The 115,343-nt window shown below is 31.4% G+C and carries 95 protein-coding genes and 1 pseudogene (2 of these 96 only partly in view); 66 read left to right on the top strand and 30 right to left on the bottom strand.

Annotated features, from left to right (window positions below; translation table 11 throughout):
- The 7 genes from citC to rpsA form a co-directional block, all read left to right on the top strand.
- Window positions 1-680 carry the 3' portion of a [citrate (pro-3S)-lyase] ligase gene (gene citC / locus EOV51_RS14075; protein WP_128153163.1) on the top strand. It extends 379 nt beyond the left edge of the window, so only the last 680 of its 1,059 coding nucleotides appear in the window; the start codon falls outside the window, past its left edge; its stop codon occupies window positions 678-680.
- Window positions 671-958, top strand: a complete 288-nt coding sequence (gene citD / locus EOV51_RS14070; protein WP_128153162.1) for a citrate lyase acyl carrier protein — start codon at window positions 671-673, stop codon at window positions 956-958. Before citC ends, citD begins: the two co-directional genes overlap by 10 nt.
- On the top strand, window positions 940-1,833 hold the full coding sequence (citE, locus tag EOV51_RS14065) for a citrate (pro-3S)-lyase subunit beta (protein WP_221410471.1): 894 nt from the start codon (window positions 940-942) through the stop codon (window positions 1,831-1,833). Before citD ends, citE begins: the two co-directional genes overlap by 19 nt.
- A gap of 12 nt (window positions 1,834-1,845) precedes the next feature.
- The gene (gene citF / locus EOV51_RS14060) at window positions 1,846-3,351 is read left to right on the top strand and encodes a citrate lyase subunit alpha (RefSeq protein ID WP_128153161.1); all 1,506 of its coding nucleotides are present in this window, start codon (window positions 1,846-1,848) and stop codon (window positions 3,349-3,351) included.
- Window position 3,352: 1 nt separating this feature from the next.
- Entirely contained in the window at window positions 3,353-4,768 is a 1,416-nt protein-coding gene (gene citG, locus EOV51_RS14055; protein ID WP_128153160.1) for a triphosphoribosyl-dephospho-CoA synthase CitG, read from the top strand.
- Window positions 4,769-4,771: 3 nt separating this feature from the next.
- Complete coding sequence (locus tag EOV51_RS14050) at window positions 4,772-5,905, top strand: 2-methylaconitate cis-trans isomerase PrpF family protein (protein ID WP_128153159.1); 1,134 nt, start codon at window positions 4,772-4,774, stop codon at window positions 5,903-5,905.
- Between the two features lie 576 nt (window positions 5,906-6,481).
- Complete coding sequence (rpsA, locus tag EOV51_RS14045; protein ID WP_128153158.1) at window positions 6,482-8,275, top strand: 30S ribosomal protein S1; 1,794 nt, start codon at window positions 6,482-6,484, stop codon at window positions 8,273-8,275.
- Window positions 8,276-8,341: 66 nt separating this feature from the next.
- On the opposite strand, the gene EOV51_RS14040 is transcribed toward rpsA, so the two are convergent.
- On the bottom strand, window positions 8,342-9,553 hold the full coding sequence (locus EOV51_RS14040) for a M20 metallopeptidase family protein (protein ID WP_228427643.1): 1,212 nt from the start codon (window positions 9,551-9,553) through the stop codon (window positions 8,342-8,344).
- A gap of 328 nt (window positions 9,554-9,881) precedes the next feature.
- Between EOV51_RS14040 and EOV51_RS14035 the strand changes: the two genes are divergently transcribed.
- Together EOV51_RS14035 and EOV51_RS14030 are read left to right on the top strand one after the other, a co-directional pair.
- The gene (locus EOV51_RS14035; protein ID WP_128153157.1) at window positions 9,882-10,880 is read left to right on the top strand and encodes a 2-hydroxyacid dehydrogenase; all 999 of its coding nucleotides are present in this window, start codon (window positions 9,882-9,884) and stop codon (window positions 10,878-10,880) included.
- 175 nt (window positions 10,881-11,055) lie between these two features.
- A complete protein-coding gene (locus EOV51_RS14030) occupies window positions 11,056-12,174 on the top strand; it encodes a calcium:proton antiporter (protein ID WP_128153156.1) in 1,119 nt (372 codons plus the stop codon).
- Between the two features lie 72 nt (window positions 12,175-12,246).
- Here the strand turns inward: EOV51_RS14030 and purH are convergent, their stop codons facing one another.
- The 5 genes from purH to namA form a co-directional block, all read right to left on the bottom strand.
- Window positions 12,247-13,755, bottom strand: a complete 1,509-nt coding sequence (purH, locus tag EOV51_RS14025) for a bifunctional phosphoribosylaminoimidazolecarboxamide formyltransferase/IMP cyclohydrolase (protein ID WP_128153155.1) — start codon at window positions 13,753-13,755, stop codon at window positions 12,247-12,249.
- Between the two features lie 36 nt (window positions 13,756-13,791).
- A complete protein-coding gene (locus EOV51_RS14020; RefSeq protein WP_128153154.1) occupies window positions 13,792-14,832 on the bottom strand; it encodes a hypothetical protein in 1,041 nt (346 codons plus the stop codon).
- 196 nt (window positions 14,833-15,028) lie between these two features.
- A complete protein-coding gene (locus tag EOV51_RS14015; RefSeq protein WP_128153153.1) occupies window positions 15,029-15,439 on the bottom strand; it encodes a DUF1573 domain-containing protein in 411 nt (136 codons plus the stop codon).
- 24 nt (window positions 15,440-15,463) lie between these two features.
- Window positions 15,464-15,823, bottom strand: coding sequence for a DUF1573 domain-containing protein (locus tag EOV51_RS14010; RefSeq protein ID WP_128153152.1), 360 nt, complete (start codon window positions 15,821-15,823; stop codon window positions 15,464-15,466).
- A gap of 263 nt (window positions 15,824-16,086) precedes the next feature.
- The gene (gene namA / locus EOV51_RS14005; protein ID WP_128153151.1) at window positions 16,087-17,145 is read right to left on the bottom strand and encodes an NADPH dehydrogenase NamA; all 1,059 of its coding nucleotides are present in this window, start codon (window positions 17,143-17,145) and stop codon (window positions 16,087-16,089) included.
- Between the two features lie 240 nt (window positions 17,146-17,385).
- Here namA and EOV51_RS14000 point away from each other — a divergent pair, with 240 nt between their 5' ends.
- From EOV51_RS14000 to EOV51_RS13965, 8 genes are all read left to right on the top strand, one after another.
- Window positions 17,386-18,669: a TolC family protein gene (locus EOV51_RS14000; RefSeq protein ID WP_228427642.1), complete on the top strand. Its 1,284-nt coding sequence runs from the start codon at window positions 17,386-17,388 to the stop codon at window positions 18,667-18,669.
- A gap of 12 nt (window positions 18,670-18,681) precedes the next feature.
- Window positions 18,682-19,677 (top strand): HlyD family secretion protein, encoded by a 996-nt coding sequence (locus EOV51_RS13995; RefSeq protein WP_128153149.1) that lies wholly within the window; start codon window positions 18,682-18,684, stop codon window positions 19,675-19,677.
- Window position 19,678: 1 nt separating this feature from the next.
- The gene (locus tag EOV51_RS13990) at window positions 19,679-20,848 is read left to right on the top strand and encodes an ABC transporter permease (protein WP_128153148.1); all 1,170 of its coding nucleotides are present in this window, start codon (window positions 19,679-19,681) and stop codon (window positions 20,846-20,848) included.
- Window positions 20,838-22,037: an ABC transporter permease gene (locus tag EOV51_RS13985; RefSeq protein ID WP_128153147.1), complete on the top strand. Its 1,200-nt coding sequence runs from the start codon at window positions 20,838-20,840 to the stop codon at window positions 22,035-22,037. Before EOV51_RS13990 ends, EOV51_RS13985 begins: the two co-directional genes overlap by 11 nt.
- Before the next feature lie 204 nt (window positions 22,038-22,241).
- Window positions 22,242-23,834, top strand: coding sequence for a phosphoenolpyruvate carboxykinase (ATP) (gene pckA, locus EOV51_RS13980; RefSeq protein WP_128153146.1), 1,593 nt, complete (start codon window positions 22,242-22,244; stop codon window positions 23,832-23,834).
- A gap of 616 nt (window positions 23,835-24,450) precedes the next feature.
- Complete coding sequence (locus EOV51_RS13975) at window positions 24,451-24,969, top strand: DNA-3-methyladenine glycosylase (RefSeq protein ID WP_128153145.1); 519 nt, start codon at window positions 24,451-24,453, stop codon at window positions 24,967-24,969.
- A 58-nt stretch (window positions 24,970-25,027) separates the two neighbouring features.
- Window positions 25,028-26,530, top strand: coding sequence for an NAD(P)H-hydrate dehydratase (locus EOV51_RS13970; protein ID WP_128153144.1), 1,503 nt, complete (start codon window positions 25,028-25,030; stop codon window positions 26,528-26,530).
- Window positions 26,531-26,652: 122 nt separating this feature from the next.
- Entirely contained in the window at window positions 26,653-27,825 is a 1,173-nt protein-coding gene (locus EOV51_RS13965) for an MFS transporter (RefSeq protein ID WP_228427641.1), read from the top strand.
- 62 nt (window positions 27,826-27,887) lie between these two features.
- Here the strand turns inward: EOV51_RS13965 and EOV51_RS13960 are convergent, their stop codons facing one another.
- Window positions 27,888-29,198: an MFS family transporter gene (locus EOV51_RS13960; protein ID WP_128153143.1), complete on the bottom strand. Its 1,311-nt coding sequence runs from the start codon at window positions 29,196-29,198 to the stop codon at window positions 27,888-27,890.
- 500 nt (window positions 29,199-29,698) lie between these two features.
- On the opposite strand from EOV51_RS13960, the gene EOV51_RS13955 reads away from it, so the two are divergent.
- Window positions 29,699-30,316 (top strand): hypothetical protein, encoded by a 618-nt coding sequence (locus EOV51_RS13955; RefSeq protein ID WP_128153142.1) that lies wholly within the window; start codon window positions 29,699-29,701, stop codon window positions 30,314-30,316.
- 168 nt (window positions 30,317-30,484) lie between these two features.
- Entirely contained in the window at window positions 30,485-31,870 is a 1,386-nt protein-coding gene (locus EOV51_RS13950) for a hypothetical protein (RefSeq protein ID WP_128153141.1), read from the top strand.
- Window positions 31,871-32,261: 391 nt separating this feature from the next.
- On the opposite strand, the gene EOV51_RS13945 is transcribed toward EOV51_RS13950, so the two are convergent.
- Entirely contained in the window at window positions 32,262-33,782 is a 1,521-nt protein-coding gene (locus EOV51_RS13945; RefSeq protein WP_128153140.1) for a TPM domain-containing protein, read from the bottom strand.
- 240 nt (window positions 33,783-34,022) lie between these two features.
- Between EOV51_RS13945 and EOV51_RS13940 the strand changes: the two genes are divergently transcribed.
- Complete coding sequence (locus EOV51_RS13940; RefSeq protein ID WP_128153139.1) at window positions 34,023-35,198, top strand: hypothetical protein; 1,176 nt, start codon at window positions 34,023-34,025, stop codon at window positions 35,196-35,198.
- A gap of 190 nt (window positions 35,199-35,388) precedes the next feature.
- Here the strand turns inward: EOV51_RS13940 and EOV51_RS13935 are convergent, their stop codons facing one another.
- From EOV51_RS13935 to EOV51_RS13900, 8 genes are all read right to left on the bottom strand, one after another.
- A complete protein-coding gene (locus EOV51_RS13935; RefSeq protein WP_128153138.1) occupies window positions 35,389-35,817 on the bottom strand; it encodes a hypothetical protein in 429 nt (142 codons plus the stop codon).
- A 17-nt stretch (window positions 35,818-35,834) separates the two neighbouring features.
- On the bottom strand, window positions 35,835-37,073 hold the full coding sequence (locus EOV51_RS13930) for an AbiH family protein (protein ID WP_128153137.1): 1,239 nt from the start codon (window positions 37,071-37,073) through the stop codon (window positions 35,835-35,837).
- 107 nt (window positions 37,074-37,180) lie between these two features.
- Window positions 37,181-42,052, bottom strand: a complete 4,872-nt coding sequence (locus EOV51_RS13925) for a DNA repair ATPase (protein WP_128153136.1) — start codon at window positions 42,050-42,052, stop codon at window positions 37,181-37,183.
- A gap of 97 nt (window positions 42,053-42,149) precedes the next feature.
- Entirely contained in the window at window positions 42,150-42,857 is a 708-nt protein-coding gene (locus tag EOV51_RS13920; RefSeq protein ID WP_128153135.1) for a serine aminopeptidase domain-containing protein, read from the bottom strand.
- A gap of 4 nt (window positions 42,858-42,861) precedes the next feature.
- The gene (locus EOV51_RS13915) at window positions 42,862-45,054 is read right to left on the bottom strand and encodes a flotillin family protein (protein ID WP_128153134.1); all 2,193 of its coding nucleotides are present in this window, start codon (window positions 45,052-45,054) and stop codon (window positions 42,862-42,864) included.
- A 40-nt stretch (window positions 45,055-45,094) separates the two neighbouring features.
- Window positions 45,095-45,841: an OB-fold-containig protein gene (locus EOV51_RS13910; RefSeq protein ID WP_128153133.1), complete on the bottom strand. Its 747-nt coding sequence runs from the start codon at window positions 45,839-45,841 to the stop codon at window positions 45,095-45,097.
- A gap of 46 nt (window positions 45,842-45,887) precedes the next feature.
- On the bottom strand, window positions 45,888-46,589 hold the full coding sequence (locus tag EOV51_RS13905) for a PspA/IM30 family protein (protein WP_128153132.1): 702 nt from the start codon (window positions 46,587-46,589) through the stop codon (window positions 45,888-45,890).
- A gap of 8 nt (window positions 46,590-46,597) precedes the next feature.
- Window positions 46,598-46,993 carry a type III secretion system chaperone family protein gene (locus EOV51_RS13900; protein ID WP_370449494.1) on the bottom strand — a complete coding sequence of 132 codons (396 nt, stop codon included), beginning with the start codon at window positions 46,991-46,993 and terminating at the stop codon, window positions 46,598-46,600.
- A 104-nt stretch (window positions 46,994-47,097) separates the two neighbouring features.
- Here EOV51_RS13900 and EOV51_RS13895 point away from each other — a divergent pair, with 104 nt between their 5' ends.
- Window positions 47,098-47,772 carry a helix-turn-helix domain-containing protein gene (locus EOV51_RS13895; protein ID WP_128153130.1) on the top strand — a complete coding sequence of 225 codons (675 nt, stop codon included), beginning with the start codon at window positions 47,098-47,100 and terminating at the stop codon, window positions 47,770-47,772.
- Between the two features lie 28 nt (window positions 47,773-47,800).
- Here EOV51_RS13895 and EOV51_RS13890 read toward each other — a convergent pair whose 3' ends face one another.
- Window positions 47,801-48,697 carry a serine hydrolase gene (locus EOV51_RS13890; protein WP_128153129.1) on the bottom strand — a complete coding sequence of 299 codons (897 nt, stop codon included), beginning with the start codon at window positions 48,695-48,697 and terminating at the stop codon, window positions 47,801-47,803.
- Window positions 48,698-49,026: 329 nt separating this feature from the next.
- On the opposite strand from EOV51_RS13890, the gene EOV51_RS13885 reads away from it, so the two are divergent.
- Entirely contained in the window at window positions 49,027-49,932 is a 906-nt protein-coding gene (locus tag EOV51_RS13885; RefSeq protein ID WP_128153128.1) for a DUF4822 domain-containing protein, read from the top strand.
- Between the two features lie 186 nt (window positions 49,933-50,118).
- Here EOV51_RS13885 and EOV51_RS13880 read toward each other — a convergent pair whose 3' ends face one another.
- The 5 genes from EOV51_RS13880 to EOV51_RS13860 all read right to left on the bottom strand — a co-directional run bounded on the left by EOV51_RS13880 (window position 50,119) and on the right by EOV51_RS13860 (window position 54,869).
- Window positions 50,119-50,658 (bottom strand): YbhB/YbcL family Raf kinase inhibitor-like protein, encoded by a 540-nt coding sequence (locus tag EOV51_RS13880; protein WP_128153127.1) that lies wholly within the window; start codon window positions 50,656-50,658, stop codon window positions 50,119-50,121.
- Between the two features lie 92 nt (window positions 50,659-50,750).
- On the bottom strand, window positions 50,751-51,587 hold the full coding sequence (locus tag EOV51_RS13875) for a helix-turn-helix domain-containing protein (RefSeq protein ID WP_128153126.1): 837 nt from the start codon (window positions 51,585-51,587) through the stop codon (window positions 50,751-50,753).
- Window positions 51,588-51,706: 119 nt separating this feature from the next.
- Entirely contained in the window at window positions 51,707-52,231 is a 525-nt protein-coding gene (locus EOV51_RS13870) for a DinB family protein (protein WP_128153125.1), read from the bottom strand.
- A gap of 28 nt (window positions 52,232-52,259) precedes the next feature.
- The gene (locus tag EOV51_RS13865) at window positions 52,260-54,050 is read right to left on the bottom strand and encodes a chloride channel protein (protein ID WP_128153124.1); all 1,791 of its coding nucleotides are present in this window, start codon (window positions 54,048-54,050) and stop codon (window positions 52,260-52,262) included.
- A gap of 24 nt (window positions 54,051-54,074) precedes the next feature.
- Window positions 54,075-54,869, bottom strand: a complete 795-nt coding sequence (locus EOV51_RS13860) for a DUF975 family protein (RefSeq protein ID WP_128153123.1) — start codon at window positions 54,867-54,869, stop codon at window positions 54,075-54,077.
- A gap of 753 nt (window positions 54,870-55,622) precedes the next feature.
- On the opposite strand from EOV51_RS13860, the gene EOV51_RS13855 reads away from it, so the two are divergent.
- From EOV51_RS13855 to EOV51_RS14735, 7 genes and pseudogenes are all read left to right on the top strand, one after another.
- Window positions 55,623-55,865 carry a hypothetical protein gene (locus tag EOV51_RS13855; RefSeq protein ID WP_128153122.1) on the top strand — a complete coding sequence of 81 codons (243 nt, stop codon included), beginning with the start codon at window positions 55,623-55,625 and terminating at the stop codon, window positions 55,863-55,865.
- 12 nt (window positions 55,866-55,877) lie between these two features.
- Window positions 55,878-56,186, top strand: coding sequence for a hypothetical protein (locus tag EOV51_RS13850; RefSeq protein ID WP_128153121.1), 309 nt, complete (start codon window positions 55,878-55,880; stop codon window positions 56,184-56,186).
- Between the two features lie 6 nt (window positions 56,187-56,192).
- Window positions 56,193-56,750, top strand: coding sequence for a hypothetical protein (locus tag EOV51_RS13845; RefSeq protein WP_128153120.1), 558 nt, complete (start codon window positions 56,193-56,195; stop codon window positions 56,748-56,750).
- On the top strand, window positions 56,737-57,054 hold the full coding sequence (locus EOV51_RS13840) for a hypothetical protein (RefSeq protein ID WP_128153119.1): 318 nt from the start codon (window positions 56,737-56,739) through the stop codon (window positions 57,052-57,054). Before EOV51_RS13845 ends, EOV51_RS13840 begins: the two co-directional genes overlap by 14 nt.
- Window positions 57,055-57,105: 51 nt before the next feature.
- Window positions 57,106-57,711, top strand: coding sequence for a hypothetical protein (locus EOV51_RS13835; RefSeq protein WP_128153118.1), 606 nt, complete (start codon window positions 57,106-57,108; stop codon window positions 57,709-57,711).
- The gene (locus EOV51_RS13830; protein WP_128153117.1) at window positions 57,701-58,510 is read left to right on the top strand and encodes a hypothetical protein; all 810 of its coding nucleotides are present in this window, start codon (window positions 57,701-57,703) and stop codon (window positions 58,508-58,510) included. Before EOV51_RS13835 ends, EOV51_RS13830 begins: the two co-directional genes overlap by 11 nt.
- A gap of 71 nt (window positions 58,511-58,581) precedes the next feature.
- Window positions 58,582-59,117: pseudogene (locus EOV51_RS14735) on the top strand (transposase).
- A gap of 110 nt (window positions 59,118-59,227) precedes the next feature.
- Here EOV51_RS14735 and EOV51_RS13820 read toward each other — a convergent pair.
- Complete coding sequence (locus tag EOV51_RS13820; protein WP_128153116.1) at window positions 59,228-59,527, bottom strand: phage repressor protein; 300 nt, start codon at window positions 59,525-59,527, stop codon at window positions 59,228-59,230.
- A gap of 392 nt (window positions 59,528-59,919) precedes the next feature.
- Between EOV51_RS13820 and EOV51_RS13815 the strand changes: the two genes are divergently transcribed.
- The 9 genes from EOV51_RS13815 (at window position 59,920) to EOV51_RS13775 (ending at window position 75,506) form a co-directional block, all read left to right on the top strand.
- Window positions 59,920-62,193, top strand: a complete 2,274-nt coding sequence (locus EOV51_RS13815; protein WP_128153115.1) for an NADP-dependent malic enzyme — start codon at window positions 59,920-59,922, stop codon at window positions 62,191-62,193.
- Between the two features lie 30 nt (window positions 62,194-62,223).
- The gene (ruvA, locus tag EOV51_RS13810; RefSeq protein ID WP_128153114.1) at window positions 62,224-62,805 is read left to right on the top strand and encodes a Holliday junction branch migration protein RuvA; all 582 of its coding nucleotides are present in this window, start codon (window positions 62,224-62,226) and stop codon (window positions 62,803-62,805) included.
- A gap of 11 nt (window positions 62,806-62,816) precedes the next feature.
- Entirely contained in the window at window positions 62,817-69,860 is a 7,044-nt protein-coding gene (gene sov / locus EOV51_RS13805; RefSeq protein WP_164875319.1) for a T9SS outer membrane translocon Sov/SprA, read from the top strand.
- 34 nt (window positions 69,861-69,894) lie between these two features.
- Window positions 69,895-70,269 carry a glycine cleavage system protein GcvH gene (gcvH, locus tag EOV51_RS13800; RefSeq protein ID WP_128153112.1) on the top strand — a complete coding sequence of 125 codons (375 nt, stop codon included), beginning with the start codon at window positions 69,895-69,897 and terminating at the stop codon, window positions 70,267-70,269.
- A complete protein-coding gene (locus EOV51_RS13795) occupies window positions 70,238-70,609 on the top strand; it encodes a VanZ family protein (RefSeq protein ID WP_128153111.1) in 372 nt (123 codons plus the stop codon). The genes gcvH and EOV51_RS13795 overlap by 32 nt, the downstream gene beginning before the upstream one ends.
- 316 nt (window positions 70,610-70,925) lie before the next feature.
- Window positions 70,926-72,296, top strand: coding sequence for an autotransporter outer membrane beta-barrel domain-containing protein (locus EOV51_RS13790; RefSeq protein ID WP_181951003.1), 1,371 nt, complete (start codon window positions 70,926-70,928; stop codon window positions 72,294-72,296).
- A 22-nt stretch (window positions 72,297-72,318) separates the two neighbouring features.
- The gene (locus EOV51_RS13785; RefSeq protein WP_128153110.1) at window positions 72,319-73,452 is read left to right on the top strand and encodes an imelysin family protein; all 1,134 of its coding nucleotides are present in this window, start codon (window positions 72,319-72,321) and stop codon (window positions 73,450-73,452) included.
- Between the two features lie 79 nt (window positions 73,453-73,531).
- The gene (locus EOV51_RS13780; RefSeq protein WP_128153109.1) at window positions 73,532-74,929 is read left to right on the top strand and encodes a di-heme oxidoreductase family protein; all 1,398 of its coding nucleotides are present in this window, start codon (window positions 73,532-73,534) and stop codon (window positions 74,927-74,929) included.
- A 301-nt stretch (window positions 74,930-75,230) separates the two neighbouring features.
- Window positions 75,231-75,506: an RNA recognition motif domain-containing protein gene (locus EOV51_RS13775; RefSeq protein WP_128153108.1), complete on the top strand. Its 276-nt coding sequence runs from the start codon at window positions 75,231-75,233 to the stop codon at window positions 75,504-75,506.
- 75 nt (window positions 75,507-75,581) lie between these two features.
- Here the strand turns inward: EOV51_RS13775 and EOV51_RS13770 are convergent, their stop codons facing one another.
- Window positions 75,582-77,849 (bottom strand): TonB-dependent receptor plug domain-containing protein, encoded by a 2,268-nt coding sequence (locus EOV51_RS13770; RefSeq protein WP_128153107.1) that lies wholly within the window; start codon window positions 77,847-77,849, stop codon window positions 75,582-75,584.
- Window positions 77,850-77,943: 94 nt separating this feature from the next.
- Window positions 77,944-78,351, bottom strand: coding sequence for an HYC_CC_PP family protein (locus tag EOV51_RS13765; RefSeq protein ID WP_128153106.1), 408 nt, complete (start codon window positions 78,349-78,351; stop codon window positions 77,944-77,946).
- Window positions 78,352-78,428: 77 nt separating this feature from the next.
- Here EOV51_RS13765 and EOV51_RS13760 point away from each other — a divergent pair, with 77 nt between their 5' ends.
- The 8 genes from EOV51_RS13760 to EOV51_RS13725 all read left to right on the top strand — a co-directional run bounded on the left by EOV51_RS13760 (window position 78,429) and on the right by EOV51_RS13725 (window position 89,085).
- Window positions 78,429-79,241, top strand: a complete 813-nt coding sequence (locus EOV51_RS13760; RefSeq protein ID WP_128153105.1) for an SGNH/GDSL hydrolase family protein — start codon at window positions 78,429-78,431, stop codon at window positions 79,239-79,241.
- Between the two features lie 96 nt (window positions 79,242-79,337).
- Window positions 79,338-79,916, top strand: coding sequence for a DJ-1/PfpI family protein (locus EOV51_RS13755; RefSeq protein ID WP_128153104.1), 579 nt, complete (start codon window positions 79,338-79,340; stop codon window positions 79,914-79,916).
- Between the two features lie 222 nt (window positions 79,917-80,138).
- A complete protein-coding gene (locus EOV51_RS13750) occupies window positions 80,139-82,463 on the top strand; it encodes an ATP-dependent helicase (RefSeq protein ID WP_128153103.1) in 2,325 nt (774 codons plus the stop codon).
- Window positions 82,464-83,118: 655 nt separating this feature from the next.
- Entirely contained in the window at window positions 83,119-83,778 is a 660-nt protein-coding gene (locus EOV51_RS13745) for a hypothetical protein (RefSeq protein ID WP_128153102.1), read from the top strand.
- A 17-nt stretch (window positions 83,779-83,795) separates the two neighbouring features.
- Entirely contained in the window at window positions 83,796-84,524 is a 729-nt protein-coding gene (locus tag EOV51_RS13740; protein WP_128153101.1) for a hypothetical protein, read from the top strand.
- A gap of 264 nt (window positions 84,525-84,788) precedes the next feature.
- A complete protein-coding gene (locus tag EOV51_RS13735) occupies window positions 84,789-86,228 on the top strand; it encodes a catalase (RefSeq protein WP_128153100.1) in 1,440 nt (479 codons plus the stop codon).
- 69 nt (window positions 86,229-86,297) lie between these two features.
- A complete protein-coding gene (locus EOV51_RS13730; RefSeq protein ID WP_128153099.1) occupies window positions 86,298-86,771 on the top strand; it encodes an ankyrin repeat domain-containing protein in 474 nt (157 codons plus the stop codon).
- Window positions 86,772-87,153: 382 nt separating this feature from the next.
- Window positions 87,154-89,085, top strand: coding sequence for a site-specific recombinase (locus tag EOV51_RS13725; protein ID WP_128153098.1), 1,932 nt, complete (start codon window positions 87,154-87,156; stop codon window positions 89,083-89,085).
- Window positions 89,086-89,145: 60 nt separating this feature from the next.
- Here the strand turns inward: EOV51_RS13725 and pepT are convergent, their stop codons facing one another.
- Entirely contained in the window at window positions 89,146-90,393 is a 1,248-nt protein-coding gene (gene pepT, locus EOV51_RS13720; RefSeq protein ID WP_128153097.1) for a peptidase T, read from the bottom strand.
- A 172-nt stretch (window positions 90,394-90,565) separates the two neighbouring features.
- Between pepT and EOV51_RS13715 the strand changes: the two genes are divergently transcribed.
- Window positions 90,566-91,444: a hypothetical protein gene (locus EOV51_RS13715; RefSeq protein WP_128153096.1), complete on the top strand. Its 879-nt coding sequence runs from the start codon at window positions 90,566-90,568 to the stop codon at window positions 91,442-91,444.
- Window positions 91,445-91,534: 90 nt separating this feature from the next.
- On the top strand, window positions 91,535-93,217 hold the full coding sequence (locus tag EOV51_RS13710; RefSeq protein ID WP_128153095.1) for a putative transporter: 1,683 nt from the start codon (window positions 91,535-91,537) through the stop codon (window positions 93,215-93,217).
- A 22-nt stretch (window positions 93,218-93,239) separates the two neighbouring features.
- On the opposite strand, the gene ribA is transcribed toward EOV51_RS13710, so the two are convergent.
- Window positions 93,240-93,827 (bottom strand): GTP cyclohydrolase II, encoded by a 588-nt coding sequence (gene ribA, locus EOV51_RS13705; protein ID WP_128153094.1) that lies wholly within the window; start codon window positions 93,825-93,827, stop codon window positions 93,240-93,242.
- A 169-nt stretch (window positions 93,828-93,996) separates the two neighbouring features.
- On the opposite strand from ribA, the gene EOV51_RS13700 reads away from it, so the two are divergent.
- The 9 genes from EOV51_RS13700 to EOV51_RS13660 all read left to right on the top strand — a co-directional run bounded on the left by EOV51_RS13700 (window position 93,997) and on the right by EOV51_RS13660 (window position 103,226).
- Entirely contained in the window at window positions 93,997-95,175 is a 1,179-nt protein-coding gene (locus tag EOV51_RS13700; RefSeq protein WP_128153093.1) for a sigma-54-dependent transcriptional regulator, read from the top strand.
- A 35-nt stretch (window positions 95,176-95,210) separates the two neighbouring features.
- Window positions 95,211-96,743 carry a glutamine-hydrolyzing GMP synthase gene (gene guaA, locus EOV51_RS13695; RefSeq protein ID WP_128153092.1) on the top strand — a complete coding sequence of 511 codons (1,533 nt, stop codon included), beginning with the start codon at window positions 95,211-95,213 and terminating at the stop codon, window positions 96,741-96,743.
- 427 nt (window positions 96,744-97,170) lie between these two features.
- A complete protein-coding gene (locus EOV51_RS13690; RefSeq protein ID WP_228427640.1) occupies window positions 97,171-98,031 on the top strand; it encodes a hypothetical protein in 861 nt (286 codons plus the stop codon).
- A gap of 180 nt (window positions 98,032-98,211) precedes the next feature.
- Window positions 98,212-99,252, top strand: a complete 1,041-nt coding sequence (locus EOV51_RS13685) for an ATP-grasp domain-containing protein (protein WP_228427639.1) — start codon at window positions 98,212-98,214, stop codon at window positions 99,250-99,252.
- 28 nt (window positions 99,253-99,280) lie between these two features.
- Complete coding sequence (locus tag EOV51_RS13680; RefSeq protein WP_128153089.1) at window positions 99,281-100,126, top strand: alpha/beta fold hydrolase; 846 nt, start codon at window positions 99,281-99,283, stop codon at window positions 100,124-100,126.
- A 28-nt stretch (window positions 100,127-100,154) separates the two neighbouring features.
- Window positions 100,155-100,808 carry a DUF2461 domain-containing protein gene (locus tag EOV51_RS13675; protein WP_128153088.1) on the top strand — a complete coding sequence of 218 codons (654 nt, stop codon included), beginning with the start codon at window positions 100,155-100,157 and terminating at the stop codon, window positions 100,806-100,808.
- Between the two features lie 206 nt (window positions 100,809-101,014).
- The gene (locus tag EOV51_RS13670; RefSeq protein WP_128153087.1) at window positions 101,015-101,725 is read left to right on the top strand and encodes a VIT1/CCC1 transporter family protein; all 711 of its coding nucleotides are present in this window, start codon (window positions 101,015-101,017) and stop codon (window positions 101,723-101,725) included.
- 5 nt (window positions 101,726-101,730) lie between these two features.
- Window positions 101,731-102,537 carry a 4-hydroxy-tetrahydrodipicolinate reductase gene (gene dapB, locus EOV51_RS13665; RefSeq protein ID WP_128153086.1) on the top strand — a complete coding sequence of 269 codons (807 nt, stop codon included), beginning with the start codon at window positions 101,731-101,733 and terminating at the stop codon, window positions 102,535-102,537.
- Window positions 102,538-102,602: 65 nt separating this feature from the next.
- Entirely contained in the window at window positions 102,603-103,226 is a 624-nt protein-coding gene (locus EOV51_RS13660; RefSeq protein WP_128153085.1) for a hypothetical protein, read from the top strand.
- 45 nt (window positions 103,227-103,271) lie between these two features.
- Here EOV51_RS13660 and EOV51_RS13655 read toward each other — a convergent pair whose 3' ends face one another.
- Window positions 103,272-104,573, bottom strand: coding sequence for an exo-beta-N-acetylmuramidase NamZ family protein (locus tag EOV51_RS13655; RefSeq protein ID WP_394343658.1), 1,302 nt, complete (start codon window positions 104,571-104,573; stop codon window positions 103,272-103,274).
- On the opposite strand from EOV51_RS13655, the gene EOV51_RS13650 reads away from it, so the two are divergent.
- From EOV51_RS13650 to EOV51_RS13625, 6 genes are all read left to right on the top strand, one after another.
- The gene (locus EOV51_RS13650; RefSeq protein WP_128153083.1) at window positions 104,554-105,783 is read left to right on the top strand and encodes an ABC transporter permease; all 1,230 of its coding nucleotides are present in this window, start codon (window positions 104,554-104,556) and stop codon (window positions 105,781-105,783) included. The genes EOV51_RS13655 and EOV51_RS13650 overlap by 20 nt on opposite strands.
- A gap of 7 nt (window positions 105,784-105,790) precedes the next feature.
- Complete coding sequence (locus EOV51_RS13645) at window positions 105,791-106,903, top strand: DUF3810 domain-containing protein (RefSeq protein WP_128153082.1); 1,113 nt, start codon at window positions 105,791-105,793, stop codon at window positions 106,901-106,903.
- A 279-nt stretch (window positions 106,904-107,182) separates the two neighbouring features.
- A complete protein-coding gene (locus EOV51_RS13640) occupies window positions 107,183-109,564 on the top strand; it encodes a DUF2339 domain-containing protein (protein WP_164875318.1) in 2,382 nt (793 codons plus the stop codon).
- A 71-nt stretch (window positions 109,565-109,635) separates the two neighbouring features.
- Entirely contained in the window at window positions 109,636-111,243 is a 1,608-nt protein-coding gene (locus EOV51_RS13635; protein ID WP_128153080.1) for an Ig-like domain-containing protein, read from the top strand.
- 37 nt (window positions 111,244-111,280) lie between these two features.
- Window positions 111,281-111,730 carry a heme-binding domain-containing protein gene (locus EOV51_RS13630; RefSeq protein WP_128153079.1) on the top strand — a complete coding sequence of 150 codons (450 nt, stop codon included), beginning with the start codon at window positions 111,281-111,283 and terminating at the stop codon, window positions 111,728-111,730.
- Between the two features lie 6 nt (window positions 111,731-111,736).
- Window positions 111,737-112,657: a S66 peptidase family protein gene (locus EOV51_RS13625; protein ID WP_128153078.1), complete on the top strand. Its 921-nt coding sequence runs from the start codon at window positions 111,737-111,739 to the stop codon at window positions 112,655-112,657.
- 4 nt (window positions 112,658-112,661) lie between these two features.
- Here the strand turns inward: EOV51_RS13625 and EOV51_RS13620 are convergent, their stop codons facing one another.
- Together EOV51_RS13620 and EOV51_RS13615 are read right to left on the bottom strand one after the other, a co-directional pair.
- Window positions 112,662-113,120: a GtrA family protein gene (locus EOV51_RS13620; RefSeq protein ID WP_128153077.1), complete on the bottom strand. Its 459-nt coding sequence runs from the start codon at window positions 113,118-113,120 to the stop codon at window positions 112,662-112,664.
- Between the two features lie 87 nt (window positions 113,121-113,207).
- Window positions 113,208-113,579, bottom strand: coding sequence for a GtrA family protein (locus EOV51_RS13615; RefSeq protein WP_394343657.1), 372 nt, complete (start codon window positions 113,577-113,579; stop codon window positions 113,208-113,210).
- 208 nt (window positions 113,580-113,787) lie between these two features.
- Here EOV51_RS13615 and EOV51_RS13610 point away from each other — a divergent pair, with 208 nt between their 5' ends.
- The 3 genes in view from EOV51_RS13610 to EOV51_RS13600 are tightly spaced (at most 12 nt apart) and all read left to right on the top strand, a layout consistent with a single transcriptional unit that may run on beyond the window.
- Entirely contained in the window at window positions 113,788-114,876 is a 1,089-nt protein-coding gene (locus tag EOV51_RS13610) for an agmatine deiminase family protein (RefSeq protein WP_128153075.1), read from the top strand.
- A gap of 12 nt (window positions 114,877-114,888) precedes the next feature.
- Window positions 114,889-115,311, top strand: a complete 423-nt coding sequence (locus EOV51_RS13605) for a GNAT family N-acetyltransferase (RefSeq protein WP_128153074.1) — start codon at window positions 114,889-114,891, stop codon at window positions 115,309-115,311.
- Window positions 115,311-115,343, top strand: the 5' end (the start) of a protein-coding gene (locus EOV51_RS13600; protein WP_164875317.1) for a Crp/Fnr family transcriptional regulator. It continues 543 nt past the right edge of the window; only the first 33 of its 576 coding nucleotides appear in the window; the start codon lies at window positions 115,311-115,313; its stop codon lies beyond the right edge, outside the window. The genes EOV51_RS13605 and EOV51_RS13600 overlap by 1 nt, the downstream gene beginning before the upstream one ends.

The following is a 115,343-nucleotide window of genomic DNA, read 5'->3' as shown; positions in this document are numbered from 1 at the left end:
TGGAAAATACACAAAACGGATTACTAAATTATTGTAAAAAATTAAAAGAAAACAGTAAAAATATAAAAGGAAAAAAAATAGGAAGCATTGTATTAAATACAAATCCATTTACACTAGGACATCAATATTTGATTGAAAAATCGGCCTCAGAGTGTGATTGGGTACATGTATTTATCGTAAAAGAAGATGCTTCCTATTTTTCTTACCGGGATAGATTTAATCTCGTAGCAGAAGGGGTGAAACATATAAAAAATATAACCTTGCATGAAGGTTCCCGATATATCATTTCACGAGCAACATTTCCAACTTATTTTCTTAAAGATGAAGATGTTGTGGAAAAAAGCTATTTAGAATTAGATTTGAAAATATTTAGACGTTTTATAGGTCCGGCTTTGCGCATCACACATAGGTTTGTCGGAAGTGAACCATTCTCAGGAGTAACGAATCAATATAACGAAGCCATGAAATACTGGTTGGAAAAAGACGATTCAAATTATCCAAAAATAACGGTAGAAATTAAAGAACGTAAACTTTTACAGGATATTCCTATATCAGCATCCAGAGTGAGAGAGCTTTATTTTAAAGGAGATGTTGAGAACATAAAAAAATTGGTTCCTAAAGTAACCTATGAATATCTGCGAAACAGAAATAATAACACAAATAAACAACAATGGAAATAACAAAAGAAGCGGTTGTAGGAACACTGGAGTCCAGCGATGCAATGATACAGATTGCTCCTTGCGGAGAAATAGATATCACAATCAGCAGTTCAGTGGGAGCACAATTCAAAGAAGCAATTGAAAAAGTAATACAAGACACATTAGAAGAATTTAAAATAAAAAAAGCAAAAATTGTAGTTAAAGATAAAGGTGCTTTAGACTGTGTATTAAGAGCCAGAATGATTACCGCAATAACACGATCAACTAACGAAAAAATAGAATGGAAACAGCTAATATAAAATTAAGAAGAAGTATGTTGTTTGTTCCGGGGTCAAATGCCGCAATGATAAGCAACTCTTTTATATACAAACCGGATTCAGTCATGTTCGATCTGGAGGATTCCGTAGCCCTAAGAGAAAAAGACAGTGCAAGAATGTTGGTGTCTCAGGCTTTACAACATCCTTTTTATAAAGATATAGAAAAAGTAGTACGCGTTAATGCCTTAGATTCGGATTTTGGAGTAGACGATCTTAATGCAGTAGTACGATCCGGAACTGATGTCGTGCGTTTGCCTAAAACGGATTCTGCACAAGATGTGTTGGATATGGAAAAAGTAATAGAAGATATTGAAAAAGATTGTAATAGAGAGGTAGGAAGTACTAAAATGCTTGCAGCTGTAGAATCTGCATTAGGAATTTTAAATGCAAAAGAAATTGCCTTTTCAAGTCCAAGACTTATAGGAATAGCATTAGGTGCAGAAGATTATGTAAAAGATTTAAAAACAGAAAGATCTCCGGATGGAATAGAATTGTTGTTTGCTAGAAGTACCATTTTACATGCTGCAAGAGCTGCGGGAATAATGGCATTTGATACAGTATTCTCAGATGCAAACGATGAAGAAACGTTTTTAAAGGAAGCAGCACTTATTAAACAATTAGGATTCGACGGTAAATCTTTGGTTAATCCAAGGCAAATTGAACTTCTTCATAACTTATATGCCCCAACGCAAAAAGAAGTGGATTTTGCAAAAAAAGTAATTGAAGCTTCTGACGAAGCAGTACAAAAAGGTTCCGGAGTAGTATCTCTGAACGGTAAAATGGTTGATGCTCCCATAATTGAAAGAGCCCAATTGGTTTTACAACGAGCTAAATTATCAGGAGTCAGAGAATTATAATAAAGTACAAAAATGGATCAGAAAGAAAGAATTTTAACCTATTTGGATACTCATAAAGATTTATCCATAGAAGAATATCATAAAATCAGTAAGTTAGACCTATTCGAAACAATTGCAAGCGATAGGAAAATATGTCAATCAATAGAACAGGCTATTGAAAAAAGTGGTTTACAAGACGGAATGACCATATCTTTCCATCATGCTTTCAGAAATGGAGATTTTGTAATTAACAGAGTAATGGAAGTAATTGCAAAAAAAGGATTTAAGAACCTTACCTTGGCCTCCAGCTCATTAAATAGTTGTAACGCCCCTTTAGTAGAATATATTAAACAAGGAGTCATCACAAAAATTTATACATCCGGAATAAGAGGAGAGCTGGCAGAACAAATATCAAGAGGTATTTTGAAAGAGCCGGTAAATATACATTCTCACGGAGGAAGAGTTCACCTTATAAAATCAGGAGAAATTAACATCGATGTTGCATTTTTAGGAGTTCCGGTATGTGATGACTACGGAAATGCGACCGGAGTAGGGTTTTGTGGTTCTCTGGGTTACGCTAAAACAGATGCTCAGTATGCTAAAAAGGTGGTAATGCTTACAGAAAAAATAGCACCCTATCCATTCAATCCCGGAAGCATAGCACAAGACGAAGTAGATTATATAGTAAAAGTAGACCAGGTAGGAGATCCGGATAAAATCGGAGCGGACGCAACCAGAATGACAACCAATCCTAGAGAACTTTTAATAGCAAGGAAAGCAGCTGAAGTTATATTTCATTCAGGATATTTTAAAGATGGATTTTCCTTACAAACAGGTACAGGAGGAGCTTCATTAGCAGTAACCAGATTTTTGGAAAATAAGATGCAATCTCAAAATATTACAGCTGCATTTGCTTTAGGAGGAATCACTTCCAGCATGGTGAAATTACATGAAGCAGGATTAATCAAAAAGCTTTTGGATGTACAAAGCTTTGATAAAGATGCAGCACGCTCCATAGCTGTCAATCCCAATCATATAGAGATAAGTGCAAATAAATATGCAAATTACAGTTCTAAAGGAGCCTCAGTAGAGCGTTTGGATATAGTGATATTAAGTGCCTTGGAAATAGATGTTAATTTCAACGTTAATGTTTTAACAGGATCGGACGGGGTGATACGTGGTGCTTCAGGCGGGCACAGTGACACAGCTGCCTCAGCACATTTATCAATAATTGTAGCACCATTGGTAAGAGGAAGAATTCCTACCGTAGTAGAAAATGTTTTAACTTGTGTAACACCAGGAGACAATATAGATATATTAGTTACAGATCATGGAGTTGCTGTAAATCCCCAAAGGCCAGATATAAAAGAAAAACTTGAAAAGGCCGGAATTGAACTGTTTACCATAAGGCAGTTACACGAAAGAGCTATTAGTCTTACCGGAAAGCCTAAACCTATCGAATTTACTGATAAACCGGTAGCTGTGGTAAGGTACAGAGATGGACATGTAATAGATACAGTTTTTCAAATTAAAGAATAAAGTGGAAGATTTCAAGAAAGAATTTAACCAATTAAAATCTTCTGATTGTTTTTTAGGAAAACAAGTTGAATTAATAGAACTACTTGATTCCCGTGAAAAAAAACAATTCATACAACAGGAATGCTTGCAAAAGCATTCTTGTTCTTTACTATCATTAAGTTTGGTTTCACCGGGAGGAGTAAAAAAAAATCATCTTTTTGACTATATTTTCCAAAGAGCCTTGGAAGAAATTGATTCATGGTTTGAACAAAATACTATTGAAATTTATTCTCAGCAGATACATAGAGAAAACACAGGTCATTTTGCTGTTTATGCAGTTAAAACAAAAGCAGATAATCTGAAAAAATTAATGATAGATTTGGAAGAATCTTCAAATTTAGCAAGACTATGGGATGCTGATGTATTAAATGAGAAAGGTGAAATAATATCCAGAACTGAATTAGGTTCCAGCCCCAGAAAATGTTTGATATGTGAAAAAGAAGCAAAGATATGTGCAAGAAACAGGACTCATACGCTGGAAGATATCTTGATTACCATGCAAAAATTGGTTTTAGAAGATGCTTTTGCGAATATGATTATGAATTTAGCAGCAAAAGCATTAGAAAAAGAGGTTTTACTAACACCTAAGCCAGGATTGGTTGATAAAAGAAATAACGGCTCACATAAAGATATGGACTTGCCTATGTTTCATCGAAGTATTCAGGCAATTAAACCCTATTTAAAAGATTTTGTGTCAAAAGGAATGGCATTACAAAACGAAGAAAAAGATAAAATTCTCGAACAGATTCGTCCTATAGGAATCGAAGCTGAAAAAAAAATGTTTCAGGCCACGCAGGGAGTAAATACTCATAAAGGAAGTATATTTTCATTAGGATTAGTGTGTACAGCATTAGGATATCTATACAAAAAAGAGAGTGTATCAATTACTGAAGTTTGTAAATTAGTGTCTGAAATTACTCAAAATATAGAAAAGGAACTAGAGGTAAACGAACAATCTACAGCAGGAATAAAAACATATAAAAAATACAAATTCAAAGGAGCCAGAGGTGAGGCAGCTTCCGGTTTTCAGACCGTAGTCAGTATCTCATTACCCATATTTGAAAAATTTAATTTTCTGGGTGAGGATTTTAGCTTATTTTTAGCTTTGATTTCATTAATGTCAGAAAATAATGATACTAATATTGTTAACAGAGGAGGAGTAGAGGCCTTACAATGGATAAAGGACTATGCCGGCAAAATGATGAGAGATTCAAAAATCTATGAAAATGAAAAATATTTTTTACAGCAATTGGAAGAGTTTGATGATGAATGTATAAATAGAAATCTTAGTCCGGGAGGTAGTGCCGATTTATTATCACTTACCTGGTTTTTCTATTATATAAAAAATTACAAAGTTTTAAATAATTCAAAATCATAAAAAATGAAAAAAATTAATTGTATTTGGATGAGAGGAGGTACCAGTAAAGGAGGGTGTTTTCTTGAAAATGATTTACCTGAAAGTATTGAAGAACAAGACCATATATTGACAGCTATATACGGTGGAAATGATCCTACCGGTAAGCAGTTTAACGGCATGGGCGGAGCAACCTCCACCACCAGCAAAGCAGTGATCGTTAAAAAACGAAACGGAGAAAAAAATGCTGTGAATTATACATTTGCTCAGGTTGATATAACAACCAGCTTAGTAGATCGTAAAGGAAACTGTGGAAATATGTCAGCAGCAGTAGCTCCCTTTGCTATAGAAATGGGATTAATAGATGATGTTCAGGAACCTATTACACAGGTTTCTATTTTTAATACCAATACAAGTAAAATAATTATAGCACATTTGCCGGTAAAAGATGGAAAAGTGGTATATGAAGGTAATTATGCCATTTCAGGAGTGCCAGGAACTGCCTCTAAAATACAATTAGATTTTCTGGAACCCGGAGGTGCTGTAACTAAAAAGCTGCTACCTACAGGAAATGTTATAGATGTTTTATCAACTCCGGATTACGGAGATTTTGAAGTTTCTATAGTTGATGCAGCTAACCCATTGGTTTTTGTCAGGGCGAAAGATTTAGGATTAACAGGAAGCGAACAACCGCTGGATATAGATTCAAATCCTGAATTATTGAAAAAAATGTTAAGTATTAGAGAAGCAGCTTCCGTAAAGATGGGACTAACTACATCTATAGAAGAAGCAAAAAAAATACCTGCAATACCTAAGTTTTGCTTTGTTGCAGAAGCAGCAGATTACAAAGCCAGTAATGGAGAAACAATTAAAAAAGATCAGATAGACCTACAGGCGCGTATGCTTTCAATGGGAAAATTGCATCCTAATTATGCAATAACAGGAGGAATATGTACAGGAGTGGCAGCCAAAATTCCTGGAACAATTGTTAATCAGATTATCGGAAAAGCCAGCGAACAGGAGGAAATACGTATAGGACATTGTGGCGGTTTACTATCAGTAGGTGCTAAAGTTGCTGAAGAAGACGGGCAGGTAAAAGCACTGTCAGGAACTGTTTTCAGAACAGTTAAGAAACTTATGAAAGGAGAGGTATATTGGTAAATCTTTGATATTTATTAATCCTTTCATTTAAATTTTTCATATAATTCATTATCAAAATAGATCACATTAAAAATATATTAACTATAACTCCAAATCCCACTTTAAATTTATGAAATAGTGGGATTTTTTTTGTATTAGGATCAACCATACTCATAAGTTTATATTTTTCTACATAATTTAATTCAAACCTCTGTTTTACTAGGTTAAATTTTTATTACAATATAGTTTTAAAATATTTTAAAGTTATTAAATAATGTATTATAAATTTAACATTTATCTTTATAATTTAAAATATTGCGTAATAATTTGTTTGAAAATCAACGAGTAAAAGATAAAATGATTTAGCTTAAATATTTAATTATTAATAATTAAATTAGAATAGCCTTAACTTTTAGAATATCAGTAAAAAAGAGGTGTAATAAATTTTAAAACTATAAATTTTTTATTATATTTGCGCTTCGATTTTGGCGACTAGAAGAAAATCGAAATAACTTTAAGTATAACCACTTTCAAACAAACAATTTCGCCTTTTATTCTTAATTGACCTTGGTTGAAATACAATTTAAATTAAACAATATGTCTGAAGAGACTAAAAACCTAGTAGAAGAACAAGAGGTTCTTCAAAATGCCAATGTGGCTCCTGAACAATTTGATTGGGATTCTTTTGAATCTGGCCTTGACGCTGAAGATAGAAAAGAAAAGTCAGAATTAGAAAAAATGTATGATACTTCTTTACAGGAACTTGATGAAAATCAGGTTTTCAAAGGTAAGGTAGTTCGTATTACCGATAAGGAAGCTATCGTTGACATAAACTTTAAATCCGAAGGAGTAATTTCCTTAAATGAGTTCCGTTATAATCCTAACTTAAAAGTTGGTGATGAAGTTGAAGTAATGGTTGCTCAAAGAGAAGACAAAACAGGACAATTACAACTTTCTCACAGAAAAGCAAGAATGCTTAAAGCTTGGGATAGAGTTAATGAGCTTCACGAAACCGGAGAAATTGTTGAAGGTTATGTGAAATCAAGAACTAAAGGAGGTATGATTGTAGACGTATTTGGAATCGAAGCATTCTTACCTGGTTCTCAGATTGATGTAAAACCAATTAGAGATTACGATCAATTTGTAGGAAAAACTATGGAATTCAAGATTGTGAAAATAAACCATGAGTTCAAAAACGTAGTTGTTTCTCACAAAGCATTAATCGAAGCTGACATCGAAGATCAGAAAAAAGAAATTATCGGTCAATTAGAAAAAGGTCAGGTATTAGAAGGTGTTGTTAAAAACATTACTTCTTACGGTGTATTCATCGACCTTGGAGGTGTTGACGGACTTATCCATATCACAGATCTATCATGGAGCAGAATTAATCATCCATCTGAAGTAGTACAATTAGATCAGAAAGTTAACGTGGTAATCCTTGATTTTGATGATCAAAAATCAAGAATTCAGTTAGGTATGAAACAATTGGAACCACATCCATGGGATGCTTTAGATTCAAGCTTACAGGTTGGAGACAAAATCAAAGGAAAAGTAGTTGTTTTAGCTGATTATGGTGCTTTTGTAGAAGTAGCTCCAGGTGTTGAAGGATTAATTCACGTTTCTGAAATGTCTTGGTCTACTCACTTAAGATCTGCACAAGATTTCGTACAAATCGGTGATGAAGTAGAATGTGTAATTCTTACTTTAGATAAAGAAGAAAGAAAAATGTCTTTAGGTATGAAGCAGCTTACTCCAGACCCTTGGACAGACATTACTGCTAAATATCCTGTAGGTTCTAAACATAAAGGAACTGTTAGAAATTTCACAAACTTTGGAGTTTTCGTAGAATTAGAAGCAGGTGTTGATGGATTAATTTATATCTCTGATCTTTCATGGACTAAAAAAATCAAACATCCGTCTGAATTCTGTTCAGTAGGAGATGTATTAGATGTTGTAGTTTTAGAACTTGATACAGATGCAAGAAGACTAAGCTTAGGTCACAAACAATTAACTGATAACCCTTGGGATAAATACGAAGTTAAATATGCTGAAGGAACTGTACACACAGGAAAAGTAATTCAGTTGTTTGATAAAGGAGCTACTGTTCAGTTTGAAGATGCTGAAGTAGAAGGATTCTGTCCTTCAAGATTATTAGAGAAAGAAGATGGATCTAAAATCAAAAAAGGAGACGATGCTGAATTCAAAGTAATTGAATTTAACAAAGAATTCAAAAGAGTAGTTGTTTCTCATACTGGAACTTTCCGTGAAGAAGAGAGCAGAGAAGAAACTGAAAAACAAGTTAAGTCTCAAAACCAAAGCGTTGAAAAATCAACCTTAGGTGATTTAGACGAATTACAAGAATTAAAAAGAAAAATGGAAGAAGGAGAATAATCTTTCTGAAGTTTGATAAAATAATTCATAAAAAGAGCCGCTTATGCGGCTCTTTTACTATTAAATTTATTGATTTAGAAAATCAAGGATAATCTGAACTTCAGTTTTAATACCATTAAGAAAAGCACTTTCATCAATAGTAAATTTTGAATTATGATTAACAGCATCATTACCTACTCCAAGTAAGACAAAACAAACAGGAGCTATTTTTTTATAATAAGAAAAATCCTCACTGGCTGTAATAGAGGGAGAATCAACAACATTATCTAATCCTGTCGCCTTAATAGCGCTGGCTTTGGCTAAAGCATTCAGTTTTTCATCATTATATATAGGTGGATAACCTAAAACATAATCCAGTTGATAGCTTGCATTGTTAGTTTTTATTGTATTTTCAACTATGGATTTAATGCGTGTTTCCATTAACTTTCTTGTTTCAGGATCAGTCGTTCGTATCGTAGCTGCCAGTTCAGCTCTTTCAGGAATTACATTAGGAGCATTTCCTGATTGAAATTTTCCAACAGTAAGAACAGCTAAATTTCCAGGCTGTACATTTCTGGAAACAATAGTTTGTAAATTATTTACCAGCTCAGCCCCTGTAACGATAGGGTCAACACCTAGATGGGGCATGGAACCATGAGAACTTTTACCAGTGATTGTCAGGAAAAAGCTGTCTGAGGCAGTAGAGGCAGGCCCGTTAGGCAAAATACCAATGATTCCTACAGGAAGAGGCATAACATGTAGTCCGAAAAATGCTTCAATGGAATCAAGTTCTCCGGTTTTAATCATATCTAAAGCTCCTCCGGGAATTTTTTCTTCTGCATGTTGGAATATAAATATAACAGTACCTTTTAAATTTTTTTGCATTTTAGAAAGCGTATAAGCTGTTCCAAGCAACATAGCTGTATGAGAATCGTGACCGCAGGCATGACTCACATTTGCATTTACAGAGGCATAAGGTAAACCTGTTTCTTCCTGAATAGGTAAGGCATCCATATCAGCTCGGAAAGCAACAGTTTTTCCGGGAGAATTTCCTTTTAAAATACCAATGACACTGGTTTTTGTAATTTGTTTCACCTGAATATTTCCAAAACTCTTCAATACATCTGCCACATATTTACTGGTTTTGTTTTCCTGAAATGAAAGTTCAGGATTTTGATGAATATGTCTTCTCCATTCTATAACCTTAGTCATAGGGATGGAGTTCTGCCATAAAGTATTATCTTGCCCGAAGCTATATTGAGATAATACTGATAAGGTGAGTAATATAAGTTTTTTCATAAATTGATTTTTTTGAATAAGTAAATTATATGGACTAAAGATAATAAAAAAATAAAATAAGATAAATTAAAATTATTTACACTAGGTAAAAGTATATTTTGAGTCAATTTATTTTCAAAGTAAAAAAAATATTTACATGACATAAGTAATAATAAAATTGGTAGAATGTTTAATGATAAAAAATTACAACCATAAGTTTTAAACAAAATTATATGTATAGTTGACTGAAGATAATTACAAATAATATATATATGATTATGTTTACCTTATATACTTTTTGTAATTTTACTTGAAATACTATTTGACACTTAAAATAAAAAATAAAATAATGAAAGTCTCTTTTTTTTCAACCCAACCTTACGATATAAAATTTTTTAATGCATGTAATGAAAACTTTAATTTTGAATTGGAATATTTTGAAGCTAATCTTGACGAACATACAGTTAATATTTTAGAAGATGCAGAAGCTATTTGTGTTTTTGTTAATGATAAAATTAATAAAGAGGTAATAAAAAAATTAGTTAAGAAAGGAGTTAAATATATAGCCCTTAGAAACGCAGGATTTAATAATGTAGATTTGGAAGCCGCTAAAGAGTACGGATTAAGAGTGTGCAGAGTACCAGCATATTCACCGGAAGCGGTAGCAGAACATACCTTGGCTATGTTGTTGACTTTAAATAGAAAGACACATAAAGCTTATAATAGGGTGAGAGAACAAAATTTTTCATTAAACGGATTACTAGGTACCAATATTTTTAAGAAAACGGTTGGAGTTATTGGAACCGGAAATATAGGAAGAGTATTTTGCAGAACGATAAAGGCATTAGGCACAAAAGTATTAGCGTATGATCTATATCCGAATGAAGAATTAAAAAAAGAAGGTTTTGAATACGTAGCACTGGATGAATTATTAAAACAATCCGATATTATATCTTTACACTGTCCGTTAACTCCCGAAACTCATCATATAATCAATAAAGATACTATTGAACTTATGAAGAAAGGTGTGTATTTAATTAATACAAGTAGAGGAGGGTTAATTGATACCCGCGCTATTATCGAAGGTCTTAAAACAAAAAAAATAGGAGCATTAGGTATCGATGTATATGAGCAGGAAGAAAAACTGTTTTTTAGGGATTTATCGGAAACTATCATCGAAGACGATACCATTCAATTGTTACTTTCATTCCCTAATGTTTTAGTAACGGCGCATCAGGCATTTTTTACCGAAGAAGCCTTAAGCCAGATTGCTTTAGTAACTTTAGATAATCTTAAACAATTAGAAGAAACGAAAACTATTGAAAACAAAGCTGCACAATTAGTTTAATCATTTTAAGCAACTAATTATTACTTAACACTAAATATTGACAAATACTGATAGGAATTAGTAAATCATATAAATTAAATTAAAATTATTTATTAAGAAATAAGTATTTACTTAATCATTAGAAAATTTGTTATCTTAAATCTAAACTATTTAACACTTTATTAGAGGAATTATTATGGAATATAATAAATTTTTATCAGAAAAACTAAATATAAAATTACCGTTGTGGACCTTGTTTTTTCCGGTTATAGCTGTATTTACTTTATTTTTAAAAGGCACGTTTACTGAAAATACTTTTTATCTTATTTTTTTAGGAGTTATATTAATTACAGCAGTTTTATCTGCCGTTCATCATGCAGAGGTAATAGCTCATAAGGTAGGAGAGCCTTTCGGAACAATCATTTTAGCAGTAGCCATTGCAGTCATAGAAGTGTCACTTATTGTATCATTAATGATGTCAGAAGGAAACGAACAGCCTTCAGCGCTGGCTAGAGATACCGTTTTTGCAGCTATCATGATTATATTAACAGGTATAATAGGACTATGTCTTTGGTCTGGTGGATATAAGTACAAACAACAAGACTATAGACAACAAGGTGTTAGTGCAGCACTGATTACCTTAATAGCAATATCTATGCTAACACTGGTTTTACCCAATTATACAACAACTGAAGCCGGAAGTGTATATTCTGATAAACAATTAATTTTTGTGGCAATTATTTCTTTGGTTTTATATGGAGGTTTTATATCCATGCAAACTATAAGACACAGGGATTTTTTCTTACCAAAAAAAGAAGATATAAATCACGATGAATCAGAGCATGCAGATCCCCCCTCATTACCCACAACAATTACCAGCCTGATCTTGCTCATATTGGCATTAGTAGCAGTGGTACTATTATCAAAAAAATTGTCTCCGGCCATAGAAAGCATGGTTATAGAAATGGGTGCACCTATGAGTTTAGTAGGTATAATCATAGCTGCAGTTATTCTATTACCCGAAGGCATGGCAGCATGGAGGGCAGCACAGAATAACAGATTGCAGACTAGTTTGAACTTAGCTTTAGGATCTGCTTTAGCAAGTATAGGGCTAACCATTCCCGCAGTAGCAATTGTATCCTATTTCACTGGAATGACGGTTACCTTGGGAATTGATGCAAAATCAACTTTACTGTTAATTTTATCATTGTTTACAGTTTATTCTTCCCTGCACTCAGGAAAAACCAACATACTTCAGGGAATTGTATTACTGGTAATTTTTGCTACGTATTTATTTACGACTATTGTACCTTAAAAAACGAAATATTAATTATAAACAAAAAAGGTATTCAATTGAATACCTTTTTTTATTTTAAATATAAAATTATTAATGTTTAAAATGTCTCACACCAGTAAATATCATAGGAATATTATGCTCATTACAGGCATCTATACTTTCCTGATCTCTCATTGAGCCACCTGGTTGAATTATAGCTTTTATACCATTGGCAGCAGAAACATCCACAACATCTCTGAAAGGGAAAAAAGCGTCAGAAGCCAGAATTAAATCAGATTGTGTTTTACTTTTAGCTCTTTCAATAGCTTGTTTAGCAGCCCAGATTCTGTTAGTTTGTCCTGAACCAATACCTAGGGCTTGTTGTCCTGAAGCTACAACAATTGCATTAGATTTAGCATGTTTAACAATTTTTTGAGCAAAAATCAAATCTTCCATCAATTCCTTTTTCGGAGCCAGTTCGGTGACTTTTTCAAAATTGCTGGAAAAAGCATTGTCGGTATCCTGTACAAGTAAACCTCCATCAACCTTTACAAATTCAACGGAATCTGATACCGGATTGTTAACTTTTATAATTCTAAGATTTTTTTTAGTAGCGAACACTTGTAAAGCTTCGGAATCAAATGAAGGAGCGATAACTATTTCCAAAAAAGTAGGAGCCAGTAACTCAGCAGTCTTTTTATCGACTTCTGTATTGAATGCAACTATACCTCCAAAAATTGATACCGGATCGCAGTCATATGTTTTTTGATAAGCTTCAGAAACAGAATTTCCGAGTGCAACTCCACAAGGCGTTGAATGTTTTACAGCACAGCAGGCAATTTCAGAAAATTCGTTAACAACTTTATAGGCCATATCCATATCTCTGAAGTTATTAAAAGAAAGTTCTTTGCCTTGCAGCTGTTCAAAGTCTTTCATAGCTCCGTTTTTAGTTTTATCAACGTAAAACGCCGCTTTTTGATGAGGATTTTCTCCATATCTTAAATCTTCAACTTTTTCATAAGAAACATTTAAATATTGAGGATAATCATCCTGAAGTATGTAGGAAGAAATAGCAGCATCATAAGCAGATGTGAGGTTGAAAACTTTTCCAGCAAGCTTTTTTCTTGTTTCAAAAGTAGTATCACCTAATTCAGTAATTTCCTGAATAATTAAATCATAATCCTCTACCTGAGAAATTACGGTAACTGACTTAAAATTTTTAGCAGCTGATCGTAGCATAGAAGGTCCTCCGATATCTATGAATTCAATCATTTCCGGTTCAGAAAGACCAGTATTCATCTTTTCAAAAAAAGGATAAAGATTTACAACAACCAGATCTATTGTCTGTATCTGATGTTCAGCAATAGTTTTTAAATGATTTTCATTATCACGTAATGCCAGTATTCCTCCATGTATATTAGGATGCAGTGTTTTTACTCTTCCGTCAAGCATTTCCGGAAAATGAGTAACCTCATCAATTTCAATAACATTTACACCATTGTTCTGAAGATGCTTATAAGTACCTCCGGTAGAAATAATTTCATATCCCTTAGATATAAGGAATTTCGAAAATTCAATCAGATTTGATTTATCTGATACGCTTATTAAAGCTCTTTTCATGAATTTGAATTTTTATTTAGTTTAATTTAGTTCAGATTATTCGATGATTAAATAGTAGGCATTACCTTTTATTTCATCATCAAAAGATAAAGGAAAATCCAGATACTCTTCCCAAAATTGATTTTTAAGTTTGACTCCATTTTCTTTAGAATATGTATCTAAAGTATAGCGAGCATTAATTAGGTTTTCAACTTTACCGCTAATTGGTGTATAAATAGCTTTTCCACCGGGTATTGATATTAATTTGATATCAGTATTAGGAGGAAGAATATCTAATTTGACAGGATAGCCGGAATAAAAAACAGCACTTTTTTCAATTGTATCATATTTAATATAATACGCAATAGGATTTTTAATATCATTAGGAATATAGCGAAGACTATCAGTAAGATATTCTGTTATTTCGCCTAAAGATTTATGCATTGATTTATAAATATCTTCAGCATCCGTAGATGTTTCATTTTTAATGGCAATCATTTGAATTCCCTGAAGATCTGTATATTCAGTATCACCAGAAGCAAGAATTTTATTTAAATTACCTTTACTTAATTTTTTTTCCAGCCGGGCAAGGCTTTCTTCTAAATTATCCTGTAATCTTTCTGCATACAGATAAGCAAAAATTCGGTTAAAATATGAAAAGTCTTCTGTTTTTAGATTAACGGTTACTTGAGTGGAGCCATCTACAGGTTTAAAGTATATATCTTCTATACAGATAACAGCTGTTTCAACAAAAATGATTTGAGATTGAATATATTTATTGATTTTACTTTTAAGAATTTTATATTCTCCTTTACCTATATTAGTGTCTTTTTTATTGGACCAGGTTAAGCTGCTTCCTTCACCTTTATATGGCGCAAAATAATTAATTCGAGTATTAATGGAATCTTCACTGACCATAGTACCCCATACTCCGTAATTTTCTAAATCGTTAAATTCGAGAAAAACTTCACTAATCGGATTGTTATACTCTCTGGAAACCTGAAAGTTAATGTTTTTAGGTAGAAAAGAAGGGATAATACATCCCGCTATTGCAAATAGCAATATAATTAACAATAAAATATTAACAATCTTTTTCATGTAAAATTAAATAAAGTATAAATAGCTGTATAAAAAATACAATTTTAATAACCCGAATCACATAGTTTACAAAACTACAAAAAACATTGATTATAATAGATAAAACAAACTATTATAATAAGAATTTAATTATAATTTTAGCCGATAAACAAAAAAACCTATCATTTCGATAGGTTTTTTGTTATAAATATTAAGTTTATTTTTTTGAAACTGCTTCAACCGCTACAGGGGCATCCTCAACTTTACCCTGAATCCTTACAGCTAAAGTCGGGTTATTAACATCGTTAGAGTTAATAGTAATTACTTTATTGAAGTTTCCTCCGCTAGCAGTATTATAAGTTACAGTAATTTCACCCTTTTTACCAGGTGCAATTGGTTCGGAAGGCCATAAAGGCACAGTGCACCCGCAAGAAGTATTAATCTTAGATATAATAAGTGGTTTTTTTCCTACGTTTTGAATCTTGATTATTCTTTTACCATCAGAACCTCTTGCTATGTTGCCGTACTCAACAATATTATTTTCATAATTTGTTATTTTTAGTTCTTGTGCATTACTTAGTAAGAAAGCACCTAAAACGAATGCTGAACTTAAAATAATTTTTTTCATATCTAAGAATTATTTTTTAATTTATTATTTAACTTCTCCTTTAATTTTTAATAGTTTCCTTGAATACTTAGTATCATTAGTGTAAACCTCAATAGATTTAGAAAATTTACCATTAATTTTTGTATCGTATTTAACAGTTATTTCTCCTGATTTACCAGGTAATATTGGTGTTTTTGTCCATGACGGTACGCTACAATCACAAGAAGATTTTACATTTGATACTATTAAGGGTTTATCTCCTGTATTTGTAAATTTGAATACTTTGGTTCCGTTTGCACCTTTTTTTACAGAACCGTAATCTATTTGCTCCTGTTCGAAAGAGATAGATTGAGCAGATAAAAATCCAATTCCTAATAAAAATGAAACAGCAATAAATTTCTTCATTTGTATCTATAATATAATGTTAATAATTGAAATTTGGAATTAATAAACAATGTAAAGTCAAAAACAATACCAAAAAACACTCAAAAAATGTTAAAGTATTTCATGTATTTTAACATTTAACACGGTAAATTTAGATAAAAAAAATAAATTATACTTTTAAAAATTTATCTTTTTTTGATTTCTAAAATTATTTTTTAATAAGTATAAATGTTACAATTACCTGTAAAAGAACAAATATTGTGTTTTACAGGTAAAAAGCTTTTCTAAATTCTTTCATATTGAGAGGGGTAATTTTTACTACCCTCTAAAATAATTGATGATTGTAAAGCAAAATAAGGATTACGAAGTAATTCTCTTCCTATAAAAATGAGATCAGCTTCTTCGTTTTCAAGAATTTCTTCAGCTTGAACTGCATGAGTAATCAATCCTACAGATCCTGTTAATATACCTGTTTCATTTTTTATTTTCTGAGCAAATGGAACCTGATAATTTGGTTTTACAGGTATTTTAACATGAGGCAGAAGTCCACCGGAAGAAACATCTATTACTTCAACACCACTATTTTTTAATATTTCTGCTAATTCTATAGATTCATCAATAGACCACCCACCTTCTGCCCAGTCTGTAGCAGAAATACGTACCCAAAGCGAGTTATGATTATGAAGAACTTCTTTACAAGCCTCAACTATCTCAAGTAAAAACCGAATTCTGTTTTTAAATTCGCCACCATATATATCTTTTCTTTGATTGCTTAAAGGAGATAAGAATTCATGAATTAAATATCCATGAGCAGCATGAATTTCTATAATATCATAGCCGGCTTTGGCTGCACGGCTGGCAGCCTCTTTAAAATCAGTAATTATAATATTAATTTCATCTATTGAAAGTTCTTTAGGAACTAATGAATCTGAATCAAACGCTATGGCAGAAGGAGCTACAACAGGCCACTGGCTATAACCTTCTTCAAGTTTTTCGTCTGGCATCCAGGGAATAGTAGTACTGGCTTTTCTTCCTGCATGTGCAAGCTGAATGCCAGCCAGTGAATTTTGATTATGTATGAAATTAACAATTTTGTTAAGTTCAAGCATATGTTCATCTTTCCATATACCTAAATCTTTATATGTAATTCTTCCTTGAGGAGAAACTGCCGTTGCTTCCTGAATCACTGCTGCCACCCCGCCTACAGCTCTGGATCCGTAATGAACAAAATGCCATTCATTGGCAAAACCATCATGCGAAGAATACTGACACATCGGAGACATGACTATTCTGTTCTTAAGAATATTGTTTTTTAAATTTAAAGATGAAAATAATTTAGACATAACATTTAAGGTTTAGTGTTTTTATTTATACAAAGTTAGTAACTTTAATTGAGTAAATATGATTTGAAAAATCATATTATTTTTGGTTATAGCAATATAAAATAGTTTTACTTTTGTAAAGTACAAAATATAAATAATTAATAGTTAGCACGAATGATATTAAGCTGGTTTAGATATCTGCCTTTTGTTATAATTTTATTTTTTGCAAATAAAATATATGCACAGTCTTTGACCTTTTCGATGGCGAAGGATATAATGTATAAGGATAACAGCTTGATTAAAGTAGCAGAAAAAAAAGAGGAAGTACACAAATACGAATTGAAAACTTCTCAAGGATTACGTTATCCAAAAATAGGAGCTTTCGGAATGGGTATATATCTAAATAAAGAGTTGGGAGCCGATTTAAATGGCATAAGGAATGGTATTGGAGGTTTATTGCACTTACCGGATCCAAGTCTTTTGGGAAATTGGGATGTAACATTACTAAAAAGAGGTATAGCTTTTGGAGGAGTGGATTTTTTGTGGCCATTATTTAGTGGAGGAAAGATTAACGCTGCTGTGGAAGCTTCCCGAATAAAATCTGAAATTGGTGAAATGGAAACCATAAGTACTAAAAATAAGTTAATTTCAGAGTTGGCTCAGCGTTATTTTCAGGTAAAATTAGCAGATGAAGCTGTTATAGTTCGAAAAAAAGTTTTAGAAGGAATGAATCGCCATTTATATAATGCAACTAAACTAGAAGAGCAAGGAATTATTGCTCCTGTTGAAAAATTACAGGCAGATGTTGCAGTATCAGAAGCAAACAGGCAGTATTTAGCTGCAAAAAAAGATGCTGCTTTAGCCAGGGTAGCGTTATCTAACACATTGGAAACTGAAATTCAATCTGCAGATCTATCCACTGATTTTTTTGTATCACCTTTCATTAAACCACTGGAATACTATCAAAGCGCAGCCATATTAAATTATCCGGAATTGCAGAAGTTGCAATTACAAATTGATTTGGCAGAGCAGGGAATTAAAGCTAAGAAATCTTCTTATTATCCTACAGTTGCGACCTTTGGTCAGGCAATATTAGTACATAACAACCCTGTAGGACTAGTTGAAAAAGATCAAAAACCATGGTTATTAGGTGTAGGGATCAGTTATACTTTATTTGAAGGTTTACAGCATAAAAATGAGATTAAATCAGCAAAAGCAACTAAAGAAAGCGTTGAACTATATCAGCAGAGAGCAAATATTGACATTAAAACAATAATAGAAAAGATATATTATGATTTAGAGAAGCAGGACGAACAAATTAAAAATTTAGAAGTACAGATTAAACTTGCAGAAGAATTAGTCAGAGTACGGAATTTTGCTTTTTCTGAGGGGGTGGCATCTTCAATAGACGTGGTAGATGCAGAGTCCAATTTATCTGGTGTACGACTGCAAAAATTACAAGCAGAGTACAATTATGTCACTGACCTGGCATCTTTGTTGGAATACAGTGGATTAAGCGAAGAATTTTTAACATATACTAAATAATAGTTTCAATATATGAAAAGTAAACTTATAAGTGCTGTAATCAGCCTGATTGTAATTATAGCAATTATAGGAGTAGCTGTTTGGTTTATGCTTAGCTCTCCGGAAGTTAGCTACTTACAAGGACAGGTCGATGCAACACAAATCAATGTTTCACCCAAAATACCGGGGAGACTAGAGCAAATTTTGGTAAAAGAAGGAGATTCTGTAAAGGTCGGACAAATTTTGGCTGTATTGGGAACTCCTGAATTGGATGCTAAGTTGCTTCAGGCTGAATCCGTAAAGGCTGCTGCTGAAGCTCAAAATGAAAAAGCAAGGAGGGGGACAAGGGCAGAACAGATACAAGCAGCATATAATGTCTGGCAGCAAGCTAAAGCAGCATCGGAATTAGCTGACAAGACCTATACTCGAATGCAAAATTTATATAATGACAAAGTAATACCTGCACAAAAGCGAGATGAAGCCTTTACCCAGAGTAAAGCATATAGAGAACAGGAAAAAGCTGCATATTCAAACTATCAGATGGCAGTAAATGGAGCAAGAATTGAAGATAAGGAGGCTGCATCGGCTCAGGTGAGCCAGGCGCAGGGTGCTGTAAATGAGGTGTTGGCATATAAGAAAGAAGCTAATATTGTATCGCCGGTAAATGCTGAAGTTTTAAAAATTGTTCCTAATAAAGGAGAAGTGGTAAACGCAGGCTATCCCGTTATTAATCTGGTAGACTTGAATGATATATGGGTAGTTTTTAATATAAGAGAAGATTTTATGGGCTTCTTTAAAAAAGGAAATTCTTTTGAAGCAATAATTCCTGCATTGAATAATAAAAAAATTAGATTACAAGTGCGTTACATAGCTGCTCAGGGAGATTTTGCAACCTGGAGCGCTACCAAAACCCAGGGAAGCTTTGATATGAAAACTTTTGAAATAAAAGCATATCCTTCACAAAAAATAGAAGGACTAAGACCAGGGATGAGTGTACTGATAGATCAAAGTTTACTGAAGAAAAAATAAAATGTTTAAAGGTTTTTTTTCCATTTTTGGATCAGAAGTTGTTAGAATTATTACAAGTCCAAGATTGCTTTTTTTAATAATAGGAATTCCTTTAGGATTGTTTATATACTACACTAGCCTTCTGAATTCAGGTGTACCGGAAAAATTACCAGTTGTTTTATATGATCAGGATAGAACCCAAACATCGAGACAGCTTGGAAGAATGTTAAATTCTTCCTCCTCTTTAAATATAGTTTCAGAAGTTTTTAGTTATAAAGACGGGGAAAAGAAAGTACGTACAGATGAAGCATTAGCCTTTATAATAATTCCTGACGATTTTGAAAAAAATATCTTTAAAGGTAATTCTGTCTCTGTAGTATGTTATTATAATTCCCAATATATTTTAGCCGGTGGAATCATTAATAAAGCTTTTCAGACAGTGGTGGGAACTTTTTCAGCCGGAGCTCATATAAAAGCCCTGATGCAAAAAGGAAACTCATCATATCAGGCATTAGCGGCTACCTCTCCTGTAAATACCGATAAACATATATTGTTCAATCCATATACCAATTACTCCTATTATCTTAATTTGTCATTAATGCCAATGTCAATACAGATAGTAATAATTGTAATTTCAATTTTTAGTCTGGGGTCCGTACTAAAATATGACCAAGGTAAAGAACTATTGGAGGTTGGTAATCAAAAAATAGGAGTAATATGTATGGCTAAATTGCTTCCTTACACAATTATTTTTTCAATCATTGGTTTTTTTATGAATTCTCTTCTTTATTATAAAATAAAAATACCAATGCATGGAAATATCTGGATGATTAATTTGTACTTTATTTTTTTTATAATAATATGTCAATGTGTTGCTCTTTTTTTTGTTTCTCTTTCTACAAGTCTAAGAGCTGCACTAACAATAGGAGGAGGTTTTGCGGCAATATCTTTTTCTTTTGCAGGTTATACATTTCCGGAAGAAGGTATGCCAACAGTTATTAAATTTATAAATTATTGCTTCCCTTTTACCTCTTATTTACGGTTAACTATAAATTATGCTGTCAGAGGAATGAATATAAATATATATGACTGGAAATATATCTTGGCTTTAATTATTTTTTTAATCCTTGGGTTTGTTTCTATGTTTATTTACGGTAATAAACTTAAAAAAGGAGGATACGATGTTAAATAACATTAAAGAATATTTTTATGCAATAGTCGATAGTTTAAGAACGGAAATACGTCTGATTTTTTCAGATGCTGCGGTATATTCTTCCTATATAGGAGCCACCTTATTAATTGGAATATTATATTCTTACGTTTACTCTAAAGAGGTTATTTCCGAATTGCCAATAGTAGTAGTGGATTTAGATCAGACTCAGATGAGTAACAAATTAGTACGAATGATTAATGCTACTAAGCAGGTAAATGTGAAGTATTCTGTTTCAGATATGTCTCAGGCACATGAACTTTTTGATTCGGGGCTGGTAAAAGGTGTTGTTGTAGTAAATCATAATTTTTCTAAAAAAATTCAAAAAGGTGAAGTACCTGCTTTATCCGTATACTGCGATGCCTCATACATGCTATACTATAAACAGATGCTTACCGCTGTAACTTCCTCTGCCGGAACATTTAGTGCAGGAATTGAAATAAACAAGTTGATTGGTAGCGGTTTAACTTCAAGACAGGCGTTGGACTCACGCCGGCCGGTGAATCCTATTTCTAAACCTTTATATAATATTGATGCCGGATATGCTACCTTTTTAATGCCTGTCGTTTTTCTAATAGCCATACAGACCTTACAAATATCCGGAATGGGTATTATTGGAGGAACACAAAGAGAAAAGAAACAATACCCCGAAAATTATGAATTTATGAAAAGACCTTTTGGTGTAATTTTTATTTTAATAGGTAGATCTGGGGCTTATGTATTGTTATCAACACTCATAATGATTTTACAGATGGGGTTTGTTATGCATATTTTTGATTTTCCTCTTCGCGGAAATCCTTGGGAAGCAATATTGTTTTTAATACCATTTATTTTATCAGTAACTTTTTTAGGGATATTTTTAACAAATTTCTTCAAAAACAGAGAAGATGCTGTAATGACGGTGACTATATTTTCAATTCCAGCCTTATTTCTTTGTGGGGTATCTTGGCCGACCATAGCATTCCCTGATTGGCTAAAAGTTTTATCAATATTTTCTCCATCTACATTAGGAGTGAAAGGATATGTTGAAATTACACAGTTTGGCGCATCTTTTCAAGAAATCAAAAATACATGGTTTCAGCTTTGGGGAATAACTTTCTTTTACTTTATTTTAGCTGTACTAACTCTTAAAAGATTATATTTTCTTAATTTAAATAAGTCAGTTGATTAATATTAATTAAAAAAATATTTTTTTCTTCTTTTTTATATTAAATCATGTTTTATATTTTATATATTTAATTTGTTTTTTTTATATGTTTAAAATCATATGTGTTCAGCGTGTGAATTATATCATATTGTAAAAAATAAAAATTAAGATATTTAGTAGTAGCTTTGGTAGAGGAAAAACAAGAAAAAAATAAATTTATTTTAAATCATGGAAAACTTAATAAAATCATTAGAGAAACATGGAATTAAAGGTGTAAAAGAAATTGTACACAATCCAACTTATGAACAGTTATTTCAGGCAGAAATGGATCCGGCAAACGAAGGATATGAAAAAGGGGAATTAACTACTTCTGGAGCTGTGTCTGTTAAAACAGGGGTATTTACAGGTCGTTCACCTAAAGATAGATATATTGTAAAAGATTCAGTAACCGAAGATACTATCTGGTGGGATGGTAATATCAACAGACCGACATCTTCTGAAATTTTTTCTGATTTAAAAGGACTGGTAGCTAATCAGCTTTCAAATAAAAAATTATATGTAGTTGATACATTTTGTGGAACGAATAAAGATACAAGAATGAAAGTTCGTTTTGTCATGGAAGTAGCATGGCAGGCACATTTTGTAACAAATATGTTTATCCGACCTTCTCAATATGAATTGGAAAATTACGGGGAACCTGACTTTTTTATCATGAATGGATCAAAAGTAGTTAATCCAAAATGGAAAGATCAAGGATTAAATTCTGAAAATTTTGTTATGTTTAACTTAACTGAAAAAGTTCAGATTATTGGAGGAACTTGGTATGGAGGAGAAATGAAAAAGGGAATGTTTTCAATGATGAACTATTATCTTCCATTAAAAGGAATGGCATCTATGCATTGTTCTGCAAATGTGGGTGAAGCAGGTGATGTTGCAGTATACTTCGGGCTATCCGGTACAGGGAAAACTACATTGTCAGCAGATCCTAAACGATATTTGATAGGTGATGATGAGCATGGCTGGGATAACAACGGAGTTTTCAATTACGAAGGAGGTTGTTATGCTAAAGTAATTGATTTGTCAGAAGAAAAAGAGCCGGATATCTGGAGAGCTATCAGAAGAGATGCGCTACTGGAAAATGTTGTTGTAAAAGATAATGGAGAAGTCGATTATAAAGATAATTCTATTACAGAAAATACAAGAGTATCTTATCCAATCTATCATATTAGCAAAATAGTATTGCCATCTAAAGCAGGACATGCTAAAAAAATTATATATCTGTCTGCAGATGCATTTGGAGTATTACCTCCGGTTTCAATTTTAGACGAAGAACAAGCACAATATCACTTCCTATGCGGTTATACTTCAAAGTTAGCAGGAACTGAACGTGGGATAACTGAACCTCTACCTTCATTTTCTCCAGCTTTCGGAGAAGCGTTTCTTTCACTTCACCCTACCATGTATTCCAAAACTTTAGTAGCTAAAATGAAAGAGCACGGAGCTAAAGCTTACTTGGTAAATACCGGTTGGAATGGTACAGGAAAAAGAATATCTTTGAAGGATACGAGAGCTATAATTGATGCTATAATTGATGGTTCAATTGAAAAATCAGAAAAAGCTACAATTCCGTATTTAAATCTTACTTTCCCTAAGCAATTAGAACACGTTTCTGATATATTAGATCCTAGAACCACTTATTCACAGGTTTCTGAATGGGAAACAAAAGCAAAAGATTTAGCGGCAAAATATATCAAAAATTTTGAACAATATACAGATACTGAAGAAGGTAAAAGACTTGTGGCAGCTGGTCCACAATTATAGATTTGGTATCTAAATAATTACATTCTGAAAAGAGCAACTTTTTATAGTTGCTCTTTTTTTTGTTAAAATATTGAATACGTAAAGTTTAGTGAAGAAGTATGCTCATTTAAACTTCATATTATTTTTACGATTGATTTTACGAAAAAATGAAAATAATATAAAATAAAGATAACTTTGGGTACATGTTTTTTACGATAAAAATTGTTAGATGTTGAAAAAAAAATATTAAAACATAAAAATTATAGATACTAACCCCATATTTTGATAGATTACGTATTTAAAAAAAATTAACCTACATTATGTTTTTGATTATTGTTTCATGAATAAGGTTTCGAGTGAAATATATGGTAAAATATATAAGTTATTAATTATTAAATAGTAAGGCCTTTAATTTACTCGTAAACTTATGAGGAAAAGATATAAAATAAATAATTAGAATAATAGACAGTAAATCCTAGTCAAAATATTAAAATAAACCCAGAAAATTTATTTTTATTGAAATAAGTATAGCTTTTTTAATGAAAAACTAATATTTGATATTTTTCAGTTTGGTTTAATCAATAAAATAATTATTATTTTGGATTATAATTCGAAAAAAGTATCTATTTTTACCAAAATGAATACAAGAGTAAGTTCTGATTTCTTTTGTCAAAATTCAATAACTGTAGCTGAGCAATTAATAGGAATGAAGCTTGTAAGAGTGTATGAATCTGGTGAAATTAAAAAGTTTATAATAACAGAAACAGAAGCATACATAGGAGAAGATGATTTAGCATGCCATGCAAGCAAAGGAAGGATACCACGAACAGAAGTCATGTTTCATGAAGGAGGTAAAATATATGTATACCTTATATATGGAATTTATTGGATGTTAAATATAGTGACAGGATTAGAAAAACATCCGCAAGCAGTTTTAATCAGAAGTGTTAATGAATGTAAAGGCCCGGGTAGGTTGGGTAAACTACTTAGACTTGATAAGAGTTTTTATGGAGAAGATCTGTCAAATTCCCGGAGAATATGGCTTGAAGAAGGAATAACCGGCTTAGACTTTATTATGACACCCCGTATCGGAATTGACTATGCTGGAGAGATATGGAAAAATAAACCTTGGAGATTTGTAACAATAGATAAATAATTTAAAAAACAACTAAAAATTAAATCGAAAATTAAAAACTAACAAATTAAATTTTTCAATGAAAGTATTTAAGACTTCACAAATTAAACAATGTGATGAGTATACCATTCTGCATGAACCAATTTACTCCATAGATTTAATGGAAAGAGCCGTATCTGTTTGCTTTGAATGGCTAAAAGCTAGATATTCCGAAGATTATACATATTATATTTTTTGTGGTAAAGGCAATAACGGAGGGGATGGCTTGGCACTCGCCCGAATGTTATTAAATGAAAATTATAAAGTGCAGACTTTTGTAATTAACTCTTCATCAGATTTTTCAGAAGATGCATCCGTAAATTTTGAAAAATATCCTGATTCTGTAGATTTTATCGAAGGAGAAGATTTTACTATTCTGGAAGATAAAGCAATAATTATTGATGCTCTTTTTGGAATAGGGTTAAATAAACCATTAGAAGGCATGTCTGAAATAATTGTAAAGCAATTAAATTCAATACAGGCAAAAAAAATAGCGATTGATATTCCTAGTGGATTATTTGCCGATGAATTTCCAAAAGAACAACAAACCATTTTTAAAGCAGATCATACTTTGACTTTTGGTTTTTATAAACGAACTTTTCTACATGTTGAAGGATCGGAGTTTGCAGGAAAGGTGCACGTTCTAGATATAGGTCTGAGCAATGAATTTATAGAAAAAGAAAACACTTCTAATTACATTATATCTGAAGACAAAGTTTTTGATAATTTTAAAAACAGAAATCCTTTAAGTAATAAAGGGAATTATGGAAAAACGGTATTAATAGGAGGAAGTTATGGGAAAATGGGGTCTATTAATCTATCTACCCAGGCAGCACTTAGAACAGGAACCGGACTGGTATTTACTTTGGCACCCTCATGCGGTTGTGATATTATGCAGATTTCAGAACCTGAAGCAATGTTTATTTCAGGAGGAGATAAATTTATTTCAAAAATTAATCTGCCATCAGACGAAGTAACTTTAGGAATTGGACCTGGAATGGATAAACAAAAAGAAACCAAGGAGGCCTTTGGAAATTTGTTGAATAATTTTAAAAAACCAATGGTTTTAGATGCTGATGCTTTAAATATTATTTCCGAAGACAAAAAATTAATGGAGCTTCTTTGTGAAAATACTATTATTACTCCGCATCCAAAGGAATTTGAACGTTTATTTGGAAAAACGAGTTCAAGTCTTGAGCAATGTGAACTAGCAAGAAAAAAAGCTAAAGAGTTTAAAATTATTATCGTGTTAAAAGGTCATAATACATCTATTTTAACTCCTGACGGAAACTGTTATTATAACATAACAGGTAATGCCGGAATGGCTAAAGGAGGGAGTGGAGATGTACTAACAGGTATTATTACCGGTTTGTTAGCACAAGGATATTCACCTGTTCAGGCAGCTATTATTGGAGTTTATATACACGGTAAAGCAGGCGATTACGCCGCAGAAAAGTTTTCTCAGGAAGCTATGACTGCGCAGAATATCACTCACTGTTTAGCAGATGTATTTAAATATATACACGAATACACTAATAAATAGTATGTACTAAATATAAAAAATAGAATCCGGATATACTTCGGGTTCTATTTTTTTTTATCCTGAAATAAAACTTCCAATAACAAAAATATGTAATACATTTGATGGTTTAAATCTATTAAACCGTGATCAGTAAAAAAACTAATTTACCAATTCTTACAGGTATCAGTAGCTCTCATATGCTTAATGATATGATGCAGTCATTAATAGTAGCTATTTATCCTATTTTACAAAGTGATTTTTCGCTTAATTTTACTCAAATAGGATTAATAACCTTTACATATCAATGTACAGCATCTTTTCTGCAGCCAATAATCGGAATTTATACGGATAAATATCCAAAACCGTATTCATTGCCTATAGGTATGGCATTTACTTTTGTGGGACTCATATTATTAGCATTTTCATCTAATTTTTTAACTGTTGTTCTTGCAGCTTCGTTAGTAGGAATAGGCTCTGCTGTTTTTCATCCGGAGTCTTCAAGAGTAGCTAGAATGGCTTCAGGAGGAAGTTATGGATTTGCACAGTCATTTTTTCAGGTTGGAGGTAATTTTGGTAGCTCATTAGGACCTTTATTAGCGGCTTTGCTGATAACTCCTTATGGAAAAACAAATGTTGCTTATTTTGCTTTGTTTGCTTTAGTAGGTGTTTTCATATTGTTAAAAGTTAGCAGGTGGTATGCAGAACAGCAATCGGCTAAAAAAGAAAAAGTGAGAATAGAAACTCATAATTTACCAAAAAAAACAGTTATAGTTTCTTTAGTTATACTCTTAATACTGGTATTTTCAAAAGCATTTTATTTATCCAGTTTAACCAGCTATTATACTTTTTATCTGATGCATAAATTTGCTGTTACCGAACAAAATGCACAAATTTATTTATTTATATTTTTATTTTCTGTAGCTGCCGGAACGTTTATAGGAGGTCCTATCGGAGATAAAATAGGCAGGAAATATGTAATCTGGGTATCAATCTTAGGTGTAGCTCCATTTACGTTAGCGTTGCCATATGCCTCTATGCATTGGACTATTATTTTAACAGTAATTATAGGATTGGTTTTATCGTCAGCATTTTCAGCTATATTAGTGTTCGCTCAGGAAATGTTGCCGGGAAGAGTAGGTATGATTTCAGGATTATTTTTTGGTTTTTCTTTCGGCATGGGAGGGTTAGGAGCAGCAATTTTGGGTAGAGTTGCAGATTTAACCAGTATAGAATATGTTTATTCTCTTTGTTCATATCTGCCATTAATAGGTTTACTTACTGTATTTTTACCAGGTAAATCTGCTATGAAAAAATAAAGAATAACAGTGAATATCTGTTATTCTTATATGTAAAAAATGGTAGACTTAAATTTAATTAATTATTTATCATTTAAATAATTAGCTTTTTTAGGAAGCCGTGTGCTCACTAGGAAGGTGATACAAAGCATGATGGTAACATAAATATAAAATCCGTTTTCATGCCCATAATTTTTAAAGCTTAGAGCAACAAATTCAGCTGATCCTCCAAACATAGCATTAGCAATAGCATATGATAGTCCTACACCTAAAGCACGAATTTCCGGAGGAAACATTTCAGCTTTCACAATTCCAGCAATAGAGGTATAAAAACTGATAATACAAAAAATAAAACTTAATAAAATAAAAGCTAAATAAGGATTAGTTCCAATTCTTGGAAGTGTATAAATAACAGGGTAGGTAAATAGTAATCCCAGACCTCCAAATAGCATCATACAGGTTCTTCTCCCTATTTTGTCAGAAAGCATACCAAAAAAAGGTTGAGCTATCATGAAAACAAACAAAGAAGCTGTCATTATACGAGTCGCGGTAGTAAGTTCAAAATGTGCTGTATTGACAAGGTATTTCTGCATATAGGTGGAAAAAGTATAAAATATAAGAGAACCGCCCGAGGTATAACCTAAAACTGTTAAAAATGCTGGAGTATGTTTTTTAAATAACTCTGATAATGTTCCTGCATTTTTATCTTTAGCACTATCTTTAGGGGCAGTTTCCTTAAGGTGTTTTCTTAAATACAAAGATCCAAGAGCGGTTAAACCACCTATGAAAAAAGGAATTCTCCAGGCCCAGGTAGATAGATCTGTTTTGGATAGAGTCAATTCAAGTATCAATAGTACCAGAGCAGCTAATAGTTGTCCTCCGATTAATGTTACATATTGAAATGAGGAGAAAAAACCTCGCTGGTTCGGTAATGCAACTTCACTCATATAGGTAGCTGTGGCTCCGTATTCGCCACCTACCGAAAGACCTTGAATAAGTCGGGCAACTAACAAAATCGCAGGAGCAAATACTCCAATTGATGAATATGTAGGTACTAGAGCAATAATGAATGACCCACAAGCCATCATGACAATAGAAGTTACCAATGATTTTTTACGCCCATGCCTGTCAGCAATACGCCCAAATATCCACCCTCCGATAGGACGCATTAAAAAACCGGCAGCAAAAACACCTGCTGTTTTCAATAGTTTAGTGGTATCATTTCCATCTGGAAAAAATAAATGAGCAAAATATATAGATGTAAATGCATAAATGTAAAAATCAAACCATTCAACCAAATTCCCGGAAGAAGCACTTACAATGGCGATAATGCTGTTTTTTTTCTGTTCTTTAGTGTATTGATTTTTTTTTGTGTTAGTTTGTTGAGATGTCATATTTAGTTAATTTTTATGAAGCATAAATATCCGAAATTATGGCAGATAAAAAAATAAAAACTAGTGATTAATTAAGATATATTGTTAATAACATGATCATAGTATGCAGTCGTCTATCAAAATCGTTTGAAAACTAGCTTAATGCATATATTTATTTATCGTAATATCGAATTTCTATTTTTCAGTAAGAAACAAAAATAAATATTTTTTTCTTCTAAAACTTTTACCCTCAATATTATTAATTGTTAAAACAGCATATGAATGAAGGCAAAGAAACTTTACTATTTTCAGCATTCAGATACTGTTATTTTATTATTGAGAAAAAAAAATATATGGGATAAAATGGTTTATAAATTGTTGTTTATATGAAAACAATTTATAAATTTGCAAATAATTTAAGAAATATATTAATTGAATAGTTATAATTTTAAATAAAATATTTATCGTGAAATTTTAATTGTTTAAACTTTTTATTGCAAATAAAAAATAATATATATTAAGTGTTTAAGAAAAATACTATAACAAAAAATACTGTCATTAAAAACATTGTAAGTCAGAAAAAACAGTTTGGTTTTTACTGGAGTGTTTTTACTATCATATGTTTTATTATTTTTTTAATTAGTATACTCATTACAGATAAAAGCCCTATAAGTATTTTTACTTATAATAGTCATACTACATGTTCAAATGAATGTCCTGTTAAAAACAAAAATGAGAAATCTGTTTTTGTATCAAATTCTTCTAATGAACAAGTAAACATATACATATTTAATGAGGAAATAAAAAAAAGAAAAGAATTTCGTTTCGATAATTCTAACTATTATTCCAAAGTCAAATTAAAAAGATTTAATAAAATTGACTGGAATACCTGTATTTTTAGGCCCATTCCCAATACAAATAAATTATATGCATATAATCCCAGATTAACAGGAAGTGTGTTTTCTATCAACAATTGTCATCTGCTGGGTGCTATTTCTTTTCAGAATTACAAATTCAGTTTTTTGTATTTACAATTAACAAAGGCTGCTAAGTGTATACATCAAATTGAATCAGAATGTACTTTTTACATTAATCATAAGTTAAGAGGACCTCCCGGTATACTTGTTACAAATCTATAAATTACTTATCTATTTTACAATTCTAATAATTGTAAAAACAAATCTTATAATATACCAATTTTATTACAATTTATATTAAAAATAGCTTTTAATAAAGAGCTAAGCATTTTTTTATGCTTTTTTTTAAATACAATTTAGATCTTTCAGTACTTAAATTATTTGAACCAGATGAAAAAACTAACAATTACAATTACATTTTTATTAACATCTACTTATTTGTTATCTCAAGTCGGTTTCAACACAGATAAGCCTAAATCCTCTTTGGATGTTAGCGCAATCAGAGATGAAAAAGGCACCTTAACTAATAATTCATTAGCCTATGGTATTCAGGCGCCGAGATTAACCCGGCAAGAGTTATCAGCTAATACAGCCACCTACGGATCCGAACAAACCGGTGCCATATTATATATAACGGACATAAGCGGTGGAAATACGGACGGAAACAGAATAAATATAAATTCTGTTGGGTATTATTATTTTGATGGCAGCTTATGGCAAAAATTAACGGGGAGTACTGAAGGTTCCGCATCTATGACAGCAGATAACGGTTTAACGTTGTCTACGAATAATATTCAACTAGGAGGAGCTTTAACTAAAGCCACAGATATTGCAACTGCTGGAAACAACATCACTTTTAGCGGGACTGGTCAAATAGGGATTGGTACATCCAGCCCTGTTTCTAAATTAGATGTTGCCAGCCAATTTAAATTTTATCCCTCCGGCATTAGCTCATCCATGAGTGATCCATTATTGGAAATAGGTAATTCGGCTGGTTGGAAACGAATAACTTCAGGTGCAGCTGCCTCCAGTTTTGCATTTTGGGCCAATGGAAATGGGAAAACCGATAATAATCCTCAAATGTTATTGCAAGGTAATACGGGAAATCTAGGTATCAACACGACCGATCCGCAAGCTAAAGTTCACATTAACACAACCGATGGAAAAGGATTTCAGCTAAAAGATGGTTCTGAGGGTGATGGTAAAATACTTGTTAGTGATGCTAATGGATTGGCGATGTGGAAAACAGTAAATGCTACCAAAAATACAATTATCGGTAAGGTGAAAAGTACCACATCAAGAGCTGTTAAAAGCTATGGGGTTCTGAATGATACTTATATGGATTTACCTGTTGGAATATGGGCTGTTAACATAGGACAATTAATTACTACGGGTAAAAATGCAACGACAGCTTCCAGTGGAGGATGGATTCGATTTACATTAACTGACAATTCAAACCCTAATAACACAACCTTAGCAGGATTAACTCATAATGGTTTTACCATGCAGGTGCCGTCAAGTGCTTATGAGAGAGCCTTAGTGTCTACTACTACTGGTACTGTGGTAACGGGAGACAATTGTTTCGCATTTGCTTCAGGAACAATTATTGTTACTGTAACTGCTACTGATGCTGGGAAAGATACCAAAAGAATCTACCTGGCATTTGAGTTATGTGAGTTTGCAGCCGGAGGAGCTATCACAACCTCTAACACATGGGTAGGGGTATTTCGTGAAAATTACTTCTATGCTGTACCTATAAACGATTTATCGAGTTAAGCATTAAATATATTATAAAGCTAATATCCTGAATTTATAAATTAAATTCAGGATATTATTTTTTTGTACGTATTATAAACTGAGAATGTATCGACTTTGTTCAATAGATCTAAATAAAATTTTCTGTTTTTGCGAGTTGTTTTTTAATATTCCATTTATTGTCAAGATAAAATAAATTTATATTTTCAAAATATATAATTTTTCCATCTTTGATTTCAATATGCGCACAGGATTTTTTACTGATTGTTAATTAAAATCATAAACATTCATAAAATTTATAATTTCATATAGTTATTCTTTAATTCAAAGTTATTATTTTATATACCACTACTATTTTGTTAGTAAATTTCAGGTTACTTTATAGTAGCGATAGTTGATTTATGATGAATTTTTACCAGCTACTTCCGGCACCACCTCCTCCGGAACGCCCCCCACTACTGGAAGAAGATGAGGACGACGAACGCCCCCCACCACTATAAGATCCTGAAGAAGTAGAACTATCAGATATTTCGGGGATAATATATTTTTTTCTATTCTCAGCATGACAAAATTTGCATATATGTATTTCATACCCCCAGCCAGAGGAGCTTGTCGAAGCATGTTTAACTACCATTTTGTTTTCAAATACTGCTGTAATCAAATGACATTTTTTACATTCTTTAACTTTTGAATGAATGTTAGGATATTTAATTATTGTTTCTAAATTGCATGAATTACAAAGCCATACATCATGCTCTACAGATTTTAACTCTTCTTCTAACAATTCTCCTTCGGATAAATTTCTTTCTTTTTCTAGTACCATAGGTTTGTGACATTTATCACATCTATACGGTTCATAACGATATTTTTTCATGTCATGACAAACTTTTATATATAAAAAATACATAAAAGAAACAGGAAAATAATAAATACATTTTTTTAGCCCTCTTTTATATTTATCTAAATAACAATACTTATCATATCTACTTTGTTCTGGGATTTTAAAAAACATTATAATGTATTTTATATGAAACAAAATACTTATGATAAGATAGAAAATCAGAAAAAAATAAATTAAATCTACTAAATTATGTGAGGCTGAAATAACATATAAAATTAACATATATAAAGTGAATAAAGAAAGTAAAATACCCGACAACGCAACTAAAGAATTTAAACAACTTTCGTTATCTTTAAGGCTATTGAATATGATAATAATTACTAATAAGGCAGTGATAAATAAAGATAAAAAAGAAACATGATTGGAAATAAAATCACTAAAAGAATAACTATGTCTTTTTGGCAACTTAATTAAGGTTTCTTTTTGATCATAATTATACTGATTGTCCGCTTCTGGTGAATCCTCTAAGTAATATTCGCTATAATTTTTATAAATATCGTCAACATCAAAGTTATAATTTTCGGTATCTAAAACTTCTATTATTTGAGATACGGCTGCTAAAATAGCTTGGTCATAATTCTCTTGTTTTAGATAAGGAATCATGTAGGTTCGTTGAATGCTTCCGCAAATCATGTCTGTAAGAACCGATTCCAAACCTAATCCGGTTTCAAACTCTACTCTTCTCTGGTCTAATACCAAAAAAATAAGTAATCCGTTATTTGTATCCTCACGTCCGATTTTCCAAGTATTAAAAAGCTTATAGGCAATATCTTTAGGAACCTGATCTCCAATAGAGTTAATCAAAACCACATCAATATGAGCTTTTCCGGATAGATCCAGTTCCCTTAATCTGGAGTTTAATGAATTAACAGTAGAAGGATCTAAGATATTATCAGGATCACTTACATAAGATTCATTTAATGTTTTAGGATCAGGTATTCTTTTTATTAAATCTTCTTGCGAAGATTTGCAAGAAAATACCAAAAAAAGAATAAAAAAATAAAATACTAAGTTTTTAAGAAAAGGCATCATAGTAATCTAGCTAGTAATAAACAAAAAGATTATTACTAGTAAGGATACTTTTTTTAAAGCAATAAACCAAAGACTTGTTTGTAACTTTAGGAACTACTAAATTTTTCATGTCTTCATTTTCATGAAACTTTGGGAAATGATTATTATACTAATATTGTAATTATTATTTTAACCACATGAATGTAAGAAGAAGATTACATAACTTACACCTTTATAACAAACTTAATTATGGATAGCAAAATGAAAACTTTCTTTAGCCTTGTATATTTGTTCATACTAAATTTAACATTTTCTCAAACTCAAAATGCACAGCAGTATAATTGTGTAAAAAATGATACGCTTTCAATATTTAATGTTGACTGTATAGATTGCTATAAAGAAGGAGAACTGATGGTTAGAAAATGGACTGGAGTGTATATAGATGAAAAAGTTTATGATGATGATAATAAAAAATATATAGAGAATAAATTTCCTCACGGATTATATGGAGAGTATAAGGATGGAAAACCGTATTCAAGTTTTTTTAGAAATTACAATATTTCGTACAATAGCTATCTAATCTTTGATTATTACGAAAATGGGAAACTTGCTTATCAATTATATAATGATTTTTTTGAAGGAATAATAGAAGGAAGAGACATAGGAATGGACACCAGGGTATTATATAAGAAAAATATTTTTAAAGATAATAAAATATGGACGGGAAGCTTACTATACCCCAATCTTCTTTCATGGAAAGGAGCAAGAGTAATGTTGGCTACTTCTTTAAAAGAAAGTAAAGAAAAAAATTTTACTATGTTATTTGCTGCAATACATTATGGAGAAATTATAACAGTATCTAATTTAAAAAACGGATACTATTTTGACAGCTTCGGAAAAGGTAAAGTCAGGATCGCTTATTCTCCTTCAGGAAGGAAAATAGAATTTTTAGATTTTAAAGAACAGTTTTTGGTAGTGGTTGATAATCAATATGAAGAATTTAACGAAATAACAAAACAAGAAGAATTGAAAAAAGGAAATATTTCTTATTTTTTTATGAATAATCATTTATATATAAATAAGAAAAAGTATGAATCGGAAGAAGAATTGATTGATTTAGAAAAGGGGGAAGACATCACCACAGCATTATTAGAATTAATCAATGATATCCCGTATATTTATACTCCAATAACTACAGAAGATGTAATAAATTATTTTGAACAGGGTTATTGGATAAAACCGAAATCAGCATTTTATTTTTATTTAGACTATGATGGAAAACCGTATGGAATAGACATTGAAGAAGGTACAGAAAAAGGTACATATACAATTATTGATTACACAGATGAGAAAACAAAAAATATCATTAAAGACCAGACCCCGGAAGAGATTATTAATTATTTGAATAAAATTCTTAAATCTGAAAATGATGACTAGTTATATGATTTTTTAATTATATTATATTTTGATAATCAAATTTTTGTAGCAGCATAGACACTTCAAATGTAATTTAGAATTAGATAATATTTGCTTAACAATTAATACACATTTTTGTAATGTGTAAATTACATATATAGAAAACTATATTATAGTAATTAATTATTTAAGTCGATATTTTGATAAGTACTCAATCATTAATCAGATACCAATTGTTTTCCAATTTATAATCATTTCCTCCATTTTTAACATTCGCATCCAAAATTGAAAGTTGTAAAGAATCATTAGAATAGATAAGGGCAGAGAAGTGATCCAGCAATCCTCGATCATAATAAAAATATATTGTCAGATTATGAATATCAATTGTATCAGAATCTTTTATTGGATAAGGCTTTAAAATACGAAACGAAGTATCGTATTTGAATTTAGAATAAGAAGGAAAGTTGTTTTCTCCTATTTTAAAGGTTTGGTTTGAATTCTTTAAAATATCATGAATGATTATTTTATAATTTTCTTTGTTTTTATTCCAGTCTTTAATTCCATCTATATTTATAGGAGCTAGAAAATTACAGGAATAAGGTATTTGAATTATAATAAAAAGAATAAGTATTTTCTTCATATACAGTTTAAGATTAATTAAGCCAAAGGCTCACAAAAAGTTTTATTAACTACCTTATCTCTCATAATCGCTTTATTATTAAAGTTTCGGGAAATATTTCTTACTATATCGCTGTAGTTATCTGTGCCATTTTCTTTTAAATGATAAAAAGGCTTTATCGAAATACAATTTTCATGTTCAAATAATGTATTTAGAAGTGTTCGGTCAGAATTTCCACAGGAATGCCCGAAAATAAAGATTTGATACTCATCACTGTTGACAAATTCCAACAACCTTTTATAATTATCTGTTTCCAAATACTTTATAGATTTTATATTCTCCAGATATTCATTATTATTTAAGGTTTCAATCTTTTTATACTCTTCATCCAATTCATCACCAAAACCAAAGATTATAGGATTATTTGAGGATGTATCTAAAGAGCCATGAATATGGATTATTTGATTAGGATTTTCAGCGTATAAACCTTCTGTATGTATATAATTGAAATTTAGAAATAGTATATTTTCATCTTCAATCATTAAATTAAAAGGTTTATTTGTTTCCTCAAATTTCAGTAAAATTCTAATAGCAGATTCTATATTATTTATATCTTTTAATAATAAGGTAGAAATTTGAGGTAAATTAAACATTCGTATTATTATATCCGCTAATGATTCATTTCTACGACCGAATTCTGAGATAAAGTGTTGGATTTTATTAGTTTCATTCTTAATATTTTCACTTACTATCTTTTCAATAAAATCGTTTAATTTAAAATCAGAATATATTTTTTGTTCAATAGATCTTATTAATTCTAAGTTTTGATTTATATCAAATTTTTCCTGTACTTCATTTAAATAATTTTCTAACTCATTTTTTATTTTTTCAAAATCTGAATTTAATTCTGAAATGGAATAGTATTTTTCTTTTTCACTCATTATATCTTTTAAAAGTTTATAATATTCATTTTCGATATCAACCCAGTTTTGGATATATTGCTTTTCAGTAATATGTTTTAGAAATCTATTTTTATATTCTAAAGAAGGAAAATTTGTTGATAAGGTTGATATTGCATTATCAAATTTAGAATTAGGATTCCAATTAAGTGGGATTTGAGTGATTTTAATATCTTCATCCTCATATTGAGAGTTTGGCCCTTCATACACTATTCCAGAAAGTTTAATATTCCAAAACCAATCCATAAAATTCCCATAACTGGTTTTCATCCCATGAGCTAAATCAAAGCCGTTTCCTATTAAAATAATTCGATTCATATATAACAAATAAATAATTATATAAAGATACTAAAATAAGCTAAAAAAAGTCCTCAAAATATTTTGAGGACTTTTATATATACTTTGAATTAAGTAAATATTACAATTTATTTATTCTTTCCGTTTATATTCAGCACATTCACAATACCTTCCAGATTTACATTAAAGTCCATTAATTGAGCGATTACCTGTCCTACCTGATTATCCTGCGTTAAAGCGCCTAACTTATTGTTTTTAACAAAAATCTCTTTGATAGAGGTCCATCGTTTAGTTTCCTCAGGAGTTAATAACTTCATAAGCTCTTTCAATTTCAGTAAATTGGCTTCCGTATCTGAAGTTAGAGTTTGCGATTCGTTTTCATAATGAGTCATGATGAGCTCCTGCACCTCTTCTTCATTCATCAAAGGAACAATTTTCCCTACCATTTTATTCATATCCCGATAAGAACCCTGTAACTTAAAAGCAGGTTCTGTACGGTAAGCATGATCCATGGCAGCACTCTGAATATAATTCTGGTTTACTTTCATCACTACTTCGCGTATCTGCATACATTTTTTCAAAACTGATATAAACTCTTCAATTTCCTGATTAGAATAATTTCCTTCCAGATTTAACAATTCTTCATTTCCGGTTTCCATATAGGTGATGAGTTGATAAAAATCATCAAAGCTGCGGCTGCTGAGTTTTTGTAAATAGGTATTTTCAGCAATGGAATTTTCCAAAAGACTAAGCTTGAATAGATTTTCGGTACTTCCTATTACATCTCCCAGGTTATAGACATCCGACCGGTTGGCAAGCATATCTGGAATCTGGAATTTTTCTCCACTTTCCGTATACGGATTTCCGGCCATCACAACACAGAATCGTTTTCCCCGTAAATCATAGGTTTTACTTTCTCCGTTAAAGGTTCCGTCCATTTTCCTTTGTCCGTCTGCCAGAGAAATAAATTTTTGAAGGAATTCGGCACTGCAATGCTGTATATCATCCAGATAGAGCATTACATTGTCCGCCATCTCAAAAGAAAGATTAATCTTTTTCAGCTCTTCCCGTGCGCCTGAAGTTTTTGCTTCGTCAGGATCTATGGAAGTTATGGAATGTCCAATAGTAGGGCCATTGATTTTCACAAAGTTTAATCCCAATGTTTTAGCCAGATATTCCATCAGGGTGGTTTTTCCGTAGCCCGGAGGGGAAACCAGTAAAAGCATTCCCATACGGGCGGTTCTTTTATTGTCTCCCGCAACCCCGATTTGTTTGGCCATATTGGCACCAATAAGAGGAAAATATACTTCATTAATCAGTTTGTTTCTGACGAAAGAAGTAAGAACCTTCGGTTGAAGTTCATTAAGCTTCAACGATTTTTTATATTGTTCCAGCAATTGTTCTTTGGTTTGTGAAAATTCCTGAAATTCAGGAACACTGATTTCTAAAAATTCTTTCAGTTTGTTTATAAACCGATGATAATCCAGAGTGTAAAAATCTTTTTCAATAACCGGATGACTGCCTTTTAAGGTATCTAAAGTTACTTGATCGGTATACTCTATTAAATGGTAAGTAATGTCTTTTTCAAATAAGAGCAAACAACAGGCTTCATCTAAATATTTCTCAAAATCCGAATAGGTATCGGACAGGTGTATAAAAGATACCAGCCAGTTTTGTATCAGGTAAAATCGTTCAGCCAGTTCCAGGGAAGTATCGTTGCCATCCGCTTCAAAAATGGTAACTGCATTTTCCGATTTCAGATAGTTTAAAAACTCTTTTTTAAGAGTATCGGCCTGAATACTTTTAGTAAAAAACGGAGAATCCGAAAATTCCCTAAACAAATATCGGGCTATAGTTTCAGATGAAAAATCCATAGCGGAAAAAGAACCGTTCCATTCTTCAAATTTAGCTTGTAGTCGTTGGATCACATAGTTATAATTTTCGGATTCCGGAAAAACTTTCAACACATAGCTCGCAGAGGTAATAAGTTTATTCAGCTTATCTGTATCTTCTTCAGTTAGGCTGTTCCAGAATAATTGGGATACAGCACGCAGGGAAGGAGAATAGGTTAAGGTTTTTAAGTTCGTATGAAGCTGCTGCAAAGCTTCATATATTTTCAATGCATCAAAGTCATGTACACCTTTCAGATAAGACTCTGCATAACTCTGTTCCGTTTTTAGTTTTATATAATCTTCCGGCTTAAAATTTTTGTTTTTCAGACTCTCTAGAAAAGTCTGGTAGGCTAAATATTCTGCACGGTATACTTTTGAATTTTCCGATACTACTTCCTGCTCCCAGAGGGATTGGTATTTGTAAATTTTATCTTCCTGTATTTCATAAAAGAAACTGGTTCCGGTAAGGTGGTAGTAAAGTAGATTGTTTCTTCTTACGATGGTTAAATCTAACGGTTGCCGATTCACTGCAAATTTGTAGTTTCCAAGACTTATGATGTTATCTCCATCTACAAACAAATCCGTTTTATCCCGCAGGGAACGAAGACTGTCTTCCAGAGAAGTTTTCAGGCTGTTTTCCAGATTTTCAGCTTTGGAAACATCTCCCAGCTCCTTCAACTCAACAGCTAGCTTCCGTACTTTGTCAATCATCAAATCCGTAGAGAAAAAAGCCTGAATTTCTTCTTTGGATTTAAATGCACCGGCTTTATTTTCAATATTTTTAAGAATGCGAAGCCCTATTTGCTCCAGCGAAGCGGTTCGTCTGTTAATCTGTTCTACCAGCTGAGCTTTTTTAGAATCAAAAGCCTTGCTTACTTCTTCTCTTTTATCAGCTATTTTATTGATAAATTCATCAAAGTCTGCAAATTTACTTTCCATTTCTTCTACCTGAACGCTCACTTTGGTAAAATACTCATCGCATTTTTCGGGAGAGTTGGATAGTTCCAGGAAGTTTACAATACTTTGATCCAGCAAGGTGAGCTGGGCGTGAAATTCGGCCACTGCTTCACTGCTTTTTAATGAATCGAGTTTTCGTTTCAGCTGAGCCCGTACTTCGTTCAGGGATGCAAAAATAACAGATATCTTTTCAATGATTCGGGTAGTTTGCGTAGTGTCTGCAATTTTTAAGCTGTTTAAGATATCTATCAGCAGTTCCAGTTCAGAAGATATCAGCTTACAATTTTCGTCTACTAGCTGCCCGTCAATAACTTTAGTAAGTTCATCCACCCGTTCACGCTCATCCAGTACTTTGTTTTCATAAGGAAGTAAGGCTTCTTCCCGTAAAAGGAAATCAACCGTTTGGTCGGATAGCTTACTATTACTTTTGCTCAGTTTCTCTTTTAACAGTTCAATTTTTTCCAGGTCTATATACTTAATATGTCCCTGTTCCAATATTTCTCCTTGCAGCTTTCGGTTTTCAGCCAGTAGTTTTACCAGACTTTCCAATGAATCGCCCTTTGAGTTTTTTATGCTGAATAAAAGTTTATCCACTTTCTCAGTACTATTCTCAAGTGCCTGAGAAGCATTTTTCCTTTGCTGCTGAACTTTTTCAAACTCATCAACCGCTGTGTCGGCAATAGATTTTATTTGTTTTAACGGTTCCGAAAGTTGAAATGCCGACGGGTTGGCAATCCAGAAAAAGGAATCGGTAATGTCATTGGCTTTTTTGGAAATATCTTCATAGAGTCCTTCATACGAATCTTCTTTGCTAATCAGATGGATAACTTCCTGACATTCCGCCATCGCTTTTACAATGTCTTTATTGCCTATTTTATAAAGCTCATTATCTTTTTTATCTTTGTTTTCAATAATTTCCGATTGATACGGGGTTTGCCAAATCTGAACGACATGGTGCTTAACCGCTTCTTCTTCCGAACGGAAATAGATGAGTTTACCATTTTTAAACAGGGTAAACCCATTACAAATAATAGGGGTTTCCACCTGCTGTTTAATGATATTGTAAGACATAAGTACATACGTATTCTTTTCATTATGATAAAAAATGAAAAGATAGTCTTCACCATTGGCTGAAGGAATACGACGTACAAATTCCAGATTTTTCAGCTCACTTTCAAAAATCTTATACTCACCGTTTTGCAGATAATACCCGTTGGCAAATATAATTCCCTGATTGTCGGGCAATAAGATTCCGGTTTCATTCAGGGTAGGAATATTCAGTACTTCTTTGGTTTTATTGTTAAAAACAAAAGCCCGGAAATTTTCCTGATAGGGTTTAATTCGAATAAGAATAAAATTTCCGAGGTCTGCATAGTAATATTCTGCATCATCCAGTTGCTGATCCTTGTTTTCTACCGTTTCGGAATAAATTCCCTTTCCGGTATCGGTGTTGTCTTCAATTTTAAAAGTAATGTCACCGTTGATGGCTTCTATGAAAACCTTGTCCAGGATAGAGATATGCGGATGTATTCCCAGCCTGCGGTTATCCAGCGAGGTTTTTACCCATTTAAATTCATGCTGCCGTGCTTTTTGAACCTCATGGATACTCCGGTCATCCTGATAGATGAGTTTATCGTCTTTGATCAGCCACTTAAAGGCTTTCAAATCATCTATATTTTTACTGGTCTGGAAAATCATGTATAAATAATTTTCCGTCCTTCTGAATCGTGAAAATATTGAATCCCGGTAGTATTGATATAAGTTTTTATAATCGTTGATGAAAGCTTCATCGTTAATTAAATCTAACGATTGAGGAATAAATTGATGAGTTTTATCAGCATCAAAAGCATATATACTAAAAACATCGCTAAGTTGTATATCGGTTCGTAATCCAAAGTGAACGTTATAAGCAAACATGCAAAGATTGCCTAATGCCAGAATTCCGCGTGCAGTGCAATTATTTTCAGTAGTGATTCTTTGATTAGCCGCCAGAGTAAATTCTACGGAGTTAAAGACTTCTTTCCGGGACTCGTTCAGTTTATTCAGACGAGCGTTAAGATCTTCTTTCTGGCTTTGAAGCCTCTTTTTTATTATTTCGTAGGTGCCGGAATCTAAAGAATCCGGTTTTTTATTTTCTTCTAATTCTGCCATAATTTGATAAACAAATTGTTTATTTATATTGGGTAACTATTCTTTTTTCTGTTTTGTCTTGAAATAAAAGAATAAAAATTATGTGTCTGTAAATAGTTTATTTCAATATATTTTCCACACATTCTATTATTAATTCCTGATTTCCCATACCACTATGTTTAATGGTAGGAAATTTAATTATGTGAATATCGAATTTCTTTTCTTCTTCAGGGGTTGGTAGTACTCCTTCATCCGCAGGAAAATCGTAGGCTTTCAGGTAATAGATTTCTGGTTTGGAAGTTCTGGGTATTGGCATTCTGCGATTATCCAGTGAAATAGCTTTGGTGATTTGTTCCGGATACTCTCGGGCATACAACAGGGTTATATCTCCTCCATTGGAATGTCCGGCAATAATTAAATTATTCCACGGAAGTTCGGGTTTAAGCTTCATGAGTTCTTTCCGAATAAAAGCTATATTTTCTACTCCGCGCTTCCAGTTAGGCATCCGGGTTATATATAAATTCCCTTCCATAGCTAGTAAATCATCAGTAGGCAATTCATGCTGAATGCTTATGACATAGTAACCTAACGAGGCTATTTTTTTATTGAGTTTAGCATAGTCTTTATAACTTCCTCCATAATTTTCTCCATACCCGTGATTAAAAATAACTATTCCTCTGGGTATAGCCGTATCAGAATATATAGCAAAGGGTATGTTCCGAGCTCTAAGAGAATCATAAATAGTTATAGATTCCTCCTTTATGGTTTGTGCTTTGCTGGTACTTCCTAATAAGACTATACACAGAATAAATAGTATATTTTTCATTTTATTATCCTAATTTTTTATTAGATATACCCAGAGTTTTAGCCAATGTGAACAAATTACCCAACACGCTTTGGTCATCACTTTCGGCATTTTGCTGCATTTTAAATATCAGGGAAGCAATGCTCAGGTTTTTGATATCTTCAGAGGAAATATTCAGTTTTTCTGCATAGTTCCGGATTCTTTCATATAAATCGCCTTCTCCGCTACCATCCCCAAGTAAAGCATCTTTAATCTCAGTAATCGTTTGGCTTTCTCCTACGAGTTTATCAAATCCTTTGGCTCTTGATATCTGGTTAATCATATTTTCAAAGAAAGTAGATTCACCACCGACAATGTCAATTTTAGCAGATTTCATGGCTTCAGACAATACGGAAGCCTGTGCTTGAGCCACATCTTTTTGTATATGTATTTGTGCCAGTTCCACATCTTTGTCTTTTTGTAATTTCAGTTTAAACTCTTCATGGTCTTTACCCACACCATCTAATTTTTTCATAGCTTCGGCTTTCTCATGAATACCTTCGGCTTCAGACAATGCTTTTTGTTTAATTACTTCGGCTTCTGCTAATCCTTCTTTACGTTTTGCCTCGGCTTTTGCCTGTATACCGGTAGCTTCGGCCACTGAAGTTTTTTCAATAATGCTGGCTTCTCCTTCTGCGGACGCTAACGCTTTTTCACGGGTTACTTCGGCTTCCACTAATCCTTCTTTGCGTTTTGCCTCTGCCTTGGCTTCAATTCCTACAGCTTCAGCTTTGGCTTTTTTCTCAATTATGTTGGCTTCAACGATACCTTTTTGTTCATCGGCTTCTGCTTTGGCTTTAATTACTTCGGCTTCTGCCAGCCCAAAAGTAGCATCTTCCCGTGCCTGAGCATCGGCTAAGGTTTTTCTGGCTTCTGCATTTTTTACAGCCGCCTCTTTTTGTGCTTCTGCATCAATAAGTAATTGTTGTGCTTTTTGTTCTTCGGCTTGTTTTAAAGCTTCGGCTTCTTTTACCGTTTTTATTAAATTTTCTTCTGCCTGCTGGCTGGCTAAGGTAATACCGGCTTGTTTGTTACGTTCTACTTCCCGTAGTACTTCTATGTCTTTAACATTTTGTTGTTCTTCTACTACGCCTTTTTCTAACTGTACTCTTTCTCGGATAACGTCCTGAATATTTTTCTTTTCTTCCTCTACGACTTTTTCTTTATTAATTTGAGCAAGTGTTACAATTCTTTCTCTTTCGGTTTGTTCCAGCGCACGGTCTTTTTCCACTCTTTCCGTTTCCACCGCATCGGTTCTTTCCTTATTTTTAGCAGCTATGATAATCTGTCTGAGTTTATTTTCTTCCTGCACAGCCAGACTTTCCTCTGTGGTAATCCGTACAGTTTCAGATTTTAATCGTTCTTCTTCACGAACTTTTAAGATTTCAGCTTCTTCGCGGGCTTTGATGTTATCTACTTCCCGTCTTTGTTTTTCTTCTTTTTCGGCTAACTGTCTTTCCAGTTCCAAAATCGCTTCACGAGCTTCCACATCTTGTTTTTTGATGGTTTTTTGCTCATCTCTTCGGATTAGGTTAGCATTAATGTTTTGGGTAGCTGTTAATTCGGTAATTTTTTTAATACCTTCGGAATCCAGAATATTCTGAGGATCTAAAAAGCTTAAATTGGTTTGTTCCAGATAATCAATAGCACAATCGTCCAGGTTATAACCGTTTAGATCTGTGCCTATTATATTCAGGATTTCATCCCTGAATTCCCGGCGTGCTTCATAAAGTTCAATAAATTCGAATTTTTTTCCTACGGTTTTTAACGCTTCTGAAAATTTGGCTTCAAATATATTTCTAAGAGTTTCCACATCACTGGCTCTTTCACAACCTAAAGTCTGCGCTACGTTGATGACATCGTCCACCGATTTATTTACCCGAATGAAAAAGGCTACTTTTATATCTGCCCGGATGTTATCCTTACAGATTAATCCATCCTGTTCCATTCTTTCAATTTGTAATTTTTTAACGGAAATATCCATAATTTCCATTTTGTGAAAGACAGGGATAACATAAATTCCCTTGTTAAAAGCAACTTTAGTTCCTCCCACACCTGTTCTTACAATGGCTTTTCCCTGAGGGATTTTTTTGTAAAATGATGCAAGGATTGCCAAGAATAATAAAATAATGAACATAAATGTTCCGACAATGATAGCGATTATGCCTCCAATTTCCATAATATGTAATGTTTTAAAATGTTGAAAAATTTTTATGTGATTAATTTTGATCAATAGTAACTTCTTTGGTTACGTAATAAAATTTTTTGTCTTGTGTTTCATCTGTAATCATGACAGATTCACCGTATTTGATTTCATCTCCGTTATGACTAATTACGTTGAGACGAATCGGGTTTTTTTCGATAATAAATTCTGCACTTCCGATTTTATCTTTAGTGATAGTGGACATCATTCTACCCGATCTTCCCAAAAATTCGGTTCTTTCTTCCCCCTGATATCCGGTTCTGGAGAGAAAACGAGCCAAGGGCTTTGTTGCATAACGGGTAAGAATAACTCCGGCAATAAAACAAGGAATTAAAATAAAAACCGATTTCCAACCCCAGCTTCCGGCAATGGTTAACTGAGTGGTAACTAAAGCACCTGCCCAGGTAAAGAACTTCAGAGTGGATAATACCAGCATAAAAGGAACTTTTCCGACATTCATAAATTTCAGGAATCGTATAAACAGGCTGTCACCTGCGTTCTCATGCGTAACATGACTATCATCAACCTCTGCATGCGGAGAAGGTTCTCCATGATGATCCGTGTCTACCTGGGTATCCGTGTCTACTTGAGCGTCTACGTCTATATCTGAATCAATATCTGCTCCGAAATTCGTATCAAAATCCATTTCTCCTAATCCTATACCAAGAAAAGAGAATAGCCAGTAGATAAGAATAACTATCATAAAGCCACTCATAATGGCATTGGACAGCGGATTAAAAAGGGAGTGTAGTATTTCGGTCATAATAGAGATAGTTTCAGGTTAAAAAGTTAGTACAGAGTTGGAATTTTTATTCCATTCCCAGTCTTTTTTTTATGTTTTCGAGCTCGCTGTTGACTTGCATCGAATCTTTACCAATAGCCCGATCAATTTCCTCATCAAGAGATATGTTTTGGTTTGCAAGCTCTCCGTATGCCTGTGCTAAAGCTTCTTCTTCTGCTACTTTCTCTTTCATTTTTTCCAGCATACTTATCGTGCTGTTATTATCTATCTGGGCTAGCTGTTTGTTAACTTCTTTGGTGGCTTTACTCACTTTTACCCGGGCACGTAGAATTCTTAGTTCATTTTCCCATTTATTGATGTTAAATTTAAGAATTTCAACATTTTTTTGCATTTCATCCACTGCTTTTTCATGCTGGATTTTTTCTCCATTAAGAATTTCTACTTCAGAAAGCAGTCTTGCTTTAAGAGAGAGGGCTTCTTTGGCTAATTTTTCTGCCTGTGCAGCATCAAGTTCACCTTTTTGGGCTTTAGACATGAGTAAAAAAGCTTTATTTTCATAATCTTCCGCTTCAGAAGTTTTTTTAGAACTGTCATTTTTTGCACGTATAGCTAAAGCTTTTACTCTTGCTAAGGCTTCCAGGCTTTTTTCCAAATCTTCTTTCATCTCCCGGATGCCCTGTTCGGTCATTCGTATCGGATCTTCCATTTTATCGACAACGGAGTGTATTTCCGCTGTGCCTATTCGTAAAAGTCTTTTAAATATATTCATGATGGTTTTTATTTTTTTGTTTTAGAAAATGTCAGTATTTGTTCGTAATATTCGCTTAGTAATAATCCTAAAGAGTTTAAGGCTCCTTCCAGTTCATTTATGTCGAGATTTTCAATTTGCATCGTGTAGCGGAAGATAACTCTTTTTCCGGTTTCGTCCAGTACAAATGCACCATGTACTATATCCCGGTTTTTTTGTAATAAAGATTTGAATATTTCTTTGTCATCCTGATATAATGTAAAAATATACTGCTCTAGTACAACAATGGGCGGAGCAACTCCTATGACGAGGTTTTTGATTCCATCTTCTTCATTTTCGATGCAGAAAATGCCTTTTTCCTCATCTTTGAAGGATATGGTATGTCCAAGTTCAGAAATAAAGGTTTCAATTTTTTTAAAATACATGATCATAGGTTTTAGTCATATCAAATATAAGTGATATATTTGCTAATAATTTTAGCAAATATAGCTAAATATTTTTTAATTGCAAAAAATTTTAGCATCTTTTTATGAGTAAAATCGGAAGAAATATAAAAAAAATCAGAGGAGTCAAAGGGCTGAGTCAACAAGCGTTTGCTGATTTATTCAAGCTGACAAGGGGAAACATAAGTTCTTATGAAGAATTAAGAGCAGAACCTAAAATAGAAATTGTAGTTAATATTGCTAAATATTTTGGCATTCCGCTGGATGATTTTATTTTAAGGGATCTTTCAGTGAATGAATTGCTGCACTTTGATTCCAGCTTGGTTATAGATATGGAAATGCTAAAAAGGAAAGATAAGTTTGTTGAAATACCTTATATTTCTTCTGCTAATTTTTCTGAATTTATACAGAATTTCAATGAATCGGACTTTTTGGAAAAATTACCTATGATGTGTATTCCTAATGATTCACCTTTTGATTTATTAGCCATTGAAATAGATAATTCATATAATCTTCCGGAAAAATTTGCTTATAAAAACGGAGATATACTGATATTGGAATCAGTCAGTAAGGAAAATATTCATAGGCTCAACAGTAGATTCGGAATCAGTATTAATGATGAAGGTATAAAAATGGGAATTTTTGAAAAAAACAATCAGGGTATTTTCTTGGTTTTAAACGAGCTGGTTAAATACGAATTCAATTTAAATTCAAATAATCAATACTGGGTACTCAGAGCTTTGTATTCTCAGGAGTTTTAATAGTCTATAAAAAGGTAAGCCTACAATTTTACATATTGTTTAATCTATCATAGATTATATCTGCCAGTTTAGCAATTATATATTCATTAGTGGCATCATCTTCGTGTGAGTTTGAAATAAATACAGCTATACTAAATGATTGTTCGTCTTGTAATTCTACAATGCCAATATCATTGGTAGCAGTTATAATTCCATCTTTTCTTCCTGATGTGCCTGATTTATGAAAAGATTTTGTCTTAGTTTGTAACAATCCCTGAATCCGCTTATTATTTACAGAGTGTTGCATATAAAATTTTAGTAAATTTAAACTTTCATCAGAAATAATTTGTCTGTTTTCCATCTTGTAAAGGATTTCAGTTGTTAGACTGGGAGTAATTACATTTGATTGGAACAATGTTTCTGAATCAGAATACCCTGCATTAATAGCAAATTTATTTTTGTTTGGAACAATTTGGTGCACAAATAAATTCAACCTTTGAAATCCTCCTGAAATATCAATCAATTTATCAAATACATTATTATCACTATCTTCTATTAAATATTTAATTGATTCTTTTAAAGTTAGAGTTGTTCCTAGTGGGATACTATCTCTTAAAGGACTATAAAGATCAGGCTTTAGGTCTTTTTTAGAAAATATTACAGGTTGGTTTAAATTAAGATTACCTTTATCAACCTGATCTAGTATATATAATCCTAAAAAATATTTTGACACACTATACAATTTATATTTTTTATTTTGGTTATATGATACAATTTCATCACCGGTATTATCTCTTACTGAAATCCCTATATCTAACTTTTTATTTTTAATTAAATGATAAATAGAATCATTAAATTCAGATTTTATAGATTGAGTTTTACACCCTGCTAGAAATAGCAACATTACTGGGAAAATTACATATATAAGACAATTACTCGATTTCATAAATTTACATTATTTATTATGATATTTAAACAAGGGTATTGCTAAGTATAATATAAATTATTTAGCAATAAATAATTTATTATAAATAGTTTAATAGAATAAATACAAATTAAGATAGATAAACTAGTTTTTAAAATTTAATTTTATTAGATAAATATTTTGAAATTTTGAATGAATCTTTACTTTCAATATGATTATCGAATGAGCATACTTAAGGCAGCTACAGACAACTAAAGATAACAATTATTTTGTATTATAAATTGATTTAGGATAAGAGATTAGTCTAAATTTAGAAATAGTTTTGTTTGAAACTAATAAAAATATTTAAAATGACAACAAAACGTTTGATTAGTGTAATATTTATGTCTATCACTACCTTAATTCTAAATGTATCCTGTTCAGATGATGACTTAGTAACAAATTTATCTCCGCAGGGAGAAACTAAAAGTGATATTTTATCCACTCACGTTTGGATAACTACTAAAGTTACTGATAACCGTGGAAATCAATTAGATTTATCCGTTGCACCGGCTTCAAATTATGCAGGATATGCATATTATAAAACCAATGGTACATTTAGAATTGTTGATTTTACAGATCAGCCCAAAATATTTGGTGAATGGTCTTTAATCAATGATGAATCTCAGAGAAAACTGGTAGTTTATAACTCTGATAATAGTGTAGCTTTTGAAAGAAATGTAGATATTATGGCTTTAAGTCATACTATTTTTACTTATGCTATCCCTAATAGCAGTGATCCTTCCATAATTTATTATGTTGAACATATACCTGTTAATCATAATGAGGTTTTAACTCCGGCTCAGGTTCTGGCTTCAACAGATTGGACAACTACAAAAGTGTGGGACATAACCAACGGACAAGAAAATGCAGTGGAAATGGACAGGACGGTGGCACCTGCTTCTAATTTCTCAGGAGATGCTTATTATATCAATAACTCAGGAAATTTATATTTTCCTAAAAACGACAGGGGGGAATTTTCAAACGGTAATTTTATGATTACTGCTTATGGAGATAAATCCAATGTAAGATCCCAAGGAGAATGGTATGTTTCGTTAGATGGTAAATTAAGAAATTTAATTGCAAAAAATAATAACGGAGAATTACTATGGAGCAGAACAGTAGCTATTACGGAACTTACTTCAACAAAATTTACCTACGATATTCAGGTAGATTCCAGATTATTACGCGTAGAGCATGAGCCTTTAGGGCAATAGATTTTTTCATAATAAATTTATTTAAGAAGTGGTGTCAGGTTTTATAAATCCTGACACCCTTTGTTTATTCTTGCAAACGCAAGAATTTAATCTTTTGAAAATTTATATTAAAGTAAAAGATGTATAAAGATTAAATTAAATGTAAATACTTAAAAATTAATATTTAATACATGTAATTTATAAATTTTAACGTTGAGAATAAAATATCAAAGATGCTTTTTGAATAGTATGTTGTTGTAAATAGAAGCCTACTAAAGCAGGTGAAGCATCTTTATCCAAATCTAAAAGTGGAGTGTCTAATGCATATATCGTAATTATATATTGATGTGGACGATCTCCTGTTGGAGGACAGGGGCCTCCATATCCATACGTACCATAATCTGTTTTACTTTGTATAGTTCCTAAAGGCGCGATCTTTTTTGTTATATTTCCTGCATTTGCTTTCATTTCTCTTATATCTGAGGGGATATTATACGCCACCCAATGCCACCATCCGCTTCCCGTGGGTGCATCCGGATCAAAGATGGTAATAGCAAAACTCTGAGTCTGAATTGGGACATTTTCCCAAAATAGTTGTGGAGACATATTTTCTCCTTTACATCCCATTCCATTAAACATGAGATTACTTTCTGCCTGCCCCTGAAGTGTTTTACTTTTTAAAGTAAAGTTTTGTGCCTGTATGGAACAGTATGCACAAGTTATCAGTATAAAAAATACTTTTTTCATAATTTTGTTTTTTATTTTTAACAAAACTATGATTAGAAGTGGTAAGAAAGATTATCTTAAAAGATTTATTACTTATCCAGAACGTTCAAATTTCAGGAAGTTATATTATTAGTAAATTCTTTGGGAGAAACACCGAAATATTTTTTAAACTCTTTACTAAAAGAGGATAAGTTTTGATATTGTAGTTCTTCAGATATGTCTGATATGTATTTACCTTTCATTAGGAGTTTTTTAGCTTTCAACATTTTATGATCAATAAAGTATTTTTTTGGAGTAGTTGCATATATTTCATGAAAATTGCGTTTAAATGTAGAAATACTCATATTACAAAGAAAAGAAAGTTCTTTGATTGTAAGATTGGTATATTTATTCTTTTCTATAATCTGCATAAATACTATTTTGTCTTTTTGCCGAAAACAGTTGCTGATAAATGAAAACATCTTTTCCTTCGAATTTATAAGTATATAATTAAGAATTTCATTCAATTTTATTTTTTTTAATTCTTCACTGTTGAGAATTTCATTTTTAAGTAGCAATAATGAGTTTTCATAATTACGTATAAAATTATCTTTTTTAAAGACTTCAATATTGGTAGCCATATTTTTATTCGTAAACTCTATAGTATTAGTAAGACAAAATTGGGAAAGAAAATTGTCAGAAAAAAATAACAATAGGCTTTTATATTCATTATTATCGATTTTATCAGTCATTAAAGTTCTTCCGGAGGGAAGCAGAAAATACTGAGAATTAGTTATAGTTTGGTGAAAATTGGCATGATGAATTTCTTTGACACCTTTAATAAGAAAGCATAGTACATGATGAGAAAATACTATCCGGTTTCGGTTGGATGAATTATTAGTATAAATGTAAAAATTTATATCGGTTTGATTGTGAAATAAATCTTCCGGTAGTTTAAATAAAGATTGCATAATAAAAAAGATAAATATATAATTAAGAAATAATATAACATTGGTGTAATGTAAAGGGAATTATTTATCAGCTAGGTTTTCAATTTAGATGTTAAATGGTATATTAATTGTCGGAAAATTTAAAATTCTATAAGTGGATAATAGTTAGATTTTATAAAATTAAGATGATGCATCTGATGTCCTATAATGTTAAAACCCATTGCTAATACAGAGATTTCATATTTCCAATTGATTCCTTTTTTTTGTAAATCTTCTTCATCAAAACTCTGATAAAGACAAATTGTAGATTTTCTTACTGATATTAATTCTTCTAGTATATAAGCCAATTTTTTGTTTTTAGCTTTAGAGTGTTTTGTAAGTCTATTTTCGTCAAAACTGATAATAAAAGAAGGTTTATTCCTGGAAAAACGTAATACGCCTGAAGTTAAAAGTCTTTCTATATCAGTAATATGTTGTATAATCTCTTTAATTTCCCATTTATCTTTCAGGTAGGTCTTATTTCCTATTTTTTCTAAAAGACAAGTATCCAAAGTATAAAGATCTTCAAGGCTGCTTTCAAAAGCATCCAGTAACTCAATATCTTTTACCAGATTTATATATTTGTCAAAATACTGAGGCATTGGACTTATATCAGATTTTTTCATGCTTATTTTAAATTACAATCTAAAGAATTTAATCCTCTGAAAAATCTACGATTAATTTTCTGTATTTCTGAAGTAATTTGGATTTGGAAAGCATACCTATATATTTTTTATTTTCAACAACAGGAAGGTACCATGAATTAGTTTGATCAAATAGTTTAAAAACCGCCTCATTATCATCGTGAAGATTAATGACTGCCGGAGGTTTAGATACAACATCAACGATCTTTAAATTTTCGTATTTTTCTTTGTTCAATAAGACATCCATAAGTTCGTCTACCAAAATAACACCTATAAAAACTCCTTCAACATTCTCAACAACAAATAGATTTTTCCGTGATTTAGGAATTTCTTCTTTAATAAATTTAGATAAAGATAAGGTTAAGGGAACTGTAATAAAATCAGTTTCAATTAAATCTTCCATATTCATCCTTCGAATTGCTTCTTTGTCTTTATTATGTGTAATCATCTGATTTTGCCGTTTTAGGTTATACGTATAGACAGAGTATTTATCTAGTCGGTATTTCATTAAATATGCAACTGAAGAGGTTATTATTAATGGAAATAATAAATTATAGCCTCCGGTAATTTCAGCAATTAAAAAAATAGAAGTCATAGGAGCATGCATAATTCCTGCCATAACACCAGCCATTCCTACTAATGTAAAATTATGCTCAGAAAGTTTAACCCAATTAAATAGGTTGATGATTTTTGCAAAAACAAAACCTAAAATTCCACCAGTAAAAAGAGCCGGAGCAAAAACTCCTCCGATACCGCCGGAAGCTGTTGTAAAGCTACTGGCAATAACTTTAATAAATAATATTCCAATCAAAAAAATGATAAGAAAATAATCATGGGAACGGAGTGAATAAAAAAAAGAATTATTAGCAATGCTTTCCGGGTGATCACTCATTAAATGCTGGAGGCCAATATATCCTTCACCAAACAGAGGGGGAAATACAAATATGAGAATTCCCACCGCACCACCTCCCAGTAGAGCCTTCAAATATTTATTTTTATACTTTGAAAAAAACTTCTCGGTTAAGCGGCTTACCTTAGTAAAATATAGGGAGAAAAAACCGCAGGACATTCCTAACAGAACATAAAAGGGAATTTTAGTTTTATCAAAAGGTTCAAAAATAGCAAAATAGAAAGATATTTTATCTCCCAATAAAAAATAAGAAACTAAAGCTCCGGTAGTGGACGAAATTAAAATAGGTATTAAAGACCACATGCTTAAATCAATCATTAAAACTTCCAAAGAAAAAATAATGGCAGCTATCGGTGCCTTAAATATTCCTGCAATTGCTGCTGAACAGCCACAAGCTATAAAAAGAGTTCTTAATTTTAAATTTAAATTAAATTTTTGAGCTATATTGGAACCGATAGCAGCTCCGGTGTATACTATAGGAGCTTCTAATCCTACAGAACCGCCAAATCCTACTGTTAAGCTACTTGATATAACGGAACTATAAGTATTTTTTTTGTCAATTTTACTCCTGTTTTTAGATATAGCATATAGTACTTTTTCAACTCCATGGCTAATGTTTGCTTTGACAAAATATTTGATATAAATAACCGTAAGCAGAATACCTATGGCTGGTAATATGATAGTCCAGTAATTATAATGAATATTTTCATTGTGATAAACAAGCTCCTCTGTAAAGCTTACAAGATTCTTTAAGATAACAGCACTCAATCCGCCAGTAATGCCGATTAAGGTACTTACCAGATATACAAAAGCCTCCGGATTTTGATACCTGAACTTACGAATGGCAATATTGTATTTTATACGAAGCCTCTTTAATAATGTGGGTATCAAAATTTATATTTTTTAAATTATACTTTATTCAGAAATGTCTTCAGTTTTTACGGTCTCTATAGTGTTTTTATACACTGAATATACAATAGCAAAAGAGTATGGTATGGTAATAATTAATCCGATTCCACACATCGCAACACCTAAAACTTTACTTATCAAAAAAGATACAACGGATACAAGTAAAACCTTACCAAAATTCATATTAACAATTTTTATACTATTTTTGATGGCCTTGGATAGAGAAACCTCGTCTATAATAATAAAAGCTCCAGCAAGTAAAAATGCAGGAATTATATATAATAAAGGAATAAACAGTAAAAATGCACTTAAAAGAGTTACTACAGAAACAATAATGGTTAGTCCTAAAAGGTTAATAAATTTATTGCCCTGAAATCCTCTGATCAGATCTTTAAAAGATGTAGTACCTGTTTTGTCGGCCTGATAAGCACAGTAAATAAGCCCTGCTCCCATAGGGAAAATAAGTAAGTTAATGAAAGAAGAGATGAATGCTTTAGATAAAATTAGGGGGTTGTACATATATTCCTGAAATAAGGGGATCATTTCAGTAAAACCATTAGGTTTTTGACTTAAACTCATTATTGAATTACTAAATTCAGTATCTAAGTCTTTAGTTCCTAAAATGTTGGATAAGAATAAAGAAACCAGATTACTAAATAAATAAGAGAAAAGTACATAGACAATACCCATAAAAAGTATTTTTTTCCAGGCACTAAAAGCATCATCCAGAACTTTATTTAAAGATAAATCATAACCTTGTTGTTTCAACTTTTCAACACGAGTATCTAAAGGAGTTTTCATGAATTTTTTTTGCAAAATTACATATTTTTACTTGTCAAAGTAAAAGTTTAAATGTTGAACAGCAAAAAATAATTATATTTATTTAATTATTTTTGAATTTATTTATATAACATGCAAGTTTAATAGGGAAAGTTATTTTTACAATAAAATTAAAACCTAATAAATTAATAATCGGTTTGATCCTTAATATTAATACAAATGGAGATTTTCTAAAATAAATTTTTAAAATAATATTTGAGTAAAATGCTATAGAATGAGTTTAAACATATTTCAATGGGTATCATTACTAATCATTTTGTTATTGGTAATTTATATATGGTATAGATATAAAATAATATATATAACCAACTTTATTTTAGGAATGATTATTATTCATTTTTGTACTGATTTCTATCTAAGTAATGGTGTTTTTAATAGAAATAATTCTCCTGTAGCAAAAGAAGGTGCATTATTTTATCTTGCCAATGATATATTTTTTAGTATACTTTTTTTAACATCTTTTTTTCATTTTCTTTTTTTTAAGGGAGAGAATAGAAGAAAATATTATTTCGTAATTCCTATAATTGTATTTATCATAATTTTATTTGTAATCATTTGCATTGAAAAATCTTTTAAATCCATAACATTTTTTGGGTTTAGTTTATTTTTATCTTTTTTTCCATTGTATTTTTTAACATATTTTTTAAAATATGTTAAAGGCGGAAAAGAATAAGTTTATGAAATTTATAAGAAAAATAAAGCAGCAATAATAGTATGTTCTTAGATCCGTATCAACCAAAATTTTTTAAATCCAAATTTAATGATATTGAGTTTGTCACAACGGAGTTGGATGAGCTTCATTATGGGTTTGAGATTTGGAAATGTAAATTATATGTAAATGGTGAGGTATTTCACCACGAATATTTAAATTATGAAGATAAGTTTTTTGGACTTCCGGAAAATCTTGAAAATTTTATTTTAGAATCAGCAAAAGGAAATTTTGTATTTATTCCTTAGGGTCTTTTGGTTTTGAATACTAAAAGTCTAGAACTTAAAAAATATGATAAAACAATAGAGAATTATAATAATAAATTTATTTCTAATCTGTTTTTAAATAATTTTCTTATTGTACTAAACCAAAGAGTTATTTGTATCGTTGATTTAGAAAACAATAGGTTTATTGAGGAGATTTATCCCTATCAAAAATTAGTATTTGAAAAAACGTGGATGGTAAAAAACAAAATCTATTTTTTATATGAAGATAAAGAATTAGAAAAGAGTAATACTTTAATTTTTAATACAGAAGCTTATGATTTTGAAAGCACAAATAAATTATAATACCGTATGCCCTTAGCATTAGATAAACCCCATATTTTTGAATCCAAATTTAAAAATATAAAGCTTGTAGCTACAGAGTTCGACGAACCCTTTTATGGATATACTTTATGGAGATTCAGACTGTATGTTAATGAAAAACTGTATATACATTCTCTTTTAGATTATAATAGCAAAGGCTGTGGATTGGAAGCTAATTTAGAAAAATTTAAACTTGATTCCGGAGATGGAGCATTTGTATTTATTCCTTATGGTTTGTTGGTTTTTAATACCAATGATTTAAGCTTGAAAAAATATGATACAGAGATAGGTGCAAATAATGCTTTTATTGAAAATGAATTCTGGGATGATATGCTTTTTGTGTTAAGGCAGCGAAGTGTTTGGGTGGTCGATCTGAGAGAAGAAACGTTGCAGCAAAAAACATATCCCTTCGACAAATTAAAATTTGAAAAAATGTGGAAACAAGGAGATATTGTTAATTTTCTATATAGAGATAAAAAAACTGGTAATACTCAAACGTTGAAGTATAGCTTGGAAAATAAAAACTTTAAAAATGATGTGGTATAGAAACTTATTAACGGTAATAGGGTTGCTGATCATCAATCTTCTTTCTTCCCAATCCTGTAATTTTGATGATTTTGTAGATGATTTGTATAATGGTGATAAGGTCTTTACAAATATTGTTAATGAAAAAAATGGCTTTAAAGCATGGCAGATACTTGCTGAAGAAGCGCCAGCTTTGAGGAGAAATCCTGATGAGCTAAATCTGGTTTCTAAGAATTTAAATGCCATCGATAAAGCAGGAGGATATAAGAAGTGGAAAGGATTAAATAATCTTACAGAATTAGAGATTCGGCTAACAAGCAAATGAGTTTCCAGAGGTTTATCAAAATCTGTATCAGAAGATATTATACTTCGAGCGATGTATATTGACGATGCTATAGGAGGAAATAAAATGACTTTAATGTTGGATAAGCTTGTTTCGTCTCCTAAGTTTAAAAATACAGAAGATATAATTACTTGGTTTAATAAAAGTGTAATTAATTCTGATGGCTCAATAGTTGACGGAGGAAGACCAGCGAAAAATTTATTAAATGAGTTAGATACGGGAATAAAAGAATTAAATCAAGGAAAAGAAGTAATTATTTCTAAAATAATAGGAGGAAATGAGATAGATGTTTTAAATATTACAGATAAAAAAATTATTGAATGTAAAAGAGTCACTGGAGGTGAGTCACAAATTAAGGTAAATATTAATAGTATAATTGGCAAGTTTACTACAGAAACAAGATTAAGTACTGCAAATAAGGCATTATATCCTCTCCATACAGGACAATTAAGAATTGATAATCCTAGTAATCCATATTCTAATTTAAGTAAGCAACAATTTATTGATAAAGTTAGACAAGATTTATTTCCTAACATTGAAAAAGCAGGTATAGATAAATTAAAGTTGAAAGCAGTAATAGAAGAATTAGAAGTAATTAATGCTCAAGGAACCTTTAAAATTAATAGCAATGAGTGGTAGTAAAATAAATAATATAAGTAAATATTGGAAAGAAATAGATTATGATGTTTCTTCATATATTATAGTTTGGGATAATAAAGAATCACGATTTTTTTTAGAAAATAATAATAAAGAGTTTTTATTTTCTTACATACTTTTATCATACAAATATGGGATTTTGTTACCTAATAATTTACAATTAAATGATAATTTAACAGAGAATATTTATGATTTACTTGATAATGAAAAAACAATTTTCCCTGATAATTGGATAAATTTTAGTTTTAATAAATTATATTCATATACAAACGGTTTATTGTATCAATCAATATTATTTGTAAATGATAATAACGAATTGAAACCGGAGAAAATTGTAAATGCAGATTTATTAATAACCTACCAAGATATTATATTAAACAATAATGATAGTGTTTATGCAGAACCAGTTAAAATCTTATTCTTTCGGAATTATTTCAGCATAACATTTGGGAATGATGCTTTTTTCGAAAAGCTTAATAATAAAAAAACTACTGGAATAGTTGATAATTCAGAAACAGCCTATTTAAACACTCCAAGATTTAATAGTTTTTTACGAGATTTTATTATTTTATGTTTTGAATATGGTGCTACAGATTTTAATTTCGAATGGTTAGGTGACGAAAATATTTCTGAAAAGGGGATATTATTTGGAGATGAGGTAGTTTATTATGAAGACATTTATGATTTACTTCCTGAGGAACATAAATATAAATTGTTTGAAGAAATACAGGTAGAAATGGATGATACTAATTATAAAAAATGGCTAGATGAAAGTAAGTGAAAAATTTTAAATAGCTGAATGTCCCCCTCGCTGGCGCGAGCGTCCTGCTCGTGCCAATGCAGATACAAAAAATGTGTAGAAAATATAAATTTCACGAAAAAGACGGAGCTTATTTTATAAGTTTTGCTACCGTATGTTGGATAGACCTCTTTACAAGAATGGAATATTTTGATATAATGATTTCTTCTTTGGATTATGGCAGAAAAATAAAGGAATGATCATTTTTGGCTATTGTATTATGCCCAGTCTTCGGTCTGCGGGTGGTAAATCATCAGAACTTATAAGGAATTTTAAAGGTTTAACTTCCAGAAAGTTGATAGAAGCAATAAAAGAAAACAATTAAGAAAGTAGAAAGGAATGGATATTATGGATGCTGAAAAAAGCAGGAGAGAGAAATTCAAACGTTAAAAATTATCAGCTATGGCAACAAAACAACCAACCGATTGAGATATGGTCATTAAAAGTATTTGAACAAAAATTAAATTATATTCATCAAAATCCAGTAGAAAGTGGTTTTTTGATGGAACTTTGGGAATGGAAATACTGCAGTGCAAGAAATTATTGTGATGATTTTGAAGAAATTTTACAAATTGATGTGAATGTTTAAGCGGACACGAGCGGGATGCTTGCGTCAGCGAGGGTACAAACCTAAATATTAAATATAACTAAGCAAATCATGTATTGAAAATATAAAAATAGTTTTTTAACTTTTTTAGGCTAGTCATTAAGAATTTCAATGACTTTGCCATACACACTTTTTGTCCATCCGTTGGTGTGTCCACGGTTATTCCCGATAAGAAGTCCTCTTTTGGTGTTTTTACCTTTTACAAGGTGTGTAAATATATTTCCCCGCACTTTGCAGAAAACTATATCTCCTTCACAACAGTCTTCCCATCTTACAGGTTCTAAAATTACAGCCTGTTTAGATTTTAAAATAGGTAACATAGAATTACCTGGTTCTCGTGAAACAATAGTTTCTCCGTTAAGGAGTTTTTCTATTTTCCAATTTTTATTCATATTGCTAAAATTTATTTAAATAATAAATAGAACTTTAGTATATATTATTTAAGTAAGCAGTAACAATCAATTAATGAACATATAATAATAAGACAGCACAAAGGTAGAAATGAAAGACGAAGTGTATTTGCGTAGTTAGAAAATAATGTGAAAAATTATATAAAGTTGCAACTTTAGCTGATAGTAAACTTAAATAATGTGTAGAGCATATACTAAATGTAAGTATCTTATCGTATATAGTTTTATGTATTTTTATTTATATAGTGTAAACACATGAAAATAAATAGAGTTTGTATAAAGATAAATCTGTATAACAACTCAACATCTAAATAAAAAAAATGTACTTTTGTAAGTTATAAAAACAGAAAAAAGCTAAGAAAAAACGATAAAAAATGTCAAAAGAAAAAAATTTAAGAGAAGCAGCTTTAGAATATCACAGTTCTAAACCTGAAGGAAAAATAGAAGTAGTTCCCACTAAGCCACATTCTACCCAAAGAGACTTGGCTTTAGCTTATTCTCCTGGAGTGGCAGAACCATGTATGGAAATAAACAGAAATCCTGCAGACGCTTATAAATATACATCAAAAGGAAATTTAGTAGCTGTAATATCTAACGGTACAGCAGTATTAGGATTAGGAGATATAGGAGCAGATGCTTCAAAACCTGTAATGGAAGGAAAAGGGTTGTTATTTAAAATATTTGCAGGTATTAATGTATTTGATATTGAAGTTAATGAAACCAATCCGGATAAATTTATAGAAATAGTAAAATCAATTGCACCCACATTTGGTGGAATTAATCTTGAAGATATTAAGGCTCCCGAAGCTTTCGAAATTGAAAAAAGATTAAAAGCAGAATTGGACATTCCTGTAATGCACGATGATCAGCACGGGACGGCAATTATATCTGCCGCAGCTCTTTTAAATGCTTTGGAATTAACTTCCAAAGATATTTCAAAAGTTAAAATAGTAGTTAGCGGTGCCGGAGCAGCAGCTATATCTTGTACACGATTATATAAAGCTCTAGGAGCAAGACCCGAAAATATACTTATGTGTGATAGCAAAGGAGTAATATATAAAGGGAGAACAGATCTTAACGAAGAAAAGCAGGAATTTGCCGTGGAAACTTCTGACAGAACATTGGAAGATGCCATGAAAAACAGTGATGTATTCATAGGCCTTTCCAAAGGTAATATAGTTTCCCCGTCCATGCTAACCTCAATGAATGCAGACCCAATTGTTTTTGCTATGGCAAATCCAACACCGGAAATTGATTATAATCTGGCTATTGAGACAAGAAAAGATGTTATAATGGCAACCGGTAGAAGTGATTATCCTAATCAGGTAAATAATGTATTAGGATTTCCTTATATATTTAGAGGAGCGCTGGATGTTCGTGCTACAGATATCAATCAGGAAATGCAGCTTGCAGCTGTAAGAGCATTGGCGGAACTGGCAAAAGAAAGTGTACCGGAGCAGGTAAGTCTGGCATATAATGTGAAGAACATGAAATTTGGTCGAGAATATATAATTCCTAAACCATTTGATAACCGTTTAATAACCAGAGTTTCAATGGCAGTAGCCAAAGCAGCTATGGAAAGTGGGGTTGCAGGCGCTCCAATCAAAGATTGGAACAGTTATGAAGAAGAATTACTGGATAGGCTGGGAGGTACTGATCAAAAGCTAATCCGTATTTTACAAACCAGAGCAAAAGCAAATCCGAAAAAAATATTACTGAATAACGCAGAAGAGTACAATGTATTAAAAGCAGCTCAAATCCTCTCTGAAGAAGGTATTGCAAAACCTATCCTGTTAGGAAAAAGATCAAAAATAGAAGCTGCTAAGAAAAATTATAATTTGGATTTCGATAATATTCCAATCTGGGATATGGATGATATAGAAAATAAAGAACGATTTGAAAAATATGCAGACTACTTATACAACAAAAGAAAAAGAAACGGAATAAGTTCTATATATCAGGCAAACAGACTTTTAAAAAGTCGGGATTACTATGGACCTTTGGCAGTTGAAATGGGCGATGCTGACGCATTGCTTACAGGATTTTCAAAAAGTTATAAAAGTGTACTTCACCCGATTCTTGAAGTTATAGATAGAGTGGAAACTTCCAAGAAAGTAGCTTCTGCTATGATTATGGTTACCAAAAAAGGACCTATTTTTGTTGCAGATACTTCTGTAAATGTAGATCCTACTACTGATGATTTAGTCGAAATTACTCAACTAACTGCAAATTTTGCAAAAGCTCTTGCTATTAAACCAAGAGTAGCTCTATTATCGTATGAAAACTTTTCAAATTATTCACCAATATCCAAAAAAGTAGCAAAAGCGGTTAGAATTCTGCATGAAATAGATCCGGAACTAATCGTAGATGGAGAAATGCAGCCGGATTTTGCACTAGATGAAGAATTGTTAAGTGCTTTTCCTTTTTCAAAAATTGGAGACAAGCCGGCTAATGTTTTAATATTTCCTGATTTAACTTCAGCAAATTTAAGTTTTAAACTGGTAAAAGGATTAAAATCATCACAGATTATTGGTCCGGTTTTAATGGGACTAAGCAAGCCAATACAAGTAATGAGTTTACGATCCAGTGTTGACGAAATAGTTAATTTAGCAACACTTGCAGTAATTGATGCCCAATTAAGAAAATAATAATTATTTTAGCCAAAAGTTATTTAATATATGATAACTCATTTGTCAGGAAATATATTTGAAGTATCCCCCTCCAGTATCGTAATCGATTGTAACGGAGTGGGATACTCTGCAACTATAAGTTTGCAAACCTATACAGAGGTGCAGAAATTAGATAAAACACACTTATATGTTCAGGAAATTATAAGAGAAGATGCACACCTCTTATATGGTTTTTCAACCAAAGCAGAAAGAGCCTTATTTAATTTATTAATAAGTGTGAATGGCGTAGGTCCAGCCTCAGCAATAATGATGTTGTCCTCTATGTCTTCAGTTGAAATTGCTACAGCAATTTCCAGTGGAAATAACCTTGCCCTTCAAAAGATTAAAGGAATAGGTACAAAAACTGCACAAAGGATTATACTCGATCTTCGAGATAAAATTACAGGCTTGGAAACATCCGAAGTTTTAGAAGCAGGTTCAAGCAATAAAAACAAATTTGAAGCGTTAAGTGCTTTAGAAGTACTAGGTATTTCCAAAAAAATTACAGAAAAAATTATCGATAAAATATTAGAGGGCAATCCGCAAATACAAGTGGAAACCCTGATAAAAGAAACTCTAAAAAAACTATAAACTTGAAAGCTTTGAGGAAAATTTATTGTTGTTTACTTTTTTTATTTATTATCATAGGAAACAATTCTTTATTAGCTCAGGAAAATACAGATGAACAAGGCCTTAGTCTTGACGATCCCGTTAAGTATGAAGCCTATTATGATTATAAAGCAGGAAATTACATACTCTACCCTAAGGTGGGAGGAGTAGTGGTAGGTACACCTGTGACGATGACACCTGACGAATATACCCAATACGTAATGCAACAAAAATCCAAAGAGTATTACAGGGAAAAAAACAGATTACAGGAAGAAGCAAATAAAACAGCTAAGTCAGGAACCAATGGAAAAGATAAAAGATTTATTCCAGGAATTACTGTCAAGTCAAAAATATTTGAAAAAATATTCGGTGGAAATCGTATTGAATTAAGACCCTCCGGATTTGCTTCCTTTGATTTGGGTATTTTATATCAAAAAATTGATAATCCTCAAATCCTACCTCAAAACAGAAAGAATTTTACCATAGATCTCCGTCAGAGAATACAAATGAGCTTACAGGGAAGTGTAGGTAAAAATGTACAGTTAGGAGTTAATTATGATACACAAGCCGGATTTAATTTTGAAAACAGGCTAAACCTGGCATGGAAACCAGACGCCCTCGCCGGAGGAGAAGATCAGATCGTAAAGAAAATAGAATTTGGTAACGTAAGTATGCCTTTAAGCACCAGTCTGATAACCGGAGCTCAATCTTTATTTGGGGTAAAAGGGGAGTTTCAGTTTGGAAACACCTATCTTACCACTGTTTTTTCGGAACAGCAGTCTGAAGCACGTAATATTACTGTTCAGGGAGGAGGGGTTGTGAATACCTTTAAACTCAAAGTAGCCGAATACGAAGAAAATCAACACTATTTTTTAGGTCAATATTTTAGAAACAATTATGATAACGCCTTATTAAATTATCCTTATATAAATTCTACTATCAATATTACCCGAATGGAGGTCTGGCGTATTGATCAGGGAAATTCTAATTTGCAGGAACAAAGACCTATATTAGCATTAAGAGACTTAGGAGAATCAAACTTAAGCTCCGATTTACCAAGCAATGATAACCAGGGAATTTATTCATCAATCACAAGTCTCGGAGATATAATAAGAGATGCATCTACAGTTTACAATGCTGTAAATGGAAGATCTCTTCCCGACTATCAGGGGGGAGTAGTAAATTACGTGAGCGGAGAAAACTTTGTTACCCATAAACGGGTAAAAAAGCTTTCTGAATCTGAGTATACATATAACGCTCAATTAGGTTATATATCCTTAAATCAGAAGCTGAATAATGATCAGTTGCTTGCGGTTGCTTTTCAGTATACAGATTCAAGGAATCCTTCTAAAATATATAAAGTTGGTGAATTTTCCAGTGAAACATCCAAAGTTTTAGTTGTTAAGTTATTAAAACCCAATCAGGTAGTTGTTACAGAATCACCGATGTGGAACTTAATGATGAAAAATATTTATGGTTTAGACGGTTCCCAAATTACCTCTGAAGACTTTATGCTTAACGTCTTGTATCAGGATGCGTCTCAAGGTAAAATTAACTATTTACCAGATCCGAATGTTAATAATCGTCAGTTGATCCAACTACTAAACTGGGATAGATTAAATTTAAACAATGATGCTTCTGCAAATGGCAAAGGCGATGGTATATTTGACTTTGTCGAAGGAATAACCATAAATTCTCAAAAAGGGAAATTGATTTTTACTAAAGTAGAACCTTTCGGTAATTACCTGACCAGTCAGTCAGTCAATTCAAGATTTGTATTTGATAATTTATACCGTAAGCTCAAATCAAGCCGTGAAGTTACATCAGACCCCTTAGCAGAAAGATACACCATTGAAGGACGATTTAAAGGAACAGTAGGAAGCGGCATACCACTAGGAGCTTTTAATGTTCCCAGAGGTTCTGTAAAAGTAACTGCCAACGGACAAACATTAGTAGAAGGAGCAGACTATGTGGTAGATTATCAAATGGGTATGGTTACCATTATAAATGAAACATATAAAAATTCAGGAGTACCTATAAATATAAGTCTTGAAAATCAATTTGCATTTAATATGCAGAAAAAAAGATTTATGGGATTAAATGTAGAACATAAATTCAGTGAAGAATTTTTAGTAGGTGCTACCTTTTTAAATTATAAAGAACGTCCTTTAACACAAAAAGTTCAATATGGAGCAGAACCCGTAAATAATTCTATGGTGGGTATAAATATGATGCTGAATAAGGAGGTGCCTTTCTTAACTAAATTAGCAAACTGGATTCCGGGAGTAAAAACGGAAGCCCGTTCAAATATGAGCCTTAAAATTGAAGGAGCAGCATTACTTCCAGGTGAAAACTCCACTATTGGTAATCAATCATATATAGATGATTTTGAAACAACAGCATCTAAAATAAGCTTAAAAGATCCTAGTTATTGGGGCATTGCCAGTAGACCTGAATTGTATGGTGATTTTGATGTTGAACCAAAATTTAAATCCGATTCTTTAAGTTTCGGATTTGGGAGGGCCTTGACAAGCTGGTATAACATAGACCCTAGATTTTTTGGAATAGGAGGCGGACAGCCTGCCGGTATAGATAAAGATGCTCTTTCATTACATATGCAGAGAAGAGTTGAAAATAAAGAACTTTTTTCAGAAAGAGATTACATTGCTGGAGAACAATTGTTTATGAATACTTTTGATGTCTCGTTCTATCCAAGGGAAAGAGGACCGTACAATTTCAGTCCGGAAGAAGACGATTCTTTTAGTCAATATACCAAACGCTGGGGAGGTTTAATGAGACCTATAAGTGTAACCAATTTTTCAGAGGCTAATATTGAATATCTTGAGTTTTGGATGATGGATCCCTATGCAGATATGCAATCACCGGGATCAAATCCGTTAGGAGATAATCCTGAGTTGATTATTCATCTGGGAAATGTTTCCGAAGATGTTTTGAAAGATGGATATATGATGTATGAAAATGGCGTTACCGATGATAGAACTCAGATGACGCAAAGTATATGGGGGTATCAGCCCAAAAATTATCCGTTGATTTATGCCTTTGATACAGAAGGTGAAGCGAGAAAAAAACAAGACGTGGGGTATGATGGGCTAATGAGTTGGGAAGAAAGTATTTTTTATGGTAAAAGAGTTCAGGCTAACTATAGAAATCCGCTCACTAATGAATTAGATCCTTCAGCAGATGACTTTGTTTTTTACATGCATAATGCCTGGGATTCTTCCAACGATAGAAGTTCTATTGTAAGCAGGTATAAATATTTTAGAAACCTTGAAGGTAATTCTCCGTCCAATTCTTTAGATGCTTCATCGGCTTCTCCGGATTCTGAAGATTTAAATAAGGATTTTAACTTGGATGAAACAGAAAATTACAATCAATATAAACTAACGCTTACTCATGCAGATCTGGAAAGCTCAACCAATAAATATATAGCAGATAAAAAAATATGGAGGACAACTTTGCCTAACGGGCATCCTGGCACTAATACTTGGTACTTGGTTCGTATACCTGTTTCAGATTTTGGAACACAAGGAAAATCCGAGATTTTAAACAATGTACGTTATTTACGAATGTTGATGAAAGGATTTACGAATACAGTAACCCTACGATTTGCAACCTTTGATTTGGTACGAAGTGACTGGAGGAAATATGAAAGAAATATTTCAGCAATCAGCGGAAATAGCGGAGATGATACTAATGAAGGAGTAGCTACAGTTGCGCCGGTAAATAATGTAGCGATAAGTGCTGTAAATTTGGAAGAAAATTCTACATCCAGACCTCCATACGTTTTGCCTCCGGGAATATCTCGAGAAATTCTAGGCAACACTACAGGTACTCAAATGCAAAATGAATCTTCTTTAAAATTAGAAGTTAAAGACTTAAAACCTTCCGAACCCAGAGGTATATATAAAAATATCGGTCTGGATATGAGACGTTATAAAACATTGAAAATGTTTGTACACGCCGAAAATATGAATGATGTAAGTAGTAATTATGTAGATAAAGAAACTAAGTTCTTCATTAGATTAGGAAGTGATTTATCAGATAACTATTATGAATATGAAATTCCTTTAAAATATACTCCGGTTTCAGCCACGTCTCCATTAGATATCTGGCCTTTAGACAATACTATAGAGTTAAATCTCAGTGACTTGGTTTCAGCTAAAAGTGAAAAAGACAGAAATAATGCTTATAACAGTACTGTAAGATATATGAGTACAATCACAGGAGATGCAGATAAGTTAATTTATGTAAAAGGGAGACCTTCAATAGGTAATGTTTCATCCATTATGATGGGGGTACGTAGTACTAATGGAAGTACTAAACATATAATTTTGTGGCTGAATGAATTAAGGCTCTCCGATATTGACAATGAAGGAGGTTATGCAGCCAATGCCAGTTTAACATTTAATTTGGCTGATTTTGCTCAAGTATCAGCATCAGGAACGTATCAATCTGCCGGATTTGGGGCTTTAGACAGTAAACCTAGTGAAAGAAGTCAGGATGAAACCAAACAGTATATGGTAAGTGCTGCAGTAAATGTTGACAAGGTTCTTCCCGAAAAATGGGGGGTTAAAATACCGGTAAGTGTAAGTATAGCAGAAACATTTATAGATCCAAAGTATAATCCTTTAGATAATGATGTTAAGCTGAAAAATGATCCGAGGGAAAATGAATTGAAAAAAATTGTAAGAACTTATTCATCTCAAAAGAATTTTTCAGTAGCAAATTTGAGAAAAGACAGGGTAGGAAATAAAAAAGCACGTTTTTATGATGTTGAAAACTTATCCGCTTCCTTTTCTTATACCACAGATTATTACAGAGATGTATATACATCATATAATTTAAAACAAAATTTACAGGCAGCTTTCAATTATGATTTTACTCCCAAAGGTAAATTTTATGAACCTTTCCGTAAATTAGGAATAGTACAGGACACAAGTAGATTTGCAAAATATCTGAGAGCATTAAAAGAAGTTAATTTTAATCCGGTACCCACACGGATATCTTTTCGTACAGATATAGCAAGAACTTATAATGAATTTCAGTACAGAGATATAAATGCTTATCTGAATGGAAGTCCTAGTAGCTATAATCCTGTATTCTCTAATAATTTCTTATTTGGATGGCAGTATAACGTAGGTTTTAACCTTACCCGTTCTTTAAAGCTTGATTTTACGTCAAGTACTCGAACTATTCTTGACGATATCGGAAACGGGTTACCGGATGATGGAATGATTTGGAGTGGGCTATTTAAATCTGGAAGACCTATCAATTACAACCAGAGATTTCAGGCAAACTACAAACTTCCGATTCATCTACTTCCTTATATGGATTTTACCTCTCTGGAGGCAGGCTATACAGGGCAATACGATTGGCAGGCTAGTTCAACATATTTGACACAACAATCAGTAAGTATGGGGAATACAGCTCAAAATGCTCAAACAGTAACATTAGTAGGTAATGCAGACTTTACTAAATTTTATTCTTATTTTAATGCTTACAAAAACTTTGAAGACCGTAAGCGTAAAAGACAAAGAGAAATTGATTCTTTAAACAGAGCCTATGAAGCTAACTTTGTACTCAAAAAACCAAAATCGTTCAAAAAGTACAGCATTAAAACCAAATATAAACCTACCGATTATCTTTGGATGATTGCAGGTAGTTTAAAAAGAGGCCAGGTACAGTTAAATGAAAATAAAGGAACTATCTTACCTGGATTTTTACCGGAACCTAACTTTTTTGGTGTGGGTAATTATGGAAGTTCTACTTCCGGACCAACATTTGGATTCTTGTTTGGCTCACAGTTCGATTTAAGGAATAAAGCCATAACACAGGGATGGATATCACCTAATGAGTTAATGACCACTCCATATGTAAGAACCACTAATTCTCAACTGATAGCTAATTTACAGTTAGAACCGATAAACCAGTTGCAAATTGATTTAAATATTCTGAGAAATCATCAGAAAACTCTTTCTCAATCAGGGTATAATCTGGTTGAAACAAATTCCGACGGAAGCATAAAATATCCGATAAATCCAATACAGCCACGTACTTTTGAAAATAGAACTTCTATGTTTAGTTCAACAGTTATATCCATAGGTACAGCGTTCAAATCTGGGGATTATGTGTATAACAAAATGATTGAAAACTCTAAAATACTTTCACAAAGAGTAGCAAGATCACAGGGACAACCAATAACAGATACAGATAACGACGGATATGTGGACGGATACGGACTTACTAATTCTGAAGTTTTAATGCCGGCATTTGTCTCTGCCTTTACAGGTAAAAATCCGGAGAAACAAAAGTTAGGATATAAAAGGGGATTCCCTATACCTAACTGGAGGGTTTCCTATGGAGGTCTAAAAAATATTCCTTATATTAATTATTGGTTTAAAGAATTTAGAATTAACCATAGTTACGTATCTAATTACACCGTAAATGGAGTACAAACCAATCCTGATTATTATCAGAACAGTGATGCTCTGGATTTAAATAATAATAGAGTTAATTACTATACCTATGGTACGGTAGTGATGTCTGAAGGGTTTAGTCCATTAATTGGTGCAGATATGACTATGAGAAACAATATTCAGATTCGGGTAGCCTATAACAAAGATAGAATTTCATCCTTAGGTTTAACGAATTATACTTTGCAGGAAGATTATGGCAATGAAATTGTTTTTGGAATGGGTTATATAGTTAAAGATGTTAAGCTGAAGATGAGATATAGAGGAGCTGATAAAACGATTAAAGGAGACTTAAACATTCGTGGTGATATTTCTTTCAGAGATAATAAAACAACAGTAAGAAGACTTGTTGAATTGGATTCGCAGGTGACGGGAGGTCAAAATTTAGTATCCGTTAAATTTTCAACCGACTATAACTTTTCCAAAAATTTTAATCTGAAATTTTTCTATGAACAAATGATTACCAAATATAAAATTTCAACGGCATATCCTTTATCTACTATCAGAGCAGGATTAAGCGCAACATTTACTTTTGGAAATTAATTTAAAAACAATTGAACATCTAAAATAAAATTTTATGAATATTCCATCAGAATTATTGTACAGCCCAGAACATGAATGGGTAAGAATAGAAGGTAATATTGCTTATGTAGGTATTACAGATTTTGCGCAAAAAGAACTTGGTGATATTGTCTTTCTTGACGTTGAAACCTTAGATGAAACTTTAAATTCAGGAGAAGTTTTCGGGAGTGTAGAAGCTGTAAAAACTGTTTCTGATTTGTATATGCCTGTAAGCGGTAAAATTTTGGAACTTAATCAGGAATTGGAGTCTACTCCGGATTTAGTCAACTCAGATCCGTATGGAAAAGGTTGGATTATTAAGGTAGAACTAACAGATTCATCTACAACTCACTTATTAAATGCCGAAAAATATAAAGAATTGGTTGGATAAATACCAGCCAAAAATAAAAATTGTATTTCTTATATATTTTTTTGTTTTAGCATGGCTTTTGCTCAGGCCATCAGGAAATGGGGGGCTATTCTCTGAATTTAGTTATAATGATAAGTTGGTGCATGCTGTTACATTTTTTCTTTTAACATTGCTTGCTTGCTTGTCCTTTCCTAAGATTCATAGTCTTATTTTCCTTTTTATATTTACAGTTTATGGTATAATTATAGAGTTCTTACAAGAGTATATGAACATGGGAAGATCTTTTGAATATTCTGATATGTTTGCCGATTTTGTAGGTTGTCTACTGGCATTACTACCGATTTATATAATTAAAAGATAATTAGTAAAAGCCTGATTTTTTCAGGCTTTTTGTTTTTTCAAGAGATACTTGCTAGTAAATGTTTAAACGATTAAATTAATTTAGTAGATAAAAAATGTAATAATTATAAATATTACATTTTTTTAATTAAAATAATAATCATTAGCTTGTTTGTAATTTATTTTAATATACATATTTACAAATCTAAAATTTATATCATATATATATAAATAGATGATAAACTTGATATATATGATATATATCATATCTTTTATGTAAAATTAGACTAAATAAAAATATACATTTGGAAAATTATATAAACTAACAAATTTCCAATATGAAAAGGTTCCTTTGCTTATTGCTCTTATGCAATGTTATGATCATTGTTAAATCCCAAACAAAATCTATAGACTCTTTAGAGAGAGAAAAGATTAAGGAAGAAATTAAAGCTGAATTAAGGGCTGAAATAGCTTCTGAATTAAAAAAAGATCTTAACGACAAAAATCCAGCCTTTAGTTTAAAAAACTTCACTTTAAACGGATACGGGGCAATCAACTATTTTAACAATAAATACGATACAAATCCGTATTTGAAAAATCAAACAGACCTGGAGCGTCTGAATTTATATTTAGGATACAGATTTAACGATTGGCTAAGTATGAGATCAGAGATTGAGTTTGAACATGGAGGTGTAGGAACAACTATGGAATATGATGTAGATGAAGAAGCCGGAGAATTTGAACAGGAAATTGAACAGGGAGGAGAAGTAAATCTCGAACAATTGTATATTAATTTTGACATAAAAAAATGGATGAAAATTAAGCTGGGAAGAATGAAAATACATATAGGATTGGCACAAAGATTAGATGCGCCGACTCAATATTTTACAGCTTATCGTCCGGAAATGGAAAATACTATGCTTCCATTAGGCTGGTATGAAAACGGAATTCAGTTCTATGGTTTTATAGACAGCCATTGGTTTTACGAATTATCATTTACCAATGGATTGGATTCATCTGAATTTTCTTCAAAGAATTGGATTAAAAAAGGACAGCAGACCAAGTTCGAAATGGCAAATGCAGAAAGTGTAGCCGTATCAGGAGCTATAAATTATAAATTTGGTACTCATAAAGATACCTATGCGGGTATTTATGCTTATATAAATGATGCAAATGCAAACCGACCTAAGAAAAACGAGCTTAGGATAGGAGATAAAAAAGGTTACGTGAAAATAATAGGAGCTTATCTTACCTACAATGAAAAACGCTTAAGATTTAATACAAGTTTTTTATATGGAGATATACAAAATTCAGATGTAATTTCTCTAGCAAATAAGTATTCACCTAAAAGTTTAGGAAATAAAAGAACTCCTGTAGGTAAAAATGCCTTAGGAATAGCAGCAGAGATTGGTTACGATATACTTCCGGTTTTTTTCAAAAATACAAACCAGGCACTCTATCCTTTTATCAGATATGATTATTACAATACCATGCAGGGAGTAGAAGGAGTATATGTGAAAAAACCAAGATGGAAACGTAATGTATACACTGCAGGTATAAACTGGCTTGTAACCCCTCAGGTAGTATTAAAAGCACATTTTGCCACCAGAGTACTGGGTTCTTACAAACAAGATCGTAATACGTTAGCTGTTTCTAAACAACACGAAAAAGAAAATACATTTAGCCTAGGATTAGGTTTTAAATTTTAATAAATAAATAAAAATAACAAAAATGAAAAGAATTTTATTTTATCTAAGTTTAGCCACTGCAGGAAGCCTTTTTTTTCAAAATTGCAGTAACAATGATTCAAACGATATTCCGGTAGTAGCAGAAGAAAAAAAAATTGAAAACATTGTAGCAAACAATGCTGATCGAATTGTAGAGAATTATAGAGATTTATATACTAAGACATTGGAACTACAAACGGCTGTTAATGCTATTCAGCTTAATGATGTAACAACTTTGAATACAGCTAAAGAAGCTTGGAGAAAAGCTCGTGTAGCATGGGAAAACTCTGAAGCTTTCTTATTTGGTCCGGTTCATGGAGAGCATAATTCAATTTGTGTGGAAAATGTTGATGATGCTATTGATACCTGGCCTATAGATGTTACAACCACCAATCAGATTTTGGATAACAATAAACCTATTACCGCAGAAGTTATTGACGGGGAAAATACAGGAGGGTTTCATGCTTTAGAATATATGCTTTGGGCGGAAAGAATGGAAAATCAACGGGTAGATTTTATCGAAAAAACAAAAATTACTAATTCGAGAGAATTAGAATTCGCTAAAGCGGTAGCACAAAATTTAGTAGCTAAAACAAAAGCCGTTAAAGATGCTTGGGAACAGGAATACTACTATACATTTACCTCTCCAAGTGTAGGCAACAAAGGTGATTTTTTAACTTATAAAGATGTATTGATTCAATTAATTGAGGGAATGCAGGAAATTACAGGAGAAGTTGCTAATAAAAAAATTGGGAATGTATTAGCTCCAAAAGATGAAAGTGGAAATCCTATTCCAGGAGCCAGTGCTGACTTAACACAAGAAGAATCAAGATTCAGTAAAAATTCCGTAACAGATTTTGCAGATAATATTCAAGGAGTTAAAAATAGCTATACGGGAATATACGGAACTTCTTCAGGAGTTTCTCTGTCTAACCTGCTGAAAGACAAAAATCCTGTTTTGGATACTAAAATCATTAATGCCATGGATGCTGCAATAGCTAGTATAAAAAGTTTAGGCAATTTTACCAATGCAGTTATAAATAATCCTACAGCAGTAGAACAAGCACAGGAAAAAGTTAATGATTTGCAACTGATAATTGATCAGGAGCTTAAGCCGTATATTCAAAATAATTTCTAAGACTAACAACTTTTCAAAATAAAACCAATTTAAAATAAAACAGCCATTTTAACTTAAAAATAAAATGGTAAAAACTAACATGAAATACACAGATTTAAAAAAGATAATTTTAACTCTACTGCTTATAATAAGTTATTCTTGTTCAGACGATGAATTAAATGTACCAGTGGTTGATGAAGAACAATTAGATATAAGCGATCGTTTATTTGCAGGTGGAGCAACAACAACATTTTCTACCTCATACCTAGCTTATGGAGAAAGGATTGATGGACTTTCATCTGGCGAAATTTATAAACATGATAGAGGGGATGTGTTGTTTGAAGCTAACTTTGTAAAAGCGCCTAATCCTGTACGACCAGGGCTGGGGCCGGTTTATAATAACAGATCATGTGAATCTTGCCATCCACGCGATGGACGAGCACCATTTCCCTCCAGTATAAATGATTTAAGCGGATTTTTTTTAAGAATTAGTATTCCCGGAACCAATGAACATGGCGGACCTAAACCAGATCCTTTTTTCGGTGATCAGATTCAAAATCAGGCTGTTTATGGATTTCAACCAGAAGCAAGATTTAAAGTTACACACACGCAAATAACAGAAACATTAGCAGACGGAACTCAGGTTGTATTAAAAAAGCCTAATTATTACTTAATAGATATTCATCCGTTAGCAAAATTACCTGCCAGTTATATGCTTTCTCCAAGGATAGGAAGACCCGTTTTTGGCTTAGGATTACTTGAAAGCATTCCTGTACAGGATATACTTAGTAGGGAAGATCCCACAGATAAAGATGGAAATGGAATTAAAGGTATAGCAAATTGGGTTTGGGATGAAGTGAATCAAAAAATGGATTTAGGTAGGTTCGGATGGAAAGGTAATAATCCAACGGTTTTAGTGCAAACTATAGGAGCATTACACGGAGATATGGGAATCACCAGCTCCTACAGACCTTACGAAAATAACCCGGTATTGTTGGATGGGTTAGATGATGATCCTGAAATTAGTGATGAACACATTGGATATCTTGAGTTTTACTGTAGAACATTAGCTGTACCGGCACCAAGAAATATTAACAATTCTCAGGTAAAAAAAGGCGCAGCATTGTTTGAAAAATTAGATTGCGCAGTATGTCACACACCTAAACAAAAAACAGGATATAACCCAGTAAGTACATTGTCATATCAAACATTTTATCCATATACAGATATGTTATTACATGACATGGGAGAAAACCTTGCAGACAATCGGCCAGACTTCCGGGCAGATGGTACCATGTGGAAAACTCCTCCATTATGGGGAATCGGCTTAACCTATAAAGTAAATAGTCATACAATGTTTTTACATGATGGCCGGGCAAACAATTTAACAGAAGCTATCCTTTGGCACGGAGGTGAAGCACAAACATCTAAAGAAAAATTTAAAGCTCTGAGCATTGAGAAAAGAGAGTCTTTACTAGCATTTCTAAACTCTTTATAATCTGGAAATTAATGATAATAAAACCAAGGATTTATTATATTAATTTATATTAAAACAATATATGAATAGTACTCTGAATAAAACTTTATTCAGAGTTTTTTTATTATGAAAGCATAATTAATTATTTAAATTTTAATTATGTAAAAAATAAAACAATAAAATAGTAGTTTCTCAATAAAAAATATGTACATTAGCGCATTGAGATTTTCATTATACTTTCTTCTACTTTAGTACCCAATTAAATAGTTTTTAGTCTGATTTTTTTCTCAAACAATTTTTTTATCAATTTTAATATTTTTATATGAACATTTTTATTTCAAACCTGAACTACAGGTTGTCAAACGAAGATTTACATGACCTATTTTCTGAATACGGAGATGTACAATCTGCTAAAATTATTAACGATCGAGAAACAGGTAGATCAAGGGGATTTGGTTTTGTTGAAATGGCAGATGATGATGCAAGAAAAGCAATCGAAGAACTAAATCAAAAAGAAGTAGACGGAAAAGTAATTAACGTTTCCCAAGCAAGAGAAAGAGAAGAAAGACCTAGAAATAATTTTAGAAGAAATTATTAATTTAGCTTTAAAATAAAGCAAATAATAAAAAAGCTCAAATACATAGTATTTGAGCTTTTTTATTTATCATTTTAATTATAATTTTACATCAAAACCTGCATAAAACATGGCCGGAACAATAGGTGCATAAACTACTGAGGTATCGAAATAAGAACCAAAAGGATTCTCCGAATCAATAATCGGATGATTTTGTTTATAACCCCCTAAGTTTTCTACTCCAATATATAGACGAAGTTTTTCTGAAAAATGTCTGGAAATTTGAGCGTTCATAAGTCCATAGTCTGGAGAATATGCTCTTTTTTGAAATTCTAAAGGATTTCTGGAAGTATCAGGAAGCCTTTGTTTTCCTATATACTGCAAAGTAAAATCAAATACCCATTTGCTTTTTTTGTCGGTTTCATTTGTTGAATATGAAGCCGTAAATAACCCTCGGTTTTTAGAAGTAAACGGAACCTGTTTTTTTCCATCCATATATTCAGCCTTTATATCATACCACTTATAGGCAAAATGCAATTCAAGATTTTGAATAGGAAAAATATCCCATACGGCTTGAAACGAATTCGAATATGATTTCCCCTCAAGATTATATATCCATAATTCCTGAGCAGAATGATCAAGGTCTGTAAGCACCTGGTTAGTAAAATCAGTTCTGTAAAAATCGATGGTAAATGTATTTTTAACTTTACCTACATTAAAATCCTGTATCATACTAATACCATAATTCCATGCAAATTCAGGTTGAAGGCCATAGACATCTCCATTATTTTGTTTAATATGTAGTTTTCTGGATGAAGCAAAATATTGCATGTTTTCAGCAAATATATTAGCGGTTCTCATACCTCTTCCGCCAGACATACGTAAAGTGGTTTTAGGGAATAAAGAATATTTTACGTTTAAACGTGGAAGAATCTGAGTTCCCGCTAGATTATGAAAGTCACTCCGTATTCCGGCAACAACAGTTAAGTTTTTTAAAGAAGTGTTGGTATATTCCGCAAACAAACCAGGAACACTTTCATTTCTATTAAAATTTACATTTTCAAAATCTTCATTATATGAATCGTGCAGATAACTCGCACCCAGTGAATATTTGTTATTAGTATTACCAATAATACTTTCAAAAATCAGATTAGCGAAAAACGTATTTTGGTTTCCATTATATAATCTTTGACCAAAATAGCTGTCGATATTGTGATGGATGTATTTAGTCTGTAATCCAATACTCTGATAGGGTTTATTTAAAAAAACATAACCTGTCTTATTCCAGATTTCAAAATGTGAATTTTCAATACCAAGTCCATAATAATTTTGCGTAAGTCTGTCAGTAGATTCTCTGAATTTTTTTTCACCACCGATCTGCTTATCATATAATGCCTGGACTGCAAAAATGGATCCCCATCCATTTTTTTGTATACCATCATACCGGAGAATGTTCATAGCATTTACCTGTTTGGAAAGGGGCATGTCAAGAAAACCATCATGATTCATATCTTCTTTGGAAAAACGACCGTTTAAATGGATAAGTGATGTGTTGCTCCAATCACGATCAAGTTTAGTAGCATTGACTACGTTGAGTTCAAGCCTTGCATTTTGATTACCAAAAAAATTGATATGAGTAAAATTTTTATCTTTAAATTTAAGTAGTTCAGTATTAATTTGTCCTGTAATACCTTCATAACCATTGTTTACCGTACTTCCCCCTTTAGTAAGTTGTATCGAATTAATCCAGGTGCCGGGAAGGTAATTAATACCATTAGCAGAAGTCAGTCCACGCACTTCAGGCATATTTTCGACGGTTATAGAGGTGTACTTTTGATCTAAACCTAAAAGTTTTATTTGCTTAGAGCCCGTAACAGCATTGGTTGTAGACACATCTACAGTAGGATTAGTTTCAAAGCTTTCTGCAAGGTTACAGCAAGCAGCTTTAAGTAGTTCCGATTTATTTATAGTATAAGTAAGCGATACTGAGTTTGATTTTATAGATACAGCTTTGGCTCGCTCCCGAATTATAATTTCGTTTAAAGATTTTTCTCCAGCAGTTTTTTCAGCCTCCATAAAAAGCTCTACAGGTTCATTAACAGATTCTATTTTCATTTCCAACTGAACAAATCCTTCTTTTTCAGCAATTATGTTATATAAACCGGCATGATACATGAGTTCGAAATTGCCAAGACTATCGGTTACGGTTTTCATAACGGGATGCTCTTTCCAATGAACATCGGCACCATTTATAGGCACTAATATTCCATCTTCTGTAGATGTAAATAATTTACCTTTCAATATTGAATGTTGTGCAGAAACTAGCATTCCCACACTTATAAATAATAATGTTATATATGTTTTCATTTGATTTTTTTAATAAATAATAATTCATAATTCAACCAATCAAATCAGATCAGATTGAGTTTATTATGTTAATGAATCGAAAATCAAATAAAAACTAACCGTAAAATGTATACCTGCAGTATAGCTTAAAGAGTTGCTTATTTTTTGGAGGAGGATTAGGACATAGACCCGGAATAATTTTTTGTTCCAGGCGTGATACATATGTAAAATCCCAATTCCATTCTTGAATAATTCCGTTAATATTTAAAACTGATAATATAAAACCGCTGTCTGTAGAAAAGAGAGATTGACTATGAGATTTAATTAATACATCTTTACAGCAATTATCTTTTTTAAAACTTGTATTTTCTTTATGCGTAGAAGCCCTGAGAGCCTTATTAAATTTTTTTGAGTTAATAGTATAGCCAATATTTTCTCCATGGCACCAATTCTGGTACACAAAAAAGTTCATGTTTGCAAAAAGAATAAGACAAACTAAAAATAATGACTGTACAAATTTCACATTGCAAATTTAATATTAAATATTAATAATTTCACAAATTTGAATTTTAATAATACTTTTGTATAGAAATGAGTATTGTGAAAAAAAGAATTTATAAATACAAAATAATTAGTTTACTTTTTGTAGTAAGTGTTTTGTTTATTTCAATATATTCGTATTATGAGTATAGGTTTCATTTTTCTGAGAATTTGTATGATAAAGATTTTTTTAATCCTAAAAAAGGTACTGATAAAATTTTAAAAATTGGGATAATTGGAGATAGTTGGGTTGAATATGGAAGCTTGGATTCGATAATTCAAAGTAAATTTAAACAAAAAAATATAAAATCTCATATAATTGCTTCAGGACAGCAAGGGGCAACTACTAGAGAAATTTACCAAAATTTATATAAAAGTAAAAACGATATTTACTCATCCAAAAAAGTTATAGATCAGCATCCAAGATATTGTATAATAATTTCAGGAGTTAATGATACCAATAAACAAATGGGAAAAAAGTATTATGCATATCATTTAAAATTAATTATTGAAACTCTTATGAAAGAGGGAATAATACCTATTGTTGTTTCCATACCACATTATGGTATTATTGAAGAATATGAACAATTTTCCAAACTTAAACAATTAAGGTTTAAAATATTTGCAATGTTAAACAATAAAGGAAATTTAGATAATATTGATGATTACAATGAATATTTTAATAATAGTTTAGAGAAAAATTTATACAAAGATTCAATGTTCTACTTTAATATTAATGCTGTAGTTCCAAATTATAAAAATAATTTAAACTTATTTAATGATCATCTGCATCTTAATTTACAAGGTAAAGAAATATTAGGAATTAATCTTATCAATCAAATTGAAATTCTAGAACAAACTGATTTTAGATGAAATCATTCAATGTTATGTTTTAATAATGTTGAAATTTAATTTTAATACTTTTGTTGTTAAGGTATTATTTTAATTTTTAAATTAGTATTAAAAATTATGAAGAAGAAGATTTTGCTATTTGCCGGTGATTTTGTGGAAGATTATGAACTCATGGTTCCTTATCAGGCAATGCTTTCGATTGGAATAGAAGTTGATGTTATATGCCCTGATAAGAAATCGGGAGATATTATTGCTACGTCTATTCATGATTTTGTAGGATTTCAAACATATCAGGAATTGCGGGGACATAATTTCGTAATTAATAAAACTTTCACAGAAGTTCAGGTCAGTGAATATGATGGATTATTTATAACCGGAGGTAGAGCGCCGGAATATATTAGATTAAACAATAAAATTATTGAGTTTACTCAACATTTTTTCTCAAATAATAAGCCGGTAGCTGCTATTTGTCATGGTATACAGGTGCTTACAGCTGCTAATGTAATTGAAGGACGAACACTTACATGCTACGATGCTGTAGGACCAGAAGTAATATTGGCAGGAGGAAATTATAAAAAAGTAGGCCCTGCAGATACTGTTTTAGATAGAAATTTAGTGACATCGCCAGCCTGGCCGGGCAATGCAGCTTTACTATCAGAATTCTATAAATTATTGGGAGTTAAAATATCTCTTTAATTCTTTTTCAAATAAAAATCTCACAGTCTATATCTGTGAGATTTTTATTTCAATTACTTATACATCTAAAGAGTATATTATTTATACGAAATAAGTCTCTTTTTTTTAACATAAGAATGTAAACTTAAAATTTTAAAATTTGTATAAGGTAAATTTTAACCTGTTGGGGATTAAAAAAAATAAGCAGACAAAAACACAAATTTCCGTAACTTTGTGCCTTGTATGAAAGATTTATTTGCAGACTTAAACGAAGTTCAAAGACAGGCCGTTAGTACCACAGATGGACCTTTAATGATCATTGCTGGAGCCGGTTCCGGTAAAACAAGAGTTTTGACATACCGTATTGCTCACCTGATTGACAAAGGTGTAGATTCATTTAATATTTTGGCCCTGACTTTTACTAATAAAGCAGCAAGAGAAATGAAAGAAAGAATATCTTCATTGATAGGAGGGACGGAAGCAAAAAATTTATGGATGGGTACTTTTCACTCCGTGTTTGCAAGAATACTTAGATCTGAAGCTCAAAAATTAGGATTTCCATCTAATTTTACAATATATGATTCACAGGACAGCGTCAATGTTTTAAAAAAGGTTATTAATGAAATGCAGTTAGATACTGACATTTATAAGCCGAAACAAGTGTTGGGCAGAATATCTACTTATAAAAATAATTTGATAACAGTCCGGGCTTATTACAATAACCCAGAATTAATGGAAGCAGATGCTGCTGCCATGCGACCTAAGATTGGTGAAATTTATAAATCGTATGTAGAGAGATGCTTTAAGTCTGGAGCAATGGATTTTGATGATTTATTGCTTCGAACCAACGAATTGCTCACAAGATTTCCTGAAGTTTTGGCTAAATATCAGGATCGATTTCGATACATTATGGTAGATGAGTACCAAGATACCAACCATTCTCAATACCTTATAGTAAAAGCATTGGCTTCTCGTTTTGAAAATATTTGTGTAGTGGGTGATGACGCGCAGTCGATTTATGCTTTTAGAGGAGCAAATATTAGAAATATTCTGAATTTTCAAAAAGATTATTCTGATGCAAAAGTAATACCATTGGAACAGAACTATCGCTCAACTCAGGTTATAGTAGAAGCTGCAAATGAAGTTATATCCAAGAATAGGGAACAATTAGAAAAGAATGTTTGGACACAAAATCCATCCGGAGATAAAATTCCTATTTATAGAGCATTGTCAGATGCAGATGAAGCGAATTATGTAGCTGCAGAGATATTTTCATTAAAAATGTCCCAGCAAAGAAAAAATAAGAATTTTGCCATTTTATATAGGACAAATGCTCAATCACGTGCTATTGAAGAGGCATTAAGAAAAAAAAATATTTCTTACAGGGTATTTGGAGGATTATCATTTTATCAGCGAAAAGAAATAAAAGATTTATTAGCTTACTTACGCGTATTAGTAAATCCTAAAGATCAGGAGGCCCTTTTACGTATTATAAATTATCCGGCAAGAGGTATTGGAGATACAACTTTAAATAAATTAATAGTTGGAGCAGATCAACAAGGTAAAACGCTGGATGAGATATTAGAAAATATAGCTATGTATGGTCAGGCTATAGGTTTAAATAAATCTACAACGGATAAACTTTCCAATTTTTGGACTATGATTCAGAGTTTTCAGGTACTTCTTAAAACCGAAGATGTTTATGAAGTAGCAATGAAAGTAGCTGTTACTTCTGGTCTTTTAAAAAATCTGAAAGAAGACGATACCCCTGAAGGGATATCAAGGGTTGAAAATATTCAGGAATTAATGAATAGCATTCAAGGATTCGTAGATGAGCAAAGACAACTAGATGAAGGAGATCCTAGCTTAAATTATTTTTTAGAAAATATTGCATTGGCCTCCGATTTAGATAACGGTGATGAAGAAGAAGATAAAGTTTCTCTTATGACCATTCATTTGGCTAAAGGCCTTGAATTCCCAGTTGTATTTATTGTTGGCTTAGAAGAAAACCTATTTCCTTCTCAAATGTCAATGAATACTCGCCAGGATTTGGAAGAAGAAAGACGTCTCTTTTATGTAGCTTTAACCAGAGCCGAAGAAAAGGCCTATTTTACCTATGCTACCACCCGTTTCAGATGGGGGAAAATTGTGGATGGAGAGCCTAGCAGATTTTTGGAAGAAATCAGTGATAAACATTTAGAACTATTAAATATCGAATTTGGGAATGCATTTAAAAACAATTCAGGCTTAGATTCAGACTTATTTGACGACGATTTTGCTCCTCGGTACCCCAAAGGTCCCAATCCTAAATATCAGAAAATTAAAGAAACTAAAACTGCACCGGTATCACAGAATTTAAAACCTATAAATAATGCCAAAATATCCCATCCTGTGGGTGGATCTATATCAAATCTTAATACAGGGGATGAAGTTTTGCATGATAGATTTGGTAAAGGAGTTGTCCTTGCTATTGAAGGCGATCCGGAGAATGCTAAAGCTCTTATCAAATTTGAAAATGAAGGTGAAAAGAAACTTTTATTGAAATTTGCAAAATTAAAAGTTTTATAATAATAAGCTTATATTCTTACTCATTTTAAATCTACTTTAAGTATTATATAAGTACAATCATTTTATGTATTGTATACTTTATTCTTATATTAAATATCTATAGTTACCATATGATAGTAAACTGAATTGGTTACGTATCATTTATAAAATAATTTGTTAAAATTTAGAAATGTCTTATTAGTTAATAATAAAAAATGACTTTAATGACAAATGAATTTATATTATATGGTATTCTATGTTGTATTAAACAAATAAAAAAAAAATTTATTTTATATTTTCATAAAAATATCAAATTTAATTTGTTTTTTTATGAAAAATGTTAGACTTTTGTGATTAGTATTTTATACTAAACTAAGGTAGTTTGTTTTATTAATTTATGCTTATGGGGTAAAAAAAAATATATATTTACTATATTGATAAATTTCACTATCTTAAGTAAAAGTTCTTTTAAACATTATAAATTATTGTTGTGTAATAAGTGGTTTATTAATATTAAATAGTGTGATATTATAGTTAAATATTAATTTTTAATATATTAAGTATACACTAATATTATTATATTACTTATTTTATATTTATATTCAAAATGAATTATTTTATGTAATAAAATAATTAAACACGAAATCTAAATTGTTATAATAAATAAAATTAAGTTATGAAAAAAAGTTTAATAGCATCAACAATGATTTTAGGAATTTGTTCATTAATAAATGCGCAGGTTGGAATTAATACTGTTGAAAATGCCATTCCAAAAGTCACATTACAGGTTGATGGTAAACCAGATCAACCATCAGTTCAGGATGGTATTCTAGTTCCTAGAATTACAAGAGTTCAGTTAGCAGCTAAAGACACAGTGTATTCAGCTGATCAAAATGGAGCTTTGATATTTATTACTGATATATCCGGTACATCTACACCAAAAACAGCCGATATAACCAGTACTGGGTTTTACTATTATAATAGCAGTACCTTAAAATGGACAGCTGTAGCCCCGGCATCGTCAGAAGCTAAAGATTATGGTAAAGGAAGTTTTACTCCTAATTCGACAACCGTCAATGTATCTCAAACAGTTGATTGGACAAGTTATGCTTCATATAATTATATTGAATTAGTAAATCCCTCTGGTGTTAGTAATAGTACGCTTAATTTTCCATCTGCATCAGCAATTATTGGTACGCTTTATTTATACAATAATTGTGGGCAAATGCTGACATTTGATGGCTCTCCATTATCAACTAAGTATTTAACCTATGGAGCAGCTTTACATCTATATTCTGATGGAACTAAATGGTATCTAATGGCGGGAAGAGATTAAATTTAAAAATAAATATTATGTATAATAAAGTATTAATAATTTTAACTGTTTTATTTAGTGTAAACAGTAAAGCACAACTTTTAAGTTTTTCAGAAGTAAAAGAATCCTTAAAAGATTCAAATTATTTTTTAGATGCTAGTTTATTTGGAAAAAAAGTAAATAATTATGGAAAACTCATCGGTTTTCCTAGAACGGACTTAACTAATTTTACCTTTGATTTATCGCTAGTTGAACGTTCAATAGTAAATGGTTATTATTTTGATGGTGTTTTGGCGTTTAATTCTGTCATAGGAACGACTTTAACAGGTCAAGGTGAACAAGTTAAAGTTACACCTGGATTTTATTATTTTTCAAATCCAAAAGGTGGTAAAAAAGAAGATGGAGGAGATGGTATTTTTAATATCAATGCAGGTAGATGGAGAAAATTAGGAGGACAAGAAATTGTTAATCATTCTGAGATGGAGACAAATCTATCAATAGATGGCAATCCTATATATAGTTTTAAAGGTTCATTTACAGCAGATGGTAGCACCACACAAATTACTTTGAGTGATTTACCAGCAGATACAGCAAGTGCCATAACATCCTTATATAGAGTGACTATATATAATAAAGATAAAAAAATGTTTACCAATACAGTATATTCTTTCGATGCAACAAACAGGAAAATTATTACAGGTGCACCAAATGTATCAGTAGTATATGAAGCAGGAAATTATAATTATATCTTAGAATATCTTAAATAGAATTTTAATTAAAAATAAAAAAGCCTTTAGATATACTAAAGGCTTTTTTATTTTTAATAAATATAAATAAGGATATATAGAGCTTTTTATCTATTTTCAAATGTTTTTTGGTATGATAATAGATAATATTTTATTGCTAACAACTAATTATTTCAAATAGATTATTTCTATTTTGAAATTTAAAGAAGAGATATCCATATATATTGTAAATATATAAATGTATCTACCTTTAAAACATCATTTAAAGATTAAAAAACTTATTATATGAGCAAGAAGAAATTAACCACCAGTGCAGGTAATCCTTTAGCGAGTAATCAAAAATCAATAACAGCAGGACAAAGAGGGCCCGTTTTGATACAAGATTATCAATTGTTAGAAAAATTAGCACATCAAAACAGAGAAAGGATTCCTGAAAGAGTTGTACATGCAAAAGGTTGGGGAGCATATGGTACTTTTACAGTAACTAATGATATTACTCAATATTCAAGGGCTAAAATATTTTCACAGATTGGAAAACAGACTCGCATGTTAGCTCGATTTTCTACGGTAGCCGGTGAAATGGGAGCAGCTGATGTTGAAAGAGATGTGAGAGGTTTCGCATTAAAATTTTACACAGAAGAAGGTAACTGGGACATGGTGGGGAATAATACTCCCGTATTTTTTGTAAGAGACGGTTATAAATTTCCCGATTTTATTCATACTCAGAAAAGACACCCAAGAACTAATTTACGTTCTAATGAAGCAATGTGGGACTTTTGGTCATTAACTCCGGAAAGTTTGCATCAGGTTACAATACTTATGTCTGATAGAGGAATACCCCAAACTCCGATGCATATGCACGGATTTAGTTCTCACACCTATTCCTTTTGGAATAATAATGGTGAAAGATTTTGGATAAGGCTTCATTTTAAAACCCAGCAGGGAATTAAAAACTTTACCAACGAAGAATCAGAAAAAATAAACGGCAAAACAAGAGAATATTATCAGGAACAATTATATGGAGCAATTGAAAAAGGAGACTTTCCTCAGTGGAAAGTTTATGCTCAAATTATGCCGGAAGAAGAAGCTACCCAAACACCTTATAACCCATTTGATTTAACCAAAGTTTGGCCACATTCAGATTATCCTTTAGTAGAAATAGGCTTGATGGAATTGAACGAAAATCCGTCTAATTATTTTCAGCACATAGAGAATGCTGCATTTTCTCCTTCTAACGTAATACCGGGAATAGGTTTTTCCCCGGATAAAATGTTACAGGCAAGAATATTCTCCTATGCAGATGCTCATAGGTATAGACTTGGAACTCATTATGAAATGCTACCAGCAAACCATGCAGTAGCCGAAATTAACCACTATCATAAAGACGGAGCAATGCGTTTTTTTGATAATTTTAATGAAAATCCGGATGCTTACTACGAGCCTAATTCAAAAAACGGACCGGTTGAAGATCATTCTTATCTGGAACCACCGTTAAAAATTGAGGGTGATGCTACTCGTTATGAAGAAAATGATACCTATGGAGATTTTAAACAACCGGGAGATTTGTTCCGTTTATTTAGTACGGAAGAAAAAGAAAGATTGTTTAATAATATTAAAGATGCTATGGCTGGTGTTTCAAGAGAAGTTATAGAACGTCAGTTGAAATTATTTGATGCTGCCGATCCTGAATACGGAAATGGTGTGAGAAAAGCTTTAGGAATTTAATAATAAAAAATATATGAAAGACTGATATCTAAAATCATTGGGTACAGCTTTTATATAGATTATAATCATATGGAAAATAAAGAAATATTGTTTCAGGCAATACGATCTGAGGATACTGAGACGGTTAAAAAAATACTAAATGAAGATATTACTCTTTTAAATTCTAAAGATGGAAGAGGTTCAACTCCCCTCTTACTGGCAACCTATTATGGAAATTTAGAAATTACTAAGTATTTGCTTTCATTACATCCTTTAATCGATGAAAAAGATGCTTCAGGAAATACAGCGCTGATGGGAGTTTGTTTCAAAGGTTTTGAAGAAATAGCAGAAAATTTAATAAATGAAGGGGCCAATATCAACGAAGTTAATCACAGCGGAGCAACGGCATTGGTATATGCAGCAACATTTAACAGAAAAAATCTTGTGAAATTATTACTGAAACACGGAGCAAATCCCGAAATAAAAGATATACGAGGAAATACAGCAGCATCTCAGGCACGAATGCAAGGTCTTAAAGAAATTGCGGAACTTTTAGAAGTGTAAAAGATTATTTTTTAATTAATCGTTATAATAAACAGGGATTTTACTTTAAATATCAATTAGCATTCTGTTTATAAAATAAATTGTAGAAAAAGGAACTTTTTTAATTAAAGAGTTCCTTTTTCCAAATTAAAAATCAATAATTTTTTAATAAATAGTAGTTTAATTTAAAAGGATATTTAAGTTTAACACAGATTAAAAAAATAAAATAAATCTAAAATGATAATAAAAAAACAATTTAATCAAATAAAAGAGTTGTAGTATTATTTAAACTAACAATAATGATAAAATTTAACTAAAAATATTGATTTAATTATAAATTAAGGATAATATACTATTTAATGAAATTAATTTTTAATATATTTGTTATTCTGAAAAAGAGAAAATGACTGAAAAATTAGAAACCATTTTAACGAAAACAGGAGAGAGAAATTTTTTATTAAGTTTGATTAAATATGGTAAAAGAGATTTTGATAATTCAATTGAATTTATTGATTTTTTAACTGAAGCAATTAATACCAATCCAATAATAAAAGAAAAGTTATTGGAACAATTATCTCCTTTGTTCAGAAATCTGCATATGCAGAAGTTTATGACTGATTTTAGAATTTTTTCTGATGATAAGCTGGTAACTTTATTCTTTAGACAAATTGGAAACAAAATACTTCCGCAAATTTCCGATGATCAAACTTTAATTTCGTTAAGTAATGAAGTCTTGTATTCAAATGGAAATCACAACTTTGTTAAAATTATACCTGTTGATAGATGGATTAAATTTTACGAAGCCTTATTTAACGATGATACAGTTATATGTAACAGAGAATATGTTAAAAAACAAATCAGGGAAGGAGCTATAATTTTAATAGATAGAATTATAGGTGGAGCTGCAGATCCCGAAGTATTTAAAATGAGTTATATCAAAGGAATAGAAGAAAATCCTTTTCAGAAATTAACACTAAACCTTATACGCACGCTTCAGGATCATGAAATTATTAATTCAGATAAAATTGATCAGCTAAAGCATCAGACTAAATTATGTCTTTTATATCTGGATAATCTGGTAGGTCAAAAAGAAAAAAAAGGAATTTCATTAAGAATAACTATAAAGATTACTCGTTTAAGACAACAACTGGAGCGGTTGAGTATTTTATTGAATGCCTTATATCTGCTGGATGACAAACCATTATCAATAGCAATGGCTCATATAACTAAAAACTGGTTAGGTTTTTATTCTCCCAAAAGCGGGGTTATTAACTCTTTTCAAAGTACCCTATATGTTGTTACGTTTCTTATTACTTGGCACAATCGTCAGATTGGTGAAAAATATATTACTTCAACTCCTAGAGAATATCTTCGGATGTTTTATTCCGCAGCAGGAGGAGGTTTATTAGTAGCTGTTTTGTGCTTTATAAAAAACCAGATGGGTATGAGCGTACATACTCCTTTTATACAGGCTGTTCTATATAGTTTTAATTATGCATGGGGGTTTATAGCTATTTATTTACTTCACTGGACGCTAGCAACTAAACAGCCGGCAATGACAGCTGCGGCATTGGCTCATACATTAAATCAAGATGAAAAGTCGGCGAGTGATTACACCGAGTTCGGATTATTTTTTACACGGTTGTTCAGAAGCCAATTCATAGCCTTTATAGGTAATGTAGTAGCAGTGTTTATAACAGCAACATTAATTTATTACTCTATAACCTATTTTATGGATGTAGAACTGATAAGTCAGGCTAAAGCACATGCTTTTAGAGATGAAGTGGTTAAGTGGGATTGGAAAATTTTTTGGTTTGGAGCTATAGCAGGTATATTTCTTTTCATGTCTGGTTTAGTATCAGGAATTACAGAAAATTATACCCGTTATCATAATATACCGGAAAGATTGTTTCATCACCCGGTTTTAAAAAGATTTATAAAGGAAAAAAGAAGAAGGAAATGGGTAAACTGGTACGAAAATAAGATAGGGGGTATAGCAGGTAATGCTTTTTTAGGTTTATGCCTAGGCTGTGCATTTTTAGTTGGAAATTTTTTAGGAATTCCTTTTGATATACGGCATATAACTTTCTCTGGAGGAAATTATGCAATAGCTTTATGTTATTTTCATTTCGATATATCATGGAAAGACTTTCTTTTAGGAATTGCAGGTATTTTTGGAATTGGTATATTCAATTTTTTAATAAGCTTTTCTTTATCGCTTTGGGTAGCGATGAAATCTGTTAATGTTCCAACCAGGGAAATGGGTAAGATTTTGTATTCAGCATTTAAGCTTTTCCTTAAAAACCCGGTTCGTTTTTTCCTGCCTATAAAATAAAACAAGGAGAATTTAATACTCTCCTTGTTATACTTTAATGAATAAATTATTAATAATTTTTTAATCAATACTTTCAGCAATAGCTATAATCACATTAGTAGCTTTTATCATAGATTCTAACGGTACAAATTCATAAGGACCATGAAAGTTTAAACCTCCGGCAAAAATATTAGGACAAGGCAATCCCATATAAGAAAGTTTAGAACCGTCAGTACCGCCTCTAATAGCTTTTATATTGGCTTTAATTCCAACTTTATCCATTGCTTTTTCAGCAATGTCAATAATAAACATTTTATCAGCAATTTTTTCTTTCATATTAAAATATTGATCTTCAATATCAATTTTGAAAGTTTTATCACCATATTTGGAATTGAGATTACTAACAGTTTCAATCATAAACAATTTTCTTTCTTCGTATAACTTACGATCATGATCCCTGATAATATAGTGCAATTTGGCTTTTTCCACATTTCCTGTAATATGGGTCAGATGAAAAAATCCCTCATATCCTTCAGTAGTTGCAGGAGTTTCATTTGCTGGCATTAGATTTGAAAACTCTACTGCAAGTAAAGCTGCGTTAACCATTTTGTTTTTAGCGGATCCTGGGTGTACGCTTTTACCAACAATTGAAATTACTGCACCTCCGGCATTAAAGTTTTCATATTCCAGTTCACCCACTTCACCACCATCCATTGTGTAGGCCCACTCGGCACCAAATTTTTTAACATCAAATAAATCTGCACCCTTACCAATTTCTTCATCCGGTGTAAAACCAATAGCAATACGACCATGCTTTATTTCTGGATGAGCTAATAAATATTCTGCAGCTGTTACAATTTCAGCTACACCTGCCTTATCATCAGCTCCCAGAAGAGTGGTCCCGTCAGTAGTTATAATACTTTCGCCAATGTGTTCCTTTAATTCAGGGAAATCAAGGACTTTTAAGGTAAAACCAGTTTTTTCATTTAGCAATAAGTCTTTACCATCATAATTTTTCCAAATTATCGGATTGACATTTTCCCCACTGAAGTCAGGAGATGTATCATAATGTGAAATAAATCCTACCGTGGGTAAATCTTTTTCATGTGTAGAAGGTACATATCCCATTACATAACCATGGTCGTCAATACTTACATCTTCAAGCCCCAAAGATTTTAACTCATTAAACAAGTGCTTGGCTATGTCCCATTGCCTTAAAGTACTGGGAGTAATATCTTCTCCGGGTTGACTGGTAGAATATATTCGTACATAAGTTAAAAATCGCTGTAAAAGTTTATCTTGCCATTCGGCTGAAGAAGTTAAATACATATCAAACTATTTTTTATCAAAATTAATCAAAACAATAATAAAAATTAAAAGAAAAATTTAGTAATATTTGAAATTGATAAGATTAAAATTAAATGATATATAAAATATTTTTACAATAGGCATTAATTAAATATAGACCTGAAAATATTATAGTATATTTGAGTAAAAAAGATTGAATATAGCAAAATACATAACAATTTTAATATTATATCCGGTAGTGTTTTTTTCACAGGAAAAAGATCTGAAAGGATATATAGAATTTCCAGAGTGCAAAAATTCATTACCTGTGGATAAAGATATTTGTAATGAATATGAACTGAAAAAGTTTATAACATATAACATTACACATTTTGCAGATGCGAAAAATAGTCAAGCGGAAGGAAAAATCTGGATAGAGTATGTTTTGACAGAGGATAAAGATTTACTTGTTTCAATTACAGAAAACAGTAATAATGATTCAAAGCTAAAAAAGTCTACTTTATTAGCAATGAGCAAGTTAAAAGATTCTATACAATCAGGTAAAATAAACATAATTCCGGCTCAGTTAAATGGTAAAAAAGTGGTTTCCTATTTTATGATTCCTATTGAATTTACTAAAGTAAAAAATGAAACTTATTTCAATAATTCTGATTCAAGAAAAATAGTTATAGCTACTTACAGAACCTCTGAAAAAACAATACAATTCAGGAGAGATTTAAAAGGAATTATTTATGCATACTCTTTATCTTCGAATAAGGAAAAACTTATAGGTAAAATTGATAGTAATAAAGAATCTGGAGATTTTAGTAATACTGAAAAATCATTATTATTCCTTTATAATATTACCTTTTTAAAATCGGAAATACTTCTTACAATGGGTAATATAGATGGCCAGTATTTTGAACTGTATATGGATAAGAGTACTTCAGATACACAAGATGAATCGGTCGGTAATTCTAATGGAATGAATATAAATGTTTATTCATCTAAAAATTTAGACAAGCCAGTAGAAACATTTAAAAGCATAGATGAACTGTTTAACTCAAAATATTTACCTTTACTTTTCAAATAACCTTACAAATAACAGGTTTTTTACTGATTAGAATCATTCTTAGCGTCCTGTTTTTTATCTAATTTTGTTTCTTATAAAAATATATCTGAAATGAATTGGTTATGGGATTTGTTAAGCAATCATGAATCGGTTGCATACACTGTATTAATATACAGTTTCGTTATAAGTGTAGGTGTGGCCTTAGGAAGAATTAAATTTTTTGGTATTTCTTTCGGGATAACTTTTGTTTTGTTTATGGGAATTTTTGTTTCTCATTTCGGTTATGTAATCAATGAACATATTCTACATTTTATTAAAGAATTTGGGTTAATTCTTTTCGTTTATACCATAGGATTGCAGGTAGGACCGGGTTTTTTTTCATCGTTTAAGAAAGAAGGGCTGACTCTCAATTTATTAGCTATTATTATAGTAGTGACAGGAGGAATTGTCACAGTTGCCATTCACTACATAAGCGGAACATCCATTTCCACCATGGTAGGAATTATGTCCGGGGCTGTTACCAATACTCCCGGTTTAGGAGCTGCACAGCAAACAATAAAAGATTTAGTTGTTGATCATTCTGAAAACAGTAGTATTATGCAGACACTATCAACAGGTTATGCTATAGCTTATCCGTTTGGAGTTATAGGAATTATTTTTACCATGTTATTAATGAAAAAGCTTTTCCATGTAGATATAATAGCAGAGACTAGGTTAAATCAGCTAAAACACAAAACCGGTAGCACACTGCAAAAAATTGTTGTGGAAGTAACTAATCCCGCTCTTGTTGGAAAAGAACTTAGGGTTTTATGGAAAATAATGAAATTTAACTTTGTAGTTTCCAGAGTAAAACATGATGAAGGTATTTTTACACCGGATAAAAAATATGTATTAAATGAAGGAGATAAATTATTAATTGTCAGTTCGGCTGAAGACATGGAAGCTTTGGAGAGCGTTATTGGAAAAAGAATTAAAATAGACTTATCTTCCGAAGGAAAGAAACAAAACATCATTTCGAAAAAAATAAATGTAACTAAATCCTATGCCTATTCCAAACGATTAGGTGAATTAGGAATCAGAGATAAATATGGAGTTACAATTTCCAGGGTTGTTCGGGCAGGAGTAGAATTTATACCCGACAGAAATACCAAACTTCAGTTTGGAGATACACTGGTAGTAATTGGAGAAGACGCAAATATTATAGCGCTTGCCAAAGATTTTGGAAACTCAAAAAAACAGTTAGGAATTCCTCACATTGCAGAATTATTTCTAGGCATACTAATTGGAGTTTTAGTAGGTAGCATACCTTTTCAGTTCCCAGGAATTCCGGTCCCAGTAAAACTGGGGTTAGCCGGAGGACCTCTTATTATTGCTATTTTAATTAGTCGTTATGGAGGTAGAATATCTGTTACTCATTATGTATCAAGCAGCGCTAACCTGATGGTAAGAGAAATCGGAATTGTTTTATTTTTGGCCAGTGTAGGGCTAGGTGCTGGAGATACATTCTGGAAAGCACTAACTGAAGGAGAAGGATTATATTGGATGCTTTATGGAGTATTTATAACATTAATACCTTTAATTGTCGGAGCTTTAGTTGGTAGGTTTTTCTTTAGATTAAATTTTCTTGAAATATGTGGACTCATGGCGGGAGCATCCACAGATCCTCCTGCATTAGCTTTCGCAAACCAGTCAGCGGGTTCAGATGCACCTGCAATTACTTATGCCACAGTTTACCCTTTGACTACCTTTATGCGTATAATGGGGGCACAACTTATTTTGTTGTTGTTTTTTTAATAAAAAAATGGTTTAGAAAAGATTATTTCAGGTCTAAAAAATGACCGAAATAATCTTTTTTTGTTTTTAAATATTCCAGATTTTCCTTTTCAGGATGAATTTCCAGAGGAATTCTTTTTTCTAATGTAATTGTGCTATCCTCAATAAAATGAACTTTTTCAGGATTATTTGTCAGCAAATTAACTGATTCAATACCTAGGTCGTTCAAAATATCAATTGCTATTTTAAAATCGCGTGCATCAGCTGGAAAACCAAGCTTAATATTTGCTTCTGCGGTATTGAGTCCTTGATCTTGAAGATTATAAGCCTTTAATTTGTTAATTATACCAATATTTCGGCCTTCTTGTCTTAAATAAAGAAGAACTCCACCATTCTCGTGAATATATTTCATAGCAGCATCCAGCTGTTTACCACAGTCACATCTTTTAGAATGAAATAGATCACCAGTAATACATTCAGAATGAATTCTGATATTCACTGTTTTACTTAAATCAGTTTTTTTGCTTATAAGGGCAAGATGAGGCATCCAGTTAGAATTATCATCTGAGTAGGCAATCATTTCGAATTCTCCCCAATCTGTAGGTAGTATGGCTTCTGCTTGTCGTTTCATCTTCATTATTTATGATTACAACAAATTTAGTATAAATATGTTCACAGTAAATAGGTCTATAATATCTTTTATTGATATTTGAATTATATTTTTAAAATTCAAACCTATAGAGTTGATTTTTTTAGCAAAAAAAAACAAGTATCTTTGCAAATTAAAATTTATTAATATTATGGCCAAAATCTTGATTGTAGAAGATGAAGAAACTATACGAAGGGTATTGAAAAATATTCTTTTGGATGAAAATAAAGAATTTGAAATAAGTGAAGCTCCTGATGGAGCAGAGGCCAAATTATTAATAGATAAAGAAGATTTCGATTTGGTTCTTTGTGATATTAAAATGCCTAAAATGGATGGTGAAGAATTATTGGATTTAGTGATGTCTGATAAACCTACTTTGCCTTTTATCATGATATCTGGACACGGTACCATTGAAATAGCAGTAAACTGTATTAAAAAAGGTGCTTTTGATTATATATCTAAACCACCGGATTTAGGAAGATTATTGAGTGCGGTTAGAAATGCCTTAGATAAAAAGAATCTGTTACATGAAAACCAAAAGCTATCCAATCAAAATAAATTACTGAAAAAGAAAGTCAGTAAAAAATACGAAATGATTGGAAACTCTAAAAAACTAGAGGAAATAAAAACAATTATAGATAAAGTAGCTCCAACTGATGCCAGAGTCTTAATTACCGGTCCTAACGGAACAGGAAAAGAATTAGTAGCACATTCCATTCACGAAAAAAGTGAACGTTCCATAATGCCTATAATAGAAGTCAACTGTGCAGCAATTCCTTCCGAACTAATTGAAAGTGAATTATTCGGACACATGAAGGGGTCTTTCACCGGCGCTGTAAAAGATAAACAAGGTAAGTTTGAATTGGCTAATAAAGGGACAATTTTCTTAGACGAAATCGGAGATATGAGTTTACCGGCTCAAGCTAAAGTGTTAAGAGCATTACAGGAAGGCAAAGTCAGCAGAGTAGGAAGTGATAGCGAAATATCTGTTGATGTGAGGGTTTTAGCAGCTACGAATAAAGACTTAAAAGAAGAGATAAAAAATGGAAGATTCAGAGAAGACTTATTTCATCGTTTATCCGTAATTGAATTAAAAGTTCCATCACTAAAAGAACGTAAAGAAGACGTACCTTTATTAATTGAATATTTTTCAGAGGTAATCGCAGAAGAGCAGGGAGCAAAAGTAAAACGATTTTCTTTAGAGGCTATAAATTTATTACAATCTTTTGATTGGACAGGGAATATCAGAGAATTGCGAAACGTAGTGGAACGGTTAATCATTTTAGGAGGAGATCCGGTTACTCCGGATGATGTTAAAAGCTTTTGTTAAAAAAAAACATACTAATAAACCAATAATTAATATTAATGAAAAACGGAATTATTATATTAGACTTCGGCTCTCAGTACAATCAATTGATTGGACGCCGTATAAGAGAATTTGGAGTTTATGCTGAAATATTACCATTTTACACTCCTTTGGATGAAATTTTAAGCCATAATCCTAAAGGTATAATTCTTTCCGGAGGACCCTCTTCAGTGAATGCTCCGGATGCAAATCTGGTAGAGAAAGAACTGTACGAGAAGGGAATTCCTGTCTTAGGAATTTGTTATGGTATGCAGGTTACTGCTAAACTTTTAGGAGGAGTAGTAAGTGAAGGAATAAAGGGTGAATATGGAAAATCTGAATTTAAAATATCAAAACAAAATAAACTATTAGAAGGGGTTCCAGAAAATTCAACGGTTTGGATGAGTCACTTCGATGAAGTTAGCCAGTTACCGGAAGGATTTGAATTAATTGGAACTTCAACCAACTCTATCGCTTGCATGGCAAATGATGATAGAAAAATATATGCAGTACAGTTTCATCCGGAAGTATCCCATACTGAATACGGTAGTGAAATTATCAAACACTTTGTTTTTGATATTTGTAATTGTGAAAAAAATTGGGAATTAACAGATTTTATTCAGGCTGAAATCAAGAGAATTAAAGAAAAGGTCGGAAATAAAAAAGTTATTTTAGGACTATCCGGAGGGGTAGATTCTTCAGTTGCTGCTGTTCTTATCCATAAAGCGATAGGTAATCAATTAACTTGTATTTTTGTTGATACAGGATTATTGCGTAAAAATGAAGGAGATAAAGTAATGCAGGTTTACGGAGAGCATTTTCATATGAACATTAAGCGGGTAAATGCTGAAGAACGTTTCTTTTTCAAACTAAAAGGTGTTGATGATCCAGAACGCAAGCGAAAAATTATCGGAAACGAATTTATTCAGGTTTTTGATGAAGAAGCTCACAAAATTGAAAATGTAGATTTTTTAGCACAGGGTACTATTTATCCGGATGTTATTGAGTCTCAATCAGTAAAAGGTCCATCTGCAGTGATTAAATCGCATCACAATGTAGGAGGATTACCTGATGAAATGAAACTGGAGTTATTAGAACCTTTACGAGAATTATTTAAAGATGAGGTAAGAAAAGTAGGGGTAGAATTAGGTATTCCTGAAGAATTGGTTTACAGACACCCTTTTCCGGGTCCAGGATTGGGTATTAGGGTTTTGGGAGCTGTAGATGAAGAGAAAGTAAAAATTTTACAAGAGGCAGACGATATATTTATAGAAGAACTGTATAAAAATGATTTATATGATAAAGTAAGTCAGGCATTTGTAGTACTACTTCCGGTTAAATCGGTCGGGGTAATGGGAGATGAACGTACGTATGAATATACTGCTGTTGTTAGATCTGCAAATACTATTGATTTTATGACAGCTACCTGGTCAAAATTGTCCTATGAATTTTTAGAATTGATATCTAATCGTATCATTAATGAAGTTAAAGGAATTAACAGAGTTGCCTATGATATTTCATCAAAACCACCGGCAACTATTGAATGGGAATAAAGTATTATTATATAAAAAAAAGCCTGATTAATTTTTAATCAGGCTTTTTTTATTGATAAAAGAAAAAATAAAAATAAAAAATAATAAATATAAAATGCTGATATTTAAATTGTTAGATACTTCGTTTTAATATTTATTTCTTTTGATACTAAAAAATACGTAAAACTATATTTATTTATTATAAATTATGACTATATTTATGTTTTATAAAAACAATCTAAGTTCATTTTAAAATTTTAAGATAAAATGATTGTTTATAAACTATAATTAATGAATAATGTAAATATATAAAAGCTATAGATACTTACTTTAGGCCTGTTGAGCGATTGACGTTTAAATTTTATAACAAAAACTATGAATTATAAAATTTAATAAGTAATCAAAAAAACTTTAATAAATAATTATTTAAGAAAAGAATATGTTTAATTTGTCTGTCAAAAGTAATATTGTATCGCCCCAAAGTTTTGAGACTTTCTATAGAATTCAGATAAGCTACAATTCAGTAGCTGGTCCACAAACACCTAATTTATCTTTAAATACAGTTTCACATATTCATTTTGTTCAAAGAATACAAAACAATAGTTTGTATAATACAACTGTGTTACTTTCAGCTAATGGAGGAACTAAAAATGAAGAAAACAGGAGTGCTCTTGAGAAAATATTGATTTTATCAGATATAATGACAAAAATGTCAATTAAAAGAAATTTGAACGGTAAAATTGAGAAGTTGTTGAATCCGGATGAAATCAAAAAATCATGGAATCTTTGGAAGGAAAAAAATTTAACAGAATATATGAGAAAACTAATAGAGCAGGAAAACTTTATTGAGGACTTAGAATCCAGCCTTATATATCTTGAAGGGAATTTTAAAAAAGAAATTCAATATATCGCATTATTTCCGGAATGTTATTCTTTTAAATCAAATAATCTTCAATCAACCAATTATACAAGTCAATACATATTTAATTCTCATTTAATAAATGAACTGGTTCTTAAGTATAAGTTATATCCTGTCTTTATTAAAGATTATGGTAATATAATTCATGTTAAATTAAAATCTATTATTGCCAATTTATCAGATGTAGGGTCTATAATTAATGAAATTGATTCACTACCTGATTATAAGTATAAATTTGAAATTTTAGCTGATTATAAGTTTGATAAGAAATCAGGAAGAATTATTACTTCAGAAGTTGTTTTATCTGAATTTATAAATAATGAAATTCAATATACGTCAAAAGTAGAAATAAAAGAGGATAAAAAAATAGTAAATAAGATTTATTCCTGAATTTGGTTAGTACTTATGATAGTTACTCACTACTAAAATTTATTAATAATAATAAAAAGCATTAACTGTTTTTTATAAATTCCTATTAAAACAGGAGTATTGTGATGATAAAACTTTAATAAAAAAATTCATTCTTCTGTATTAGTAATAAATTAGTAGCTTTACATAAAGTGTGAAAATTTGAAAACAGCAGTACTTTATCAGTTTTCTTCTCCGCCCGAAAAAAATGGAATTATTAAGCCGCTAAAGAAAGGAGGTTATGCAGATAGTGGAGCAGATATAGCTTACGCATTAAAAATAAATAAAATTCCGGTCATAACTCCCGTTAATTTTGCTAATCCTAGAATAGATTTAGACTGGGTTTTTCCGGATACATTTTCTGGTATCGCAGAAGCAATTGACTTAGGTGCTGAAGTTTTATGGTTAAATACGGTATTGTATCAAGGTCATCCAATAGAAGACTTTTTAAAAAGTGTAAAAGTAGTTGGACAATTACCTGAAATTGTTGATAAATATGATGATAAATACTTAACTAATCATTGGCTGAAAAAATACGATTTACCGATTCCTTATTCCCATTTATTAAACAGAAATTTTAACAAAGAAAATATTCCATCTGAACTGAATTATCCTGTAATACTAAAGCCTGTTAGAGGCAGGGGCAGTCAGGGGGTTACAAAGATTGATAACAAGGAAGAATTATGGGAAACAGCAAGCTCTCTTTTTAAAAGTGGAATATATGGTGATTATATGTATCTGGAAGAATTTTTATCAGGAGAAGAATTAACAATAACTGTTATGCCTCCTGGAAGTTATATTATTGAAAATCAAAAATTAGACCTACCAAATTATTGGAGTTTGCCACCGGTAAAAAGATTTAATCATGAAAAAGGAGTCGCTCCATATAATGGAGTTGTTGCAGTAATGTCAAACAGTAAAATTTTGACAAAAGGAGAAATTCAGGAGCCAAAAATACAGATGTTATGTAAGCAATGTGAAAAAGCTGCGGAACTTATTGAAGCAAGAGCTCCCATAAGAGTAGATTGTAGAGCCAATAAAAATGGTAATTATTTTTTGTTTGATGTTAATTTAAAACCAAACATGACAGGTGCCGGTAGGCCTAACAGAGAAGAGCAGGACAGCTTAACTATGTTGGCAGCCAAAGGGATTGGCTGGACGTACCCGGATTTATTAATAAATATGCTTAACCAATGCTGGTAATCAATACAAAAAACTAAAATTAATATTCATGTCAATTCAATCATTAGAAACAATGACAACAACACTAAGTTGGAAATCAATAAGCTATGAACAAATAGGAGAAGGAGTACCTATTGTTTTTTTGCATGGGATTCCATTAGACAGAAGAGCATTAAAAAATCCAATGGAAGATTCTTTAAAAAATATTAATGGCTATAAGCGAATATATTTGGATTTGCCGGGCATGGGACAGTCCGGAAAAATTAATAGAGTTTATAGCTCGGATGACATGGTGGAAATTTTAAATGAATTTATAACAGATGTTATAGGTGATGCTAAATTTTTACTCGTAGGTCAATCCTATGGAGCCTATTTGTCTTTAGGCTTATTGCTTAAAAATGTAAATAGTATAAATGGTGTTTTTTTGATATGTCCTTGTACAGTTCCGGATAGATCAAAACGTATTCTCCCCGTTAAAAAGGAGTTAGATTGGAGTAATCCATTTATAAATAAGTATAAAAAAGAAGAAACGTTTGTTGATTATCTGAATTTCACAGAAGTCAGAAATGAACAAACTTGGAAAAAATATCAGGAAGATATTATACCCGGAATGAAAATTGCAGATTTAGAGTTTATAAACCAATTACAGGCAACGGGTTACGAATATACTTATCATAATGAATTGAAAAATTTAAAATTCAGAAAACCTTCAACAATTCTTACAGGAAGTCAGGATGCTTGTGTAGGATTTGAAGACGCTTTTAAGCTCACTCCTAATTTTGAACATTTAACCTTTTCAGTATTAGATAATACAGGGCATAATTTACAAATTGAACATCCTGAACTACTGAAGGTTTATTTTAAGGATTGGATTTCAAGGGTTGAAAAAAATTAATAAGCATAAAATATAAATAAAGCAAGATATGTTACATAAAAAAACGTTAGAGTTTTTAAAATCTTTAAAAAAAAATAATAATCGCGAGTGGTTTTCAGAAAATAAAGATTGGTACGAAACGTCTCGCTTAGATTTTGAAAATTTAGTTAAAGATTTACAAATCGGACTATCTGAACTAGATATCACAATAAAATATTTAAATCCTAAAAAATGTATATTTCGTATATATAGAGATATCCGTTTTTCACCAGATAAAACACCTTATAAAAATTATATGAGTGCTGTATTTAGTGAAATTAAAAACTCAGGATATTATTTACATATTGAACCCGGTAAAAGTTTTCTTACATGCGGTCACTATATGTTGCCACCAGAGCAGATAAAAAAAATAAGAAAAGGAATATATGATGATTTTGAATCTTTTAGGGAAATAGTGGAAAATAAAAATTTTATCAAAGAATTTGGAGGTATAACTAAAGATGAAACTATTCTTAAAAGAGTTCCCAATGGTTTCGATAAAGAACATCCCTCCTCCGAGTATCTCAAATTTAAAAATTTCTATGTAACTAAATCTATTACAGATCAACAGGTACTGGATACTCATTTTGTTACGTTGGCTGTATCTGTCTACACAAATATGCAACCTTTCAATGATTACATAAATAATTTAATTCTTGATTAAATTAAATTTTAAAATTGATGATTTGAATATTGAAACAGTATATTTTTAGTAAACAAATTTTATTAGTGTAGAATTTCGTATCTAAATTTGCTGTACTATAAAATTAATCTGAGCTATCCGTTTTTTTGATAAATTTTCAAATTATTTCACATCTTTCATAAAATAGCATTACATATTACGTTAAGAATATTAATATAAATTTAAAAATGAAGCAGAAAGAAAAATCTGTTGGAGTTCACGTAAGACATTATGTGAATAGGGTAGGATGGTTACGCGCAGCAGTATTAGGTGCAAATGACGGAATAATATCAACAACTAGTTTAGTAATAGGTGTAGCATCTGCCAATGCGGATAGAGGGGCAATTATTGTGTCAGCTGTAGCTGGTCTGGTAGCGGGGGCTATGTCTATGGCAGCTGGCGAGTATGTTTCAGTAAGTTCTCAGGAAGATGTTGAAGTATCAGATTTAAGGAGAGAACAAAAAGAACTGGATACAATTCCGGATCTTGAGCTAAAAGAATTGGAAAATATATATATCAAAAGAGGATTGGATGAAGAGCTAGCCGCAAAAGTAGCACGTCAGTTAACTGAATATAATGCTTTAGAAGCTCATGCTAGAGAGGAGTTAGGAATCAATGACGTTAGTAAGGCAAAACCATTGCAAGCGGCTTTAGCTTCTTTAATTTCTTTTATCATTGGAGGAATTTTGCCATTATTGGTTTCGTTTTTAGCCCCTGTTTCACAAATGGTAACTTATCAATATATTTTTGCTCTCGTATTTTTGATATTATTAGGGATTATTGCGGCTAAAACCGGTGGTGCAGATATTATTAGAAGTTTAGTAAGAATATGTATCTGGGGAACATTAGCTATGGGGATAACAGCATTAATAGGCTCTTTTTTTAATATAAAAGGTTAAAATATATGAGAAAATTAAAAATATGTGTAGCAGGAGCAACTGGTTGGGCAGCTTCTGAATTATGTAAACAAATGGTAAAAACACCTGACATGGAAATCGTTTCAGCAATTTCCAGAAAAAATGCTTCAGGTAATTTAGACAGCATTTTAAACTTAAATACAGGAGTTAATATACCGATTTTTTCAACAATTGAAGAGGCTCTGAATATTTCTTGCAATGTTCTTATTGATTATACTTCACCTGAAATTGTAAAGCATAATGTTTTGGCAGCATTAAATAAAGGTGTTAATGTAGTAATAGGAACTTCTGGTCTTTCAGATAATGATTATGAAAATATACAAAAAGCTGCAGAAGATAATAATAAATCTGTATTAGCAGTAGGAAATTTTGCTATCAGTGTCGTATTATTAAACAAATTTGCTGAATTAGCTGCTAATTATATGAATTATTGGGAAATCATTGATTATGCAAGCGATAAAAAAATTGATTCGCCCAGTGGTAGTGCATTGGAATTAGCTTATAGACTTTCCAAGCATGGGAAATCTAAAAAAACTGTACAAATTAATAATACTCAAGGAATAAAAGAAACAAGAGGAGCTGATATGGGAGGTACTCAGGTACATTCCGTAAGATTACCCGGTTATGTAATATCGCTGGAAACTATTTTTGGTATGGAAGATGAAAAGCTTATTTTAAGACATGAAGCAGGAAGTAGTGCAAAACCTTATGTAGCAGGGGCCTTACTAGCTGTTCGTAGAGTAAATTCTTTCACAGGTCTCAGAAGAGGATTGGATACTGTTATGGATTTCTGATTAATAAATGATTTTTATTATATTTGAGGCTTTTATTTAAGCAAATCTTACTAAAATAATATGCTTTGAAGAAAGTTTTGACAAGTTATAAATTACTTTTATTAATTGTAATTTTATTTTTACTGGCAGTTAACACTCAATACTATTGGGAAGTTTGGATTGGTGATTATGCGCTAGCAGTTTACCTGATTTTATTCATCGGTTATTTATCTCTTGTTGTTGCTCTCTTATATCAAATTTATTTTTCTGTTGAAGAAAACTTCAAAAATAAAAGCAGATTAATTATTAATTTATTAATTGCTGGTATTCTTATATTTATATATAATAAGCCAATGGGCATAATGAATTATGATGAATGGGAAGATGAGAATTTGTTAATTGCAGAAGCTGAGGGAATTGCAAACTGTATGATTCGGGTAAAATTTAAAAATGATCAGAGTTTTGTGGAAAGAGATATATGCTTTGGTGTAGATGTAATGAAAGGAAGTTACATCCTCCGAAATGATACATTGTTTCTTTACCAGAATTTTTTATTTAGTAGATCGAAAGATTATTATGTATTTGCACTCTTTAAAACTGATAATGACGGTGACGGTAAGTCTGATGATAAGTTATTGTTATACAGAAGTGTGAATGATACCCTACCTATAATGCTTAACATACGAAAAAATAAGCTTTTAAAAAATTGATTTAATCTAAGATGTATTGTCAATTTTTACCATATTTATTATTGATCAATCTGGATATAATAAATATTTAGAACGTACAATTTTAAAATCTTCTAAATCTTTTTTCCAGGATAATTTAATTTCTTGTTCAGATTTTCTTGCCAGTATTTGTTTTCTCAGTAGGTCTGTACCTGCAAGTTTATCAAAAAACAGATTTTTATTGAAAAAAGAATATCCGACAGGTAAATTGGTGCTATTTGTGCTATTATAATATATAGTGAGTAGCCATTCAAGATTTATTTCAGAAAGAAATGGCTCGTCTCTTAAATCTTCACCATAGCAAATTTGCCCCTTATATTTCGGATTTTTATCACCCTTGTTAGGTTGAGGAATAAACTCATCCGTAAAAGCAGTGTTAAAAGGAGAACCATACATTTCAAACGGAAAATCAGTACCTCGTCCTACACTAACATTAGTTCCTTCGAAAAAACATAAGCTGGGGTATAAATTAATAGCATGATCTGTTCTTAAATTAGGAGAAGGATTTACAGGTAATGAATATTTCAATTTATGATTATAATTTTGTAGTTTAATAACGGTTAAATCACAAGAAACTTTATTTTTCAGCCATTTTTCTCCATTAATCATTAAAGCATATTCTCCGATGGTCATTCCATAAACTACGGGTACTTTATGCATCCCGACAAAAGATTCAAACCCTTGTTTTAAGACAGGTCCGTCAATATAGTGAGCATTAGGATTAGGTCTATCCAGAACAATTACAGGAATGTTGTTTTCAGCAGCAGCTTCCATTACATAATGAAGAGTAGAAATATAGGTGTAAAAGCGTACACCTACATCTTGCAGATCAAATAAAATTATTTCAACCCCCTTAAGTTGTTCTGTTGTCGGTTTTTTATTTTTTCCATATAATGAGATCACGTGGATATTGGTTTTAGAATCTTTTTCATCCTTTACCTGCTCTCCAGCATCAGCTTTTCCTCTAAAACCATGTTCTGGAGAAAATATTTTTTCAATTTTTATGTTTTTTAAAAGAAGAAAGTCTACAATAGATATAGTATCTATTTTTATAGATTTTTCACTCATATCAGGATGATCCGAATTGTTGTAAATATTTTGTACATATAAAATTCCTGTTTGATTCGTTACAATTCCAACTTTTTTATCAGAGAGAAAAGGAATATATTTTTCATACTGTTGGGCCCCAGTTATTATTGTTTCATTTGTGTTCTTGGTAGATTTTGTATTCTGAGCGGATAAGGAAATCAAACAAAAACAAAAGAAAATACTAAACAATTGAGTATATTTGAAAAAAAAATTTTTGGAGTTGAGTTTCACCTGGTTCATATCTAAGAAAATTGCTTTTTCCAAAAGTAATAAAAATAATCTATCACAAATTATAATTCGAATAGGGCAGACTGCAGTAGCCATAGGAATCATAGTTTCTGTAATAACTCTTGCAATCGGATTAGGATCTAAAAAAGCTATCAAACAAAAAATGGCTGACTTTAATGGTCATATAACCATTAGAAGTTATGATAGCAATAATTCTTTTAACAGTTCAAGGTTAAATAAAAAGAATGTTCTTATAGATAAAATTACAGGTAATCCCGAAGTATCAAACGTTCAGGAGTATGCTACCAAAAGCGGAGTAATACGTACAGAAGTTAGTTTCGCAGGAGTTATCCTTAAAGGTGTTACTGATGATTTTGATAAAGAACGTTTCAAAGAATTTATAGTAAAGGGAAGTATTCCGGAATTTACTAAAGATAAGCTTAGCAATGATGTAATTCTCTCGGAAAAAATATCCAAAGAAATGAAACTGGATGTTAATTCCTCATTCGTTATGTTCTTTGTCAGAGAAAACCAAAATCCTATTTACAGACGTTTTACCGTAAAAGGTATATTTCGTACAGATATCAAACAAATTGATGATGTTTTTGTAATAGGTGATATACAACATATTCAGAAATTGAACCATTGGGAGTCCGAAGATATAGGTGGTTACGATATATTTATCAAAGATATTGAGAATCTGGATGAAATATTTCCACAAATTGAAGAATTTGCCGGTTATAACAATTTTGCAGAGAAAGCTACTACTACTTTTTCACAAATTAATGACTGGATACAAATATTTGATACCAATATATTCATTATACTGGCAATTATGATGGTTGTTGTTGTTATAAATATTATTATGGTTCTTCTTATTTTAATTATAGAAAGAATAAATTCTATTGGAATGTTAAAAACACTTGGAGCTTCTAATAAGCAGATACGAAAAATATTTGTAAACTATACACTTTTCATTATGATGCCTGGATTGATCATAGGTAACATCATAGCAATATCATTGCTATATATTCAAAAATATTTTGAAATTATAAAGTTAAATCCTGAAAACTATTACGTGAGTACGGTACCTGTTTATATTAACTTTATTCATATAATTATCATTTCAATTTCAGCAATTATCATTAGTGGATTAGTGCTTTTGTTGCCTTCCTACTTGATATCTAAAATTTCACCTATAAAAGCTATTAAATTTCAGTAAGTTTAAAATGAAAAAAATAAAAGTAAATATCGAAGGGCTAATATCTCTCTTGATTCTTCAGTTTTTTTTATACCAGATCATTAAAATGAGTATGGGAACAGGAGAAAATATGTATATTCGATTCCTGCTTAAAATTAAAAGTTTATTCAATAGTGTTTTCGGTCTGATTCCTTTTTCTGTTGGTGATTGTTTGTATTTACTATTTGGAATCTTTTTAATGTTTTGTTTATCTAAAGGAATTTTTTTATTAGTTAAAAAAAATAAACAAAAATCTTCTAAATATTTTATATCATTATTACTAATAATTAATATATTTTATTGTATATTTATGCTGTCTTTTGGATTATTATATGGTGTTAAGCAATTTGTCGAGTTTGATAAAACTCAAGATAAAGTAAATGAAAATGACTTAAAAGTAGTTGCTAATTATCTATTAAATAATTGCCGTGAATTGCGAGAAAATATTTCTACTAATAAAAAAGGAGAATTTGCCATTGATACTAAAGAAATGATTTCAGTTCTTTATAAAGAACAAAGTTTATTTTTTGAAACACCACAACAAAAGCCAAATGTAAAAGTGTCTATGTATAGTTCTATAATGCGAAAAGTAGGTGTGGCCGGTTATTATAATCCTTTTACAGGTGAAGCACAATTTGTTGAAGGATATCCGGATACCTCAATACCATTTACTATAGCTCATGAAATGGGTCATCAGGCAGGAATAGCAGGAGAAAGAGAGGCTAATTTCTATTCTTTTTATATGGGTGAAAATTCTTCTGATAAAGAATTTCAGTATAGTGTAAAATATAAAGCTTTAATGTTCATTTTAAGAGAATTGTATACTAAAGATTCCATGTTTTCCAAACGTATTTTGGATAATTTTTCTAAAGGAATGAAAAAGGACAGAGAAAGAGAAGTTAAGTTTTATTCACAAAGTTCTAACCTGGGATCTGATATATTCTTATATATGAATGATACATATTTAAAATCAAATAATCAGGAAGGAGTTTCAGAGTACAGCCGAGTGGTGAAAATGATTATAAACTTTTATAAGTATAGCTACCCATCATTGTTTGCAGAAGCTAAAAAATCCCAGCTGCCAGTAGATAATACTCAATGAAAACATATTAATATTACACATAAACCGATAATATAGTACAAATACAATCAGAGATAAGATCTTTAAGCCAAAATACTGTTTAAGTACCGAAGTTATATTTATAAAAATAAATTATAGTTTAGTAATATATTACAGACAAAATAATACTATCTGAATATTTTATTAAAATAATTTAAACAACTAAAAATTGATGCAATTATGCTGGAAATCTTATTAATTTTAATAATTATTTTATTAATAATCATATTACTTAAACTGAGTTTTAGCAATACTCAGGTTATGAATAAATTTGAATCATTAACTGACAAATTTGAAAAGTTAGAAGATAATTTAAATAAAATCCTTAGTAATACACCGGTTGAAGATATTGAAATAAAGAACAACGATAACAACCAAGAATCAATGGATGGGTTGAAATCTGATTTTCATTTTGATACTGCTTCTGAGATAGAATCTTTTGAACCGGAAAAATCTGAAATTTTAAACACTGATCTTGCAGATGATAAAATGCCTGAAATTATAAATCAGACAATAGAGCAAGAAATCCAACATTCCAACTCTGAATTGGAAGGTTCTGTATTTTATGATATAAATAAAGATGTAGTTGATAATAGTAAAGAAGAGACTTCAAAGAAAACTTTCAAATTTGAAAAATTATTTGGTGAGAATATTTTGAGTAAGGTAGGAATAACAACCTTAGTGCTCGGAATTGCTTATTTTGTAAAGTATGCTATTGATCAGAACTGGATTGGAGTATCAGGACGTGTTGCAATTGGTATGATTGTAGGTATAGGAATTATAGGAATCGCACATAAACTAAGAAAAAAATATTTAGCTTTTTCAGCTTTACTCGCTGGGGGAGGAATATCTGTATTTTATATTACTCTAACCATAGCCTATAGGGAATATATGCTATTTACACAACCTACAGCCTTTTGTTTACTCATAGTAGTAACGCTTATTTCTGTAGGATTATCATTATTCTACAATGAGAGAATACTAGCAATATTTTCATTGCTCGGAGGGTTTGCCTCTCCGCTTTTAGTTAGTACAGGAAGTGGAAATTATATTACCTTATTTTCTTATATATTTATACTTAATTCAGGAATGCTCATATTGGCATATAAGAAAAAATGGAAGATAGTAAGCATCCTCAGTTATGTATTAACATTTGTTTTCTATAGTTTCTGGCTAATTACCTCCTTTCGTTCAGAAAATAGAGAAGGAGCAACAGTCTTTAGTGTGTTATTTTTCGTTCAATTTTATACTTTAGCATTAATAGAATTTTATAAAAATATAAAATTTTCTCCATATCAGATAGTTATTGTATTAAGTAACAATTTCATACTTTACTTATCTTTAATTTATATATACGATTTATATCCAAGAGATGTTAAAGGTTTGATAACTATGTTAATGGCAGTAATTAATGTAATACCCGTTTTCATATTATTAATTACCAAGCAGAAACAAAGCCTTTTTTTTCAATTACTTTTAGGAATCGTATTAGCATTTATAACTCTGGCCATACCTATTCAGTTAAAAGGAACAGTAATAACAATGTTCTGGGGAGTAGAATCAGTCATTGTTTTTTGGTTGTATAAAAATACAGGAATAAACATTTTCAAAAAAAGTTTTTATTTATTAATAGCCCTATCCATGCTATCACTCTTAAAAGACTATGTAAATGGTTATATTTCGGATATATTTTTAAACGGGATTGTAAATCTGGATCATTTTAGCATAGAGTATAAAACCATAACTATAAGTCCTATATTTATTACCGCATTGTTTATAATCTTATGTTTATTGATTATTAAATATATGATTAAAAATTGTGAATCAGTAGAATTAAATTCTCAAACATTAAAAATATTCGGCATATCCAATATAAAGGAATGGATTATAAACAGTATTTGGTTCTTAGGTTTTATCTTTCCCTTATCTGAGCTTACCTCTCAATTATATGAAAGATACTACGCTTTTCCTCAGATTGCATTATTGCAAGGGGTTTATATATACACTTATGCAGCCATTTACTATTTTATAAATCGTAAAAAAATATCAAAATTATCCTATATTGTATTGGGAGGACTAGTTATTTTATATTCAGTTATTTATCTATTAAAAGTAGTTTCCAACTCGACAGATATGATATTTTATTCTCCTAAATTCAGGTTAACGCTCCATTTAATACATTATTTAACCATCCCACTTTTTATCTATTTAGTTAAATTGTTTTGTAATAAAAATACAAATCAGAACAACGAAATTCCTTATTGGATTGTAGCCGTTTCATCATTAATTGCTCTTAGTGTCGAAATTGATAATACTGTATTGTTAAAATATTCGCATACTGTGCTGTTTGATATACATACAATTGTATATCCAATAATTTGGGGGATATCCGGTCTGATATTAATTATACTGGGCATGAAAAAAAATAAAGTTATTCTCAGAAAAATATCACTGGCTTTGTTTGGTTTAATAATTTTGAAATTGTATTTATATGATATATGGCAAATGAGCCAGACAGGTAAAATTATATCTTTTATACTTTTAGGAATCATTTTACTTTGCACGTCATTTTTATATCAAAAATTAAAAATTTTGATTAAAAACGAAGATGAGTCTAAAAGTGAAGAAACCGACCTTAAATAGATAAAAACTAAGTTTGTAAATTAATAGATTACAATAAGTATCTTTGCATTTATAAAAATATATTTTTGTATATGCAAAAAGCACTTAATTTGTTTATCCTTAGCTGTCTGGTAATTTCTTGTGCACGAGTAGGAACTCCAAGCGGAGGACCCAAAGATATAACACCACCCAAATTTTTAGGCTCTAAACCCGATACATTAGCTGTAAAAGTAGACACTAAAATTAAAGAAATTACACTCAATTTTGATGAATATGTAATTGTTAAAGATATTTCCAAGCAAGTTGTTATTTCACCGCCACCTAAAATCACACCCTCAATTGAGCCATCATCAACTGCCAGAAAATATATTTCAATAAAATTTTTTGAACCGTTGGAAAATAATACTACCTATACGATTAATTTTGGTTCAGCAATTCAGGATAATAATGAAGGAAACAAATTAACAAACTTCTCGTATACCTTTTCTACGGGTAACCGAATAGATAGTTTAAGTTTAAGTGGAAGAGTAAGACAAAGTCTTGAAAAAGATCCGCCAAAATCAGTTTTAGTATCACTATATAAAATCTATCAGGATTCTTTAGGCAAAGATTCCATTAATTTGAAAAATAAACCGTATTATATATCAAGAACAGATTCCACAGGAGCTTATAAGCTAACACATTTACATCAGGGAAATTATAAGCTGATAGTATTCAATGATTTAAATTCAAACTTACTATTAGATCCCGCCAAAGAAAATGCAGGATTTTATACACAAAGTGTAGATCCACAAAAAGGAGAAACTTACGATCTAATACTTTCCCCTTTAAAACAGGCTTATAAAGCAGTAGGAGCAGAGCAGGAGTCGTTGGGTGTAATTAAATTTAAATTTAAGGGTAATCCTGAAAATATTAAGATAAAACCTTTAGAAAAAGATTTTCCGGAAATAAAACAAAATCATAAACCATTTGCAGATAGTTTATATATTTATTTCAACAGTAAAGAGTTAAAAGGATTAGATAAGAAAGGAAGGATAAAATTCCTGACTCAATACAAAGAAAAAAAAGATACACTGAATGTTTTATACGATCCAAAATCAGAATCAGAACTAACCTTGTCAGCAGAAGAAAAAGAAATTACTCCATCTACTATTTTTACATTAAAATCTAATAATTATATAGATCAAGTAAATAAAGAAAAGATTGAGTTGTTAAAGGGAAAAGAGCCTATGGATTTTGATGCAGAAATTGATGAAGGAGATGCCAGAAAGCTGAATATAAAGTTTCCGATTACTTTTGATACAATGTATGAAATCAAAATTAATTCTGAAGCAGTTCAGGACTTTTTAGGACAGAAAAATAAAGATACACTTAGCTATTCTATTCAGACCAAAAAACAAAGCGATTACGGTAATTTAAGCCTGAGAATACAAAATAAGCCCGATTCTAAATTCTTTTTTCAATTATTAACAGAAAAATATGAGACTATTCAGGAAATATATGGAGAAAAGGATTTCTTTGAATTTAAAAATTTAAAACCGGGTAAATATATTATCAGGATTCTGGTAGATGAAAATAACAATGGTATTTGGGATGCAGCAGATATAGAGCACTTTATTCCGGCTGAAAAAACTTATATATATCCTGTTCCGATAGATGTCAGAGCTTTTTGGAATCTTAATGAAGTATGGGTTTTATAGAAAAAATGAAGTATAAAGACATTCACAAAAGCTGGAAATGAAAAAGAAAATAGGAATAATTGTAATAGTTATTTTACTTATACAGCTTATAAGAATAGATAAAAATAATCCACCGGTAGATCCGAATAAAGATTATATTAAAATAACACATGCACCAGCGCAGATAGCTGAAATTATTAAAAAGGCATGTTACGATTGTCATTCGAATGAAGTAAAGTATCCCTGGTATACAAATTTAGCCCCCATTTCCTGGTATATCAAAGGGCATATAAATGAAGGAAAAGAATACTTAAACTTCTCCGAATTCGGAAATTATAATATGTATCAGAAAGAACACATAAATTCAGGACTGGTTAGTGCTATAAAAAGAGAAACAATGCCATTAAGCTCTTATGTGTGGATGCATAAGGAAGCAGAACTTACATCACAAGAAAAAACAATTTTACTAAATTGGTTTGAAATTTTCGATAAAAAAAGTGACAAATAAAAGGGTATGGAAAGATTAAAAAAAGGGGATACAGTTTTAATTACAGCTCCTGCAGGAATGGTTACGGAGGATCAAATACAGCCAGCGTTAAATGTAATAAAAGCTAATGATTGGAATTATGAAATAGCTCAGAATACTTTTAACCAATATAATTTTGCATACAAGTATTCAGGAACGCCACCAGAACGGTTAAGTGATTTGCAGTGGGCCTTAGATCATCCCTATGCCAAAGCAATATGGTTTGCAAGAGGAGGATATGGAGGAGTACAAATTGTAGATCGTTTAAATCTTAATAAATTTAAAAAAAATCCCAAATGGCTGATAGGTTATTCAGATAATACAGTATTTCATCAACACTTTAACCGAAGAGGATTTCCCAGTCTTCATGCTACAGTATGTAAACCGCTTCCACAAGGACAATCTCAGGATACTTACTCAACTTTAACTCAAGCACTTCAACAGCAAAGTTTAAATTATACAATTTCCCCCGATTCATTTAATCAACAAGGCGAGGCGCAAGGACTTCTAACTGGAGGAAACTTATCAATATTATATAGTTTATTAGGTAGTAACACATTAGACCATTTTAAAGATAAAATTCTTTTTATTGAAGATTGGTATGAAAATTATTATCATATTGACCGCATGCTTATAGGTTTGGAGAGAGCAGGAGCTCTGAAAGGTATTACAGGATTAATAGTCGGTGGCTTTACTAAAATGGATTCAAAGGAAGAAAATAGTCAATATGACGAACCGTTTGATAGTCTGGCATACGAAGTGATTTCGGAAAGATTTAAAAATTATCATATACCTAAAGTTTTTGGATTTCCTACAGGACATATCTACGATACTAGGGCATTGATTATGGGAGCAGGTACTAAACTGATTGTCACCAAAGACAAGGTAGTTATTACTAATAATCTTTAATATATTAACTCGTAAACACAAGTTTCTTTTTTAACCAATAGTTCAAAACTGATACTATGGAAATAGCAGCAGCTCTGCTAAAAATAATATTCAATTTTGAATGTTTAAATACTATATCACTAAAAAGATGTGTGGATATTGATAGAAAAAAGGTAAATAATGCCCAGGTCATTATCACAGTTCCTATAGATAAAATTAGAAAAAGAGAGAATTCTTTCCTTTTAGAATGTTTTCCACGTTTAAAAACATATCGAATGCTTAATATATAATTACTTAAAATTCCAGCCCCGGTAGCAAGTATACTGGATAAAGGATATCCGTTTTTTAAGTTTTCAAAAGAAAAATATACAGGTAGAAATTTTTCAAAAATTAGAAGTGAAAAAATTTCAATACAGGCACTGACTGCACCAGCAATTAAAAATAAGAATACTTGTCTTTTATGCTTTTTAATGGCTAAGATCATATAAAATATTTTAGTTAAATAGATGATTAGACAAAATAATTCTTTGTAAAGCTACTATACAGGTAAGTAAGAATTATTTAATCTTTGCTAGTTAGAAAAAACAATTTTCTTTTTAGCAACATAATTTACCAGGGAAACCAGAAAAATTGCGGCAGCTTTACAGAAAACGATATCGCCAACAGTATAAACCAACAAGTTGACAGGTTTATTTATAAACGAATGAAATAAAGCGAAAATACCCCAGCTCATAAACATGGTAATTATAGAAAGAGTAATAAAAAGATAAAATTCTTTTTTCTTGGAGTGTTTTCCTCTTTCAAAAACGTATCGTATACTAAAAAAATAATTACTTAAAATTCCACCTCCTGTTGAAAGCAAATTAGAAATAGGATAAGAATACGATTTATTTTCAAAAGAAAAAATGCTGGGCAACATTTGAGGTAAACTTAAGATTTTCATTAAAGAAATTTCAATGATAGCACTAAGAACCCCGGCTATGAAGAACAGTATAAGTTGTCGTTTATGTCTTTTTAAAGAAGCAATCACTTTATCATGTGTCAAATTAGTAGAACAAATAAAACCATGCAAAAATAGTTTATTTTTTTTTATTTCAGTAATTTTGTTCAAGTTAATTTATTAATTCAGGATTAAATATAATCATAAGAATATGACTTTTAAAGATTTAAATGTATATACACCAGCCGAATTTCAAGGAAAAACTCCAGCAGAGCTTGGATACTACTTTCCTGCAGAATTTGCACCTCACAAAGCAACCTGGTTGTCCTGGCCTCATAAAGAATCTTCCTGGCCGGGTAAAATAGATAAAATATTTAAACCATATGCAGAGTTTATAGCAGAGGTTTCACAAGGTGAAGTGGTAAATATTAATGTTGTAGACGTAAAAATGAAAGAATTTGCTTTACAAATATTACAGAACACAGAGGCCGACTTAGATAAAATAAATTTTTATATTCATCCAACGAATGATGCCTGGTGTAGAGATCATGGTCCTGCCTTTCTTATCAATCCGAATTCCCTTGAGCACAAAAAAGTGTTGGTTAAATGGAATTTTAATGCCTGGGGTGATAAATATCCTCCGTTTCATTTAGATAATGAAATTCCACTTCACATAGCAAAAGAAGAAAAACTGCCTGTTTTTATCCCTGGAATTATTATGGAAGGTGGTTCCGTTGAATTTAATGGAAATGGAACAGTAATAACTTCACGTTCCTGTCTTTTAAATAAGAATCGCAATCCACATTTAAATCAGTCAGAAATAGAAAAGTATCTGATGGATTTTTATGGAGTTAAACAAGTGCTTTGGGTAGGCGATGGTATTGTGGGGGATGATACCGACGGACACATAGATGATACCGTTCGGTTTGTTAATGAAAATACGGTATTAACAGTGGTAGAAGATAACCCGCAAGATGATAATTTTGAAATTCTTCAAGAAAATCTTAAGCAGTTGAAAGAAATGAAATTATTGAATGGAGATCCATTGAATGTTATTGAACTACCCATGCCTGATCCTGTGGTTTATGAAGGATATCGCTTACCGGCATCCTATGCAAATTTTTATATTGCTAATAAATCCGTTATTGTACCCATATTTAATTGTGAAAAAGACAAAGTGGCATTAGATATTATTGCACGGTGTTTTCCTGATAGAAAAGTGATAGGTATTGATTCTACAGATATTGTATGGGGGTTAGGAAGTTTTCATTGCCTTAGCCAGCAGGAGCCTGCTATCTAAATAGAATACAAAATGAGTATAAGAAAAGCAACAGTCAATGATGAACCAGCCATAAGGGAACTCTTGAAACAATTGGATTATCCGGTTTCAAAAGGATTTTTATCCGATAAAATTAAAATTCTCATTAATAATGAGGATGCCGAATTATTAGTATATGAAAAAGAAAGTAGTGTTGTTGCTTTTATCTCTTTGCACTTTATCCCTCAATTAGCCAGAGAAGGAGACTATCTAAGAATATCTTATTTTGCGGTAGAACAAAAAATAAGAAGTAATGGAATTGGTAGAGAAATTGAAGAATATTGCACTCAACTAGCTAAAGAAAAAAAATGTGATAGAATAGAACTTCACACTCAAAGTCGTAGGCTATTAGCTCAAAAATTTTATACAAGGCAAGGATATAAAGAAGACCCCAAATATTTAATAAAAAAATTATAGTGTATTTAGAACTAATTCAGCACATAGAAAAT

The organism is Apibacter raozihei (assembly GCF_004014855.1).
Taxonomy (GTDB): Bacteria; Bacteroidota; Bacteroidia; order Flavobacteriales; family Weeksellaceae; genus Apibacter; species Apibacter raozihei.
Note: the sequence above shows the minus strand (reverse complement) of the source record. Positions and strands in the feature narration are given on the sequence as shown.

Excerpts from the sequence above, each read along its gene's own strand:
- citD (WP_128153162.1), top strand. The coding sequence starts at position 671 with ATGGAAATAACAAAAGAAGCGGTTGTAGGAACACTGGAGTCCAGCGAT.
- citE (WP_221410471.1), top strand. The coding sequence starts at position 940 with ATGGAAACAGCTAATATAAAATTAAGAAGAAGTATGTTGTTTGTTCCG.
- citF (WP_128153161.1), top strand. The coding sequence starts at position 1,846 with ATGGATCAGAAAGAAAGAATTTTAACCTATTTGGATACTCATAAAGAT.
- EOV51_RS14050 (WP_128153159.1), top strand. The coding sequence starts at position 4,772 with ATGAAAAAAATTAATTGTATTTGGATGAGAGGAGGTACCAGTAAAGGA.
- rpsA (WP_128153158.1), top strand. The coding sequence starts at position 6,482 with ATGTCTGAAGAGACTAAAAACCTAGTAGAAGAACAAGAGGTTCTTCAA.
- EOV51_RS14040 (WP_228427643.1), bottom strand. The coding sequence starts at position 9,553 with ATGAAAAAACTTATATTACTCACCTTATCAGTATTATCTCAATATAGC.
- EOV51_RS14035 (WP_128153157.1), top strand. The coding sequence starts at position 9,882 with ATGAAAGTCTCTTTTTTTTCAACCCAACCTTACGATATAAAATTTTTT.
- EOV51_RS14030 (WP_128153156.1), top strand. The coding sequence starts at position 11,056 with ATGGAATATAATAAATTTTTATCAGAAAAACTAAATATAAAATTACCG.
- purH (WP_128153155.1), bottom strand. The coding sequence starts at position 13,755 with ATGAAAAGAGCTTTAATAAGCGTATCAGATAAATCAAATCTGATTGAA.
- EOV51_RS14020 (WP_128153154.1), bottom strand. The coding sequence starts at position 14,832 with ATGAAAAAGATTGTTAATATTTTATTGTTAATTATATTGCTATTTGCA.
- EOV51_RS14015 (WP_128153153.1), bottom strand. The coding sequence starts at position 15,439 with ATGAAAAAAATTATTTTAAGTTCAGCATTCGTTTTAGGTGCTTTCTTA.
- EOV51_RS14010 (WP_128153152.1), bottom strand. The coding sequence starts at position 15,823 with ATGAAGAAATTTATTGCTGTTTCATTTTTATTAGGAATTGGATTTTTA.
- namA (WP_128153151.1), bottom strand. The coding sequence starts at position 17,145 with ATGTCTAAATTATTTTCATCTTTAAATTTAAAAAACAATATTCTTAAG.
- EOV51_RS14000 (WP_228427642.1), top strand. The coding sequence starts at position 17,386 with ATGGCGAAGGATATAATGTATAAGGATAACAGCTTGATTAAAGTAGCA.
- EOV51_RS13995 (WP_128153149.1), top strand. The coding sequence starts at position 18,682 with ATGAAAAGTAAACTTATAAGTGCTGTAATCAGCCTGATTGTAATTATA.
- EOV51_RS13990 (WP_128153148.1), top strand. The coding sequence starts at position 19,679 with ATGTTTAAAGGTTTTTTTTCCATTTTTGGATCAGAAGTTGTTAGAATT.
- EOV51_RS13985 (WP_128153147.1), top strand. The coding sequence starts at position 20,838 with ATGTTAAATAACATTAAAGAATATTTTTATGCAATAGTCGATAGTTTA.
- pckA (WP_128153146.1), top strand. The coding sequence starts at position 22,242 with ATGGAAAACTTAATAAAATCATTAGAGAAACATGGAATTAAAGGTGTA.
- EOV51_RS13975 (WP_128153145.1), top strand. The coding sequence starts at position 24,451 with ATGAATACAAGAGTAAGTTCTGATTTCTTTTGTCAAAATTCAATAACT.
- EOV51_RS13970 (WP_128153144.1), top strand. The coding sequence starts at position 25,028 with ATGAAAGTATTTAAGACTTCACAAATTAAACAATGTGATGAGTATACC.
- EOV51_RS13960 (WP_128153143.1), bottom strand. The coding sequence starts at position 29,198 with ATGACATCTCAACAAACTAACACAAAAAAAAATCAATACACTAAAGAA.
- EOV51_RS13950 (WP_128153141.1), top strand. The coding sequence starts at position 30,485 with ATGAAAAAACTAACAATTACAATTACATTTTTATTAACATCTACTTAT.
- EOV51_RS13945 (WP_128153140.1), bottom strand. The coding sequence starts at position 33,782 with ATGATGCCTTTTCTTAAAAACTTAGTATTTTATTTTTTTATTCTTTTT.
- EOV51_RS13940 (WP_128153139.1), top strand. The coding sequence starts at position 34,023 with ATGAAAACTTTCTTTAGCCTTGTATATTTGTTCATACTAAATTTAACA.
- EOV51_RS13935 (WP_128153138.1), bottom strand. The coding sequence starts at position 35,817 with ATGAAGAAAATACTTATTCTTTTTATTATAATTCAAATACCTTATTCC.
- EOV51_RS13930 (WP_128153137.1), bottom strand. The coding sequence starts at position 37,073 with ATGAATCGAATTATTTTAATAGGAAACGGCTTTGATTTAGCTCATGGG.
- EOV51_RS13925 (WP_128153136.1), bottom strand. The coding sequence starts at position 42,052 with ATGGCAGAATTAGAAGAAAATAAAAAACCGGATTCTTTAGATTCCGGC.
- EOV51_RS13920 (WP_128153135.1), bottom strand. The coding sequence starts at position 42,857 with ATGAAAAATATACTATTTATTCTGTGTATAGTCTTATTAGGAAGTACC.
- EOV51_RS13915 (WP_128153134.1), bottom strand. The coding sequence starts at position 45,054 with ATGGAAATTGGAGGCATAATCGCTATCATTGTCGGAACATTTATGTTC.
- EOV51_RS13910 (WP_128153133.1), bottom strand. The coding sequence starts at position 45,841 with ATGACCGAAATACTACACTCCCTTTTTAATCCGCTGTCCAATGCCATT.
- EOV51_RS13905 (WP_128153132.1), bottom strand. The coding sequence starts at position 46,589 with ATGAATATATTTAAAAGACTTTTACGAATAGGCACAGCGGAAATACAC.
- EOV51_RS13900 (WP_370449494.1), bottom strand. The coding sequence starts at position 46,993 with ATGTATTTTAAAAAAATTGAAACCTTTATTTCTGAACTTGGACATACC.
- EOV51_RS13895 (WP_128153130.1), top strand. The coding sequence starts at position 47,098 with ATGAGTAAAATCGGAAGAAATATAAAAAAAATCAGAGGAGTCAAAGGG.
- EOV51_RS13890 (WP_128153129.1), bottom strand. The coding sequence starts at position 48,697 with ATGAAATCGAGTAATTGTCTTATATATGTAATTTTCCCAGTAATGTTG.
- EOV51_RS13885 (WP_128153128.1), top strand. The coding sequence starts at position 49,027 with ATGACAACAAAACGTTTGATTAGTGTAATATTTATGTCTATCACTACC.
- EOV51_RS13880 (WP_128153127.1), bottom strand. The coding sequence starts at position 50,658 with ATGAAAAAAGTATTTTTTATACTGATAACTTGTGCATACTGTTCCATA.
- EOV51_RS13875 (WP_128153126.1), bottom strand. The coding sequence starts at position 51,587 with ATGCAATCTTTATTTAAACTACCGGAAGATTTATTTCACAATCAAACC.
- EOV51_RS13870 (WP_128153125.1), bottom strand. The coding sequence starts at position 52,231 with ATGAAAAAATCTGATATAAGTCCAATGCCTCAGTATTTTGACAAATAT.
- EOV51_RS13860 (WP_128153123.1), bottom strand. The coding sequence starts at position 54,869 with ATGAAAACTCCTTTAGATACTCGTGTTGAAAAGTTGAAACAACAAGGT.
- EOV51_RS13855 (WP_128153122.1), top strand. The coding sequence starts at position 55,623 with ATGTTCTTAGATCCGTATCAACCAAAATTTTTTAAATCCAAATTTAAT.
- EOV51_RS13845 (WP_128153120.1), top strand. The coding sequence starts at position 56,193 with ATGCCCTTAGCATTAGATAAACCCCATATTTTTGAATCCAAATTTAAA.
- EOV51_RS13840 (WP_128153119.1), top strand. The coding sequence starts at position 56,737 with ATGATGTGGTATAGAAACTTATTAACGGTAATAGGGTTGCTGATCATC.
- EOV51_RS13835 (WP_128153118.1), top strand. The coding sequence starts at position 57,106 with ATGTATATTGACGATGCTATAGGAGGAAATAAAATGACTTTAATGTTG.
- EOV51_RS13830 (WP_128153117.1), top strand. The coding sequence starts at position 57,701 with ATGAGTGGTAGTAAAATAAATAATATAAGTAAATATTGGAAAGAAATA.
- EOV51_RS13820 (WP_128153116.1), bottom strand. The coding sequence starts at position 59,527 with ATGAATAAAAATTGGAAAATAGAAAAACTCCTTAACGGAGAAACTATT.
- EOV51_RS13815 (WP_128153115.1), top strand. The coding sequence starts at position 59,920 with ATGTCAAAAGAAAAAAATTTAAGAGAAGCAGCTTTAGAATATCACAGT.
- ruvA (WP_128153114.1), top strand. The coding sequence starts at position 62,224 with ATGATAACTCATTTGTCAGGAAATATATTTGAAGTATCCCCCTCCAGT.
- gcvH (WP_128153112.1), top strand. The coding sequence starts at position 69,895 with ATGAATATTCCATCAGAATTATTGTACAGCCCAGAACATGAATGGGTA.
- EOV51_RS13795 (WP_128153111.1), top strand. The coding sequence starts at position 70,238 with ATGCCGAAAAATATAAAGAATTGGTTGGATAAATACCAGCCAAAAATA.
- EOV51_RS13790 (WP_181951003.1), top strand. The coding sequence starts at position 70,926 with ATGAAAAGGTTCCTTTGCTTATTGCTCTTATGCAATGTTATGATCATT.
- EOV51_RS13785 (WP_128153110.1), top strand. The coding sequence starts at position 72,319 with ATGAAAAGAATTTTATTTTATCTAAGTTTAGCCACTGCAGGAAGCCTT.
- EOV51_RS13780 (WP_128153109.1), top strand. The coding sequence starts at position 73,532 with ATGAAATACACAGATTTAAAAAAGATAATTTTAACTCTACTGCTTATA.
- EOV51_RS13775 (WP_128153108.1), top strand. The coding sequence starts at position 75,231 with ATGAACATTTTTATTTCAAACCTGAACTACAGGTTGTCAAACGAAGAT.
- EOV51_RS13770 (WP_128153107.1), bottom strand. The coding sequence starts at position 77,849 with ATGAAAACATATATAACATTATTATTTATAAGTGTGGGAATGCTAGTT.
- EOV51_RS13755 (WP_128153104.1), top strand. The coding sequence starts at position 79,338 with ATGAAGAAGAAGATTTTGCTATTTGCCGGTGATTTTGTGGAAGATTAT.
- EOV51_RS13750 (WP_128153103.1), top strand. The coding sequence starts at position 80,139 with ATGAAAGATTTATTTGCAGACTTAAACGAAGTTCAAAGACAGGCCGTT.
- EOV51_RS13745 (WP_128153102.1), top strand. The coding sequence starts at position 83,119 with ATGAAAAAAAGTTTAATAGCATCAACAATGATTTTAGGAATTTGTTCA.
- EOV51_RS13740 (WP_128153101.1), top strand. The coding sequence starts at position 83,796 with ATGTATAATAAAGTATTAATAATTTTAACTGTTTTATTTAGTGTAAAC.
- EOV51_RS13735 (WP_128153100.1), top strand. The coding sequence starts at position 84,789 with ATGAGCAAGAAGAAATTAACCACCAGTGCAGGTAATCCTTTAGCGAGT.
- EOV51_RS13730 (WP_128153099.1), top strand. The coding sequence starts at position 86,298 with ATGGAAAATAAAGAAATATTGTTTCAGGCAATACGATCTGAGGATACT.
- EOV51_RS13725 (WP_128153098.1), top strand. The coding sequence starts at position 87,154 with ATGACTGAAAAATTAGAAACCATTTTAACGAAAACAGGAGAGAGAAAT.
- pepT (WP_128153097.1), bottom strand. The coding sequence starts at position 90,393 with ATGTATTTAACTTCTTCAGCCGAATGGCAAGATAAACTTTTACAGCGA.
- EOV51_RS13710 (WP_128153095.1), top strand. The coding sequence starts at position 91,535 with ATGAATTGGTTATGGGATTTGTTAAGCAATCATGAATCGGTTGCATAC.
- ribA (WP_128153094.1), bottom strand. The coding sequence starts at position 93,827 with ATGAAACGACAAGCAGAAGCCATACTACCTACAGATTGGGGAGAATTC.
- EOV51_RS13700 (WP_128153093.1), top strand. The coding sequence starts at position 93,997 with ATGGCCAAAATCTTGATTGTAGAAGATGAAGAAACTATACGAAGGGTA.
- guaA (WP_128153092.1), top strand. The coding sequence starts at position 95,211 with ATGAAAAACGGAATTATTATATTAGACTTCGGCTCTCAGTACAATCAA.
- EOV51_RS13680 (WP_128153089.1), top strand. The coding sequence starts at position 99,281 with ATGTCAATTCAATCATTAGAAACAATGACAACAACACTAAGTTGGAAA.
- EOV51_RS13675 (WP_128153088.1), top strand. The coding sequence starts at position 100,155 with ATGTTACATAAAAAAACGTTAGAGTTTTTAAAATCTTTAAAAAAAAAT.
- EOV51_RS13670 (WP_128153087.1), top strand. The coding sequence starts at position 101,015 with ATGAAGCAGAAAGAAAAATCTGTTGGAGTTCACGTAAGACATTATGTG.
- dapB (WP_128153086.1), top strand. The coding sequence starts at position 101,731 with ATGAGAAAATTAAAAATATGTGTAGCAGGAGCAACTGGTTGGGCAGCT.
- EOV51_RS13655 (WP_394343658.1), bottom strand. The coding sequence starts at position 104,573 with ATGAACCAGGTGAAACTCAACTCCAAAAATTTTTTTTTCAAATATACT.
- EOV51_RS13645 (WP_128153082.1), top strand. The coding sequence starts at position 105,791 with ATGAAAAAAATAAAAGTAAATATCGAAGGGCTAATATCTCTCTTGATT.
- EOV51_RS13640 (WP_164875318.1), top strand. The coding sequence starts at position 107,183 with ATGAATAAATTTGAATCATTAACTGACAAATTTGAAAAGTTAGAAGAT.
- EOV51_RS13635 (WP_128153080.1), top strand. The coding sequence starts at position 109,636 with ATGCAAAAAGCACTTAATTTGTTTATCCTTAGCTGTCTGGTAATTTCT.
- EOV51_RS13630 (WP_128153079.1), top strand. The coding sequence starts at position 111,281 with ATGAAAAAGAAAATAGGAATAATTGTAATAGTTATTTTACTTATACAG.
- EOV51_RS13625 (WP_128153078.1), top strand. The coding sequence starts at position 111,737 with ATGGAAAGATTAAAAAAAGGGGATACAGTTTTAATTACAGCTCCTGCA.
- EOV51_RS13620 (WP_128153077.1), bottom strand. The coding sequence starts at position 113,120 with ATGATCTTAGCCATTAAAAAGCATAAAAGACAAGTATTCTTATTTTTA.
- EOV51_RS13615 (WP_394343657.1), bottom strand. The coding sequence starts at position 113,579 with ATGAAAATCTTAAGTTTACCTCAAATGTTGCCCAGCATTTTTTCTTTT.
- EOV51_RS13610 (WP_128153075.1), top strand. The coding sequence starts at position 113,788 with ATGACTTTTAAAGATTTAAATGTATATACACCAGCCGAATTTCAAGGA.
- EOV51_RS13605 (WP_128153074.1), top strand. The coding sequence starts at position 114,889 with ATGAGTATAAGAAAAGCAACAGTCAATGATGAACCAGCCATAAGGGAA.